Annotated in this window: 112 protein-coding genes (1 of these 112 running past the window's edge); 58 read left to right on the top strand and 54 right to left on the bottom strand. The window is 70.7% G+C overall.

Features of this window, described 5'->3' with window-relative positions:
* The 6 genes from fdh to WN71_RS08180 all read left to right on the top strand — a co-directional run.
* A protein-coding gene (fdh, locus tag WN71_RS08205) for a formate dehydrogenase (RefSeq protein WP_046584283.1) crosses the window boundary here: on the top strand, window positions 1-3,041 show its 3' portion. It extends 205 nt beyond the left edge of the window; only the last 3,041 of its 3,246 coding nucleotides appear in the window; its start codon lies off the left edge, out of view; its stop codon occupies window positions 3,039-3,041.
* Between the two features lie 19 nt (window positions 3,042-3,060).
* On the top strand, window positions 3,061-3,975 hold the full coding sequence (locus WN71_RS08200; protein WP_046584284.1) for a 4Fe-4S dicluster domain-containing protein: 915 nt from the start codon (window positions 3,061-3,063) through the stop codon (window positions 3,973-3,975).
* Complete coding sequence (nrfD, locus tag WN71_RS08195; protein ID WP_240529593.1) at window positions 3,972-4,892, top strand: NrfD/PsrC family molybdoenzyme membrane anchor subunit; 921 nt, start codon at window positions 3,972-3,974, stop codon at window positions 4,890-4,892. Before WN71_RS08200 ends, nrfD begins: the two co-directional genes overlap by 4 nt.
* Before the next feature lie 4 nt (window positions 4,893-4,896).
* Window positions 4,897-5,238: a hypothetical protein gene (locus WN71_RS08190; protein ID WP_046584286.1), complete on the top strand. Its 342-nt coding sequence runs from the start codon at window positions 4,897-4,899 to the stop codon at window positions 5,236-5,238.
* A gap of 87 nt (window positions 5,239-5,325) precedes the next feature.
* The gene (locus WN71_RS08185) at window positions 5,326-6,291 is read left to right on the top strand and encodes an LLM class F420-dependent oxidoreductase (protein WP_046584287.1); all 966 of its coding nucleotides are present in this window, start codon (window positions 5,326-5,328) and stop codon (window positions 6,289-6,291) included.
* 19 nt (window positions 6,292-6,310) lie between these two features.
* Complete coding sequence (locus WN71_RS08180) at window positions 6,311-6,988, top strand: HAD family hydrolase (protein WP_046584288.1); 678 nt, start codon at window positions 6,311-6,313, stop codon at window positions 6,986-6,988.
* 89 nt (window positions 6,989-7,077) lie between these two features.
* On the opposite strand, the gene WN71_RS08175 is transcribed toward WN71_RS08180, so the two are convergent.
* Window positions 7,078-7,413: an ANTAR domain-containing protein gene (locus WN71_RS08175; protein WP_046584289.1), complete on the bottom strand. Its 336-nt coding sequence runs from the start codon at window positions 7,411-7,413 to the stop codon at window positions 7,078-7,080.
* 267 nt (window positions 7,414-7,680) lie between these two features.
* On the opposite strand from WN71_RS08175, the gene WN71_RS08170 reads away from it, so the two are divergent.
* The 3 genes from WN71_RS08170 (at window position 7,681) to WN71_RS08160 (ending at window position 10,501) form a co-directional block, all read left to right on the top strand.
* Window positions 7,681-8,016 carry a helix-turn-helix transcriptional regulator gene (locus WN71_RS08170; protein WP_046584290.1) on the top strand — a complete coding sequence of 112 codons (336 nt, stop codon included), beginning with the start codon at window positions 7,681-7,683 and terminating at the stop codon, window positions 8,014-8,016.
* A gap of 160 nt (window positions 8,017-8,176) precedes the next feature.
* A complete protein-coding gene (locus WN71_RS08165; RefSeq protein ID WP_240529592.1) occupies window positions 8,177-9,223 on the top strand; it encodes an SDR family NAD(P)-dependent oxidoreductase in 1,047 nt (348 codons plus the stop codon).
* Window positions 9,224-9,316: 93 nt separating this feature from the next.
* Complete coding sequence (locus tag WN71_RS08160; protein WP_046584292.1) at window positions 9,317-10,501, top strand: alcohol dehydrogenase catalytic domain-containing protein; 1,185 nt, start codon at window positions 9,317-9,319, stop codon at window positions 10,499-10,501.
* A gap of 104 nt (window positions 10,502-10,605) precedes the next feature.
* Here the strand turns inward: WN71_RS08160 and WN71_RS08155 are convergent, their stop codons facing one another.
* Window positions 10,606-11,235, bottom strand: a complete 630-nt coding sequence (locus tag WN71_RS08155; protein WP_046584293.1) for a hypothetical protein — start codon at window positions 11,233-11,235, stop codon at window positions 10,606-10,608.
* Window positions 11,236-11,541: 306 nt separating this feature from the next.
* Between WN71_RS08155 and WN71_RS08150 the strand changes: the two genes are divergently transcribed.
* The 3 genes from WN71_RS08150 (at window position 11,542) to WN71_RS08140 (ending at window position 13,788) form a co-directional block, all read left to right on the top strand.
* On the top strand, window positions 11,542-12,105 hold the full coding sequence (locus WN71_RS08150; protein ID WP_046584294.1) for a cysteine hydrolase family protein: 564 nt from the start codon (window positions 11,542-11,544) through the stop codon (window positions 12,103-12,105).
* A gap of 605 nt (window positions 12,106-12,710) precedes the next feature.
* A complete protein-coding gene (locus WN71_RS08145; RefSeq protein ID WP_240529591.1) occupies window positions 12,711-13,097 on the top strand; it encodes a hypothetical protein in 387 nt (128 codons plus the stop codon).
* Window positions 13,098-13,287: 190 nt separating this feature from the next.
* The gene (locus WN71_RS08140; RefSeq protein WP_046584296.1) at window positions 13,288-13,788 is read left to right on the top strand and encodes an inorganic diphosphatase; all 501 of its coding nucleotides are present in this window, start codon (window positions 13,288-13,290) and stop codon (window positions 13,786-13,788) included.
* 168 nt (window positions 13,789-13,956) lie between these two features.
* On the opposite strand, the gene WN71_RS42590 is transcribed toward WN71_RS08140, so the two are convergent.
* Window positions 13,957-14,160 carry a hypothetical protein gene (locus WN71_RS42590; protein WP_052742978.1) on the bottom strand — a complete coding sequence of 68 codons (204 nt, stop codon included), beginning with the start codon at window positions 14,158-14,160 and terminating at the stop codon, window positions 13,957-13,959.
* A 421-nt stretch (window positions 14,161-14,581) separates the two neighbouring features.
* Here WN71_RS42590 and WN71_RS08130 point away from each other — a divergent pair, with 421 nt between their 5' ends.
* From WN71_RS08130 to WN71_RS08115, 4 genes are all read left to right on the top strand, one after another.
* The gene (locus WN71_RS08130) at window positions 14,582-14,908 is read left to right on the top strand and encodes a hypothetical protein (protein ID WP_046584297.1); all 327 of its coding nucleotides are present in this window, start codon (window positions 14,582-14,584) and stop codon (window positions 14,906-14,908) included.
* Between the two features lie 6 nt (window positions 14,909-14,914).
* On the top strand, window positions 14,915-15,094 hold the full coding sequence (locus tag WN71_RS08125; RefSeq protein ID WP_046584298.1) for a hypothetical protein: 180 nt from the start codon (window positions 14,915-14,917) through the stop codon (window positions 15,092-15,094).
* Window positions 15,091-15,591: a hypothetical protein gene (locus WN71_RS08120; protein ID WP_046584299.1), complete on the top strand. Its 501-nt coding sequence runs from the start codon at window positions 15,091-15,093 to the stop codon at window positions 15,589-15,591. Before WN71_RS08125 ends, WN71_RS08120 begins: the two co-directional genes overlap by 4 nt.
* A 250-nt stretch (window positions 15,592-15,841) precedes the next feature.
* On the top strand, window positions 15,842-17,167 hold the full coding sequence (locus WN71_RS08115; RefSeq protein WP_143074811.1) for a hypothetical protein: 1,326 nt from the start codon (window positions 15,842-15,844) through the stop codon (window positions 17,165-17,167).
* Between the two features lie 124 nt (window positions 17,168-17,291).
* Here the strand turns inward: WN71_RS08115 and WN71_RS08110 are convergent, their stop codons facing one another.
* From WN71_RS08110 to WN71_RS08070, 9 genes are read right to left on the bottom strand one after another with little or no spacing between them, the layout of a single operon-like run.
* The gene (locus WN71_RS08110; protein ID WP_046584301.1) at window positions 17,292-18,353 is read right to left on the bottom strand and encodes a YihY/virulence factor BrkB family protein; all 1,062 of its coding nucleotides are present in this window, start codon (window positions 18,351-18,353) and stop codon (window positions 17,292-17,294) included.
* A 47-nt stretch (window positions 18,354-18,400) separates the two neighbouring features.
* Entirely contained in the window at window positions 18,401-18,811 is a 411-nt protein-coding gene (locus tag WN71_RS08105; protein WP_046584302.1) for a gas vesicle protein K, read from the bottom strand.
* A complete protein-coding gene (locus WN71_RS08100) occupies window positions 18,801-19,040 on the bottom strand; it encodes a gas vesicle protein (protein ID WP_046584303.1) in 240 nt (79 codons plus the stop codon). The genes WN71_RS08105 and WN71_RS08100 overlap by 11 nt, the downstream gene beginning before the upstream one ends.
* Window positions 19,037-19,918, bottom strand: a complete 882-nt coding sequence (locus WN71_RS08095) for a GvpL/GvpF family gas vesicle protein (protein WP_046584304.1) — start codon at window positions 19,916-19,918, stop codon at window positions 19,037-19,039. The genes WN71_RS08100 and WN71_RS08095 overlap by 4 nt, the downstream gene beginning before the upstream one ends.
* Window positions 19,911-20,381 (bottom strand): gas vesicle protein, encoded by a 471-nt coding sequence (gene gvpJ / locus WN71_RS08090; RefSeq protein WP_046584305.1) that lies wholly within the window; start codon window positions 20,379-20,381, stop codon window positions 19,911-19,913. Before gvpJ ends, WN71_RS08095 begins: the two co-directional genes overlap by 8 nt.
* 38 nt (window positions 20,382-20,419) lie before the next feature.
* The gene (locus WN71_RS08085; RefSeq protein WP_046584306.1) at window positions 20,420-20,662 is read right to left on the bottom strand and encodes a gas vesicle protein GvpG; all 243 of its coding nucleotides are present in this window, start codon (window positions 20,660-20,662) and stop codon (window positions 20,420-20,422) included.
* A 10-nt stretch (window positions 20,663-20,672) separates the two neighbouring features.
* On the bottom strand, window positions 20,673-21,386 hold the full coding sequence (locus WN71_RS08080) for a GvpL/GvpF family gas vesicle protein (RefSeq protein ID WP_046584307.1): 714 nt from the start codon (window positions 21,384-21,386) through the stop codon (window positions 20,673-20,675).
* A gap of 49 nt (window positions 21,387-21,435) precedes the next feature.
* Window positions 21,436-21,936, bottom strand: a complete 501-nt coding sequence (locus WN71_RS08075; protein ID WP_046584308.1) for a gas vesicle structural protein GvpA — start codon at window positions 21,934-21,936, stop codon at window positions 21,436-21,438.
* Window positions 21,937-21,964: 28 nt separating this feature from the next.
* The gene (locus WN71_RS08070) at window positions 21,965-22,315 is read right to left on the bottom strand and encodes a gas vesicle protein GvpO (RefSeq protein ID WP_046584411.1); all 351 of its coding nucleotides are present in this window, start codon (window positions 22,313-22,315) and stop codon (window positions 21,965-21,967) included.
* 417 nt (window positions 22,316-22,732) lie between these two features.
* Here WN71_RS08070 and WN71_RS08065 point away from each other — a divergent pair, with 417 nt between their 5' ends.
* Both WN71_RS08065 and WN71_RS08060 read left to right on the top strand, forming a co-directional pair.
* Entirely contained in the window at window positions 22,733-23,299 is a 567-nt protein-coding gene (locus tag WN71_RS08065) for a type 1 glutamine amidotransferase domain-containing protein (RefSeq protein ID WP_046584309.1), read from the top strand.
* A 277-nt stretch (window positions 23,300-23,576) separates the two neighbouring features.
* Window positions 23,577-24,218, top strand: coding sequence for a hypothetical protein (locus tag WN71_RS08060; protein WP_206300042.1), 642 nt, complete (start codon window positions 23,577-23,579; stop codon window positions 24,216-24,218).
* Window positions 24,219-24,333: 115 nt separating this feature from the next.
* On the opposite strand, the gene WN71_RS08055 is transcribed toward WN71_RS08060, so the two are convergent.
* Window positions 24,334-24,660, bottom strand: a complete 327-nt coding sequence (locus tag WN71_RS08055; protein ID WP_046584311.1) for a hypothetical protein — start codon at window positions 24,658-24,660, stop codon at window positions 24,334-24,336.
* Window positions 24,661-24,760: 100 nt separating this feature from the next.
* Between WN71_RS08055 and WN71_RS40770 the strand changes: the two genes are divergently transcribed.
* The 4 genes from WN71_RS40770 (at window position 24,761) to WN71_RS08040 (ending at window position 28,328) form a co-directional block, all read left to right on the top strand.
* Complete coding sequence (locus WN71_RS40770; RefSeq protein WP_420856471.1) at window positions 24,761-24,970, top strand: hypothetical protein; 210 nt, start codon at window positions 24,761-24,763, stop codon at window positions 24,968-24,970.
* Between the two features lie 267 nt (window positions 24,971-25,237).
* The gene (ligD, locus tag WN71_RS08050; protein ID WP_046584313.1) at window positions 25,238-26,188 is read left to right on the top strand and encodes a non-homologous end-joining DNA ligase; all 951 of its coding nucleotides are present in this window, start codon (window positions 25,238-25,240) and stop codon (window positions 26,186-26,188) included.
* A gap of 7 nt (window positions 26,189-26,195) precedes the next feature.
* Complete coding sequence (locus tag WN71_RS08045) at window positions 26,196-26,849, top strand: HhH-GDP family DNA glycosylase (protein WP_046584314.1); 654 nt, start codon at window positions 26,196-26,198, stop codon at window positions 26,847-26,849.
* 357 nt (window positions 26,850-27,206) lie between these two features.
* Window positions 27,207-28,328: a PP2C family protein-serine/threonine phosphatase gene (locus tag WN71_RS08040; RefSeq protein WP_046584315.1), complete on the top strand. Its 1,122-nt coding sequence runs from the start codon at window positions 27,207-27,209 to the stop codon at window positions 28,326-28,328.
* A gap of 22 nt (window positions 28,329-28,350) precedes the next feature.
* On the opposite strand, the gene WN71_RS08035 is transcribed toward WN71_RS08040, so the two are convergent.
* Window positions 28,351-29,361, bottom strand: a complete 1,011-nt coding sequence (locus WN71_RS08035; protein ID WP_046584316.1) for an AI-2E family transporter — start codon at window positions 29,359-29,361, stop codon at window positions 28,351-28,353.
* Between the two features lie 300 nt (window positions 29,362-29,661).
* Window positions 29,662-30,033 carry a hypothetical protein gene (locus WN71_RS08030; protein WP_046584317.1) on the bottom strand — a complete coding sequence of 124 codons (372 nt, stop codon included), beginning with the start codon at window positions 30,031-30,033 and terminating at the stop codon, window positions 29,662-29,664.
* A 317-nt stretch (window positions 30,034-30,350) separates the two neighbouring features.
* Between WN71_RS08030 and tkt the strand changes: the two genes are divergently transcribed.
* The gene (gene tkt, locus WN71_RS08025) at window positions 30,351-32,579 is read left to right on the top strand and encodes a transketolase (protein ID WP_046584318.1); all 2,229 of its coding nucleotides are present in this window, start codon (window positions 30,351-30,353) and stop codon (window positions 32,577-32,579) included.
* 155 nt (window positions 32,580-32,734) lie between these two features.
* Here the strand turns inward: tkt and WN71_RS08020 are convergent, their stop codons facing one another.
* Together WN71_RS08020 and WN71_RS08015 are read right to left on the bottom strand one after the other, a co-directional pair.
* Window positions 32,735-34,489, bottom strand: coding sequence for a thiamine pyrophosphate-dependent enzyme (locus WN71_RS08020; RefSeq protein WP_046584319.1), 1,755 nt, complete (start codon window positions 34,487-34,489; stop codon window positions 32,735-32,737).
* A 38-nt stretch (window positions 34,490-34,527) separates the two neighbouring features.
* Window positions 34,528-36,111, bottom strand: coding sequence for an FMN-binding glutamate synthase family protein (locus tag WN71_RS08015; RefSeq protein ID WP_046584320.1), 1,584 nt, complete (start codon window positions 36,109-36,111; stop codon window positions 34,528-34,530).
* A 488-nt stretch (window positions 36,112-36,599) separates the two neighbouring features.
* Here WN71_RS08015 and WN71_RS41785 point away from each other — a divergent pair, with 488 nt between their 5' ends.
* The 6 genes from WN71_RS41785 to WN71_RS07985 all read left to right on the top strand — a co-directional run bounded on the left by WN71_RS41785 (window position 36,600) and on the right by WN71_RS07985 (window position 41,230).
* A complete protein-coding gene (locus WN71_RS41785; RefSeq protein ID WP_046584321.1) occupies window positions 36,600-37,466 on the top strand; it encodes a hypothetical protein in 867 nt (288 codons plus the stop codon).
* A 6-nt stretch (window positions 37,467-37,472) separates the two neighbouring features.
* Window positions 37,473-38,552, top strand: coding sequence for an SRPBCC family protein (locus tag WN71_RS08005; protein WP_046584322.1), 1,080 nt, complete (start codon window positions 37,473-37,475; stop codon window positions 38,550-38,552).
* A gap of 82 nt (window positions 38,553-38,634) precedes the next feature.
* Window positions 38,635-39,318 (top strand): HemK2/MTQ2 family protein methyltransferase, encoded by a 684-nt coding sequence (locus WN71_RS08000; protein ID WP_046584323.1) that lies wholly within the window; start codon window positions 38,635-38,637, stop codon window positions 39,316-39,318.
* Window positions 39,302-39,601: a CDGSH iron-sulfur domain-containing protein gene (locus WN71_RS07995; protein ID WP_079177724.1), complete on the top strand. Its 300-nt coding sequence runs from the start codon at window positions 39,302-39,304 to the stop codon at window positions 39,599-39,601. The genes WN71_RS08000 and WN71_RS07995 overlap by 17 nt, the downstream gene beginning before the upstream one ends.
* Window positions 39,601-40,638 carry an iron-containing redox enzyme family protein gene (locus WN71_RS07990; protein WP_046584324.1) on the top strand — a complete coding sequence of 346 codons (1,038 nt, stop codon included), beginning with the start codon at window positions 39,601-39,603 and terminating at the stop codon, window positions 40,636-40,638. The genes WN71_RS07995 and WN71_RS07990 overlap by 1 nt, the downstream gene beginning before the upstream one ends.
* Window positions 40,639-40,780: 142 nt before the next feature.
* Complete coding sequence (locus tag WN71_RS07985) at window positions 40,781-41,230, top strand: hypothetical protein (protein ID WP_046584325.1); 450 nt, start codon at window positions 40,781-40,783, stop codon at window positions 41,228-41,230.
* 42 nt (window positions 41,231-41,272) lie between these two features.
* Here WN71_RS07985 and WN71_RS41780 read toward each other — a convergent pair whose 3' ends face one another.
* Entirely contained in the window at window positions 41,273-41,428 is a 156-nt protein-coding gene (locus tag WN71_RS41780) for a DUF6131 family protein (RefSeq protein ID WP_167382901.1), read from the bottom strand.
* A gap of 344 nt (window positions 41,429-41,772) precedes the next feature.
* On the opposite strand from WN71_RS41780, the gene WN71_RS07980 reads away from it, so the two are divergent.
* The 3 genes from WN71_RS07980 (at window position 41,773) to WN71_RS07970 (ending at window position 43,424) form a co-directional block, all read left to right on the top strand.
* Window positions 41,773-42,003 carry a hypothetical protein gene (locus WN71_RS07980; protein ID WP_143074810.1) on the top strand — a complete coding sequence of 77 codons (231 nt, stop codon included), beginning with the start codon at window positions 41,773-41,775 and terminating at the stop codon, window positions 42,001-42,003.
* Window positions 42,004-42,036: 33 nt separating this feature from the next.
* Window positions 42,037-42,759: a hypothetical protein gene (locus WN71_RS07975; protein WP_046584327.1), complete on the top strand. Its 723-nt coding sequence runs from the start codon at window positions 42,037-42,039 to the stop codon at window positions 42,757-42,759.
* Window positions 42,760-43,004: 245 nt separating this feature from the next.
* Window positions 43,005-43,424 carry a hypothetical protein gene (locus tag WN71_RS07970; protein ID WP_143074809.1) on the top strand — a complete coding sequence of 140 codons (420 nt, stop codon included), beginning with the start codon at window positions 43,005-43,007 and terminating at the stop codon, window positions 43,422-43,424.
* A 112-nt stretch (window positions 43,425-43,536) separates the two neighbouring features.
* Here WN71_RS07970 and WN71_RS07965 read toward each other — a convergent pair whose 3' ends face one another.
* The 3 genes from WN71_RS07965 to WN71_RS07955 form a co-directional block, all read right to left on the bottom strand.
* Entirely contained in the window at window positions 43,537-46,581 is a 3,045-nt protein-coding gene (locus tag WN71_RS07965; RefSeq protein WP_046584329.1) for a carbohydrate binding domain-containing protein, read from the bottom strand.
* Window positions 46,582-46,956: 375 nt separating this feature from the next.
* Window positions 46,957-48,225: a cation:proton antiporter gene (locus WN71_RS07960; protein WP_046584330.1), complete on the bottom strand. Its 1,269-nt coding sequence runs from the start codon at window positions 48,223-48,225 to the stop codon at window positions 46,957-46,959.
* A 6-nt stretch (window positions 48,226-48,231) separates the two neighbouring features.
* Window positions 48,232-48,717 (bottom strand): cation:proton antiporter regulatory subunit, encoded by a 486-nt coding sequence (locus WN71_RS07955; protein WP_046584331.1) that lies wholly within the window; start codon window positions 48,715-48,717, stop codon window positions 48,232-48,234.
* Between the two features lie 188 nt (window positions 48,718-48,905).
* Between WN71_RS07955 and WN71_RS07950 the strand changes: the two genes are divergently transcribed.
* Both WN71_RS07950 and WN71_RS07945 read left to right on the top strand, forming a co-directional pair.
* Window positions 48,906-49,793, top strand: a complete 888-nt coding sequence (locus tag WN71_RS07950; RefSeq protein WP_046584332.1) for an NAD-dependent protein deacetylase — start codon at window positions 48,906-48,908, stop codon at window positions 49,791-49,793.
* A gap of 365 nt (window positions 49,794-50,158) precedes the next feature.
* Window positions 50,159-50,983 (top strand): hypothetical protein, encoded by an 825-nt coding sequence (locus WN71_RS07945; RefSeq protein ID WP_046584333.1) that lies wholly within the window; start codon window positions 50,159-50,161, stop codon window positions 50,981-50,983.
* A gap of 142 nt (window positions 50,984-51,125) precedes the next feature.
* Here the strand turns inward: WN71_RS07945 and WN71_RS07940 are convergent, their stop codons facing one another.
* A complete protein-coding gene (locus tag WN71_RS07940) occupies window positions 51,126-51,539 on the bottom strand; it encodes a hypothetical protein (RefSeq protein ID WP_046584334.1) in 414 nt (137 codons plus the stop codon).
* 105 nt (window positions 51,540-51,644) lie between these two features.
* The gene (locus WN71_RS42585; RefSeq protein WP_240529590.1) at window positions 51,645-51,842 is read right to left on the bottom strand and encodes a hypothetical protein; all 198 of its coding nucleotides are present in this window, start codon (window positions 51,840-51,842) and stop codon (window positions 51,645-51,647) included.
* A 357-nt stretch (window positions 51,843-52,199) separates the two neighbouring features.
* On the opposite strand from WN71_RS42585, the gene WN71_RS07930 reads away from it, so the two are divergent.
* A complete protein-coding gene (locus tag WN71_RS07930) occupies window positions 52,200-53,432 on the top strand; it encodes a cytochrome P450 family protein (protein ID WP_046584336.1) in 1,233 nt (410 codons plus the stop codon).
* A 59-nt stretch (window positions 53,433-53,491) separates the two neighbouring features.
* Here the strand turns inward: WN71_RS07930 and WN71_RS07925 are convergent, their stop codons facing one another.
* Window positions 53,492-54,031 carry a GNAT family N-acetyltransferase gene (locus WN71_RS07925; protein WP_206300041.1) on the bottom strand — a complete coding sequence of 180 codons (540 nt, stop codon included), beginning with the start codon at window positions 54,029-54,031 and terminating at the stop codon, window positions 53,492-53,494.
* A complete protein-coding gene (locus tag WN71_RS07920) occupies window positions 54,028-55,311 on the bottom strand; it encodes an NsdA family TPR-like regulatory protein (protein WP_046584338.1) in 1,284 nt (427 codons plus the stop codon). The genes WN71_RS07925 and WN71_RS07920 overlap by 4 nt, the downstream gene beginning before the upstream one ends.
* A 227-nt stretch (window positions 55,312-55,538) precedes the next feature.
* On the opposite strand from WN71_RS07920, the gene WN71_RS07915 reads away from it, so the two are divergent.
* The 3 genes from WN71_RS07915 (at window position 55,539) to WN71_RS07905 (ending at window position 57,111) form a co-directional block, all read left to right on the top strand.
* On the top strand, window positions 55,539-55,985 hold the full coding sequence (locus WN71_RS07915; RefSeq protein ID WP_046584413.1) for an ATP-binding protein: 447 nt from the start codon (window positions 55,539-55,541) through the stop codon (window positions 55,983-55,985).
* 131 nt (window positions 55,986-56,116) lie between these two features.
* On the top strand, window positions 56,117-56,401 hold the full coding sequence (locus WN71_RS07910) for a DUF6415 family natural product biosynthesis protein (protein ID WP_206300040.1): 285 nt from the start codon (window positions 56,117-56,119) through the stop codon (window positions 56,399-56,401).
* Window positions 56,402-56,406: 5 nt separating this feature from the next.
* A complete protein-coding gene (locus WN71_RS07905) occupies window positions 56,407-57,111 on the top strand; it encodes a hypothetical protein (RefSeq protein WP_046584340.1) in 705 nt (234 codons plus the stop codon).
* Window positions 57,112-57,292: 181 nt separating this feature from the next.
* Here WN71_RS07905 and WN71_RS07900 read toward each other — a convergent pair whose 3' ends face one another.
* Window positions 57,293-58,090: an alpha/beta fold hydrolase gene (locus tag WN71_RS07900; protein WP_046584341.1), complete on the bottom strand. Its 798-nt coding sequence runs from the start codon at window positions 58,088-58,090 to the stop codon at window positions 57,293-57,295.
* Window positions 58,091-58,126: 36 nt separating this feature from the next.
* Here WN71_RS07900 and WN71_RS07895 point away from each other — a divergent pair, with 36 nt between their 5' ends.
* The gene (locus tag WN71_RS07895) at window positions 58,127-58,792 is read left to right on the top strand and encodes a TetR/AcrR family transcriptional regulator (RefSeq protein WP_046584342.1); all 666 of its coding nucleotides are present in this window, start codon (window positions 58,127-58,129) and stop codon (window positions 58,790-58,792) included.
* A gap of 146 nt (window positions 58,793-58,938) precedes the next feature.
* Here WN71_RS07895 and WN71_RS07890 read toward each other — a convergent pair whose 3' ends face one another.
* Window positions 58,939-59,853: a LysR family transcriptional regulator gene (locus WN71_RS07890; protein ID WP_046584343.1), complete on the bottom strand. Its 915-nt coding sequence runs from the start codon at window positions 59,851-59,853 to the stop codon at window positions 58,939-58,941.
* A 124-nt stretch (window positions 59,854-59,977) separates the two neighbouring features.
* Here WN71_RS07890 and WN71_RS07885 point away from each other — a divergent pair, with 124 nt between their 5' ends.
* Window positions 59,978-60,859, top strand: coding sequence for an NmrA family NAD(P)-binding protein (locus tag WN71_RS07885; protein ID WP_046584344.1), 882 nt, complete (start codon window positions 59,978-59,980; stop codon window positions 60,857-60,859).
* Between the two features lie 105 nt (window positions 60,860-60,964).
* Here the strand turns inward: WN71_RS07885 and WN71_RS07880 are convergent, their stop codons facing one another.
* The 3 genes from WN71_RS07880 to WN71_RS07870 form a co-directional block, all read right to left on the bottom strand.
* On the bottom strand, window positions 60,965-61,816 hold the full coding sequence (locus WN71_RS07880; RefSeq protein WP_046584345.1) for an aldo/keto reductase: 852 nt from the start codon (window positions 61,814-61,816) through the stop codon (window positions 60,965-60,967).
* Window positions 61,817-61,918: 102 nt separating this feature from the next.
* Window positions 61,919-62,896: an aldo/keto reductase gene (locus WN71_RS07875; protein ID WP_046584346.1), complete on the bottom strand. Its 978-nt coding sequence runs from the start codon at window positions 62,894-62,896 to the stop codon at window positions 61,919-61,921.
* Between the two features lie 133 nt (window positions 62,897-63,029).
* The gene (locus tag WN71_RS07870) at window positions 63,030-64,064 is read right to left on the bottom strand and encodes an alcohol dehydrogenase catalytic domain-containing protein (protein WP_046584347.1); all 1,035 of its coding nucleotides are present in this window, start codon (window positions 64,062-64,064) and stop codon (window positions 63,030-63,032) included.
* Window positions 64,065-64,323: 259 nt separating this feature from the next.
* Between WN71_RS07870 and WN71_RS07865 the strand changes: the two genes are divergently transcribed.
* On the top strand, window positions 64,324-65,265 hold the full coding sequence (locus tag WN71_RS07865) for a helix-turn-helix transcriptional regulator (protein ID WP_046584348.1): 942 nt from the start codon (window positions 64,324-64,326) through the stop codon (window positions 65,263-65,265).
* On the opposite strand, the gene WN71_RS41775 is transcribed toward WN71_RS07865, so the two are convergent.
* From WN71_RS41775 to WN71_RS07850, 3 genes are all read right to left on the bottom strand, one after another.
* Window positions 65,241-65,687, bottom strand: coding sequence for a pyridoxamine 5'-phosphate oxidase family protein (locus tag WN71_RS41775; protein WP_167382900.1), 447 nt, complete (start codon window positions 65,685-65,687; stop codon window positions 65,241-65,243). The genes WN71_RS07865 and WN71_RS41775 overlap by 25 nt on opposite strands.
* 197 nt (window positions 65,688-65,884) lie before the next feature.
* Window positions 65,885-66,238, bottom strand: a complete 354-nt coding sequence (locus tag WN71_RS07855) for a nuclear transport factor 2 family protein (RefSeq protein WP_046584349.1) — start codon at window positions 66,236-66,238, stop codon at window positions 65,885-65,887.
* A gap of 77 nt (window positions 66,239-66,315) precedes the next feature.
* Complete coding sequence (locus WN71_RS07850) at window positions 66,316-67,062, bottom strand: SDR family NAD(P)-dependent oxidoreductase (protein WP_046584350.1); 747 nt, start codon at window positions 67,060-67,062, stop codon at window positions 66,316-66,318.
* Between the two features lie 127 nt (window positions 67,063-67,189).
* Here WN71_RS07850 and WN71_RS07845 point away from each other — a divergent pair, with 127 nt between their 5' ends.
* Complete coding sequence (locus WN71_RS07845) at window positions 67,190-67,804, top strand: TetR/AcrR family transcriptional regulator (protein WP_079177722.1); 615 nt, start codon at window positions 67,190-67,192, stop codon at window positions 67,802-67,804.
* A 79-nt stretch (window positions 67,805-67,883) separates the two neighbouring features.
* Here the strand turns inward: WN71_RS07845 and WN71_RS07840 are convergent, their stop codons facing one another.
* Window positions 67,884-68,465: an O-methyltransferase gene (locus WN71_RS07840; protein ID WP_046584415.1), complete on the bottom strand. Its 582-nt coding sequence runs from the start codon at window positions 68,463-68,465 to the stop codon at window positions 67,884-67,886.
* Between the two features lie 158 nt (window positions 68,466-68,623).
* Between WN71_RS07840 and WN71_RS07835 the strand changes: the two genes are divergently transcribed.
* The 3 genes from WN71_RS07835 (at window position 68,624) to WN71_RS07825 (ending at window position 71,344) form a co-directional block, all read left to right on the top strand.
* A complete protein-coding gene (locus WN71_RS07835) occupies window positions 68,624-69,898 on the top strand; it encodes a hypothetical protein (protein WP_420856470.1) in 1,275 nt (424 codons plus the stop codon).
* Window positions 69,899-70,047: 149 nt separating this feature from the next.
* Window positions 70,048-70,689, top strand: coding sequence for a hypothetical protein (locus WN71_RS07830; RefSeq protein WP_046584353.1), 642 nt, complete (start codon window positions 70,048-70,050; stop codon window positions 70,687-70,689).
* 106 nt (window positions 70,690-70,795) lie between these two features.
* The gene (locus tag WN71_RS07825) at window positions 70,796-71,344 is read left to right on the top strand and encodes a hypothetical protein (protein ID WP_143074807.1); all 549 of its coding nucleotides are present in this window, start codon (window positions 70,796-70,798) and stop codon (window positions 71,342-71,344) included.
* A 90-nt stretch (window positions 71,345-71,434) separates the two neighbouring features.
* Here WN71_RS07825 and WN71_RS07820 read toward each other — a convergent pair whose 3' ends face one another.
* Both WN71_RS07820 and WN71_RS07815 read right to left on the bottom strand, forming a co-directional pair.
* Window positions 71,435-72,988: an alpha/beta hydrolase gene (locus tag WN71_RS07820; RefSeq protein ID WP_046584354.1), complete on the bottom strand. Its 1,554-nt coding sequence runs from the start codon at window positions 72,986-72,988 to the stop codon at window positions 71,435-71,437.
* 189 nt (window positions 72,989-73,177) lie between these two features.
* Window positions 73,178-74,524 (bottom strand): hypothetical protein, encoded by a 1,347-nt coding sequence (locus WN71_RS07815; RefSeq protein WP_143074806.1) that lies wholly within the window; start codon window positions 74,522-74,524, stop codon window positions 73,178-73,180.
* Window positions 74,525-74,665: 141 nt separating this feature from the next.
* Between WN71_RS07815 and WN71_RS07810 the strand changes: the two genes are divergently transcribed.
* The 3 genes from WN71_RS07810 to WN71_RS07800 all read left to right on the top strand — a co-directional run bounded on the left by WN71_RS07810 (window position 74,666) and on the right by WN71_RS07800 (window position 76,837).
* Window positions 74,666-74,959: a hypothetical protein gene (locus WN71_RS07810; protein WP_143074805.1), complete on the top strand. Its 294-nt coding sequence runs from the start codon at window positions 74,666-74,668 to the stop codon at window positions 74,957-74,959.
* Between the two features lie 100 nt (window positions 74,960-75,059).
* Window positions 75,060-75,860, top strand: a complete 801-nt coding sequence (locus tag WN71_RS07805) for a hypothetical protein (RefSeq protein WP_046584356.1) — start codon at window positions 75,060-75,062, stop codon at window positions 75,858-75,860.
* Between the two features lie 107 nt (window positions 75,861-75,967).
* Window positions 75,968-76,837: a hypothetical protein gene (locus WN71_RS07800; RefSeq protein WP_046584418.1), complete on the top strand. Its 870-nt coding sequence runs from the start codon at window positions 75,968-75,970 to the stop codon at window positions 76,835-76,837.
* 401 nt (window positions 76,838-77,238) lie between these two features.
* Here WN71_RS07800 and WN71_RS07795 read toward each other — a convergent pair whose 3' ends face one another.
* Both WN71_RS07795 and WN71_RS07790 read right to left on the bottom strand, forming a co-directional pair.
* Window positions 77,239-78,852, bottom strand: a complete 1,614-nt coding sequence (locus tag WN71_RS07795) for a serine hydrolase domain-containing protein (protein WP_206300039.1) — start codon at window positions 78,850-78,852, stop codon at window positions 77,239-77,241.
* The gene (locus WN71_RS07790; RefSeq protein WP_167382899.1) at window positions 78,849-80,690 is read right to left on the bottom strand and encodes an alpha/beta fold hydrolase; all 1,842 of its coding nucleotides are present in this window, start codon (window positions 80,688-80,690) and stop codon (window positions 78,849-78,851) included. The genes WN71_RS07795 and WN71_RS07790 overlap by 4 nt, the downstream gene beginning before the upstream one ends.
* Window positions 80,691-81,072: 382 nt before the next feature.
* Here WN71_RS07790 and WN71_RS07785 point away from each other — a divergent pair, with 382 nt between their 5' ends.
* Window positions 81,073-81,492, top strand: coding sequence for a phage holin family protein (locus tag WN71_RS07785; protein WP_046584357.1), 420 nt, complete (start codon window positions 81,073-81,075; stop codon window positions 81,490-81,492).
* A gap of 364 nt (window positions 81,493-81,856) precedes the next feature.
* A complete protein-coding gene (locus WN71_RS07780; protein WP_046584358.1) occupies window positions 81,857-83,125 on the top strand; it encodes a PP2C family protein-serine/threonine phosphatase in 1,269 nt (422 codons plus the stop codon).
* Window positions 83,126-83,421: 296 nt separating this feature from the next.
* Here WN71_RS07780 and WN71_RS07775 read toward each other — a convergent pair whose 3' ends face one another.
* On the bottom strand, window positions 83,422-83,772 hold the full coding sequence (locus tag WN71_RS07775; RefSeq protein ID WP_046584359.1) for a DUF6479 family protein: 351 nt from the start codon (window positions 83,770-83,772) through the stop codon (window positions 83,422-83,424).
* A gap of 175 nt (window positions 83,773-83,947) precedes the next feature.
* Here WN71_RS07775 and WN71_RS07770 point away from each other — a divergent pair, with 175 nt between their 5' ends.
* Entirely contained in the window at window positions 83,948-84,718 is a 771-nt protein-coding gene (locus tag WN71_RS07770; protein WP_046584360.1) for a PIG-L deacetylase family protein, read from the top strand.
* Window positions 84,719-85,639: 921 nt separating this feature from the next.
* Here WN71_RS07770 and WN71_RS07760 read toward each other — a convergent pair.
* Window positions 85,640-86,908 (bottom strand): ROK family transcriptional regulator, encoded by a 1,269-nt coding sequence (locus WN71_RS07760; protein ID WP_206300038.1) that lies wholly within the window; start codon window positions 86,906-86,908, stop codon window positions 85,640-85,642.
* A 533-nt stretch (window positions 86,909-87,441) separates the two neighbouring features.
* Between WN71_RS07760 and WN71_RS07755 the strand changes: the two genes are divergently transcribed.
* The 5 genes from WN71_RS07755 to WN71_RS07735 all read left to right on the top strand — a co-directional run bounded on the left by WN71_RS07755 (window position 87,442) and on the right by WN71_RS07735 (window position 93,214).
* Complete coding sequence (locus WN71_RS07755; protein WP_206300037.1) at window positions 87,442-88,302, top strand: ATP-binding cassette domain-containing protein; 861 nt, start codon at window positions 87,442-87,444, stop codon at window positions 88,300-88,302.
* Window positions 88,299-89,363: an ABC transporter permease gene (locus WN71_RS07750; protein ID WP_052742985.1), complete on the top strand. Its 1,065-nt coding sequence runs from the start codon at window positions 88,299-88,301 to the stop codon at window positions 89,361-89,363. The genes WN71_RS07755 and WN71_RS07750 overlap by 4 nt, the downstream gene beginning before the upstream one ends.
* Window positions 89,364-89,717: 354 nt before the next feature.
* Complete coding sequence (locus WN71_RS07745; RefSeq protein WP_143074804.1) at window positions 89,718-90,737, top strand: sugar ABC transporter substrate-binding protein; 1,020 nt, start codon at window positions 89,718-89,720, stop codon at window positions 90,735-90,737.
* 258 nt (window positions 90,738-90,995) lie between these two features.
* Entirely contained in the window at window positions 90,996-91,985 is a 990-nt protein-coding gene (locus WN71_RS07740) for a sugar ABC transporter substrate-binding protein (protein ID WP_046584364.1), read from the top strand.
* A gap of 122 nt (window positions 91,986-92,107) precedes the next feature.
* Window positions 92,108-93,214 carry a substrate-binding domain-containing protein gene (locus tag WN71_RS07735; protein ID WP_046584365.1) on the top strand — a complete coding sequence of 369 codons (1,107 nt, stop codon included), beginning with the start codon at window positions 92,108-92,110 and terminating at the stop codon, window positions 93,212-93,214.
* 44 nt (window positions 93,215-93,258) lie between these two features.
* On the opposite strand, the gene WN71_RS07730 is transcribed toward WN71_RS07735, so the two are convergent.
* The 10 genes from WN71_RS07730 to WN71_RS07690 all read right to left on the bottom strand — a co-directional run bounded on the left by WN71_RS07730 (window position 93,259) and on the right by WN71_RS07690 (window position 103,948).
* Window positions 93,259-94,077, bottom strand: coding sequence for an IclR family transcriptional regulator (locus tag WN71_RS07730; protein ID WP_052742986.1), 819 nt, complete (start codon window positions 94,075-94,077; stop codon window positions 93,259-93,261).
* A gap of 68 nt (window positions 94,078-94,145) precedes the next feature.
* Window positions 94,146-94,745, bottom strand: coding sequence for a GntR family transcriptional regulator (locus WN71_RS07725; protein WP_046584424.1), 600 nt, complete (start codon window positions 94,743-94,745; stop codon window positions 94,146-94,148).
* A 158-nt stretch (window positions 94,746-94,903) separates the two neighbouring features.
* The gene (locus WN71_RS07720; protein ID WP_046584366.1) at window positions 94,904-96,124 is read right to left on the bottom strand and encodes a lactonase family protein; all 1,221 of its coding nucleotides are present in this window, start codon (window positions 96,122-96,124) and stop codon (window positions 94,904-94,906) included.
* Window positions 96,121-97,245, bottom strand: coding sequence for a xylose isomerase (locus WN71_RS07715; RefSeq protein WP_046584367.1), 1,125 nt, complete (start codon window positions 97,243-97,245; stop codon window positions 96,121-96,123). The genes WN71_RS07720 and WN71_RS07715 overlap by 4 nt, the downstream gene beginning before the upstream one ends.
* A complete protein-coding gene (locus tag WN71_RS07710; protein WP_046584368.1) occupies window positions 97,245-97,712 on the bottom strand; it encodes a C-glycoside deglycosidase beta subunit domain-containing protein in 468 nt (155 codons plus the stop codon). The genes WN71_RS07715 and WN71_RS07710 overlap by 1 nt, the downstream gene beginning before the upstream one ends.
* An 80-nt stretch (window positions 97,713-97,792) precedes the next feature.
* Entirely contained in the window at window positions 97,793-99,481 is a 1,689-nt protein-coding gene (locus WN71_RS07705) for a GMC oxidoreductase (RefSeq protein ID WP_046584425.1), read from the bottom strand.
* Window positions 99,482-99,664: 183 nt separating this feature from the next.
* On the bottom strand, window positions 99,665-99,823 hold the full coding sequence (locus WN71_RS41770; protein WP_167382898.1) for a hypothetical protein: 159 nt from the start codon (window positions 99,821-99,823) through the stop codon (window positions 99,665-99,667).
* 87 nt (window positions 99,824-99,910) lie between these two features.
* Entirely contained in the window at window positions 99,911-101,242 is a 1,332-nt protein-coding gene (locus WN71_RS07700; protein ID WP_107469590.1) for an MFS transporter, read from the bottom strand.
* A gap of 328 nt (window positions 101,243-101,570) precedes the next feature.
* The gene (locus tag WN71_RS07695; protein WP_063777691.1) at window positions 101,571-102,830 is read right to left on the bottom strand and encodes an ROK family transcriptional regulator; all 1,260 of its coding nucleotides are present in this window, start codon (window positions 102,828-102,830) and stop codon (window positions 101,571-101,573) included.
* Window positions 102,831-102,904: 74 nt separating this feature from the next.
* Entirely contained in the window at window positions 102,905-103,948 is a 1,044-nt protein-coding gene (locus WN71_RS07690) for a sugar phosphate isomerase/epimerase family protein (protein ID WP_046584370.1), read from the bottom strand.
* Between the two features lie 146 nt (window positions 103,949-104,094).
* On the opposite strand from WN71_RS07690, the gene WN71_RS07685 reads away from it, so the two are divergent.
* Window positions 104,095-105,228, top strand: coding sequence for a Gfo/Idh/MocA family protein (locus WN71_RS07685; RefSeq protein WP_046584371.1), 1,134 nt, complete (start codon window positions 104,095-104,097; stop codon window positions 105,226-105,228).
* Between the two features lie 177 nt (window positions 105,229-105,405).
* Here the strand turns inward: WN71_RS07685 and WN71_RS07680 are convergent, their stop codons facing one another.
* Window positions 105,406-106,710, bottom strand: a complete 1,305-nt coding sequence (locus WN71_RS07680) for an ROK family transcriptional regulator (protein ID WP_063777688.1) — start codon at window positions 106,708-106,710, stop codon at window positions 105,406-105,408.
* Window positions 106,711-106,935: 225 nt separating this feature from the next.
* On the opposite strand from WN71_RS07680, the gene WN71_RS07675 reads away from it, so the two are divergent.
* The gene (locus WN71_RS07675; protein ID WP_046584372.1) at window positions 106,936-108,984 is read left to right on the top strand and encodes an FUSC family protein; all 2,049 of its coding nucleotides are present in this window, start codon (window positions 106,936-106,938) and stop codon (window positions 108,982-108,984) included.
* Window positions 108,985-109,080: 96 nt separating this feature from the next.
* Here WN71_RS07675 and folP read toward each other — a convergent pair whose 3' ends face one another.
* From folP to WN71_RS07660, 3 genes are read right to left on the bottom strand one after another with little or no spacing between them, the layout of a single operon-like run.
* A complete protein-coding gene (gene folP, locus WN71_RS07670; RefSeq protein WP_046584428.1) occupies window positions 109,081-109,878 on the bottom strand; it encodes a dihydropteroate synthase in 798 nt (265 codons plus the stop codon).
* Window positions 109,879-109,925: 47 nt separating this feature from the next.
* Window positions 109,926-110,828 carry a formyltetrahydrofolate deformylase gene (gene purU / locus WN71_RS07665; protein ID WP_046584373.1) on the bottom strand — a complete coding sequence of 301 codons (903 nt, stop codon included), beginning with the start codon at window positions 110,826-110,828 and terminating at the stop codon, window positions 109,926-109,928.
* Complete coding sequence (locus WN71_RS07660) at window positions 110,825-111,697, bottom strand: methylenetetrahydrofolate reductase (protein WP_046584374.1); 873 nt, start codon at window positions 111,695-111,697, stop codon at window positions 110,825-110,827. Before WN71_RS07660 ends, purU begins: the two co-directional genes overlap by 4 nt.
* Between the last annotated feature and the right edge of the window lie 145 nt (window positions 111,698-111,842).

Genomic DNA, 111,842 nt, shown 5'->3' with positions numbered 1-111,842 from the left:
TCGTCCAGATCGAGGGCGACCCCGCCTCGCCGATCAGCCGGGGCCGTCTGTGCCCCAAAGGCTCGGCCACCCTCCAGCTCACCACCGGCTCCGCGCGCCGGCACGAGGTCCTGTACCGGCGCCCGTACACCACCGACTGGGAGCCGCTGGACCTGGAGACGGCGATGGACATGGTCGCCGACCGGGTGGTGGAGACCCGGCGCCGCACCTGGGAGTGGGAGAAGGACGGGCTGCGCACCGCCCGCACACTGGGCATCGCGAGCCTCGGCGGCGCCACCCTCGACAACGAGGAGAACTACCTGATCAAGAAGTTGTTCACCGGACTCGGCGTGGTCCAGGTGGAGAACCAGGCGAGGGTGTGCCACAGCTCCACGGTCGCCGGACTCGGCACCTCCTTCGGCCGTGGCGGCGCCACCACGTTCATGCAGGACCTCCAGTACGCGGACTGCATCGTCATCCAGGGGTCCAACTACGCCGAGGCGCATCCGGTCGGCTTCCAGTGGGTCATGGAGGCCAAACGGCGCGGCGCCCGCGTCATCCACGTCGACCCGCGCTTCACCCGCACGAGCGCCCTCGCCGATCTGCACGTGCCGATCCGCGCCGGCAGCGACATCGCCTTCCTCGGCGCCGTGATCAACCACGTGCTGACCGAAGAGAAGGACTTCCGGGAGTACGTCCTCGCCTACACCAACGCCGCCTCGATCGTCGACGAGGACTTCCGGGACACCGAAGACCTCGACGGCGTCTTCTCGGGCCTCGACGAGGACGGCCACCACTACGACCCGCGCAGCTGGCAGTACGAGGGCGTGCAGGTGCAGGCACCCGCGGGCGACGTCGACGAACAGTACGAGCAGAAGACCCGGGGCTCGGGGCACGCCGAGTCGCACGGCTCGGGCGGCCCCCGAACCAGCGCACGACCGCCCCGCGACGAGACGCTGACCCACCCGCGGTGCGTCTACCAGATCCTCAAGCGCCACTACGCCCGCTACACCCCCGAACTCGTCGAGGAGACCTGCGGCATCCCACGCGCCACCTTCCTGCGCGTCTGCGAGGCGCTGACCGCCAACTCCGGCAGGGAACGCACCAGCGCCTTCGTGTACGCGGTCGGCTGGACCCAGCACTCCACCGGCTCCCAGTACATCCGTGCCGCCTGCGTCCTCCAGCTCCTGCTGGGCAACATCGGCCGGCCGGGCGGCGGCATCCAGGCACTGCGCGGTCACGCCTCCATCCAGGGCTCGAGCGACATCCCGACCCTGTACAACCTGCTGCCCGGCTATCTGCCGATGCCGCACGCGCACGCCCACGAGAACCTGGACGCGTTCGTCGAGGCCAGCCGTACCGACAAGGGCTTCTGGGGCGACATGCGGGCCTACTTCGTCAGCCTGCTCAAGGCGTACTACGGCGACGCGGCCACCGCCGACAACGACTTCTGCTTCGACCACCTGCCGCGGCTCACCGGCTCCCACGCCACCTACGACACGGTCATGGCGCAGCTCGACGGCGTCTGCGAGGGCTACTTCCTGATGGGCGAGAACCCTGCCGTCGGCTCCGCCAACACACGGCTGCAGCGGCTCGGCATGGCCAACCTGACATGGCTGGTCGTCCGCGACTTCTCTCTCATCGAGTCCGCGACCTGGTGGAAGGACGGACCCGAGACCGAGACCGGGGAGCTGCGCACCGAGGACATCGGCACCGAGGTGTTCTTCTTTCCTGCCGCCGCCCACACCGAGAAGTCCGGCTCGTTCACCAACACCAACCGGTGGCTCCAGTGGCACCATGCGGCCGTGGAACCGCAGGGCGACGCCCGCAGTGACCTGTGGTTCACCTACCACCTGGGCCGGCGGATCAAGGAGCGGCTGGCGGGCTCGGCCGATCCGATGGACCGGCCCGTCCAGGACCTGACCTGGGACTATCCCGTCGACGGGCCGCTACGGGAGCCGGTCGCCGCACATGTCCTGGCAGAGATCAACGGTCACGGCCCGGACGGCGCGCCGCTCTCCGCCTACACGGAGCTGAAGGACGACGGCTCCACCCGCTGCGGCTGCTGGATCTACTGCGGGGTCTACGCGGACGGGATCAACCACGCCGCGCGCCGCACACCCCACACCGAACAGGACCATGTGGCGGCCGACTGGGCCTGGGCCTGGCCCGCCAACCGGCGCATCCTCTACAACCGCGCCTCCGCCGCACCGGACGGCACCCCGTGGAGCGAACGCAAGGCGTACGTGTGGTGGGACGAGGATGCCGGAATCTGGACCGGGCATGACGTCCCCGACTTCGTTCCCGACCGGGCACCGGACTACGTTCCCCCCGATGGCACGACCGGTCCCGACGCCCTGCGCGGCGACGACCCGTTCATCATGCAGGCCGACGGCAAGGGCTGGCTGTACGCTCCCGCCGGCCTGGAGGACGGGCCGCTGCCCACCCACTACGAGCCGCAGGACTCGCCGTTCCCCAACGCCCTGTACCCGTCGACGGCGCGTTCCCCGGTACGGCAGCTCCTGCCGCGCGAGGGCAACCGCTATCACCCCAGCGGCGACGAGCCGGGCGCTGAGGTCTACCCGTACATCGTCACCACCCACCGGCTCACCGAGCACTTCACCGCGGGCGGCATGAGCCGCTGGTCGACCCATCTCTCGGAGCTCCAGCCCGAGTTCTTCTGCGAGCTGTCACCGCAGCTCGCCGCCGAACGCGGTCTGAAACACGGCGGCTGGGCGACGATCATCACCGCGCGCAACGCCGTGGAGGCGCGTGTCCTGGTCACCGAACGGCTCACCCCTCTGACCGTGCACGGACGGACCGTGCACCAGATCGGTCTGCCCTTCCACTGGGGGCCCAACGGAATCTCCACCGGGGACGCGGCCAACGAGCTGATGGCGATCGCGCTCGACCCCAACGCCCACATCCAGGAGGACAAGGCGCTCACGGCCGACATCCGCCCCGGTCGTCGTCCTCGCGGTCCGGCCCTGCCGCGGCTCGTGGCGGAGTACCGGCGGCGCGCGGGAATCACCGCGACGACGGGGACGGAGACGCGGAAATGACCGGAACGGAGACCCGGACATGACGGACCGGAACCTGCTGAGCGGCCCCGAGCCGGAACCTGCCCGGGACGCGGGCCACCCCGAACCCTCCGAGCGGGTCGGCTTCTTCACGGACACCTCGGTCTGCATCGGCTGCAAGGCATGCGAGGTGGCGTGCAAGGAGTGGAACGCCATCCCGGAGGACGGCATGGCGCTGAGCGGGATGAGCTACGACAACACGCAGGGCCTCGGCGCCTCGACCTGGCGCCACGTCGCCTTCATCGAGCAGCGGGTGCCCGCGCCCGAGGGCCGCACCGAACTGCCCTTGGCGAACAGCGCGGCGCAGGCCGCCGACGCCGCCCCCGACCAGGGCGACCTGCGCTGGCTCATGTCGTCGGACGTCTGCAAGCACTGCACGCACGCCGCCTGCCTCGACGTGTGCCCCACCGGCTCGCTGTTCCGCACCGAGTTCGGCACGGTCGTCGTTCAGGAGGACATCTGCAACGGCTGTGGGTACTGCGTACCCGCCTGTCCCTACGGAGTCATCGAACAACGCCCCGACGACGGCAGGGCGTTCAAGTGCACCCTGTGCTACGACCGCCTCGGCGCGGGACAGGAACCGGCCTGCGCCAAGGCCTGCCCGACCGAGTCCATCCAGTTCGGCCCCCTCGACGAACTGCGCGAACGGGCCGCCCTGCGCGTGGACCAACTGCACGAACAGGGCGTCGAGGAAGCCCGCTTGTACGGACACGATCCCGCGGACGGGGTCGGCGGCGACGGCGCCTTCTTCCTGCTCCTCGACCGGCCCGAGGTCTACGGACTGCCGCCCGACCCGGTGGTCACCACCCGCGATCTGCCCGCCATGTGGAAACACGCGGGGACCGCCGCGCTGTCGCTCGCCGGAGGCATCGCCCTCGCCTTCGCCCTGGCGGGCCGGACCAAGGGAGCACGATGACCAGGACACGCAAGCGGCGCGGCGAACAACTCATGGTCCCGCGCGCCGAGTTCACGTCGTACTACGGGCGCCCCGTCATCCACGCACCGTCCTGGGCGGCCCGGGACATCGCCGGCTACTTCTTCCTCGGCGGACTCGCCGGCGCCGGTTCGGTGTTCGCCGCCGGAGCGCAGCTCGGCGGCCGCCCGCGCACCGCCACCGCGATGAAGGTCTCCTCCCTGGCCGCCGTGTCCCTGTCCGCGGCCGCGCTGGTCCACGATCTCGGCCGGCCGGGCCGGTTCGTCAACATGCTGCGGGTCTTCAAGCCGACGTCCCCCATGAGCATGGGGTCCTGGCTGCTCAGCGGGTACGGTCCCGCGGCCGGGGCGGCTGCCGTCAGCGCCGTCACCGGACGGCTGCCCCGCACGGGCGCCGCCGCGACCACGGCAGCCGCGCTGCTCGGGCCCGCGATCGCCGCGTACACCGCCGTCCTGGCGGCCGACACCGCCGTACCCGCCTGGCACGGCGCCCATCGCGAACTCCCCTATCTGTTCACGGCGTCCGCCACGGCCGCCGCCTCGGGCATGGCACTCATCGTGGCGCCGACGCGCGAGAACACGCCCGCCCGTCTCGCGGCGGTCCTCGCGACCGCCGGGGAGAGCGTGGCCACCGAGGCGGCCGAGCGACGCCTCGGCATGGTGGCCGAGACCTGGCGCGAAGGACGTGCGGGCACGCTCCTGCGCTCCGCCCGCGCGCTGACCCTGGCGGGCGCCGCGACCGCGGCGCTGGCCGGCGGACGCAGCAGGCCGGCCGCCGTGCTGGGCGGCCTCGCCCTGCTCGGTGGGTCGGTCTGCACCCGCTTCGGCGTCTTCGCGGCGGGGATCGCCTCCGCCCAGGACCCCCAGTACACCGTCGTACCCCAGCGAGAAGGAGAGTGACCCCGTGGTCACCGTTTCGCTCACCGGAACGTCCAAGGAGGACGCCGCCACCGTCTTCGACGTGCTGCACACGGCGTTCCCGACCGACCGCCCCGCGGACCTGCCCGAGGATCCACCGGGATCCCGCCCCGTGGTGTGGACCGCGCGGATCGCGACCGCCGACGACCGCATCCCGACCGGTCCGGCCCCGCTGGCAGGCCCGGTCAGCGCGACGCTGCAGGGCGGCTGCCTCGCCGTCGACCTCCTGTGCGAGGCGCTGAACGGCGCGTTCATGGTGCGGGAGCGGGGCACCGCTTCGGGAGACCAGGAGAAGGAGGTCGACCTGCGGCTCGACGCCAAGCGGTAGCGGGGCCGAAGAACACGGGACCCGGACGTACGTGGGCTCACGTCCCGCACGCCGACCGTCCCGCCCTCGACGGAGGAGGAGAGCGACATGGTGGAGATCGGGTACACGATGATGACCGAGCAGGCCGGACCCCGCGACCTCGTCGACCACGTGGTGCGCGCCGAACGGGCCGGATTCGACTTCTCGGTCACGTCCGACCACTACTTCCCCTGGCTGGACTCCCAGGGGCACGCCCCGTACGCCTGGAGCGTGCTCGGCGCCGCCGCGCAGGCCACCGAGCGCATCCCGCTGATGACATACGTGACCTGCCCGACGACCCGATATCACCCAGCGGTCGTGGCCCAGAAGGCCGCCACCCTGCACCTCCTGTCCCAGGGACGCTTCCGCCTCGGGCTCGGCTCCGGCGAGAACCTCAACGAGCATGTGGTGGGCGGCGGATGGCCCGCGGCCCACATCCGTCTCGACATGCTGGAGGAAGCCGTGACGATCATCCGGTCCCTCTTCGACGGAGACAACGTCAATCATCACGGCGCCCACTTCGACGTGGAGAACGCACGGCTCTTCGATCTGCCGGACACCCCACCGCCGATCGGCGTCGCCGTCTCGGGCGAGCACGCGTGCGAGATCGCCGGCCACCTGGCCGACCTCCTGATCGCAACGGAACCCGAACCCGAACTGATCTCCGCGTTCGACCGCCACGGCGGAGCCGGCAAGCCCAAGGTCGGCCAGCTGCCCGTCTGTTACGACACCGATCGCGACGCGGCGATCACGCGCGCCCACGACCAGTTCCGCTGGTTCGGCGGGGGCTGGCCGGTCAACTCCGAGCTGCCCGGCCCCGACGCGTTCGCGAGCGCCACCCGCTTCGTACGCCCCGAGGACGTGGCCGACTCCATCCCCTGCGGCGACGACGTCGAGAGCGTGGTCGAAGCCGTACGGGCCTTCACCGACGCGGGGTTCACCGAGGTCGCGCTGGTCCAGATCGGCGGGGACCGTCAAGAGCCCTTCCTGGACTGGGCCGAGCAGAAGCTGCTCCCCGCCCTCCGCGAGCTGTGAGAACGCGAGGACACCGGCGATGAGCACCGAACGAGCCGCGATCTTCGACGTCGACGGAACCCTCGTCGACACCAACCATCTGCACGTCGTCACCTGGTGGGAGGCGTTCCGGCAGGCCGGACACCGGGTTCCCATGCGAGAGGTGCACCGGGCCGTCGGCCTCGGCGGCGACGACCTCATCGAGCACCTGCTCGGCAAGGAACGCGACCCCGAGGGCGACGGACAGCTGAAAGCCGCCCATCACGCCCTCTACGCCACCTATTTCGATCGACTGCCCGCTTTCGAGGGCGCGGGCGAACTGCTGCGCGCGCTCGCCGGGCGCGGCTGGACGATCGTCCTGGCGACCTCGGCGGGCGGCGCGGAGCTCTCCGCGCTGCGCCGTGCCATCGACGCCGACGACGTCATCCTAGGAGCGGCCAGCGCGGACGACGTCAGCTCGGGCAAACCCGCGCCCGATCCCGTCGCGCGGGCCAGGGAGCTCGCCGGGGTGCCGAGCGGGCGGGCGGTCTTCGTCGGCGACACCGTCTGGGACATGGAGGCCGCCGCGCGGGACGGGGTGACGGCGGTGGCGGTGCTGTCCGGCGGCATCCCGCGGGCCGATCTGGAGGAGGCCGGGGCCGAGGTGGTCCACCGGGATGTGGCCGAAGTCCTCGCCCGCCTGGACACCGGTGTCTTCGCCGAGCCCGCACGGGGGTGAGGGCGCCTGTCCTGGGCTACGGGACGCGAGGGAGCGCCGCCGGCCTGAACGGCGTGGAGGGGGGCGCGGGACCCGGAACGGTGGCCGGGTCACCGGCGCGGGCTGCCGTCGGGGCCCGGGCCCCTTCGAGCAAGCCACGCCCGCACGGCCTCGGTGAGATGCCGTTGCAGGTCGGCAGGCATCGGCTCGCCGGCCGCGGTCGAGGTGACGGCCTGCGCGACCAGGCGGACTTTGATGTTGGCGTGCTGGGAGACCGCGACGAGGAGGTTCCATGCCTCGTCCGGTGTGCAGGCGAATCCGGCCATCAGCATCCCACGGGCCATGTCGATGACGGGCCGGCTCTCCATAGCGCGCTTGAGCTGTTCGATCTCCCGCAGCAGCCTCACGGCCTCGTCCTGCGAGAAGACCTCCGGCTCCGTCTCCACGCCTGTCGTGCGCTCTCCCTCGAGGAAGCCGCCGATGTGTGCGCACCCACCCTGGCCTGATGCGCGGGTGGGCCGGCCTGTGCCATCCGAAGACGCAGGTACACGCTCGGACATGAGATCTCCAGGTCCGTACGGTTCATGGCTGGTGTCGGCATCACAGTTCTCGGTCGATGCCAGCATCACCCCGAACACCCACTCGCGTCAAGCAATACACGAATCCCAGTACATCCTTTTGATTACGTGAACCGAGAGCCCTATGGTGAGGGGATGGATGGCGCACCGGAGCCGCACAGCGGCTGGACGTTCCTGACCAACCACGCGCGCGTGCTGGCCGCCATCGCCGCAGACCAGACGATCCGAGTCCGCGACATCGCCTACCGGTGCCAGCTCACCGAGCGGGCCGTGCAGAAGATCATCAGCGACCTGGAGGACGGCGGCTACCTCACCCACCACCGGGAGGGCCGCTCCAACGTCTACCGCATCGCTGCCGACACGTTCCTGCGCCACCCGGCCGACGCCCCGGCGACGGTCGCGGACCTGCTGTCGCTCCTGGCGCACCACGACCCGGCCGCCTCGGTGCCCCAGGACGCAGAGAATCACTGACGGCCGACGCCCCGTCCCCGCCCGCGCCGTCCCAGACCGGACCAGCGGCCCAGCGTCCCGACCGCTCGGCGCGCACCGCACGACCCCCGCTGCGAAAAAACACGCGTCCGATCGCCCCGATGCGGGTACTCGCCATCTCTCCCCGAGCGAGGTGATGAAGGTGGCGACGACTGCACGCCGTTCGGATCTGGTCGGACTCTCGGCACTGGTCACGGGCGGCTCCCGAGGGCTCGGACTGCTGCTGTCCGCCCGGCTCGCCCGACGCGGCTGCCAGGTCACGCTGGCGGCCCGCGACGCGGACGAGCTGCGACGGGGCGCGGCCTGGGCCGAGGAGCGGACCGGCAAGAAGTTCTCCACCGCGGTGTGCGACGTACGGGACCGCGACGCCGTCGAGTCGGTGGTCCGGGAGACGCAAGCCCGACACGGCGGCCTGGACGTCGTCGTCGCCAACGCCGGGGTCATCCAGGTGGCCCCGGTGGCATCGCTCGGCGCCGAAACCTTCGAGGACGCCATGGCCACCATCTTCGGCGGCACCGTGAACACGGCCATGGCGGCGCTCCCCCGCCTGCGCGCCAGCGCCGCGGGAGGCAGGCTGTGTCTCATCGGCTCCGTCGGCGGGCTGCTTGCCGTCCCGCATCTGCTGCCCTACTCGTGCGCCAAGGCCGCCGTCGGAGCGCTCGGCGAGGGGCTGCGGGCGGAGACCGCCGAGAACGACGTCACGGTCACGACCGTGCATCCCGGCCTGATGCGCACCGGGTCCCATCTGCAGGCCGAGTTCGGCGGGCGCTCCTCCCGGGAATTCGCCTGGTTCTCCGCGCTCTCGGGGACACCCGTCGTCTCGATGGACGCCGACCGGGCGGCGGAGCGCATCGTCCGGGCGCTGGAACGGCGCAGGACTCGCCTGGTGCTCACCCCCGCCGCACGTGCCGCGTCGGTCGCGCACGGCGTGGCCCCGGCCACGGTCACCCGGCTCAGCGGCTTCGCGGCCCGGCTCCTGCCCCCTCCCCCGGCTGTACCCGGGGAGGCGGCCGACGGCTTCGAGCAGAGCGGCGGCTTCGAACAGGGCCACGACCTCGACCAAGGCCGCGTCATCGACCGGACGGCGGCCACGTGGACGGAGAAGGTACGCAGGCTCGGCAGCCTCCTCAACGACCGGGCCGCACACCGCTACAACCAGCACATCCCGGGCCCGCCGACCAGCGCCTGACGGCCGGCCTCGGTCGACTCACCGGGCAGTCGGCCGCGGTCGGCCCCACCGGACGGCCGACCCCGGTCGGCCCCCGTGACGGAAGGATTTCTCATGCGCGCACTGACCTGGCACGGCAAGCGGGACGTCCGTGTGGAGACCGTGCCGGACCCGAGGCTGGTGGAGCCCGACGACCTGATCGTACGGATCACGTCGAGCGGCATCTGCGGATCCGACCTCCACCTCTACGAACTGCTCGGCCCCTATCTGGACCCCGGGGACATCCTGGGCCACGAGCCCATGGGGGTCGTCGAGTACACCGGCTCCGAGGTCCACGCCCTGAAGCCGGGCGACCGCGTCGTGATCCCGTTCAACGTCTCGTGCCGCGCTTGCCCCATGTGCGACCGCGGGCTGCACTCCCAGTGCGAGACCACGCAGGTCCGTGAACACGGCACCGGCGCCTCGCTCTTCGGGTACACCAAGCTCTACGGTCAGGTCCCGGGCGGCCAGGCCGAACTGCTGCGGGTCCCCTTCGGGAACAGGCTGCCCATCAAGGTCCCGGACGGGCCGCCGGACGACCGCTACGTCTATCTGTCCGACGTCCTGCCGACGGCCTGGCAGGCGGTCGAGTACGCCGACCTGCCCGAAGGCGGCACGTTGACCGTCCTCGGGCTCGGCCCGATCGGTGACATGGCGACGCGGATCGCGCAGCACCGCGGCGCCGGGCTCGTCATCGGGATCGACCCGGTCGCCGAGCGGCTCACCCGCGCGACGGCCCACGGTGTCACCTGCCTGGACGCCGGTCGCGACGGCGCGGAACTCACCGAGGCCGTACGGGAACTCACCGAAGGCCGCGGGACCGACGCGGTCATCGACGCGGTCGGGATGGAGGCGCACGGTGCGCCGTTCGCCAAGGCCGCCCAGTGGGTCACCGCCTTGCTGCCCGACAGCGTCGCGCAGCCGCTCATGGAGCGGGCCGGCGTGGACCGCCTGACCGCTCTGCACCTGGCCATGGAACTGGTGCGGCGCGGGGGGACGGTCTCCGTCTCGGGCGTGTACGGCGGCGCCGCGAGCCCCATGCCGCTGCTGACCATGTTCGACAAGCAGATCCAGCTGCGGATGGGCCAGGCGAACGTGTGGCGCTGGGTCGACGACATCCTGCCCCTGCTGACCGACGCCGATCCGCTCGGCGTGGACTCCTTCAAGACCCACGACATGCCGTTGGAAGAGGCCCCCAAGGCCTACGCGATGTTCCAGGCCAAGGAGGACGGCATGGTCAAGACGCTCCTCCACCCGTGAGACCGGCGCACCCTCGCCGGTTCAGTGCGGCCTGCGCCGGTTCAGCGCGGCCGCCGCGGCGGCGACGCCGAGCCCGAGGGCTGCGGAGAACGGCTCCGGCGCCCTCACCGCGCCGCGGCGCGCACGCAGCGCCACAGCTCCTCCGCGTAGGGCACGGCGACGCCGGCGACGACGATCCCGGCCAACGCGGTCAGGTACCCGGCGGGCAGCGGGTGCTCCTTGGGCAGCAGGCGCCAGTCCTCGGGATCACGGCCACCCCCCAGGGTCCTGCGCACCTGGCCGGCGTGCAGGCAGGCGGTGAAGGCGAAGGCGGTGAGCGGGAGGACCTCCAGGAAGCTGTGGATGTGCTGCTCGATGGGGCGGACCTCCCGCTCGCCCACGGCCAGCGACACGTCGTACACGGCCGTCGCGCCGTGGGCCAGAGCGGCGCCCCCCATCACGGAGAGGGTCAGCGGATTGACCTTGGCGAGCAGCCCCATGAGCACGGGCACCCCGGCCTCGGTCATCATCAGGGCGTGGACGGCCGATTCCTTCGTGCCGCTCGTGTGCTCGATCCGGGTCCGCTTGTGCATCCACCAGTCCGCCAGGCCGGGCACCACCCACGACGGCAGGAGCCCGTACAGGAGAAACCGCCGGCTCGCGTCTTCCACCTCCGTCGAACGGAGTGGGATCCGCAGGTCGGTGGAGTGCCGCCAGTTGCGCCAGGCTTTCCGGGGCAGTACGCGCAGGGCCATGGAGAACTCCGTGAAGTCGTCTGTCGCGGACCGGTCTCCAGTACCCGTCCCACCGAAAGACATTCATGCACCACACGGGCGGCCGCCGGGTACTCGGCACCGGCCGCCACGATCAGGCCGCCGAATCCGTCAGGAGGCGACGCGCCCGACCCGCTCGTGCAGCGACACAGTCCGAGTCCGTCGGGGCGAGCCACGGCACATCAGGCACAGCCGGACCGGCCCGGGCCGAGGGGGCACCTCGGCCTCGGCCGGCACGGCGCCACACTCCAGGCTCTGCGAGGCTGACGCCACGAGAGGAGGCCCACCATGGTCGGAACCGCAGAGGGTGGTCGCAGCGCACTCGTGGTGATCGACATGATCAACACGTACGAGCACGAGGACGCGGAACTGCTGGCGCCGGCCGCCGAACGGGCCGTACCGGTCCTGGCGGAGCTGATCACCCGGGCCCGCGCCTCGGACGTGCCGGTGATCTACGCGAACGACAACTTCGGACTGTGGCGGTCCCACCACGGCGAACTCGTCGACGCCGCGCTCTCGCGGCCGCGCGCCGACCTGGTCGAACCGATCCGCCCGGACGACGACTCCCTCTTCGTCGTCAAGACCCGCCACTCCATCTTCCACGACACACCGATGGCGTATCTGCTGTGGGAGCTGGGCGTCGGCACCGTCGTGCTGACCGGCCAGGTCACCGAGCAGTGCGTGCTGTACTCCGCGCTGGACGCGCACATCCGCCATCTGAGTGTCACCGTGCCGAGGGACGCCGTCGCCTCCATTCAGCCGCATCTGGAGGCCGCCGCACTGGAGATGATGGAACGCAACATGGATGCCCGGATCGTCCGGGCGAAGGAAGTCGACTTCCGGGCATCGTGAAGGTGCGTGGCCCGCGCCGTGACAGCGACGGTGAAGCTCACGGTCGTGAGAGGGTTCGCGGGGGCTCGCCGTCGAGGGGGATGCGGGCGGTGATGCGTTTGCCGACCGGTTCACCTCGGCATTGTCGGAGTCGACGCCGTCATCGACTGCCGCGCCACCCTGCGCCAGGCCCTCGGCGACTGACCCCGCCGCCCTCGGACGGAGGTCCGCCTCACGACCTCAGGCCTCGCGCGCCGCGGGCCGCGACGCGCGGCGCGCGAGGCCGACAGGGCGCCGTTGCCGGCACGCCCCGGATCGGTGCTGATCGTGCGCTGACGATCTCGGTCGGCGGTCCGGTTCGTCGCATGGCGAGTGCAGGCGGGGCGCCCGGGCACGGCGGGAGGCGCACACTGGAGGTGCGCACCCTTGGCGGGAGCGCCGGTGATGGGGCTCACCGCAACCGCGGAGGTGTCCGCTGACGGTCCCTGGTCCAGCCGTGCTGACCAGGAGGAACCATGCCCGTATCCCGGCCCGGTGGTGGCACCGAAATGCTGCGACGTGCCGTCCGCCTCGTCACCCGGCTGCGTCCTCGCCCCGATCGGCCCTGTGCGCCGCGGCCTGCGCAGGTGCGGTCCCTGCTCGCCCTGCTGGACGACGCCGTCGCTGCTCAGCAGCACGCCGACGCGGCGGTGGCCTCCTGCGGCGAGCCCGGCCCGGTCCCCGGGCAGGCCGCCCGGGACTGCGGCGACGCGAGCTCGGCCCTTGTCCATCTGCGGTCCCGACTGCGGGAGCTGCCGCTGGCCGACGTCGACCTCGTACGGACTCGGGCGTACGCGGCCCGACTGCTGAACTACGACCAGTGGATGGTGCACCAGTCGGTGAACCTGGCCTTCACCGTGCACCCGGACGCCCGCACGGAGGCGGCCCGGCTCCAGCTGAACGGTCTGGGGCGGCCCGCGGACGATCTACGGCGGCTGCGCGACGCCCTCAGGACGAAGCAAGGCACGCCATGAGGGCAGCCGATCCAGCCCGCCCCCCGTGCCCCGGCCCGTGGGATGCCGACCCGTTCGAGGACGGCTGCCGCCCGGGTGCGCGCCTTTCCGACCGTGCTGCCGCGCCATCAGGCGAACAGGGGCCGCACCGCTTCGAGTTGCTGGGTTCCGCCGCCCGATTGCAGGCCGACGACAAGGCTAGGAGGCCGTCGTGGAGTTCGACGTGATCGTGGAGATCCCCCAAGGGTCCCGCAACAAGTACGAGATGGATCACGAGCTGCACCGCATCCGCCTGGACCGGCTGCTGTTCACCTCGACCAAGTACCCGGCCGACTACGGCTACATCGACCACACCCTCGGCGGTGACGGGGACCCATTGGATGCCCTGGTCCTGGTCGGTGAGCCGACGTTCCCCGGCTGCACGATCGAGTGCCGTGCCGTCGGCATGTTCGTGATGAGTGACGAGCACGGCCCGGACGAGAAGATCCTGTGCGTGCCCGCTCATGATCCGCGCTGGGCGGGCGTGCAGGAGATCGGCGACATCCCCTCCTTCGACCGGATGGAGATCACCCATTTCTTCGAGGTCTACAAGGACCTGGAGCCCGGCAAGTCCGTCGAGGGCTCCCACTGGGAGGGACGCGACCAGGCCTACGCGGAGATCGAGGCGTCCCGCACCCGGGCCGCGGACACCACGCCCGGAAGGTCCGCGTGACGTGGCGGGCACGCTGATCCTTTTGTCAGCAGCGCGCCCGCAGACCGCGGTCCGGACCCGCCGAGGCACCGAACGGACGCCCGCGCGAACCCACTTGCCGCGCACCACAGCGGCGAGCCGCTCCTGGTGCAGGACCCTGCGGGACCTGCTCAGCACCGCACGGCACGGTCAAGCGGCAGCGTCGGACGTGGTGATGGCGGTATCGACGCGAGCGTGGATGACCAGTCGTGCTCCGTGGTCGTCGCGGCCACCGGTGCGGGCCTGCAGCAGCCGTCGGGCCGGAGCACTGGGGGTCGCCACCGACACCAGAACGTCCAGCTCCCGGCACCGCCGGTGTGCTTCCACCACCGTATCGATCACCGCCTCGCTCACGTCGCCGTCAAGGACGACGACCGAGGGTCGGGGGCATGCACATGGATCAGGCCGCTGATCAGGGCCGCCAGATCTTTCTCCGGGGCTGCACCGCTCTGCGCTCGAAGGACCAGCACACCGTTCTCGAGCGTGTGGGACAGCATCGCTCTCCCCATCCCTCCCATGCCGGAAATCGTCTGCACGTCCGAATACCCCCCGGGCCCCCGCCCGACGCGCGTGGAGACGTACCGGTGTCCGATGCGTCGGACGGCGCATCGGGGGAACTCGGCAGCGCGTCGCATCCGGCAGGGAAGGGGAAACCGCGGACTGGGCCGACCACGTGCGCATCCGGGAGCGTGATCGCACATCACCGTGCACCTCGCACCACCCTGCACCTCGCATCGCCCTGCACCTCGCATCACCTTGCACCGGGAGGCACACCATGCCTGCAGGCTCGAACGCCAAGCGGGAACGGCAGTACGAACACATCAAGAAGAGCGCCCAGGACCGGGGTGAGTCCGAGAGCCGGGCCGAGGAGATCGCCGCGCGGACGGTCAACAAGGAGCGGGCCAGGTCGGGCGAATCGAATACGGCTTCCAAGACCTCCACCCAGGACCCGAAATCCTCCTCCCAGCGGGGCGGCCAGCGCTCCCACAGCGGCGCGCAAGGACCCACGAAGGACCAGCTCTACGAGGAGGCCAAGAAGCGCAACATCGAAGGGCGCTCCTCGATGACCAAGAAGCAGCTGCAGAACGTCCTCGGCCGGTGACTGGTCGTGCCGCTGCCGGGCATCGTGGAGCGGGTCGCCCCGTTCCGGCGTGAGCGCACCGCACCGCAGCGGTACGCCCGCGCCGGCGCCGTCGACTCCGGCACCGGGCCCGGCGTCACGCCCGACGCGGCCCAGCGGTGGACCCGGGCCGCTTCGCTGCCGCACTCCGACCGGGGCGGACCGTGAACGCCCTCCAGACCCTCCTGCGCACCCTGCACGACGGTGAACGCCTGTTGGAGCGGGACCTGCTCAGTGCCGCACAACGCCACCGCGGCGAGCAGGAGCTCCGTCGCGTGGCCGCGGACATGGCCGGCTGGTCCCGCGAACACGCCGAGCGCATCGCGCGGACCGCCGAACCGTACGGCCTGCGCCTTCCCGACCTCGCCGGCCCCTTCTCGGTCCTCTCTGTCAGCTCCCATGCCGCCGTGGGTGAACACGTCAGCCCCGCCCTCGGCCCGCCGCCCGCTTCTTCACGCCTGCTCCTGCGCGACCTCCGCGACCTCCACCTGGCCGCTGCCACGAACTCGTCGCACTGGGAGATGCTCGCCCGAGCGGCGCACGCCTGCCGGCACGCGGACCTCATCACCCTGGCCACCGCGTGCCAGCCCGAGACCGTGCGTCAGTTGCGCTGGACCACCACCATGATCAGGACTTTCTCGCCGCAACCGCTCATCAGCTCCTGAGCCGACTCAGTCACCCTCTCCTGCCGAGGGTGACTCCGGCCGCGGACCCGGGTGTCGACGGCGACCGTAAATCCCTTAAGGCATGCAAAGACCGTGATGTGCGGTAATTCGGCGATTGGGTACGCGGACACCGTATATGCCGGAGATTCCTCCGACCGAGGCGACGGGACCGCTCGACCATCGACCTGTCCACCACGCATGGCGCCGCCGACCTGCAGGAGAGGGCGCGATCCGGCGGAGGGAGCGCGACATGCATCCACGCTCGGCTGCCGGGGCGGGTGTACCGGGCCGGTCCCAGGACGATCGCGTGGAGGCGCCGCCGCCGTCGTCGGCGAAGAGCGGCCGGAGCAGATCGCGGCTCGCGCTCTCCGTCCTGCTCATTGCGCTGGCCGTCCTGCTCGCGCCGATCAGTGTCGCCGCGTCGTGGGTCAATTCCGAGATCAGCGACGGCAGTCGATATGAGCAGACCGTTTCACCGCTCGTCCGAGACACCGCGGTGCAGGACGTGATCGCCACGCGGGCCTCCGCCGACCTGGTGGGGAGAATCGACGTCCGCACAGCACTGAACTCCCTCGCTCGCATTCTGCAGGAACACGGCTTTCCGCCCGCCGTGGTCAGTGCCGTCAGGAATGCGGACAGCGAGGTGAAGGACGGCCTGACTCAGGGCACGAGCTTCGTGATCAAGAAGTTCGTGAAGAGTGAAGTGTTCGCGAGGGCGTGGGACAGCGTGAACCGGCGCGCCCACGACGCCGCGATGAACGTCCTCACCGGTGACGGCGACGGCCCGATCCGGATCAGGGGCGACAGCCTGGTGCTCGATATCGGGACGGTCGTGGAAGAAGCCCAGAAAGAACTCATCGGCACGACACTGATCGCCGCCGACACCATTCCCGGCAAAGACCGGTCGGTGGTCCTCTTCCGCAGCCCTCACCTGGCCGAAGCCAGAGACGGTGCGAGGTGGCTCGAGGCGGTCGGCCCGTGGGCCCCGGTTGCCTGCGTCACTCTCGCCGCCTTCGGCATCGGGTTGTCGCCGTGCCGGCGCACCGCGCTGACGGGCACCGCGGCCGGAACCGGCTTCATGATGGTGTCGTTCCTCGTCGCCCTGCGCTTCGGGCGGCAGGTGTTCCTGGACGCCGCCGCTCCGACGGTCCAGTCACAGGAAGCGACCGGCGCGGTCTACGACTACTTGGTGCGCTTCCTGCGCGAGTCCGTACTGGTAGCCCTTGTCACGTCCCTGGCCGTGGCACTCGTGGCCCATCTCGCAGGCCCCTCGAAAGACGCCGTGGCAGTGCGCTCCTCAGCGGCGCAGGTCACCGGTTCGATGGCCGGCCGTCTCGGCCGCACGGGATGGGATTCCGGCGCCTTCGGCCGGTGGCTCCGTGAACACCGCACCGGCACGGTCGTCACCATCGTGGGCGCCGGAGTTCTGACGCTCCTGCTGTGGCCGTATCCCACCCTTGCCGTGAGCATCGCCGTACTGATCACCAACCTGGTCGTTCTGTCCATCGCGGTGGTCCTCGCCGAGGCGGCACCCCCCGGAGCCCCTGGCACAGCCGTCATGCGGAAGTCGTCCTGACCACCCTTCCCCGGCCGCCCGGCCACCGGCGGGGGCCGCATCAGGACCGACAGCACAGCCACCAGGGGGCTGCACCAGGGCCGACAGCGGCCGGTGGGTCAGGGCCCTGGGGCAGCGGGCAGTGTCAGTCCTCGTCCAGACGGCGCACATCCGCCTCGTCCCACGTACTGGTGTCGCGGGGCTGGGTGTACGGCTCCTTGTCTGGCGGCTGCCCGCCGGCGATCGCCCGCTGACGCACGATCTCGGCGTCGAACTCCAGACCCAGCAGGATCGCCAAGTTGCTGATCCACAGCCAGATCAGGAAGACGATGACGCCGGCGAGCGTGCCGTAGGTCTTGTTGTACGAGCCGAAGTTGGCGACGTAGAACGCGAAGGCGCCGGAGGCGACCAGCCAGATGAGCAGCGCGAGGGCGCTGCCCGGGGTGATCCACCGGAAGCCCCGCACCCGGGCGTTCGGGGTCCCCCAGTACAGCAACGCGATCATGACGACGACCAGGATCACCAGGACGGGCCACTTGGCGATCGACCACACGGTCAAGGCCGTGTCGCCGATCCCGATCGCTGTGCCCGCCTGACGGGCCAGAGTGCCGGTGAACACCACGATCAGGGCGCTGATGACGGCGAGCACCATCAGCACGACCGTCAGCCCCACCCGCAACGGCAGGAGTTTCCACGCCGGACGGCCCTCGGGAACGTCGTAGACCGCGTTGGCCGCGCGCGTGAACGCGGCCACGTACCCGGAGGCCGACCACAGCGCCAGGACGACGCCGACGATCGCCGCGAGCGATCCCAGTCCCGAGTTGTTCTGCAGCTGCTGCACGGCGTTGGTGATGATGTCCCTGGCGGAGCCGGGGGCGAACTTGTTGATGTTGTTCAGGAGCTTGTCCGTGGTGGACTTCCCGGTGAGGCCGAGGACCGACACCAGGACCAGCAGCGCCGGGAAGAGCGACAGCAGGCCGTAGTACGTCAGCGCCGCGGCACGGTCGGTCAGCTCGTCGGCCTTGAACTCCCGCAGGCTGCCTTTCAGTGCGGCCCCCCAGGCCGTCCTGGGCAACTGCGTCGGCGAGTCCGGGGCGCGCTCCTCGACCGCGGGACCGGGCCCGGCCGCCTCGGCCGACGAGGACTTGTGCGGCGGACCCTCGCCGCCGTCGTGCTGCTGGTTCGGGCCTGCGGAGTGGGCTCTCATGCCCGCCGGGTAACCCGAGACATGTCATTCAAGCAAACCGACCCCGTTCAGTCGGGAGGCGGGAGCAGGGTGCCCAGGGGGCCGAGGTCGAGGTTGAGGTCGTCCATGGTCAGTCCGTACTGGGCGCACAGGTCGCTCATGCGGTCGTGCAGGAGCAGGAGGGTCGCGCCCAGGCGTTCCTCCTGCTCCTCGGTGAGGTCTCCTCGGTCGACGCGGTGCAGGGCCTGCCGTTCCATGAGCTGCCGCAGCAGTTCCACGAGGGTGAGGACGAGCCGGAGGAGGTCCCGTTCGACCGTGTCCTGGTCGGAGTTGATCCGACGGGCCGCGGCAGGTGGGCCCTCGCCGGTCGGCCGGCGCAGGTCGCGCGGGGCAGCGGGCAGCAGCCGGAAGGCACGGGCGGCAGCTTGCGCCACCTCGTCGGCGCGGCTCGGCGGGGGGCTCCCCCTCTCAGCCGTCATGGCCGCCGCCGGGCAGCGGGCCGACGCTGGGCCACGGCGAGGGGTTCTGCTCGCTGATGGACACGATCAGGGCACGAAGAGAGATGCGTACCAGATCGATGTCGGCGATGGACAGTACGACGTCACCGGTCAGGACGACGCCGCCGGTCAGGAGCCGGTCCAGCAGGTCGATGAGGGCGACCTGCCGCTGGGGCAGTTGCTCCGCTCCCGAGGGCGGCGGCCGGGTCATGGGGGCGCTCCCTGCTCGGTCCCGTAGGATGCCTCGCTCGGCATGGCGAAGGAGTACGGAGCCCACGGGCCGGTGATTTCCACCCTGACCCCCTCCACCCCGTCGGCCGCATCTGTCACATCGGCCAGGAAGTCGTCACAACGGGTCAGAAGCACGAGGTAGGCGTCGTTGACGACGTTCTCGCCGCCGACGTCGGCGCGGTCGCTCGCTTCGGTCGCTTCGCGCGCTTCAGTCGCTTCGGTCGCTTCGCGCGCTTCGGTGAGAAGACCCTGTTGCACGCGGTGCCGTACACGGTCGACGGCGTGCCTGCGGCCCGCGGCCGCCACCCGCTCGGCGGCCTCCTGGGCCGCCCGGTACGCCGTGTCGCGCACGTTCCGCTGCTGTCGGCGCCTGCGCAGATAGGCGCGCCCGGGGCTCAGCTCCCCCGCGGGAGCCGCGGGAGCCGCGGGGGTCTCGGCGACCGCGGACGGCTCGGCATAGATCTTGACCCCCCATTCGACATGTCCGGCGAGCAGGGCCAGGCGCTCGGCGAAGGCGGTCCGCCCCGTTTCCAGCACCTCCCGGGCCCGCCGGTCGTCGAGGTAGACCGTCGCCAGCCGGAAGGGCAGGACGGTGGTGCGCTCGGCCAGGGCCGCGATGACGCCGTCGTGGGCGCGGGCCACCGCCTCCAGCCAGTCCAGGTCCTCCAGGTGTTGTTTGAGGGCCTGCTCCCGGAAGTCTTCGGCGGGCACCCGGCTCACCACCAGGGCCGGCTCGTCGCCGTCGGCGCCGACGAGGTGGACCTGGGTGCCGGCGACGCCTCGGAGCAGCTCTGTCGCCTGCCGGAGCCCTTCGGTGTCGCGGACCACCGCGTAGGCGTACGTCAGCAGGTCACTCATCGCGGGCACTTCCCCGGCGACGGCTGGCGGTGGACCGGGGTGCCCGGGGTGCCTTCTCCTTCGCGGGGAGCGCCTCGCTCCGGCGCAGCGCGTCGATCTCGGCCCGCAGCCTGCGGTTCTCCTCGGCCAGTGACTCTTCGGCCCTGGCCCCCGCCGACGACCGCTCCGCACCGGCCCCGGCCGACGGCCGTTCGTCCCTGGCCCGGGAGGAGAGCGCGGGATCGTGCTCCCACCAGTCGATCCCCATCTCCTTCGCCTTGTCGACGGAGGCGACCAGGAGGCGCAGCTTGATGGTCAGCAGCTCGATGTCGAGAAGGTTGATCTGTATGTCGCCCGCGATGACGATGCCCTTGTCGAGCACCCGTTCCAGGATGTCGGCGAGATTGGCGGAGGAACCCTGCCCGTACGGCGGCGCCGATCGGGACGGGTAGGAACCAAGCCTGTTGGCCAGGGGTTCAGTCACGGTTGCGGCCTCGAATTCCGTCGTGCCCCGTCAGGAGGTCAGCCCTGCCGATAGGCGCGGATCTCCTCGAGCCGGGCGAGCAGTTCGTCCTCGCGCCGGTCGAACGTCTCCTCGTCGATGTCGCCCGCGACAAGGAGACGTTCGAGCTCGGCGAGTTCGCGGTGGATCGGAGCGGGGTCGTAGTACTGGTTCTCGGCCTCCTCGCGGACCCGCTCGACGACCCATACGGCGCCGCGCACGGGGGCCAGCGGGAGGGTCACGAGTTGAGTGAACAGGCCCATGGGAGCTCCTTCAGACGAAGCTGTAGGGGGGCAGGGGGCCGTTGAGCCGGAAGTCGAAGTCGTCACCCAGTTGGTGGGCGACGCTCAACTCCGCGGTCAGGAACGCCTCTTCCCGATCCTCGGTCACCAGGAACGACACATTGAGGAAGTCCGCGCCCGTCGGCTGGGACGAGTCGAGCGTCCGGGCGAAGGGGCGCAGCGCTTCGACCACGCCCGCCGCCAGCGCCTCCTGCCGTGCCTGCACCTCCTGGGTGACCAACTCCCCCAATTGCAACGACGCGTCGGGGCCGGCCGTACCGCCGCGGATCTCGTCGTTGAGCTCGCGGGCCGCGTCCGACTCGCGGAGGATCTGCCGCAGCAGAGCGTCCTCGTCCTGCGACGCCTTGAGGTGGTACTCGCTGCATCCCTCCAGTGACTGCAGCCGGTCCGTGTAGTCCGCGGCGTTCTGCTCCAGGGCAGCCAGGACGGACTCGTCGTTCTCGGCGAGGAGGCCGAAGCGCATGGGGAGCACGGTGCCGTCCGCCATGAGGCGTTCCTGCACCTCCTGGTGCGCGAGGATGTCGCGGCGCTTCGGGCGCAGGTCTTCCGGGGCGTCGCTGACGACGGCGCACAGTGACTCGGCCGCGACGGTCCGCAGCTCCGCCGGGTGTTCGCCGACGCCCTTGAGGTCGTCGAGGCGGAGCGGGTGCTGCTTGGCGGTGATGGAGTAGATGTATACGGCCATGGCTCATTCCTTCTCGAGCGGCGAGCTTCAATCTCCCGAACGGTGAGCGTCATTCGCGCCCACGTCGGGAGGTACGCCGAGCCGGCCGCCGTCGCCTCTCCACAGGTTCCTTTTCCTTGGCCTCGTCCTCTTCTTCCTCGAATTCCTCGTCCTCGGGCTCTTCTTCGGGCTCTTCTTCGTCCTCGTCGCGGCCCGTGATTCCCTTGAGGGTGTCGGTGACCGCTTCGGCCGCGCCGGAGAGTGCTCCCTTGGATTTTCCCTTGGCCCCGCTCTCGACCGTGTCCCCGACGATGTCGGTCAGCTGGGTGGGCGCTTTCCTGCCGGATTCGAGGTCGAGACGGTTGCACGCCTCGGCGAATCGGAGATAGGTGTCGACGCTGGCGACGACTATACGAGCGTCGATCTTGAGAATTTCGATTCCCACCAGCGATACGCGGACGAACACGTCGATGACGAGTCCGCGATCGAGTATGAGTTCCAGGACGTCGTAGAGGCTGCCGGTCCCGCCGCCGCGATTGACACCGCCTCCGCTTTGCGGCACCACCGTCATGGTGCCTCCCTTCACCGACTGTGCAGAGTCAGCCCCGCCGGTCGATCTGGCCACGCGTGTAGCGGTGCTTCCGTTCGTAGCCCACCAGATCGCCCTCCTCGTCGAGCGTCACTCGATAGGTGGCCATCACGCTGGTGGTCTCAGGGACGCGCTCCAACTCGAGTACCTCGACGTCGGCTTCCCAACCGTTCTCGGTCGCCTTTACCGCGGAGACGGACTCGGGAGCACGGCCCAGCAACTCCTGAAGCTGCTCGACGGCGGAACGTATGGCCCAGGCGGCGTTTCCCTTGTTGGTGCGACGACGAGAAGTGCTCGCGCCGTCCCCGCGGGAGCCGCGACTCCGACTGGCGGATTTCTTCTGGGGTTCTGATGCGGCCATGATCTCCCCGATGGTCGGAGCGTGGGCCATTGTGCGGGCTGGGAACCTCGTATCCCCATCATATAGAGCCGCCTCACGCCCTCGGCGTGGAAGCCTTCCCCGCGAGGTCCCGGTGGTTGCATGGCGTGTCCGTGGCGGAGCAGGAGGTGAGCCACTGTGCCGTGCCATTTCCTTTTCCCTCCGCTTTCGGTCTGTCGCCGGTAACGCCCGAAATCGCCGCAACCTCCACGACGCCCCCGCTGCCCGTCGGAACAGTGCGCGCCACCGCAAACGACGGCAGGTGAGTGTGACTCGCCGGGTACGGAGCACCCGGGGAGGGGGACACGCAGGCAACTGCCGTACAAGGCGCTCGGTCGCTGACACACACCACGCGCATCAACGACCTCGCGACGTCATCACGGAGAAGGACACATCATCATGGCTGACAGGCCCCTCGACGGCCACCGCGTACTGGCGCTCGTCACCAACTACGGTGTCGAACAGGACGAACTGCTGGTGCCACTCAAACGGCTCCGGGAGGCAGGCGCCGACGTCACCGTCGCCGCCGCGACCTCGGACCCGGTCCTGACCCTGGTCGGAGACAAGGATTCCGGCGAGAGCGTCGCACCCGACACCACCTTCGACGGCGTGGACCCCGGCGACCACCAGCTCCTGCTGCTCCCCGGCGGCACGCTCAACGCCGACCAGCTCCGCCTCGACGGCAAGGCCCTGACCCTCGTCAAGGCGTTCGCCGAGTCGGGCCGCCCGATCGCCGCCATCTGCCACGGCCCCTGGGCCCTGGTGGAAGCCGACGCCGTCCGCGGCAAGACCCTGACATCCTATCCCTCGCTGCGCACCGACATCCGCAACGCCGGAGCAAAGTCCTGGGTCGACGAACCCGTGGTGAGCGACGCCGCGGGTGGTTACACCCTGATCACCTCGCGCACCCCCAAAGACCTCGACGCCTTCCTCGACGCGATCAGCGAGGCCCTGACCGCGTCCTGACCCAGGAAACCGCACCGCGGGGGCAGCCTCCCTCCGCGCCATTCGGACCTGACCTGGACCGCGCTGCCCCGCACCACTGCGGTGCCGGGCCGACCGCGCGCCGTGCATCCCTCGCCGTGCCGGGTGGACGGCGCTCACGAACCCACAGTGTCGGCGCGGCCCGCTACGACGTCGCAGCGGACACCGGCAGGAAGGTGGCCCCATGGCCGAGAGCCGCGGCCGAGCACGTACGCGCCATCCTCGCCACCAGCGTCGCGGCGAGGCCCGGCTGCCGGGCGTGGCCGCGACACTGGTGGCCGTCCTGCTGTATGTGGCGCTGCCCCAGCGGCTGCTGGTCGCGCCCCGCTACGTTGTGCCCGCCCTGGAACTTCTGCTGCTGGTTCCCCTGGTCGCGATCAACCCCAGACGACTCACCCGACAGAACGCGACGTTCCGGTTCTTGTCCCTGGCACTCGTCCTGGTCATCGCCGCCAGCAATCTCACGGCCCTGGGCATCCTCATCCACGAGTTGATCCACGCCGGCGTGAAGGACGGCCGCGCCCTGCTGGTGGCCGCCCTGCAGGTGTGGCTGACCAACATCATCGCCTTCGGGCTGGCCTATTGGGAGCTGGATCGCGGCGGTCCGGTGGCGCGCACGCAGCTCCCCCGCGGCGAGCTGCCGCTGGCGGACTTCCGCTTCTCCCAGGACGAGAACGACGACGCGGTGGAGGAGGTCGCAGACGGCGCCAGCATCAGTGCCGACTGGGTCCCGAACCTCGTGGACTACCTGTACGTGTCCGTGACCAACTCCACCGCCTTCAGCCCCACCGACACGATGCCCCTGTCCGCCCGCGCCAAGCTGCTGATGAGCGTCCAGAGCGTCGCCGCGTTGCTGACGTCATTGCTGGTGATCGCCCGCGCCGTCAGCATCCTGCACTGACCGGTCGGCGGCTCGGCTGACGGTGCGCGGCCCACTGCCGCGCGACCCCGCCGAGCACCCACGCCGCTCGGAAGGGTGCCGTCTCCAGGCATCCGCGGGGCACGCGGCGCCGTCGTCAGCGGCCGAGCGCATCCTTCAGCTGCTGCTTGGACATCGAGGAGCGGCCGTCGATGTCGCGCTTCCTGGCCTCCTCGTACAACTGGTCCTTGGTCGGCTCCTGGGAGCCGCTGTGCGAGCGCTGACCACCGCGCCTCGGGGCCGGCCCCGCGTCCTGGGGGGAGGATCTGCCGGCCGTCCTCGTCTCGTCCGACCTCGCCCGCTCCTTGTCCATCATGCGTGACGCGATCTCCCTCACCCGCTGATGCGACTCATCCCGGTCCTCCGCGCTTCTCCTGACGTCTTCGTACTGCCGCTCTCGATCGGCACTGGATCCAACCGCCATGACGTACTCCCTCGCTCTGCGCCCCGTGCGGGCAGGGGCGGCGTTCATGCGCCGAGTTCCCGAGAACACCGCTCCGATTCAGTCGCCCCGGGGCTCTCATGTGTGCGAGAGGCGAGCGCCGAATGGGGTAGTCGGTCAGCGAGGGGGCGGCAAGGCCGAACCGAGCTTCCTGGTCTCCCACGAACTCGACCTCGATCAGGCCCCGGACGCGTACGAGCACTTCGCCAACCGCGACGACAGCTGGACCAAGGTCGTCCTTCACCCCGACGGCCACGGCGGATCCGGCAGGCGGGCCGCCCGGGCCGGATAGCGATCCACGGCGGCCGGCCCGTCGGGATCGACGCACGTTTTCCCGGTGACCGCACGGGCACCCGGCGGGTGGCCGCCGCCATGCCGGCCCCGGCCCGCGCCGCGTCCGTTCGGACCGCTCGGGCTGCTCGGGCTGCTCGGGCTGCTCGGGCGGCGACGGCGCCGTCGGATCGGTCCGGGGCCGGCGGCCGGTGGGAAGGCGCCCGCGTGAGAAGCAGGGTGGACGGCGTTTCTCACTGCCGTGCGGCCCCGGATGCGATCCCAGGAGATGTGTGTGAAGGCAGCAGAAGCGACTGTGAGGGTCGGCAAACGCCGGGTGGCACTCACCCACCCGGACAAGGAGCTGTTCCCGGACGACGCGATCACCAAGGCCGAACTCGTCGACTACTACCGGGATGTCGCGCGCTTCCTGCTGCCCTTCCTGCGCGATCGCCCCCTGGTCATGGAGCGGTATCCGGACGGGTACGGCGGCCGGTCCTTCTACCACAAGGACATTCCCGACCACTTCCCGGACTGGATCCACCACTGCCGCGTCCCCAAGCAGGGCGGCACGGTGGACATGGTCGTCTGCGACGACACCGCGACACTCGCCTACCTGGCCAACCAGGCGTGCCTGACGCCGCACCCCTGGCTCAGCCGCACCGACCGGCTCGACCAGCCCGACCGGCTGGTGTTCGACCTGGACCCGTCGACCGCCGACGACTTCGAGACCGTCCGGTGGGCGGCGCGCGAGCTGGGCGAGCTGCTGACGGAACTGGGGCTGCGCCCCGCGGTGATGACCACCGGCTCACGCGGACTGCACCTGGTCGCCCTCCTGAGCGGCCGCACCGACTTCGACACCGCCCGCGGCTTCGCCCGCCGCGTCGCCGATCTGTTCGCGGCCCGCCACCCGGACCGGCTGACCACCGCCCCCCGCAAGGCCGACCGCGGCGGACGCCTGTACCTGGACATCCAGCGCAACGCCTATGCCCAGACCTCCATCGCCCCCTACGCCGTCCGGGCCCGGCCGCACGCTCCGGTCGCGACGCCCCTGGCCTGGACCGAACTCGACGACCCGGCCCTCGGCCCGCGCACCTGGACCCTGCGCACCCTCCCGAAGCGCCTGGCGGAGGGCGGGGACCCGTGGAAGGGACTGAGCCGGTGCCGGCGTTCCCTCACCAGGGCAGCCCGGCGACTGGACACCCTCGAGGAGGACGACCACACGGCGCGAAAGGAGTGATGCGATCATGCCGACCGCGACGGAACGGGCGAGGGCCGAGGCCCTGCTCACCGCCCACGGGCAGACGTACGCGCGCGAGGCCGGCGTCCACCTGCGCGACACGCCGCAGCCGCTCTACCAATTGCTGGTGCTCGCACACCTGCTCTCCGCACGGATCAGGGCGTCCGTGGCCACGGACGCCGCGCGGGCCCTGTTCGACGACGGTATGCGCAACCCGAGGCACATGAGCGAATCCACCTGGCAGCAGCGCGTGGACGCCCTCGGCAAGGGGCACTACCGCCGGTACGACGAACGTACCGCCACCCAGCTCGGTGACGCCGCCGACCTGCTGCTGGAGCGGTACGGCGGCGACCTGCGCAGACTCCGCGAGGCCGCCGGTGGGGACGTCGAGGAATGCGAGCGGCTGCTGCGCGAGCTGCCCGGCATCGGGCCGACCGGAGCGGACATCTTTCTGCGGGAGGCGCAGGGCGTCTGGCCCGAGGTCGCTCCCTACTTCGACGCCAAAGCCCTCCAGGGCGCCGCCCGGCTCGGCCTTCCCGAGTCCCCGGACACCATCGCCCGCCTGGTGGCGGAGGACGACTACCCGGCGTTCGCGGCCGGCCTGGTGCGCTCCGCGCTGGACAAGCAGGTCGCGGAAGATGTCATCGCACGCGCCGACTGACGGGCCCGGCCGAAGAACGACCGACGCCCGCGGACCCGCGGCGCGGCGTTTCGCGGGGAGACGCAAGGGACAACCGGCCCACCGCACGTCACCCGGCCCGGAGCAGGTCCGGGCCGGGTGACGTGCCGGGCTGCTCAGCGGCCCGGCGATCCGGACCAGGCCCAGGTGAGACAGCGGGAACTGGACTAAAGTTCCTGGATGCCTTGAATGTCATGAAACGCCAGTTACCACGGCCCTCCGCCGGAGCCGTGCCTCACGGACGAGGGCGCCCCGGGTCTCGCGGAGTGCCGGGCCGGTCATTCCGGTCCGCGGAACGGCGCGCATCCCCGGTGCGGAAGTGAGCGGAGGGCTTGAGACATGGTCCTTGGACCGCGACTGGACCTGCGGCGTTCCTGGCGACCGGGGCGCACCCCCGCGCTGGTCGTGATCCCCTTGGCGCTGATCGTCACGGTCTGTCTCGTCGACGTGCTGGTGCCGCCCCACATCCACCTCGGACCGCTCCTGGTGGCGGCGCCCGCGCTCACCGTGGCGTTCGCCGGCGCCCGCCTCACCGCGCTGATGGGGGCTCTCGCCGTGGCGGCCCAGATGCTGATCGGCGCGCTCAGAGGGGTCCTGTCCACCGCCAACATCCAGGCGCAGATCGCCGCCCTGATCATCGTCACTGTCGTCTGCGTCACCGTGTGCGTGGTGCGGGACCGCAACGAGCGGCGGTTGGACCAGGTGCGGTCGGTGGCCGAGGTGGCGCAGAGTGTGCTGTTGCAGCCCTTGCCCCAGCGCTCCGGCCCGCTGCGGATCGCAGGCCTGTACCTGCCTGCCGAGGAGGAGGCCGACCTGGGCGGAGACCTGTACGCGGCCGCACGGACCAGCCACGACAGCACCAGATTCCTCATCGGTGACGTACGCGGCAACGGTCTGGCCGCGATCAACAACGCCGCCCTGCTCCTCGGTGCCTTCCGCGCGGCCGCCCACCGGCAGGCCACCCTCCCCCGCCTCGCCGTCCACCTCGACGCCGCGTTCCGCTGGGACATCAGCCAGTGGCGATCAGGGGCGGAGCAGGACACCGACGAGGACTTCGCCACGGTCACGCTGCTCGACATCCCCGATCACGAGCCGGTCGTCCACCTCATCACCTGCGGGCACCCGCCCCCGCTCCTCCTTCGCGGGGGCCGCCTCACCCCGCTCGCGGCCGAGGCGAGTCATCTCCCGATCGGCTTCGGCGGGGCCTTCGGCATCGCCGCCTACGACGTCCAGACGTTTCCCTTCGAGGCCGGCGACCTTCTGCTGCTGTACACGGACGGCGTCATCGAGGCCCGCAACGGCGACGGTCACTTCTACCCGTTGGCCGAGCGGGCTCCGCAGTGGACGGGGAACGACCCCGCCGAAGTCTTGCGCCTGCTCCAGGACGACCTGCTGGTCCATGTCCGGGGCCATCTCGGCGACGACGCGGCGGTCGTGGCGATCCGCCGCCTCGCACGCTGATCGTCGCCCGGCCGGACGCGCGTCAGTTCGCCTCCTTCTGCGGGAAGACGAACTCGTCGAGGATCAGTCCGACGGCGACGGCCGCCGGGATGGCGACGAGCGCGCCGATGACGCCGAGGAGCGCCCCGCCGACCAGTACCGCGACGACGGTGACGAGCGGGTGGACGTCGACGGCGAACTTCATGGCCCGCGGCACGATCAGGTAGTCCTCGGCGACCCGGAAGACGATGTAGAACACCGCGGTGGCGATCGCGATGGGGAGGGACACCGACAGGGCGACGAGGCTCACGACGACGCCGGCGATGGTCGAGCCCACGATCGGGATCAGGTCCATGAGCGCCGTGAAGATGCCCAGGGCGGCGGCGTACGGGACACCGGTGGCCTCGCACCAGCCGAACGTCGCCACGCCCGCGATCCCCGAGGTGACGAGGTTGCCGAGCATGAACTTGCCGATCCGGTTCATGATCTCTTCGGCCACGCCCTCGACACGCTCACGGCGGCCGGCCGCCACGAATCGGTAGCAGAACTCCTTGATGGCCGGGAGCGCCACCATGCAGTACAGCGTCACCGTGATCACGATCGCCGAGGACGTGACGGTGCTCAGGACCTTCTGGCCGGCGCCCAGGACCCCTCCCGCCAGGCCGGACGCCCCGCCTCCCGAACCGATCTGCTCCTTGGCCTTCTCGACCACGTGGAAGCGGTCCTCCAGGCGGCCGACCGTGGACTGGTGGTCGTGCAGCTGCTCCAGCCAGCCCGGCACCGCGTCGACCAGCGAGGAGATCTCCTTGGTCACGGGCGGGATGACCAGGGCCAGGAAGCCGCCGAGTACGACGACGAACCCGGTCAGGACGATGGCGACGGCCCACCCGCGCCGCAGCCCCCGGCGCGTGAACCAGACGACGAGCGGTTCGAGGCTGATCGCGATGAACGCGGCCAGCAGGATCAGGGTCAGCATCGAACTGATCCGCAGGACGGTCTGGACAGCGAGCCATGCCAGGCTCGCGCCCAGACCCAGCGCGAATCCCACCCTCACCCAGGACCGCCTGCGCCCGCCGCGCGGATCGCGGATCGACGGACGGTGGGGCGCATCCCGCGGCACGTGAGGGGCGTCAGTCATTCCAGGGGCGGAGCCGTTCGGGCTCGGCCCGTCGGACGCGCCGCGCCCGGCGCGCACGGATTCAGCTTCGGGTACGGACTCGGACTCGGACCGCGCAGACATCGCGATGGCCCTCCTCTCCTGCCCCGCAGGGGTATGAACGGGTCCCGGAGTACGCGAGAGCCCCGGGACCCGTCGAAGGGTCCCGGGGCCGCGAAGCCCGGTGGGGGCGTCGGGTCAGGCGTGCGGGCCGCCGAACGTGGGGCCGCCCGTGCCGTAGTAGGTGCCCAGTTCGTCGCGGTATCCCGGGTCCCCGAGATGCTTCTCGCGGTCGAACTCGGGCGAGTCCTTGATCTGCTGCTTGGCGAGGCTGACGAAGACCTTCTTCTCGTTCGGGTCGATGCTCTCGACCGTGCTCGCCGGGAGCAGGACCTCCTTGCCGAAGATCCACACACCGGTGTCGACCACCAGGTAGGCGTCACCGACCTCGTCGGAGTGCTTGTCGACCTTGCCGATAGCGCCGTCGGTCGCCTCGACCTTGTATCCGGTCAGGTCGGCGCCCGCAAGACGGCCCGCGGTCGACTTGTAACTCCACACATCCTCAGTCACGCGAAAACAACTCCTCCGGTAAACGGAGGACGGCGGACGTTCCCGCCGTTCCTCCTTTTTCCGTGCGTCGTACACGGCGGTTTTCTTCGACCGCCGAAGGGCCGGGTGCCCGTCATTCCGGTTCGCACGCACCGGCTTTCGGCCAGGACCGTGATGGTGGTCGGTCCGCGGGCCCTGGGGCAGAAGGTGCGCTTCAGACGAGTCGGACGCACAGCCCGGGGTAGCCGGAGCGTGGAGGCCGCGGCCCGCTCCCGGTGCCCCGCGCGGCGGAACACCTACGCCAGAACCCACCCCCAGCAGTCACGAGGAGCAACGGCATGACCAGCGAACAGTCCCGCAAGACGACCCGACCGGTCCGGTCCGTGGCGCCGCCCCTGGCGGAGCGAACGGGGTGGGACGAGGTGGACCTACGGGCCGTGGACACCGCACGGGTGCTGGCGGCCGACGCGGTGCAGAAGGTCGGCAACGGCCATCCCGGCACCGCGATGAGCCTCGCCCCGCTGGCGCATCTGCTGTTCCAGAACGTCATGCGGCACGACCCGGGTGACGACCAGTGGCTCGGCCGCGACCGGTTCGTCCTCTCCTGCGGCCATTCCAGCCTGACCCTCTACATCCAGCTCTACCTGACCGGCTACGGCCTGGAACTCTCCGACCTGGAGGCGTACCGCACCTGGGGCTCGGCCACCCCCGGCCACCCCGAACACCACCACACGCGAGGCGTGGAGATCACCACGGGACCGCTCGGCCAGGGGATGGCCGCCGCGGTCGGCATGGCCATGGCGGCCCGGCGCGAACGCGGGCTGCTCGACCCCGACACCGAGCCGGGCAGCAGCCCCTTCGACCACCACGTCTACGTCGTCGCCTCCGACGGCGACATGATGGAAGGCGTCACCGGCGAGGCCGCGTCCCTGGCCGGTCACCAGGAACTCGGCAACCTGGTCGTCTTCTACGACTCCAACCACATCTCGATCGAGGACGACACCGACGTCGCCTTCAGCGAGGACGTCCCGGCCCGCTACGCCGCCTACGGCTGGCACGTGCAGACCGTCGACTGGACGAGCACCGGCAGCTACGTCGAGGACGTCGACGCGCTGCTGGCCGCCGTCCGCGCCGCGCAGGCGGAAAACGGCCGGCCTTCCCTCATCATGCTGCGCACCCTGATCGGCTGGCCGGCTCCGACCAAGCAGAACACCGGCAAGGCCCACGGCTCCGCGCTGGGCGAGGAGGAGGTCGCCGCGACCAAGCGGCTGCTGGGCTTCGACCCCGAACGCCATTTCGTGGTGGAGGAGGCGGTGCTGGCGCGGACCCGCGAGGCCGCAGACCGCGGGCGACGGATCCGCGCCGAGTGGGACGAGGCGTTCACGGCGTGGCGGACCGCCGACCCGGCGCGCGCCGCACTGCTGGACCGCCTCCAGGCACAGCGGCTGCCCGACGGCTGGACCGAGGCCCTCCCGGACTTCCCGGCCGACCCCAAGGGCATGTCCACGCGCGCCGCCTCCGGCGAGGTGCTCAGCGCGCTGGCCCCCGTACTGCCGGAACTGTGGGGCGGCTCGGCCGACCTGGCCGGGAGCAACAACACCACCATGGACGGCGAACCGTCCTTCGTGCCGGCCGACCGCCAGACCAAGAACTGGAAGGGCGGCCCCTACGGACGCACCCTCCACTTCGGCATCCGCGAGCACGCCATGGGCGCGATCCTCAACGGCATCGCCCTGCAGAGCCTGACCCGCCCCTACGGGGGTACGTTCCTGACCTTCTCGGACTACATGCGCCCGGCCGTCCGCCTGGCCGCGCTGATGAAGCTGCCCGCCACCTATGTGTGGACACACGACTCCATCGGCCTCGGCGAGGACGGCCCCACCCACCAGCCGGTCGAGCACCTGGCCGCACTCCGCGCCGTCCCGGGCCTCGACGTGGTCCGTCCCGCCGACGCGAACGAGACCGCCGCCTGCTGGCGCACGGTGCTGGAGCACCGGGACCGTCCCGCCGCACTGGTGCTGACCAGGCAGAACGTGCCCGTCCTCGACCGCGGTGACGGCGGCTGCGCCGCCGCCCTGGACGCGGCCCGCGGCGGATACGTCCTCGCCGACGCCGCGCACGGCAACGTGCCGGACGTCCTTCTCGTGGCGACCGGTTCCGAGGTGCACATCGCCCTGGAGGCCCGCGCGCTGCTCCAGGACGAAGGCCTCGCCGTGCGGGTCGTGTCGATGCCCTGCCAGGAGTGGTTCGCCGCCCAGGCCCTCGACTACCAGGACCAGGTCCTCCCTCCCTCGGTACGTGCCCGGGTCAGCGTCGAGGCCGCGGTGGGGCAGGGCTGGCGGGACGTGGTCGGCGACGCCGGACGCATCGTCGGCCTGGAGCACTACGGTGCCTCCGCCGCCTACGAGCGGCTGTACTCCGAGTTCGGCATCACGCCCCAGGCGGTCGCCGAGGCCGCCCGCGACAGCATCCACGACGCCTCCCGGACCCCTCGCCCCGGAGGCCACCAGCAGACCACCGCCCCCACCGGCGGACACTCCTCCTCACCCACGGGCGACCGCTCCTGAGAGAGGCGCCTCGGGGCGGCTCCTGAGAGAGCTGCCGCGGGACGCGTCAGGCGAAGAGAACGGGGCGGCAGAGACATCTGCCGCCCCGTTCTCTTCCTCGGTCCGGGACTCCCGCCGTACGCGGTGGCCGCGTCCCCTCGCGCAGGCGGCGCCCGTCAGTCCCCCTCCGGCTCCCCGTGGCTGCGTACGACCTCCTTCACCTTGGCCACCGCGAACCCCCAGCCCTGCTCGACGGTCGGCTTGGCCGGGACCGCGATCTCGTCCGGGTTGGTGAGGACGTCCAGCAGGACCGGGCCGGGGTTGTCGAAGGCGCGTCGCACGGCGTCCTCCACCTCTGCGGGGTCCGTCACCCGGATGCCGGTGATGCCCATGGACTCGGCCACGGCGGCGAAGTCGGGGTTGTCGAGGACCGTCCCGAACTCCGGCAGACCGGCCTGCTCCTGTTCGAGTTTCACCATGCCCAGTCGGCGGTTGTCGAAGACGACGAGCTTGACCGGCAGGCGGTAGGTCTTCAGGGTCATCAGGTCGCCGAGGAGCATGCTCAGTCCGCCGTCGCCGCAGAACGCCACGACCTGGCGTGCGCGGTCCAGGCACTGGGCGCCGAGCGCCTGGGGCATGGCGTTGGCCATCGAGCCCAGGTTGTAGGAGCCGATGAGGCGTCGTTCACCGCGCATCTCGACGAAGCGCGAGAGCCAGACCGTGGCCATGCCCGTGTCGGAGGTGAAGACGGCGTCGTCGGCGGCGACGCGGTCCACCACGGCGGCCAGCGCCTCGGGGCGGATGTCGTGGGCGCGGTTGTCCAGGGCGGAGCGCAGGCGGCCGACGAGGCCCTTGTCGTGCGCGGGGTCCGCGAGGCGGGCCTGGCCGGCGCGCCAGTGGTCGTAGCGTTCGCGCGCCTTGCGCAGGTGTGAGCGGTCGCGTGCGCCCGGGGCCAGGGGGGTGAGCTGGTCCAGGAGGTCGCGCACGGTGGCGCCGGTGTCCCCCACGAGCCCGATCTCGACCGGTACCCGGCGTCCGATGTGGGTGGCCTCGGTGTCGACCTGGATCACGGTCCGGCCCTCGGGATACCAGTCCCGGTAGGGGAAGTCGGTGCCGAGGAGGAGAAGGGTGTCCGCGTCGTCGAGCGCGGACGCGGCGGCGGGGTTTCCGATCAGCCCGGTCTGGCCGACCTGGAAGGGGTTGGAGTCGCCCTCGAAACCCGCCTTGGCCTTGAGGGTCAGCACCATCGGCGCGGCCAGCCGGTCGGCGAGGGCCAGGACGTCCTCGCGGGCGGCCCGGGCGCCCTCGCCGACGAGCAGGGTGACCCGCTCGGAGCGGTCGAGGAGTTCGGCGGCGGCGCGGACCGCCGGTTCCTCCGGCCGGCTCAGCGGGGTGCTCAGGGAGAACCGGGCCGGACGGTCCGCGGTCAGCTCCCGCTCGCCCAGGTCGCCCGGCACGGTGAGGACGGCGACCCCCTTGCGGCCCAGCGCGTGGCGCACGGCCGTCTCCAGCATCTGCGGCAACTGGTCGGGCGAGGTGACGGTCGCGCGGAAGACGGCCACGTCGCTGAAGAGGGCGTCGTTGTCGACCTCCTGGAAGTAGTCGCTGCCGAGCTCGGCGAGCGGCACCTGCCCCGCGATCGCGAGGACCGGGGCGTGGCTCTTGGCCGCGTCGTAGAGCCCGTTGAGGAGGTGGACGGAACCGGGCCCGACGGTGCCCATGCACACCCCGAGCCTTCCGCCGAGCTGGGACTGGGCGCTCGCGGCGAACGCGGCCGCCTCTTCGTGCCGGCAGCCCACCCATTCCAGGCCCTCGGTGGTGCGGATGGCGTCGGTCACGGGGTTGAGCGCGTCTCCCACGACGCCGAACACCTGACGCACGCCGAGCTCGCTCAGCGCGTCGACGATGACACGGGCAACGGTACGGGGCACGTGAGTTCCTCCAGGTCACACGGTGAAACGGTCGGGGTTCAGACGGTGAAACGGTCGGGGTCGGCGGACTTCCAGTCGGCCGCCCAGGAAGCCGGTGGTTCGGCGAGCAACTGCTCGGGCTCGAGCCACTCGTACAGCTCCTCGTAGGAGCGCTCGGTGGTCGGGTCGACGCGCCGGTGCAGCATGTGGGGGCGCAGTTCGGCGGGGTCCGTGACGCCCATCGAGGCCATGATCTGCAGGGCGCCGGCCACGGTCGCCTGCTGGTAGCGCCGTACGCGCTCCGTCTTGTCCGGGACGTCGAGGGCGCGGGCCCGGCGGGGGTCCTGGGTCGTCACGCCGGTGGGGCAGGTATTCGTGTGGCACCGCTGGGCCTGGATGCAGCCGAGGCCGAACATCATCGCCCGCGCGGCGTTGCCGTAGTCGGCGCCCTGCACCATGCGCTTGACCAGGTCGCTGCCCGTGGCGATCTTGCCGCTGGCGCCGATCCTGATCCGGTCGCGCAGGCCCGCGCCCACCAGGGCGTTGTGCACCGTGAGCAGTCCCTCGGTGAGCGGGGTGCCCACATGGTCGGCGAACTCCAGCGGCGCCGCGCCGGTCCCGCCCTCGGCGCCGTCCACCACGATGAAGTCGGGCGTCGTGCCCTCCTCCAGCATCGCCTTGCACACGGCCAGGAACTGCCGGCGCGAGCCGACGCAGAGCTTGAACCCGGCGGGCTTGCCACCGGACAACTCCCGCATCCGGGCGATGAACAGGACCAGTTCGCGTGGGGTGGAGAACACCCGGTGATACGGCGGGGAGACGACCGTGCGTCCTTCGGGCACGTCCCGGACCCGGGCGATCTCGGCGTTCACCTTGGCGCCGGGCAGCACACCGCCGATACCGGGCTTGGCACCCTGGGACAGCTTCAGCGACACGCACTTGACGTGATCGTGCGCGGCCTTGTCCGCGAACTCCGCCTCGTCGAAGTCGCCCTGCCCGGTGCGGCAGCCGAAGTACCCGGTGCCGATCTCCCACACGAGGTCACCGCCCGGCCGCAGATGGTACTCGGACAGGCCGCCCTCGCCGGTGTCCTGGGCGAACCCCCCTGCCGCGGCGCCCCCGTTGAGCGCGAGGACCGCGTTGGCGGACAGCGAGCCGAAGCTCATCGCCGAGATGTTCAGCAGCGCCATGTCGTAGGGACGAGCGCAGTCGGGGCCGCCGATCCGCACGCGCGGCGGGTTCTCCGGTACCGGACGCGGTGCCATGGAGGGGACCAGGAACTCGTGTCCGGGCTGGTACACGTCCCGCTCGGTGCCGTACGGCTCCTCCGCGTCGGTGCCCTTGGCGCGCTCGTAGACGATGCTGCGCACGTCCCGGTCGAAGGGGCGCCCGTCGAAGTTCCGCTCGATGAAGTACTGCTGCAGCTCGGGCCGCACGCGTTCCATGAGGAAGCGGGCGTGGCCGAGCACGGGATAGTTGCGCAGCACCGAGTGCCGGCGCTGCACCAGGTCCCACACCCCCAGCACGCCCACGAAGGCGAGGGGAAGGGCGGCGAACCACCAGTAGGGCGAGATCCCGAGCGCCGCCGCCACAGCTGCGAGGGCGGTCACCAGGGTCAGGACGACGACTCCGACGCGTATCACACCTGCCGCGTTGCCCGGATACCGATCAGTATGCGCCGGGCGGGCCGGTGCGCTGGACGCAAGCGGATATTTCCCACGAAGGCCGAGGTCACACATTTCGAAGGTCGACCCCTGGTCGCGTTTGAGGGCCCACCCAGTGGTGACCCAGGAGATGAACCACTGCTCGACAGGGACAGGGTGTGAGCGGTTATGGCTGCGGACCAGAAGGCCGAGGCCAAGGCGGAACAGGCCGCCCGGCCCCGGTCTCCGCGGGCCGACGCGCGACGTCGGTCTTGGCTTCGTGACATGTGAGCGTCGGCCACTCCCCGGTCCCGGTCGGCAGGGCCGCCCTGCCGACCGGCCCTTCTGCGCGCCCTCGCACTCAGCGCCCACGCTGCGCGGAGACGCCCTCCGGCTCCGACGTACACAGGTGTCCGCCCGACGGCTGGTCGACGGGCCGCATGCCACGCAGACCCGCCCCGCGGTGAACGATCGAAGGTGACCAGATCATGGACGACAAGGAAAAAGTAGCTCTCGCGGCTGCTGTGGTGGGCGGCTACGTGCTGGGCCGTACGAAGAAGGGCCGGATGGCCTTGTCCATCGCGACCTATCTGGCGGGGCGGCGATTCGGTCTCGAGCCTCGCCAGCTCGCCGCCGAGGGGATGCGCAGGCTGGGAGAGATCCCGCAGGTCGCCGAGTTGCAGGAGCAGATGCGCGGGGAGGTTCTGGAGGCAGGCCGCAAGGCGATGTCGGCCGCCGCCGACCGGAGCATGAGGACGCTCGCGGGCAACCTGAGCCAGCGCACGGCCCTGCTCCTGGAGAAGGCGGATGAGGGGGAGGAGGACGAAGAGGAGTACCCCCCCGAGGAGGACGAGGAGTACGAGGAGGACGAGGAAGAGGAGGAGCCGGAGGATGAGTACGAGGATGAGGAGGAAGAACCCGAGGACGAGCAAGAGGACGAGGAAGAAGAAGCGCGGGACGAACCGGAAGAAGAGCCCGAGCCAGAGCCTCGACGGCGCCGCGCGTCACCGTCGGCCCGGTCCCGCAAGGGATCCGCATCCCCCGCACGCAAGAAGGCAGCTCCCGCCGGTGGGGAGAAGTCTCGGGCCGCCAAGAAGACCGCTCCGGCCAAGAAGACCGCTCCGGCGAAGAAGGCCGCGGCAGGCAGGCCGGCGGCGAAGAAGTCGACGCCCGCCAAGAAGACCACGGCCCGCAAGACGGCTAAGAAGGCGCCGGCGAGAAAGCCCGCGGCGAAGAAGACGGCTCCGGCGAAGAAGACAGCCGCGAGGAAGACCGCCCCGGCCAAGAAGTCCGCCGCCTCGAAGACGACGTCGTCGAAGCGAGCGGCGTCCAAGCGCACCGGTCGCGGAAAGTAGGCAGCCATGGCCGAGCAGAGGACCGACCAGCTGACAGAGGGTACCTCGGGTGTGGACAAGCTCCGCGAAGAGCTGGCCAAGTTCGTGTCCGCGCAGGTGGAGAACCTCGCCGAGAAGGCCGGCGACAAACTCACTGACGTCGCCGACCAGTTGACCGATTCGGCCCAGAACGGTGGCTCGCTGCCGGCCATCGGGTCGCGGATCCTCCAGGGCGATTCACCGCTGAAGGCCTTCGTCTCGGAGAAGGCCAAGGGCGTCAAGGACAACGTCGTGGAGAAGGCCAAGAGCGCGTTCGGGGGCGGGAAGGGGAAGCGGAAGGCCAGCGGCGGCAAGGTCATGACCATCATCGAGGTGCTCGATGTCGGCGTGCCGCTGCGTGACACCTACGACTACTGGACGCAGTACGACAAGTTCAGCAGTTTCGCCAAGGGCGTTCGCGACGTGTCCAAGGACGACGAGGGCGGGAGCGACTGGAAGGTGAAGGTCGGCCCTTCGTCGCGCAGCTTCAAGGCGACGGTCCAGGAACAGATCCCTGACGACCGCATCGTGTGGACCTCCGAGGGAGCGAAGGGGTCCACGCGAGGTGCGGTCAGCTTCCACGAGCTGGGCCCCACCCTGACGCGCGTCGTCCTGGTGGTGGAGTACTACCCGTCGGGATTCTTCGAGAAGACCGGCAACATCTGGCGCGCACAGGGCCGCCGCATGCGCCTGGACTTCAAGAACTTCCAGCGCTACGTCACCCTCACCACCGAGGAGCCGGAGGGCTGGCGCGGCGAGATCCGCGACGGAGAGGTCGTGGTGTCCCACGACGATGCCGTCGAGCAGGAAGAGGCCGAGCAGGAGGAGCGGGAGGGCGAGGAGCCACAGGAAGGCGACGGCTCCGAGGGCGAGGACGACGAGACGGCGGAGGACGAGTACGAGGGCGGGGACGAATACGACGAGGAGCCCGAGGACGAGGAGGACGAGGACGAACAGGGGCCGGCAGACGAAGACGAACCAGAGGACGAAGCACCGGAGGAAGACGAAGAGGAAGAGGAGGAGGAACCGCCCCGCAAGAAGGGAAGCAGCCGACGGCGCCGCGCGTGACATCGACCGCGGCGGGGCTCGCACCCCGTTCCCGGCCCGCAGACCACATCCCGAACGTCCCTCCGCCCTTCGGAGGCAGTAAGTGACCATCCACACGCTGTTCACTCCCGCGGCGTCCCCTCCCCTGCTGGCGCCGCCCGGGGTGTACCGCCCCCAGCACGACACACGCCTCCTGGCCCGGGCGCTGCAGCGCGAGGACATGAAGCCCGGCACCCGGGTGCTGGAACTGGGGACGGGCAGCGGCGCCTTGGCGCTGGCGGCGGCGAGTCGGGGGGCGCGGGTGACGGCCGTGGACATCTCCCGACGCGCCGTGTTGACCGCACGTCTCAACGCGATGATCGCGCGGACGCATGTCACGGTGCGGCGTGGGGATCTCACGGCTGCGGTCGCGGGTGAGTCGTACGACCTGGTGATCAGCAATCCTCCCTACGTCCCCTCCCCTGATGCCCGCCCGCCCCGCAGAGGCGCTGCCCGGGCCTGGGACGCGGGGCACGACGGCCGGATGCTGGTGGACCGGATCTGCGACGCCGTGCCCGGAGTGCTGCGGCCGGCCGGTGTCCTGCTCGTGGTCCACTCCGGGCTCTGCGGGGTCGATGCCACGCTGGACCGGCTCACCGGCGCCGGCCTGGCCGCGGTGGTCGTGGACCGGGCCACCGTCCCGTTCGGGCCGGTGCTCCGCTCCCGTCTGCCGTGGCTGCGCCGGACCGGCCTGCTGCGCGACGAGGCCGAGGAGGAGCTGGTGGTCATCCGTGCCGAACACGCCTGAACGACCTCGCCGCGTCCGCGTGGAGCGCGACGGCCCGGTCCTCGTGGAGGGGCCGGTCGAGGTGATCGGCGACGACGGCAGCGTCAGCGTCTCCGACCGGTTCATGGTGGCCGTCTGCACCTGTCGGCGCAGCCGCACCTATCCGTGGTGCGACACCAGCCATCGACGCCGGGCTCAGCCGGGCGGCGGTCCTGCCTCAAGAACCGGCCGGACGTCCGAGGTCCGTCGATCCGAGCCCGGCGGGGCCTGCGGTGAGGTGTCCGGGCCGAAGGGAACCGAGTGATGCCCACGCGACGGGAAGCCCGACTCTGCAGCCCGCCGCTGCCGGCTCCGCGCGGCGCCCTGTCCACCGGCGTCGTCACCGCCCTCGCACACGGGCGTCCGGTGCCGGGACCGGACGAGGCCGACGGCGCCGATCCCTTCGGTGACGACCTGCAGCTCGCGCTGTACGTGCTGTACGAACTGCACTACCAGGGGTTCGACGGCGTGGCCGAAGACCGGGAGTGGGACCCCGCCCTGCTCGCCCTGCGCCAGGCACTCGAACAGAACTTCCTCGACGCCCTGCGCGCCGACGTCCCCGGGCCGGTACCGGTGCAGCAGGCGCTCGACGATCTGCAGCTCGAACCCGTCGGCCGGGACGCATCAAGCGTCTCGCAGTATCTGCAATACGAAGGCGAACCAGCCCAGTTGGCCGAGTACGCGGCGCTGCGTTCGCTCTACCACCTCAAGGAGGCCGACCCGCACGCCTGGGTGATTCCCCGGCTGCACGGTCGCGCCAAGGCAGCGATGGTGGCCGTCGAGTACGACGAGTTCGGTGCAGGGCGCCCGGACGAGATCCATGCCGGGCTCTTCGCGGCCCTCATGGCGGACCTCGGTCTGGAGACGGCGTACGGCCACTACCTCGACGCCGGCCCCGCCGAGGCGCTCGCCACCGTGAACCTGATGTCCCTGTTCGGGCTCCACCGGGCGCTGCGAGGCGCACTCGTCGGACACTTCGCCGCCGTGGAGGTGACGTCCTCGCCGGGTTCGCGCCGACTGGCGAAGGCATTGCGCCGCATCGGCGCCGGGCCGGCCGCCGTCCGGTTCTACGACGAGCACGTCGAGGCGGACGCCGTCCACGAACAGGTCGTACGACATGACGTGGTGGGCGGCCTGCTGGAGAGCGAGCCCGCCCTGGAGCCGGACGTCGTCTTCGGCGTGCAGGCCACGGCACTCGTCGAAGACCGGCTCGGCGCGGTGCTCCTCGACGCGTGGCGGAACGGACGCAGCGCTCTTCGCGCCCCACCCTCCCCCAGTGGAACCCGGGGGCTCCGGCCTTGACCTCGGCCGCCTGCCGCCCGGGTCAGGCGGCTTTCTCCGTCGGTGCGAGGCCTTTCGTGTCGCAGCGGCCGCGTCCTCCGTCGGGTACTCCGCATGGCCCAATCGACGGCTCTCTCAGGCATTTTCAGGGCAGGCGATCACCATGGACAGCAATCGCGAGATGGATGCGGCGCACCAGGTGCCCGAGGGTGTCGACGAGGCGACGGTGAACGCCCTCGGCGCGCTGTCGAAGGCGCTGGAGACCACGGAACGGGCCCGCGGCCACCTCTACGGTTTCCATCAGCTGACCGGCACGGCGGACTTCCAGCTCGGCGAGGCGGTACGGCTGCTGCGCGAGGCGGGCCACGAAGAGCAGGCCGCCCGGGTCGAGCGCGACCTGGTGGGGCGCAACGTCATCCCGGGCCACTGGACTTTTCAGATCGTCGAGGCCTACAACTCGACCTACTACCGGCCCTTCGCGCACATCGAGGGCGACATCGTCGACCAACTGGCCGCCGGACGCGATCACCTCCTGGAGGCTCGCCTCAAGTCGGCCCGCCGCACGCGCGGACACCCCGACCACACGGCGACGCCTCCGCCGCCCGGGCGGTGAGCCGAGCCCGGACGGCCCCGGACGGCCACGGAGCGACAGCCGTTACCAGTAGTGCTGTCGTCCGCCGACCCCACGCCCGATCGCTCCCATGATCCACAGCAGGGCGCCGATCGCCACCAGAATGATCCCGATGGTCCAAAGGATTCCGATGCCCGCGACAAGACCGATGACGAGCAGAATGACTCCGAGGATGATCATGATTCCTCCGTCGGACGGGAAGTCATCCGCCGACGTCCTCGTCCAAGGCCACGAGTCCCCGCCCGCACCTGAGGCAAACGCAACGTCGGCAGCGCGCCTGGCGCTTTGGCGGCGTTTCACGGCCGCCAACGCCCCCACTGGCGCCCACCGCGGCACAGCCATCACGTGACGGGACGCCGACGTACGGCGTGAATTTCGCTCGTGGTGTTCCTGCTCGCCCGCTCCGCCGACGCCCCGGATCTGCACACGGTCCCGAGACGCTCGCGGTGTCCGGCGCGAAGGAGGCGGGCGGTGCTCGCAGCCGCTTGTTCTTGTCGTCCCGCCAGTTGCCGGGAGCCGTCCGCATGGGCTCGAGGCGGGCGGCCCACGCGTCACAGCCGGTGTCAGGAACCGGGCTGAGGGCCCCCAGATCCCCACGGCTGGTCGCCGCGGCCTCGTCCGCGCGGCCCCATGGTCTCGACGAGCACCAGCGCGCCCAGACCCTCACCGTCTCGGCCATGCAGCGCTTCTTCGGCATCCCCGAATCCCTGGTGCCGTGTGCCGTGATCGTCGACCTGGAGCAGCGCCACGCCTAGGCCGTCGCCCTCAGGGAAGACACCGGCACCGGCGTGTACACGCTGACGAGGGAGATCATCACGCGGATCGAGCACATCGTGCCGCGCATCGACGAGGCCGAGGCGGAACGGGTTGCGGCCCTGCGCGCACGCCACTTGTCCCGCGACCGCGCGGGTCGGCTGCGCGCACCGGCCGAGGCCGCGCGGGCGCACTGGGCCGCGCGCAAGCGCCGCCTGGTCGACGACCTGCGGAGTGCGCGCGGTCGTCTGGCGTCGCAGGAGGCCGACCTGTGCTCCTCCATGGTCCGGCGCCTCGAACGCGACGAGCCGCTCCGCCAGGACGAGTGGACCGCCGCGCGGGCGCTGCTACGAGCCCTGGCCGCGGTCGAGCCGCGCGCGGGCGGCTGGCGCGAAGGCTCGGCCGGACGCCGGCCGGCCTGGACCACGGCCGGCCCGACCACGACGAGCCGTCGCCCCACGCCTTCGACCGCACCTACGAGCGGGCATGACGGCCGGCCCGGCCGACGGCCGCGCGCCCGTCCACGCACACGAGGGCCGCCGCAGGCCGGCACCGAGGACCTCCTCCGGCTGCTGGAGCCCACGGTCCGTCACGGCCCGCAGGAGTCGAACCGCGCGAAGGTCGACTCGATCGCGGCGCTGCGACGCGTGAACCGCGGCCGCGCCCGAGCCCTGTTGGCCGCCCCGCTGCTCGTGGTGGTCGCCCTGATCCTGATGACGGCGAGCGCGGCCCTCTTCATACGGTCCGCGACCGCCTGAGGGCCGTCCGCCAAAGGTCCGGCCGACGGCTGTCGGACGCTCTTCCTGTCACACTCGGCGCACGTGTCGGACTGAGGTCGGAAGGTGTCGGGGTGGCTGTGAGTGCTGAGAACTCTGCGCTGCTGGGCGTCGTCGTGGGTGCCGTGGCATCGTATGTGACCACGGCCCTGTCGGAGCGGGCGCGGTGGCGCAGAGAGCTTGATGTCCGCTGGGACGAAAGGCGATTGACCGCCTACGGGGACTATGTGAGAGCCGTCAAGGACATCATCGCCATGGCGAACGGCTTGGCCGCCCACCGTGGGCTGACCTTCGACCACGCCCCCTTGGAACCCACCCGGGACAACCTCGACAGACTGCACGAGGCCGAGGTACGGCGCCACGCGGAGATCGAGACGGTGCGGCTCCTGACCGACACGGACACGATCAGTGCGGCACGGCAGTTGAACCATTGTGTGTGGCACCTGCTCGCGATGAGCCGCGGTGACGAGCCCGGCGATCCCGCGCAGTGGAGCGAAGCCTTCACGGCATACCGACTCGCGCGGGACGAGTTCCACCGCTGTGCGCGCGCCACCCTCGGGATACCGGGCACGGCCATCGCGCGGGACCAGACGTGGCCGCCCCGCTGGACGCACCGGCGTGACAGCGCCGGCCCCTCGAACGCCTGAAGCGACAGCATGGGCGCCGCCTGAGGGTCCCCGCGCTCGGCTCGCGCCGCCGGCGTCCACCGGCCGGCCCCGCACGCACGGGGCCGGCCGGGCAGGGCGCGGGCCGGACGGGCTACTTGAGGTACGGGCCGTCCGTGCCGATCTTGCCCGGGGCGGCGTTCTTGCCGCCGAGGTCGAGGACGTAGACGCGCAGGTTGCCCTTGCCGGGGGCGGCGACGGTGAGGGTGCCGTCGGTGACCTGGCGGACGTCGCCCGTGACGGCGTCCTTGTAGGTGCCGTTGGGGATGCCGCTGTAGGTGGCGCCGTCGGTGACGGCGACGAGGGCGAAGCTGTCCACGCCGGCGGCGGTGTCGGTGTAGCGGCGCTTGAAGTCCATGCCGCCGCCCGAGACGCCGTCGGTGGAGTACTGGCCCATCTGCAGGGCCGGGATGGCGCGGCGGATCTGGTTGAGCCGCTGGAGGTGCTTGACCAGGGGCTGGGCCAGGGTGGTGGCGACCTCGCCGGTGGCGCTGTCGGCCTTGGAGAAGTCGCTTGTGGTGACGGTGCCTTCGAGGTGGTCGCCGTAGTAGGCGCGGCCGGTGGTGGCCAGCGGGCAGCTGGGGCCGCAGTCGATGGTCTTGCCGGCCTGGAACTGGATCTCGGAGCCGTAGTAGAGGGTGGGGATGCCGCGGAAGGTCCACATCAGGGCCATGTTCTCGGCCCAGGCGTCCTGGCCGCCGGTGTAGCGGACGCTGGACTTGTTGGGTCCGTAGTCGTGGCTGTCGACGTAGACGACGTTGTAGGTGGCGTCGTTGGTGGAGTCGTCGGAGTCCTTGCCGTTGTTGAAGGCGTTGTGCGCGTCGCCGAAGTTCATGTGCATGCGCATGTCGATGATGTTCATGCCGGAGAACTGCGAGTGGTCGGGGGTGTGGTAACTGTTGCCGCTGAGGAAGGCGTTGGTGGAGGTGGGCTGGTTGCCCGTGCCGAGGTTCTCCTCGTAGGTGTACTGGTCGAGGGCGGCCTGGACGTCGTCGTCGGTGTACGTCTTGCGCTCCTTCCAGGTGTAGAACTGGGCGGAGTGGTTGACCGAGCCGCGGTTCCACTTGTCGTTGACGAAGGCGCCGACCTCGCCGAAGACGAAGAAGTCCTGGGCCTTGTCCGGTCCCCAGTCCTGGGCGACGCGTTCCTGGATGGCGGGCAGGAAGCGACGGTTCCAGGTGACGCGGGGGATGTGGACGGCGGTGTCGATGCGGAAGCCGTCGACGCCCATGTCGATGTACTTGTCGTAGGCGCCGATGAGGTAGTTCTGCACCGTGGGGTTCTCGGTGTTGAAGTCGGCGAGGTCGTCGGCCAGCCAGCACGAACGGGAGTCCTCGCCCTCCCAGTTGCCGATCCAGCACTGGTGGTAGTACTTCGAGGGGAACATGCCGCTGGTGGGGCTCGGCCACTGGCAGTTGTAGAGGGTGTAGCCCTCGGGTGACTTGGACCCGGTGGGCTTGCCCCAGTTCAGGCAGGTGTTGCCGGTCGGTTCGGTGGTGGACCACAGGTCGCCGTTGTAGTACGACTTACCGGAGGTGGGCTCGACGGTCAGGCCGTCGTACTCGAAGCCGGGCTGCTTCTCGTCGTAGTACCAGGACCACTGGGAGTCGCGCACGCCGTAGACGGTGGGCACGAACAGGCCCTTGGCGCCCCAGCGCGAGCTGTGGTTGTAGACGACGTCCTGGTAGATCTTCATGCCCTTGGCGTGGGCGGCGTTGATGAGGTCCTGGTAGGAGGCGCCCGCGGACTCCAGTCGGGGGTCGACCTTGTAGAAGTCCCAGCCGTGGTAGCCGTGGTAGTCGTAGTCGGAGCGGTTGAGGACCACGGGGGTGATCCAGACGGCGGAGAAGCCGAGGGCCTTGATGTAGTCCAGCTTCTGCACCAGTCCCTTGAAGTCGCCGCGGAACATGGGGTCGTGGTTGGCGGCGTTCCCGGACGCCACGTCCTGGTTGCCGCCGCGGTTGTTGCTGCTGTCGCCGTCGTAGAAGCGGGCGGTCAGGACGAAGTAGATCGGGTCCTTGCGCGGGTCTCCGCCGAGCATTGTGCCCTGCGCGGCCGCCGGCGGCGCCTCGCCCGTCGTCGCGCTCGCGGTGTCCGAGGCGGCCGAGATGTTCCCCGCCGCGTCGAGTGCCCGGACGGTGTAGGTGTACGTGGTGTCCGCCTCCAGGCCCGATTCGCTGAGCACGGTGGAGCCGACGCTGGTGACCTGGCTGCCCTTGGTGCCGCCCGTGCGGGTCACCTGGTAGCCGGTGACGGCCGTGTCGTCGGTGGCGGGGTCCCAGGTCAGCACGATCGACGTGTCGGTGGCCGTCGCCTTGACGGCGGTGGGGGCGGTCGGCGCCGTGGTGTCCGGCTCGTAGGAGGCGCAGGGGTCGGTGGCGTTCTTGGTGACCGTCGTGTCCTTCACGGTGCTGACGCCGGTGGTCAGCGCGTAGTTGGCGCCGTTGTTGTTGTCCCACGTGCCGTTGCCGTTGTTGAAGGTCGCCGCGAGGCCGGCCGCGCCGGCCAGGTCGACGGTCTTCTTGAACCATCCCGGGCACGCCTGTTCCATGGCGATGCCGGGCACGGTCGTCCAGGCGCCGCCGGTGGGGGCGTAGTGCAGGTTGACGGTGCTCCAGCCCACGTTCTGGGTCGAGTAGAAGACGGTCGCGCTGGTCGTGCTCGAGGAGGAGGTGGGTGACGGCGAGGGGTCGGTGCTGCCGTTGTCGTCGCCGCACGGGTCGCTGTGGGCTATGACGCCGTCCTTGACGGTGATGGTGCCGGTGCCCAGGGCGTAGTTCTGGCCGCCGTTGTTGTCCCAGGTGCCGCTGCCGTTGTTGAACGTGGCCTGCCAGGTGGTGGCGGTGCCGAGGCTGACGGTCTTCTTCACCCAGTCCGTGCAGCCGGTCTCCATCGCGGTTCCGGGCACCTGCGTCCAGGCGGCTCCGTCGGGGGCGTAATGCAGGTAGTACTGCGACCAGTTGCGGGTCTTGGTGTAGTAGAACACCGTCGCGGTGTTGCCGGTCTCGTCGGCGGTCGGCGTCGCTGCCAGCGCGGTGCCGGCCCCGTGCAGGGCCGGCAGAAGGCTGATCAGGAGGGCCGCCGCGGCGGCCAGCGGTACCCAGGGGCGTCTGAGCCGCCAGGCCGTGGTGCGTCTCATCGAGGAATCTCCAAGGGGTGCGCCGCGGCGGGCGGCCGCGGTGTCCGGCATACGGGACCCGTGGGGGTGTCCCGCGTGGATCTCCGCCGTGGCCCCCTGACGCGCCGCAGGACCGTGGCGAGCAGCGGGTTCCCGATCTGAAATGCGTCTCGGAAACTTGCTGCAACTCGTTGCGCACCGGGAAGATACTCGGTCGTCACATGGCCGTAAAGAGTTCCGGCAGGCCGCGGCCCACCTATTCGAAGAGACAACAGCCTTTGTCCCAGGGGGCGTTGCCGGAGTAACGGTCAGGGCCTACCGGTCCGCGCCGGGGAGGGCGGGCGGCGACGGCCACGGCCGCATACGGCTCGGGCCGCGCCGCCCGCCCGTCTCAGGTCACGGGTGGCCGACCGGGTCCTGATCGTCCGCCGCGTCCTTCTGGTCCGCCGCGTCCTTCTGGTCCCCGACCGGCTCGCCCGCCGGAGCGTGGGCCACGGGAGCCGGCCTGCGCAGGCCGCCGGACAGGCGGAGGGCCACGGGTTCGGTGTAGCGGGCGGTGAGCGGGCCGAGGACCACCAGGATCAGGACGTAGGCCGTGGCGAGCGGGCCCAGGGAGGGCTCGATCCCGGAGGTGACGGCGAGCCCGGCGATCACGATGGAGAACTCTCCGCGCGCGACCAGTGTGCCGCCCGCCCGCCAACGCCCCTTGACGGATATGCCGGCCCGCTGCGCGGCCCAGTACCCGGTGGCGACCTTCGTCAGCGCCGTGACGCCCGCGAGGGCCAGCGCGGGCAGCAGCACCGGCGGAATGCTCGACGGATCGGTGTGGAGGCCGAAGAACACGAAGAACACCGCGGCGAACAGGTCTCGCAGCGGGGCGAGCAGGTTGTGCGCGCCCTCCGCGACCTCCCCGGACAGGGCGATGCCGACGAGGAAGGCCCCCACGGCCGCCGACACCTGCAACTCCTGCGCGAGCCCGGCGACCAGGAGGGTCAGGCCGAGAACCACCAGCAGCAGCTTCTCCGGGTCGTCGCTGGAGACGAAGCGCGAGACATGCCGGCCGAACCGCACCGCCAGCAGCAGGACCAGCCCGGCCACACCGAGGGCGATCGCGAGGGTGACGCCACCGGCGGCCAGGCCCGTACCGGCCAGCAGGGCGGTGACGATGGGCAGATAGACGGCCATGGACAGGTCTTCCAGGACCAGGATGCTCAGGATCACCGGCGTCTCGCGGTTGCCCAGACGCCCCAGATCACCGATGACCTTGGCGATGACCCCGGAGGACGAAACCCAGGTCACCCCGGCCAGGACCACCGCCGCCACCGGGCCCCAGCCCAGCAGCAGTGCCATCACGGCTCCGGGCAGGGCGTTGAGCGCGGCGTCCATCAGCCCGGCCGGGTACTGCGTCTTGAGGTTGGAGACCAGGTCGCTGGCCGTGTACTCCAGTCCCAGCATGAGCAGCAGCAGGATCACGCCGATCTCGGCGCCGATCGCGACGAACTCCTCGCTGGTGTCCAGCGGGAGCAGCCCGCCCTGCCCGAAGGCCAGCCCCGCCAGCAGATAGAGCGGGATGGGCGAGAACTGGAAGCGTCCGGCGAACCGGCCCAGCAGCCCCAGCCCGAGGATGATCGCCCCGAACTCGATCAGAAAGGTGGTCGAGTGCATCGAGGCTCACTCCCGCCCGAGGATCACGGCGGCGGCGTCCGCACCCTCGCGCGTGCCGATGACGATCAGCGTGTCCCCGCCCGCCAGGCGGAAGTCCGGCCCTGGTGAGGGGATCGCCTCCGCTCTGCGCAGCACCGCGACGATCGACACACCGGTCTCCGTGCGCATCCGCGTCTCCCCCAGCAGCCGTCCGTTCCAGTACGAGGTGGCGGACAGCTCGATCCGCTCCGCGACCAGCCCCAGCTCGGTCGTCGAGAGCAGACTCGGGCTGCGGTGCTCCGGCATCAGGGCGTCGACGAGTGCGTCCGCCTCTCCCGGGGCCAGCCTGACCGACAGCGCGCACGCGTCCGGGTCGTCCTGGCGGTACGCGTTCAGGGTCCGCGAGCCGTCCCGGTGCGCGACCACCGACACGCGACGTCGGTCCCTCGTGGTCAGGTCGTACCGGACTCCGATGCCCGGCAGCGGCGTACTGCCCATGCGTGCAGCCCCCATGGCTGCCCTCCCGTCCCAACAGGTCAGTTGACCATTTCTTTAATGATTGACGGGTGTCACTTTAACCGAGCGGCTGTAGCGGTCCGTGGCGGCCCCTCAGCTCGTCCGTCAGCCGGTACGCGCACCGCCGAGACGCCGCGCGCCCCCGTCCCTGCGAGAGCGCGGGCGCCGCCCCGTACCCTGGCGGCATGCGGATGCGACCCACGCTGAGCTGGACTCCCACAGGCGATGAGCCGGCGGCAGGCTCCGACCCCGGGCCCGTCGCCGATGCCCTGCGGGCGGGCGGGGTGCTGGTGCTCAGCGGGGCGGGTCTCTCCACCGAGTCGGGCATCCCCGACTACCGCGGCGAGCACGGCAGTCTCAGCCGGCACACCCCGATGACCTACCAGGACTTCGTCGGGGACGAGCGCGCCCGGCGCCGCTACTGGGCGCGCAGCCACCTCGGGTGGCGCACCTTCGGCCGGGCCCGCCCCAACGCGGGGCACCGGGCCGTGGCCGCGTTCGGCCGTCACGGACTGCTGGCGGGTCTGATCACCCAGAACGTCGACGGCCTGCACCAGGCCGCGGGCAGCCAGGGCGTGGTGGAGCTCCACGGCGGACTCGACCGGGTCGTCTGCCTGTCCTGCGGCACCCTCAGCGCGCGTCGCGCCCTGGCCGCGCGCCTCGAGGAGGCCAACCCCGGATTCGACCCGGTGGCCGCCACGGTGAATCCCGACGGCGACGCCGACCTGACCGACGAACAGGCCGGTGGCTTCCGGGTACTGCCCTGCACCGCCTGCGGCGGCATCCTCAAGCCCGACGTCGTGTTCTTCGGCGAGAACGTCCCACCCGACCGCGCCGAACACTGCCGCGACCTGATGTCCGCGGCCGACGCGCTCCTGGTCCTCGGATCCTCACTGACGGTGATGTCCGGGCTCCGTTTCGTCCGCCAGGCCGCCACGGCCGGGAAACCGGTCTGGATCGTCAACCTCGGTCCCACCCGCGGCGACCAGTACGCCCGCACGCGCGTCGCGCTGCCCCTGGGAACGGCCCTCACCACCATCGCCGAGCAGCTGGACATCACGGACCACATCTGACCCTCCGGCGGCCGCTGCGAAGCCAGCTGACGCAGCAACTCGCAGCCGATACCCGCCACCGCATCCGCGCCGCCCCGACCGTGCCCGACACCGGCCGCACCCACCACGGGTGTTCGCCGCTCGGGGTGGGTCGATCGGCAAGCTCGATGCCAACAGTGCTTCGTCAGGTTCGTGGTCTGGATCCGCATCAGGCGAGGGGCGACCGCAGGTGGTGCGGGATGCGGCCCTCGACGTGGCCGTTCCGGTTGACGAGACCGTAAGGAGACCGGCCCGTTGCCCCGAACCCGGTGTCGACCAGCGACCATGCGGACATGGAACATCCGACGGGGGAACGTGGTCGGACGGGGGCACTGGCGCGCGGATGTGTGACCGCCGTGCTGGCCGCGGTCGGCGTGGTGTGCGCGCTGGTGCTCTGCGTGCTGTGGCAACTTCACCGCGCCGTGGACCGCACGCCGCCCGATGTCGGCGCCTTCGCCCACTCCGCCACCACTCGGACCGCCGGCGCGGCCGCGGCACGGACGAGCTCCGCGCGCCTGACGAAACTGACGTCGGCGCTGCCCTGGGCCGTTCCGCTCGGCACATCGGTGGCGGACTCGTGCCAGACGGAGGACCGAAACCCGTTCCTCGGGTCGGCGAGCTGGGCACCGATCAACTGCGCCCGCAGCACCGTTCTTTACCTCGCCTTCGACGGGGACATTCGCACGCGCCTCCACCAACTCGACGCGGTGCTGGCACAGCAGCGATGGGTGGGCTCGGGCTCGTCCCCGAACACGCTCACCGGGATGGCGACCTGGTTGAGCCAGGCCGGTGGTGACCCGTCCCCGGCCGCGTCAGAGCGGGGAAGCACCGAACCCCCGGGTTCCCGGCCGATCTGCCTGTCCACGACGTACGGCCCGGCCGCGCAGAAGCACGCCGTTGCCCACGGAGGGCTCGGCGTCGGGCTGCACGTGGCGGTGGCGGAGCCTCCCTGCACGCCCGACGCCCGGACCGGCGACATCCAGACGGCCGGCGGACCGGAGAAGTACGCCGTGCCGGGGACCGTCTACCTCACGTGGCATCCCCTGTCGACGAAGACGGTGAGCCGGTGCGCCTACACCGCGCACCGCTATGTGGCCGCCTTCTCCCTCGTCGACGGCTACGCCGTCCAGTCCACCGCGACGACCTCCTCGGCCTCACCTCTCACCGGATAGGACCACCGCCAGGGCCTGAACGGCGGCGAACCTCCGGAGCACCTGCCGCCGGTCCGTTCCGGTTCGCCTTGACCACGCCGCCGCGGGCCGGGCAGGCGGGCGGCTGTCCTTCACCGCCGTACAGCCATGGGACCGCCCGCCGTTACGACTTCCTGGTCAGGATGCACCAGTTCATGTCGTCCGGGTCCCCCACGGTCAGCCCCACCAGCAGCCGCCCCTTGTCCGAGTAGAGGTCGAATGTGATGTACGTGTCCCCTGCGGCCACTTCGAGTTGCTGGTCACCCCTGAACTCGCCGATCTCCCAGGTGCCTGCCCCGCCGACCTTCTGCGTGACCTTGCCGTCGAGTTCCATCTCGGTAGGGATGCCGGTGGCGGACGCCGATCCGTCCCGCTTCAAGGTCACTTCGGTGCCGCAATCCGGGTCGCGCCAGGTGCCGACGAGCTGAGACTCGTGGACGTTCTTCGCAGCCGGATAGCCGCCCCAGCCCCCGCACGCGGAGACCGACATCATCACCGGGGCCGCAATAAGTGCCCACTTCCATGCCCGGCTGTCCATCGGCCGCCCCACCCTTCGTACTGGTGGCCTGATCCTAGGCCTCCGACCAGCCGGAACATCATGCGGTCCCGCGCGCGACGAGGCGGCCGGCGGAGTCTCAACGGCTCAAGCCCGGCGCAGGCACCCGGACGGCACCTGGCCTCCGGGCACCACCCGCCACAGGCTCCCGCCGCCGCACTCGCGGTACTGCGACGCGTCACGGCCGACGGCGACGACGCACGACCGCACCCGCTCGCCTCGGCGCAGGTACCGCACGATCGGCGAACGCGTCGTCGCGACCGGTCCCTCGTTCCACGCCGGCATACGCACCGCCACCTTCTGAACGGCCCGCCAAGCCGACGTGCATGGTGCGGACGCGGCAGCAGTCTGCGGAGCAGTGGACAGAGCGGTCGCGAGGACGGCGGTGACGGTGGCCGCCGTCGTGAGCAGACGTCGAGTCAGATGCATATGCGATCAACCCCGTCCCCCACCCACCAGGTCACGGCCCCCCTCCCGAGATCACCCACCAGGGGCAGTCGCGTAGCGGCCGGACCACCGCCCGAGGCAACACCAGGAGCGCAGCCGTTCGGAGGCCCCTCGGCCTGACGGCAGCCGATTCCGGACATCCCACCATCCGGGCGGAATCACCGGGTCCCGGTCTCCCGTCAGTAAGGTCGGGACATGACCAGTGCAACTCCTGCCCAGCAGAAGCTCGTCGACCACGCGGTGCTCGCCGCCGATCCGTACGCCGTGTACGTACAGTTCCGCGAGGCCGGACCCGTCCACAAGATCACCGGCACGGACGGGTTACCCGCCTGGCTGGTGACCGGCTACGACGACGTACGCCAGGCCTTGGCCGATCCCCGGCTGTCCCTGGACAAGCGCAACGCGGCACCCGGCGGCTACCGGGGCATGGCCCTGCCGCCGGCGCTGGACGCGCACCTGCTCAACATGGACCCCCCGGACCACACCCGCATCAGGCGCCTGGTGTCCCGCGCCTTTACGCCCCGCCAGATCGAGCAGTTGCGCGAGCCGACCCAGCGCATCGCCGACCGGCTGCTGGACGCCGTCGCCCAGCAGGAACACGCCGACCTCATCGCCGCGTACGCGGCGCCCCTGCCGATCACGGTGATCTGCGACCTGCTCGGAGTGGCCCCGGCCGACCGGCCCGACTTTCGGGCATGGACCGACGCGCTCGTCGCCCCCGACCCCACGCAGCCCACCCTGGCCAAGGAAGCGGCCGGGAGCCTGCTGGCGTACTTCACCCGGCTCATCACAGCCAAACGAATCGCCCCCGCTGACGACCTGCTCTCCGCGCTGATCGCCACACGGGACCAGGAGGACCGGCTGAACGAGGACGAGTTGACGTCCCTGGCCTTCCTCATCCTGTTCGCCGGATACGAGAACACCGTGCACCTGATCGGCAACTCGATCCTGACCCTGCTGCGCCACCCCGACCAACTGGCCGAACTCCGCGCCCGTCCCGACCGGCTGAGCACGTCAGTGGAGGAACTGGCCCGCTACGACGGCCCGTTCCCCCTGGCCGTCAGGAGGTTTCCGACCGAGGACGTCACCATCGGCGGCGTGACCGTCCCCGCCGGCGAGACCGTCCTGCTGTCCCTCGCGGCCGCTCACCGGGACCCCCGCCGGTTCCCCGACCCGGACCGCTTCGACATCGACCGCGACGCCACCGGCCACCTCGCCCTCGGCCACGGAATCCATTACTGCCTGGGGGCTCCGCTGGCTCGCATGGAGACCGAGATCGCTCTGGCCACGCTCTTCGACCGCTTTCCCGACCTGGCCCTCGCCGTGCCGCCGAGCGAGTTGCGATGGCGGCCCTCGATGCGGTCCCGCGGACTGCTCGCCCTTCCGGTCCGGACCGCCGATACCGGCCGCCGTACCGTCAGTACTTGATCAGACAGGGTGTACTGATGAGGTCGCAGGTGCTCGGGCAGCACCAGCAGAGGGATCGGCTAGGCAACAGCGCGGATCATCACCGTCAGGAGCGGTGAGGCGGGTGACGGCTGACTCTGGCCGATGTCGCCGTAACCCCACGACCTGTACAGATCGTGGACCTTCCCGTCACCGGCGGCCGAGTTGACCATGAGGGTGACATTGGGCTCGTCGCGTAGAGCGAGCAGAGCGTCGTGGATACGGCGCGCGGTACCGGTCTTCCGCCAGGCCGGGCTGACGCCGATCTCCTTGAGAGCCAGGGCCGGCCGCTCGGTGTACCTCCGCGCCGGCGTCGGGCTGATGCGCTGCCAGTACCGGTCGCCGTGCTCGATGGTGTTGCCGTAGGCGTAGCCGACCGGCCGGCCTTCCGCGTAGGCGAGGACGGCAATGAAGCCCCGTTCGCAGCCGTGGCGGTCCAGCCTCTCTCCGAATGCGGTGACCGCGTAGTTCGGCAGGTGGAGCAAGGGCGCCCGTACCTCGGCGTACACGTCGAGGAGGTCACCGCGAACGGCGTCGAGGGCTGAGAACGTACGCAGTTCGATGGCGGGGGCCGTGGTCATGTGGTGATCCTCCAGCCGACGGTGTGCTCTGTCCAGGTCTGGCTCGCTGTGCTGCCGGGTGCCGTGGCCCGCAGTGCGGCGCCGAATTCCTGGAGCATGCGCGAGACGCGGGCGTGGCGGGTGGCGGCTTCGGCGGTGACTCGTCTCGCTGTGGCGGTGGCGGCGTGGATGTCGCCTTGGGCAAGCTGGGCGTGGGTCAGCCGGGTCGTGGTGATGGCCCGGGAGCGGGCCATGTTAGGCCTCAGGGCGGACAGACAGCGGTGGGCGTGGTACTCGGCGGTCGGATGGTCACCGAGGGCGAGGTAGGCGGAGAGCGCCAAGTGGTCCAGCTCGGCCTGGTCGTAGAAGGCGAGCAGCCAGACGGGACGGTAGTCGTCCCGATCGGCGCGCAGCATGGCGTCCTGTGCCTGGTCGAATGCGCGGCGGGTGGCGGTGCGGTCCTGCGCCGCGCCGTGGATGGCGCCTTGTCGGGCAAGCCCGAGGGACGCGAAGAGGGGGTCTCTGCGGGTGAGATTGAGGCTGCGGGCGACATCGTTGGCGGCGAATGCGTCGGCCGGGCGGCCCATGTGGCGGTAGAGGGTGCCCGCGTGGCTCCAGATCCGGAATTTGATCGTCTGGTCGCCGGACATCTCGGCGAGGGTCTGTGCCTCTCTCATGTGCATTTTGGCGATGTCGTAGCGGCGGCCGTCGATTGCGGCCCACATCGCCGAGGAGCGGAAAGCGGCCGCCGAGGCGTAGAGGTTGCTGCGCACGCGCTGGCTGGCACTACCGGCGTTCTGCAGGTTGAGTGCCTCCTCGGCAAGGGCGGCGGCCCGCTGCTCGATACCCGGTTGTCCGCCGTGCCGGTGATCGCTGGCGATGATCTCGGCGAAGCGATGGTTGAGCCGGTTGACGTCGCTCATCCCGATGCGGCGTGATGAAGCGGTGCCGGGTGCTGCCGCTGCTGCGGCAGCCGCAGCGATGCCGCCGACCAGGGCGCGACGCTTCATGTCGGACTCCTCCTGCTGGAGTGTTGCGGACGGTGCGGAGGGCCGACTGTGCGGTACGAACCCCAGAGCGACAGCAGGCAGGCCACTGACGTTCTCAAGTGCTGTGCGGGTAGCCGACTTGGGCCACGTGACCCGGCCGGCCTTCCAGTCGCGCACGGAAGAGCCGTCGAGGCCGCCCGGCCGTCCTGTCAGCTCCTCCAACGCCCTGTTCACCGCTTCGGCAAGGCTGTTGGAGCTGTAGCCGTGCTCGGCCATCCACGCTTCAAGGACCGTGTTGCGCGTGGTGTCCATGCACGCACCGTAGCTCCGGTAGCGGCCGGCTTGCCAGGTAAAAGGCAGGCCAAATCACCCTAGGTCGCCGCATTCGCTGGATGCCCGATCGCCCTAACCACACCACGGAGTCCGGGAGTTGTCTGGGTACCGGCCGCCTTTGACGGCGGCTGTTGACGGCCTTGGCCGCCCGGGTCCTCTCCTTGCCTGAGCGGCCGGGCACCGAGACGACCCGAGGGCCCCATTCCATGACGAGCCTGCGATTACCGGCCAAGGCGTGCGCCGCCAGCCATCCCGCATACAGCCAGATCCTCCCCTGCGAGCCGTCCGCGGCCCAGCGCGGCCGCGAGCTTGTCCGAGAGGTCCTCAGCGTCTGGGGCCTCAGCAGGCTCGCAGACCCTGCAACCCTCATCACCACGGAGCTGATCGCGAACGCCTCCGGCCACACGCGGTGCTCCGAAGTGCGCCTTGTCCTCGACAGACCCAGTCCGAGTCTGCTGCGTATCGCAGTCGTGGACGGGGAGCCCTCTTCTCTGCCGATGCTCAGCCAGGCGAGCGTCAGCGACGAGTCAGGGCGGGGACTCCTCCTCATCAACGCCGTGACCGACCGCTGGGGCTACGACCTGACCGGCCCCAGCACGGACCCCTGGGGCAAAGAAGTCTGGGCCGAACTTCGAACCGAGGACGCCAGATGACGACCCCAACATGGACTCACCCGCGCACAGCAGCGCCTTGGGCCCCGCCACTGATTCCGGACGAACTCAGGTCGGTGCTCGCCAAGCTCTGCCGCTGTCAGCCCTTCGACGGCAGTGCCGTCCGCGGCGACGTGAAAACTGCCCTGGGCACCCGCCCGCCCTCCCAGAAGCAGGCGGACGAACTCCAGGTGCGACTGCCCGGCCACCTCCGGCGTCTGGTGTGCATCACCGTCGCCAACGCCGCCGACCCAGCCGAAACCACGGCACAGCTCCTCCTCCGGGCCCGCGCCGTGTCCACGCAGGACATGTCGGACAACCACGGTCCGGCCGTTGATCACCTGCGGCGGACTGCCCGGGTCGTCGACGAGCTCCTCACACGGCTGGTGGAGCTGCGCTGCCTGCGAGAGGCGGTCTGACGCCGATGCGATCCACGACGATAGAGACGAACAAGAACGTGAACCAGCAGCAGCAACCAACGCTGGTGCCCTTCATCGTCCAGCGCCGCGGTGAGGAAGCAGCGCCGGCCGATCTCGTCATCCACCGTGCCGCGCCCGGCCGTTACCGGCTGCACTACCTCGACGAGGACCCCCGCGACCGCGACCTGCACGGCGTGCTGTGGGGGCGCTGCTCCTTCAACCCTGTGGACGAGCACGGGCGGCCGACCGGGGTGCCGGAGTGGAAGATGATGCATCCGTTCCGGCAGCGGATCACCATGCAGTCCCTGCGCTGCCAGGTCTGCACAGCACCCGCCCGCACTCCCCTCGGGTTCGTCTTCCTCTCCGGGCCGCGGGATCTCGACGCACAGGCGGAGACGGTGCTGACCAACCAGCCGCCCGTCTGCACCCGCCACATCCAGACGGCGGCCCGGCTGTGTCCTCATCTGGCAGTCCGGCCGCGGGTGTTCCTCGCGCGCAGTGCGCCGCTGTACGGAGTCATCGGCGTCATTTACGGCTACGACCCCGAGCGTGGCGTGCATGTCGTCGCCGAGCCGGAGATGCCGCTGCCCTACGGGCACCCCAACCTGCCCACCTGTCTGGGCTCCCAACTCGTGCGTCGCCTCTCCTCGTTCACCGTCCTGACCGTGGACGAGCTCATACGCGAACTCGACACGGCCGGCACCCCATAGAGCCCCGTCCGGTGGCCCGGGCGCACACACACGGACCCGAGGCCACCAGACGGTCCCGCAAACCCCCGGCGCGGGGAGACGCACACCGCCTACTCCCCTGGCGCGGCCGTGCAACACCCCCGCTCCCCGCGCCGGGCCTCGTTCCACCGGCCCACCGAAAGCTGCGTTGGCGTGGCGCCCATCAGATGGCCGCGAGGCTGCTGAGCAGGTGGCCAAGTTCCGCCGGCGCCTGAAGGTGGGCCAGGTGGCCCTGGCCGGGGAGTTCGTGGACTCCGGCGCGAGCAACGTGCTGCCGCACGTTGTCGAACGAGTCTCCGTACGGGGCTGTCCCGCGGTTGCACTGGCCGATGATCAGGTCGACTCGATCTGCCTGTCGCGCCAACACATCCGGAGGCATCATCGCGTTGAGCGCGCCGAGTTCGGCGTACAGCGGACCGCTCAAGCGACACAGGACCGCCCAACTCTGCCGATCGGCGCGAAGGGCCTCGACATGCGCGGCGGAGAAGCCGGAGATCTGCCGATTGACGATCTCGACGCAGCGATCCCAGTCCGCCGTCTCCGCTGCGACCTTCAGGTCCGGCAGTGCATGACGTCCAAATGGCCGCGTCACCGGCTCGTAGGCGATCACCTGGGGAATCGGGCGATCGTTGGCGGTCAGCAAGGCGATCAAGCCGCCGTAACTCCAGCCGAAAAGTGCGCTCGCGTGGTCGAACTCGTCAAGGACCACACCGAGATCCTCAACCTCTGTCCGCAGTGAGTACGAGTTGGTCAACGGCCCTGAGGCAGTACGTCCCCGGCGGTTGACGACCACTACCGAGGGCCATGCGTCCACGGCTTCCGCGACGCGGCCCCACGTATGCGCATCGCTCATCACCCCCGGGACGACGACGAGGCTCGGGGCATCCACCTCGCCGTACACATCGACCGTGACCCAGCTGCCCCCGCCGACCGGCACCTTCTTCTGAATCGTTCGCTCCATAAATCAATTATGAAGCGAACGATCTACAATTCAAGGGTGACCGAACGCCACCGTGGACGCCCCCGAGCCTTCGACCGCGACCGTGCGGTCCTCGACGCCGCCCGCCTCTTCTGGCGACGCGGCTACTCCGGCACCTCGACCCGCACCCTGACCGCGGCCCTCGGGCTCTCCACCTCCAGCCTCTACGCCGCCTTCGGCAGCAAGGCCGGACTGTTCGAGGAAGCGGTGCGGACCTACGCCGAGCGGTACCGCGAGATCTACCAGCTGGCTGTCGCCGAGAAGGACATCCAGACGGTCATCGAACGCATCCTCACCGACTCGGTCCACGAGTTCACCCAGCCAAGCGACACGCATCCCGGATGTCTGATCAGCAGCGCCGTGATGACCGACAGCACGAGCACGCTCGACACGAGCGCCTACATCGCCGAACTGCACGGCTCGAACGAGCAGGCCCTCCTCGTACGCGTCGAACGAGCGATCCAGGACGGGGAACTGGCCGCGGGCACCGACGCGGCGGTCCTGACCGGGCTCGTCCAATCCGTCTGGCACGGATTGTCGGTGCGGTCCAACCTCGACACGGCTCGCGAGGATCTGCTCGCGACGGCACACCTCGTTCACCAGCTGATGTGCCGACAACTCACGTCAACGGGGCCGAAGGCGCCGACGGTCCGGTCCGGGTCGCGCGAGGGCACAAGGAAATGAACCCCCGCGACGGAGAAGGCATGCTCGGCATGTCGTAGGAGGTCAGCGACATGCCGACGCCCTGAGAGGGCGGCATCCTCCTGGGCTCAACAGCCGGCTGGCGCGCCGGTACGGCCGGTGGCGCCAAGGCGGCCGCGGCCCACAGCTCAGGGGGTCGGGCTCTGCAGAAGCGCTTCCGTGCGTGCGTGCCCGGCGGCTGCGACGGCGCAAGCGGCGCGTACGAAGGCGGCGACCGCCGGGGAGCGTGCCTCCTGGGGCCAGGCGACGGCCAGGGTGGCGTCCGGCAGGTCACTGACCGGGCGATAGGCGATGCCGGGTCGCGGGTAGCGCCGGGCCACCGAGGCGGGCGCGAAGAACACGACGCTGCCCGTCTCGACGAGGCTGAAGATCTCCGACAGGTTCGAGGCCGGCCACTCCGCTTCGGTACGAGAGGGGCGTTCGACGGGTCGGCCGTGGCTTGCCGGGGAGCCGCCGGGGAGTTTGCGGCCTGCCAGGTCGGCGAGGCTGAGCCGGGTCCGGGCGGTCAGTGGGTCGGCGGTGGCCAGGGCGACCAGGACCGGCTCGGTGAGCAAGGGCTCGCTGTCGAGGCCGCGTCCGTCGAAGGGGCAGAGCACGAGTCCCACGTCGGCGATGCCGTCACGCAGCGCCTGCGGCTGCTCGCCGAACCCTCCGAGGACCAGTTCCGACGGCAGCGACGCGCCGTCGGCGCCGTAGGTGTGAAGGATCTGCGGGAGCAGGCCGCCGTCGACGTCTGCCTTGAGCGCGATCCGCAGCCGTGGCGACGCGCTGCCGGCCTGCCTGGCTCGGTGGGCGGCGGCGGTGACCGCTTCAAGGGCGGTGCGGGCGTCGCGCAGCAGGACTTCGCCGGCCGCGGTGAGCCTCACCTGCCGGGTGGTCCGCTCGAAGAGGGTCACGCCGAGCTGCCGCTCAAGTTCCCGAATCGATCGGGACAGCGGCGGCTGCGCCATGCCCAGCCGAGCGGCGGCACGTCCGAAGTGCAGTTCCTCCGCGACCGCGACGAAGTACCGGAGCTGCCGTACCTCAAGGTCGCCCGAACTCATACCACCAGGGTATCAATGGCGACCGAACCGGTCCTGCACCTGCGAAGACGCGCCGGGTTGGCTAGGAGGCAACCGGCAACGCCCGTCACGGGCCCGCCGTCGACCGACTCCCCCGGAGGCACTCATGATCGTCGTCACCACCCCCACCGGCACCATAGGCCGACAGGTCGTGGACCGCGTGCTGGACGCAGGGGAGGCCGTACGCGTGGTCGTCCGCGACTCCTCCCGGCTGCCTCCGCACGTGCAGGCCCGCGCCGAGGTGGTGCAGGGCTCGCACGGTGACGCCGACACGATCACGAAGGCGCTCCGGAGCGCCGACCGCCTGTTCTGGCTCGTGCCCCCGGCTGACTTCCGCGACGCCGACCGAGCCGAGCACCACTATCGGGAGTTCACCCGGCCCGCCTGCCAAGAGGCCGCCCGCCAAGGCCTACGGGTGGTCGGCGTCACCTCCCTGGGACACGGATACCGGGGCGAGGCCGGACTCCTGTCCGCCGCGCTGGCCATGGACGAACTGTTCGAGGACGCGGGCGCGCACTACCGGGCGCTGGCCCTGCCCTTCTTCATGGAAAACCTGCTCCACCACATCCCGGCGATGACCGAGCAGGGCACCTTCTCCATGGCCAACGCCGCGGACCGGCCGCTGGCGACCGTCGCCACCCGTGACGTCGCCGACGCCGCGGCAGCGCTGCTCCTCGACACCTCCTGGAGCGGGCAGGCCCGCGTCCCCCTGGCCGGTCCCGACCGCCTCACCCCCCACGCCATGGCCGAGGTCGTCTCCGACGTCCTCGGCCGCACGATCCGCTACCGCCAGATCCCGCTCGCGGAACTCAAGACCACGATGATCCAGCGCGGCGCGAGCCCGGCACTGGCGCAGGACATGGCGGAGATGGTCGAGGCACAGAACGACGGGATCTACGACGCCGAGCCTCGCGGTCCGGAGTCCGTCGCCGCCACCGGCTTCCGCCAGTGGTGCCGGGACCACCTCGTACCGGCCGCACAGTCCTGACAGCACGCCTGTCTGTGCGCCTGTCTGTGCGCCCGTTCAGCGGGCCGGCAGGTCGGCTGCCGTCGATGGCCGATCGATGGCGATCGGTGGCGATCGGTGGATCGTTCAGTCGTCCAGTCGGCGCTTGCTGAGCCAGGTGACCATCTCGGGGTCGTGGTGGTCGAAGAACAGGGTCGTCCCGGTGTCGAGGGCCGTGATCCGGTCCATCTGGTCGTCGGTCAGCTGGAAGTCGAAGACGTCGATGTTCTGGGCCATCCGGTCGGGGTTGACCGACTTGGGGATGGTGACGATGTCGCGCTGGATGAGCCAGCGCAACACGACCTGCGCCACCGACTTGCCGTGCGCGGTGCCGATCTCGCCGAGGACGGGGTGGGTGAACAGGTCGTTCTTGCCTTCGGCGAAGCCGCCCCAGGACTGGTGCTGGACGCCGTGCTCGCGCATGAGGTCGTGGTCGGTGCCGCGCTGGAAGAACGGGTGGGTCTCGATCTGGTTGACCTGCGGGGTGATCTCGTTGTTGAAGATCAGGTCCAGGAGTCGGTCGGGGTAGAAGTTGGCGACGCCGATCGCCCTGGCCAGGCCTTCGCGGTGGGCGGCCTCCATGGCGCGCCACTGGCCGTAGACGTCGCCGAAGGGCTGGTGCATCAGGTAGAGGTCGACGTGGTCCAGGCCCAGCTTGGTCAGCGAAGTCTCCAGCGCCCGTCGGGTGTTGTGCTGCGCCGGGGCGTCCTGGACCCACAGCTTCGTGGTGACGAACAGGTCCTGGCGGGGGATGCCGCTGGACTTGATGGCGCGGCCGACGGCTTCCTCGTTGCCGTAGGCGGCGGCGGTGTCCAGCAGGCGGTAGCCGGCGGCGAGAGCGTCGGAGACGGCCTGCTCGGTGTTCTGCGGCGGGATCTGGTAGACGCCGAAGCCGAGGATCGGCATCTGGACGCCGTTGTTCAAGGTGACGTGCTGCACGGGTGCTCCGGTTCTCCGGTTCTGCGGGTGTTCCGCGGGTGTTCTGTGGGTGTTCTGCGCGTGCGATGGGGGCGGGCGGAGGCTCTTGCGCGATGAAGCCGGTCAGCGCTCCATCAGGCGCATCTGGGCCTCGTTGTGGGTGTCGCCGGCCGCGGGCGCCAGGTCGGTGAGCTCGGCGAGCTGGTCGTCGGTGAGGTGCACCGTGTCCGCGGCGACGTTCTCCTCGATCCGTGTCACGCGCTTGGTGCCGGGGATGGGGGCGATGTCGTCGCCCTGGGCCAGCAGCCAGGCCAGCGCAACCTGCGCCGGAGTGGCACCGACCTGCCCCGCAACGGCCGCGACCTGGTCGGCCAAGCGGAGGTTGTGCGCGAAGTTCTCCTCGGAGAAGCGCGGGTTACCGGCGCGGAAGTCGGTGGGGTCGAACTGGGCGGTGGAACGGATCGCGCCGGTCAGGAAGCCGCGTCCCAGCGGGGAGAAGGGCACGAACCCGATGTTCAGCTCGCGCAGCACCGGCAGCACGCGGGCCTCGGGGTCACGGGTGAACAGCGAGTACTCGGACTGCACCGCGGTGACGGGATGGACGGCGTGAGCACGGCGGATGGTGTCGGGGCCGGCCTCGGACAGGCCGATGTGCCGGATCTTGCCCTCGGCGACCAGTTCGGCCAGGGCGCCGACGGTCTCCTCGATCGGCGTCTCGGGGTCCACCCGGTGCTGGTAGTACAGGTCGATGTGGTCGGTGCCCAGGCGGGTGAGGGAGCCCTCGACGGCGGTGCGGATATTGGCCGGGCTGCTGTCCACGCTCCTGAGCGCGTCGCCCGTGTGGGAGACGAGGCCGAACTTGGTGGCCAGCACGACCTGGTCGCGGCGGCCCTTCAGCGCGCGGCCGACGAGTTCCTCGTTGGTGTAGGGGCCGTAGACCTCGGCGGTGTCGACGAACGTGACGCCGAGCTCCAGGGCCCGGTGGATGGTGCGGACGGACTCCGCGTCGTCGGTTCCGGCGCCGGTGTAGCCCTGGGACATGCCCATCGCCCCGAGCCCGATCCGGGACACTTCGAGGTCACGCAGTGTGATGTGCTTCATCGGGATTCCATCCGTTGTGTAGGGGGATGTGATGGTGTCATTTGTGTAGGGGGATGTGCTGGTGTCATTGGGGTGGCACCGCCACGTACGGCTGTACGGGGGTCGGCTGCCCCGGGGTGGGGCTGTGCAGTGGTCAGGGGCGGACGATGACCTTGAGTGCCTCGCGGTCGTTCATCAGCCGGTAGCCCTCGGCGACGCGCTCCAGGGGGACGGTGCGGTCGAAGACCCGGCCGGGGTGGATCTCACCGTCGAGGATGTGCGGCATGAGTTCCTCGATGTAGGCGCGGGCGGGTGCCACCCCGCCGGTGAGGGTCAGATTCCGCAGGAACTCCGGGAACCCGAAGGGCACCGCGGGGTACTGCGGGGCGCCGACGCGGCTGATCACGCCGCCGTCACATGCCACACCGGCGGCCTGGACGAGCGCGTCCTCCAGGCCCACGCACTCCAGGACCCGCTCGGCGCCGCGGCCCGAGGTCAGCTCACGGACCGCGGCCACGCCCTCCTCACCGCGCGCGGCGACGACGTCGGTCGCGCCGAAATCGCGTCCCAGGTCGGTGCGCGCGGCGTGCCGGCCCATGAGGATGATCCGCTCGGCGCCCAGGAGCTTCGCGGAGATCACCGCGGACAGGCCGACGGCGCCGTCACCGATGACGGCGACGGTCTCGCCGCGCCGGACACCGGCGGTGCGGGCGGCGTGGTAGCCGGTGCACAGCACGTCGGACAGGGTGAGAAGGTCGGGCAGCAGCACGGAGTCCTCACCGACGGGCAGCGCGACGAGGGTGCCGTCGGCGTAGGGAACGCGGGCGGCCTGGCCCTGGCCTCCGTCCACGCCGTTCACGCCCCACGGGCCGCCGTGCGGGCAGGACGTGGGCAGCCCGCTGCGGCAGTACTCGCAGGTGCCGTCCGCGTACGTGAAGGGGGCGACCACCAGGTCGCCGGGCTTGACGCGGGTGACCTGGGCGCCGGCCTCCTCGACGACGCCGATGAACTCGTGGCCCATCTGGCGCGGGTGGTCGGTGAGCGGCTGCGACTTGTAGGGCCACAGGTCGCTGCCGCAGATGCAGCCCATCACGATCCGTACGACGGCGTCGGTCGGCTGCTGGATCTTCGGGTCGGCGACGTTCTCGACACGGACGTCGCCGGCCTGGTGGAGACGGGTTGCGCGCACGCTTGGTGCCCTTTCTGCTGAGCAGGTCCTGTTCTGCCGGCCAGGTCCTGTTCTGCCGGCCAGTTCCTGGGTGGGCACGGGTGCCTGCTCCGGTTCCGGGAGGTGATCATCCACAGGAGTGCGGATACCCACTCCCTCCACCGTTCCCGATCCGCCGCCCGTCCGACAGGGCGGGTCTTTCCCGGGAGTCCCAGAGGGGGTGTGACAGGGCTCCCCTCGGCGGCAGCACACCGATGACCTGCGGGTCACACTGGAAGGCATGGCGGAACAGCGGCACGACGACACCGGCGGAACCGAGCTGGGGCGGTTCCTGCGCGCCCGGCGCACCCAGGTGACCCCGGCCGAGGTCGGTCTCACCCCCGGCACCGGAGTGCGGCGCACCCCGGGTCTGCGCCGTGAGGAGGTCGCCGCGCTGGCCGGAGTGAGCATCGACTACTACACCCGCCTGGAACGCGGCAGGGAGACCCGCCCCAGCCTGTCCGTGGTCGACGCCCTGGGCCGCGCCCTGAAACTCGACACGGACGAGCTGGCACACCTGCAGGACCTGGTGATCCGCGCCGCCCGGCACACCCCCGAACCGCCACCCGCACCCAGCCGCACCGTGAGCCCCCAGACGAAGGTGCTGCTGGAGAGCCTTCGCCCCAACCCGGCCTACGTCACCAGCCGCACTCTGGACCTTCTCGCGCACAACCCCGGCGCGCTCGCCCTGTACGCCGGCATCGAGGACTGGCCCGCCAAGCAGCGCAACCTCGCCCGCTTCATGTTCCTCCACCCCGCGGCCCGCACCCTGTACGCGGACTGGGACGCCCAGCTCGCCGGCTGCGTCGCGCGCCTGCGTGCCCTCGCCGGCACCGACCCCGACGCTCCAGACCTGGCCGGCCTCATCGGTGAACTCCTGCTGAAGAGCCCCGACTTCGCGAAGCTGTGGGACCGCTATCAGGTCACCCGGAGCCTGCACTCCCGTAAGGCCAAGACCTTCCACCACCCCCAGGTCGGAGACATCACTCTCCCCTTCCAGGGACTGCAGCTCGAAGGCACCCCCGGCCACCGGCTGGGCGTCTACGTCACCGCCCCGGGCACCCCCGAACGTGACGCCGTCACCCTGCTCGACATGAGCGGACCCCAGCCCACGGAACCTGGACGTCACGCGCCGTTGGACCGGTCACGTCACCAGAGTCACCAGAGGCCGGAAGTCTCCTGAACCAGCGCGGTGGACGGACGGAAGTCGCCGAGACGGGCCCAGAGGATCTTCACGCGGACCACGACGATCGCGGGGTCTTCAAGGGAGGGCGCGAACTCAGGAAACGCCTCCCGGTACGCGTCGGCGCAGCGTTGCCGCTCGTCCCCCGAAGGGATGTCGGCCAGACCCTCGGCCTGGAGGGTCACGCCGTCGCGGCCGCCGACGACCACTGACACGCGACCGTCGCGGCGCAGGTTGGCCACCTTGCGTGACGTCTCGCGAGCGTCGAGCACGATCTCCCCGCGGTCAGTGGCCGCCAGGGTGAGATACGCCGACTGGGGGGAGCCGTCCGGGCCGAGCGTCGAGAACACTCCGTCCCCGTGCCTGCGGATGAACGCCGTCACCGAGTCGCGGTCGAGCGCCGCCTTGCGATGCCCCGTCACGACGGTCACTCTAACCGGGCCGGACGCCGGACCTGTTGAAGCATCCGCCGATCTCGCCGGACACCTCCTGCGAGGTCGCCGCCTCCCGCCGCCCGACCGGCACGGCCTCCCGGCGTCCCCGACCGCTGACCTGGCCAGTGTCCCCGCCCCTGGACCAGGTCGGCGTCCCCGAGCCCAGACCCGACCGGTGTCGCGGCTCAGGCGGTGAACATGGTCAGCACGGCGGCGATCCGGCCCTCGCGGACCGTGATGACGTCGATGCCCCGCACGGCGGGCTCGCCCTCGGGGCCGAAGGCCCAGGCGAGTGCGCCGTTGTCCGGGCCCGCGTAGCGCGTGCCGTCCTCCGTGAAGGCGAACTCCGGCGGGACCTTGTCGAGCAGGGCGCGGGCCTTGTCCTCCAGCGCGTCCCGGCCCGTGGTGACGCCCTCGGGGTCGGTGAACACGACGTCCTCGGTGTAGATCCGCTCGATCGCCGCGCGGCGGGAGGCGGGGTCGCGGTTGCCGAACACGTCGTGCAGGTTGGCGGCGAGCAGGTCGGTCACGGTGCTCATGGTGCTCCTTCGAGTAGTGCTCCGCGGCCCATTGGATCACCGAGCCGATGGGCGGGGCGGAGGTGTGAGGGTGATGGTCAGATCTGGCTGGCGCCTCCGTCGACGTAGATCTCGGCACCGGTCATGTAGCTGCTCGCGTCGGAGGCGAGGAACAGCACGGTCTCGGCGATCTCCTCGGGGCGCCCGAGCCGGTTCATCGGCACCCCGGCGGCGAGGCCCTTCAGCAGTTGCTCGGCGGCAGCCGGGTCGCCGGCCAGGCCGCTGAGTCCGGGGGTCTCGATCGGTCCGGGGGCGATGCTGTTGACGCGGATGCCCCGGTCGACCAGTTCGGCGGCCCAGGTGCGGGTGAGCGAGCGCAGCGCGGCCTTGGTGGCGGCGTAGACGCCGAACGACGCGGCGCCCTTGGTGTCGATGTTGGAGCTGGTGACGATGACGGATCCGCCGCGCCGCAACAGCGGGAGCGCCTTCTGCACGGTGAACAGGGTGCCGCCGACGTTGGTGTTGAAGGTCTCGGCGTAGTGCTGCCAGGTCACGTCGGGCAGTGCCGCGAAGGCTCCGCCGCCAGCGTTGGCGAACACGATGTCGAGGCCGCCGCGCTCCTCGACCGCCGCGAACAGCCGGTCGAGGTCGTCGAGGTCGGCGACGTCTGCGCGTACCCCGGTGGCGCGGTCGCCGATGGAGGCCACCGCCGCGTCCAGCGCGTCCTGCCTGCGACCGGTGAGGAAGACGTGCGCTCCCTCGGCGGCGAGCCGGCGGGCGGCGGCGAGGCCGATGCCGGAGGTGGCACCGGTGACGAGGGCGGTCCTGCCGTCGAGCTGTCCCATGATCGATCTCTCCTGGTCCGAAGATGCGGTACGGACGATTTCTGTACCGTTCGATACTGAACAACCGGGGCGCCTCCCTGCCTATTCCGTACCGACCGGTTAAAATTTCGGGGGCATCAGGAACGGGGTGAGCACAGTGGTACGAGGCAGGCCGCGCGGCTTCGACGCGGACACGGCGCTCGACCGCGCGGTCGAGGTGTTCTGGCGCCAGGGGTACGAAGGCGCCTCGCTCAGCGATCTCACCGAGGCCATGGGCATCAACAGGCCCAGCATGTACGCGGCGTTCGGCAACAAGGAGGAGCTGTTCCGCCGCGCCGTGGCCCGCTACGCCGAGGCCGACATGGCGTACGCCCGCGCGGCGCTCGCGCAGCCCACCGCATACGCCGTCGTCGAGACCTTCCTGCGGGCGAACGCCGACGCCCTCACCCGCCCGGACCGCCCCTCGGGATGCCTGTCCGTGCAGGGCGGCCTGGCCGAAGGCGGCGACAGCGGCCGCATCGCCTCGTTCCTCGCCGAGAGCCGTCTGGCCGGCGAAAGGGAACTCGCGAACCGCCTGTCCCGCGCGGTCGCGGAAGGCGATCTGCCCACGGACACCGACGCGGCGGCCCTGGCCCGGTACGTCATGGTCGTCAGCGAGGGCAACGCCGTTCACGCGGCCGCGGGCGCCCCACGCTCCGCCCTCCACGCGACGGTCGACATCGCGCTGCGGGCCCTGCCGGTGGGCGGAGAGGGAACGGAGTGAGGTACACGCCAGGGAAGTCCGTGTCCGTCTGCACGGACTGCACCGGGTCGAGCCCGCGAGCGCGGTCGGCCCCCGGCCGTCAGGCGGCGGTGCGCACCGCCATCAGCAGTCCGCTCGCCCATGCCATACGGACGCACCGGAAGTCCTCGCGCGCCTCCAGCTCGGCCAGGAGGCGTTCGACGGAGGCTTCGTGGTCCTCCGGCCAGCCGGGCTGGGGGAAGAGGTCGTCGATCAGGTAGGTCCCGCCGGGAGCCACGAGACCCAGAGCCCGGTCGAGGTGGGTGAACTTGCCCGGCCAGGTGTCCGCGAAGACGAGGTCGAACGGGGCGCCGCCGAAGTCCTCCAGCCATGCGCCGCCGTCCCCGGAAACGAACGTCACCCGCGGATCGTCCCCCAACTGCTCTCGGGCGACGGCCTGGACGGAGTCGTCGAGTTCGACCGTGGTCAGAGAGGAGTCGGCGTCCATGCCGCTGAGGAGCCAGGCCGCTCCCTCTCCGACTCCGGTGCCGAGTTCGAGGATCCGGCCCGCGGGCCGGGCGGCGGAAAGCGCGGCCAGCAGACTTCCGGTGCGGTCTTCACTGGACATGATGAAGCCCGCGTCACGCGCCCTGGAACGCAGCGAGGGCAGGGCGGCCGGAATGCGGGTCGGCGTGTCGTCCATGCGCAGATGATGCGAGGACCACGTCATGGCAGGCAAGTCAATTCTCGTGGGACGCGGCCCGTTGCCTGCAGCAGCCACGCACCGATTTGATCACGGCTTCCGAACGACTCTGTGCACCAGTTGTGGGCGGCGGTGACACTGCTCGTGAAGATCTTGGCATGCCGAACGACGAGAGTGAGCCAGTGACCACGGCACCGCCCCCCGAGCAGCCCGACAAGCAACCTGACGGGCAGCCTGAGTTCAAGTCCTCCATAACTGACGAACAGTGGGAGGCGTTTCAACGCGAGGTCGCGGCGGGCGGTGAGGGAGCCGCTGCACCGGCCGAACCGTCGGCGCGGGCACGCATGGTGGCTCGGCAGCTGGGCGCGCAGGACGAGGCCGCACGCTCCGGCGGCCGCCGCCGTTGGCGGCGGCGCAAGGCGGCGCAGTCGCAACCGGCGTCACCACCGGGCTGGCGCACCGGTCCGGCGTGGCAGGAGTTCAACCGGACCCGCTCCCGAGGCCGTCAGGCGTGGTCGGCCGTAGGCGTGTTGCTGGCCGTGGCGCTCGCCCTGGTCGCCGTCCGTCCTTCGCTCCTCCTGGACCGGCTCCCCGGCCATGCGGCCGACGCGGCTGCCGCCGAGGCGACCGCCTCGCAACTGCCCGCCGAGACGGTCCAGCCGTCCAGCGCTCCCAGCGAGGTCGACCAGCCGGGGCTGCCCACCCTCGACCACCCCTTCCTGGGTTCTCCGGCAGCGAGTTGGGCCGATGGAGCGGACGCCATCGAGCTGCCGACAGCGAAGGCGGTGGGCGGGCTCAGCAAGGAGGACGTGGCGCTCGCGCTGCGCCGTACCAAGGAGTTCCTGGTCGCCACCAGTCTCAACCCGGCCGTCCTGCGGGGCGGACAGCCCGACAAGGCATTCGCTCTTCTGAACCTCAAGGACTTTTCCCTGCTGTCCCAGCTGCACCGCGCACTGGACAAGCCGACACGGACCAACGACCCGCTCACCCTCTTCAGCCGCTTCGACCCGGACGAGGTGAAACCGGCCGGCGACGTGGTCAAGGTCCGTGGCCACATGACCTTCGCCGCGGCAGAGTCGGGTCAAGTGCGGGTGCAGGCCGACTACACCTTCGTCTATCCGCTGGTGAAAGCGGACGGCGACAGCGACGTCGTGGCCCGTACGATCATCCGCCGCGAGGTGAAGATGATCCTGGCCGATCCGAAACGATGGACCGTCACCCCGGGCCGGATGGTGCTCGAACAGTGGAACGCCGCCTTCTACAACGACGAATGCGGCATCTACGACGGCTACTTCCACCCCACCTTCCCCCTCGACACCGCCTCGGGTTCCCCGGCCACCGGCAAAGCCGAGGATCCCTACGACCGCAGTCACCCCCTGAGCGACGGGTCCGAGTCCGACGCCAAGGAATGCGGTACGACCACCCGTACCTGACCCAGCCGACGCACCTGGGCGATCCGTCGGACCTGGCGGGCTGTCGCGCTCACGCGTCGTCAACCAGCGGCGCCCAGGCGCCCGTCACTCACACGCTCCGTCACGCAGGCCGTGGCGGAGAGCGGTATCGGTCGAGGAGGACATGGGCCATGAACAGTCTCAGAGGCGCGGCGCTCACGGCGGTGGCGGGCGGCATCCTGGTGCTGACGGGATGCCACGGTGCCGAGGACGCCGCCGACGCGCACGCTGCGTCCGCGACAGCCGTCGCCGCGCGCACGACGGCGGTGGGCGGGACCGCCTCCGACGCTCCGTCGACCACGACGCCGCCCAGTCCGCCCACGGCCACGCCGAGTTCGCCGGACAGCGCCGACGCCCCGGCCCCGAGCGCGACGAACCGAACCACCACCCGAAGCACCGCCCCCACGGCCCGCCCCGGCTGCCGCAACCTCCCCGTCACCACGTCGGTGAAGACCGCCGTGACGGCCGCCTACCGGCGTTCCTACCCCCGCTTCGTCCATGTCCGGCCGGTGGCACACCACTTCTTCTACGGCGAGTGCGGCGCTACCCGTTACGCCGCCACCTCCTTCGAGGCCACGGCCGGAGCCACCACCGAGGAACTCGTGGCCATGCAGGACGAGGGCAGCGCCACCAAGTACTTCCGCGCCGTGTCCGGAGCCGGCTGGGGCTACCTCGCCAGCGACGGTTTCCCCCAAGGGCCGTACGGCTGCGGCGACATCCCGCAGATCCCGGCCGACCTGGCCAAGGCGTGGGGCGACTGCTCCGTCGGTTAGCCGCTCAACGCGGGCCCGGCGTAAGGCCAGGAGCCAGGTTCGCGCATTCCCCGTCGCATCCCGACCGTGATCGGCACGTGACCGACGGCTCCTACGATGGCGGCCCATGGGAGAGCGCGTGCAAAGCCGTTGGGCCAGGACACTGGCGACGGCGGTGACCACCGCACTGGCCGCATCCACGCTGGCCTCCTGCTCACCGCCGGAGCGGGACCTCATCGCCATCCGCCTGACGGCGGACGGTGACCCGATGGCCTCGCTGCGGCCGTGCGGGGAAGACCGGGTGACTTCCGTCGAGGTACTGGGTTCGGCCGTCCGCGACGACCCCGATGGCCCCGTGGAGGATCTCACGTCCTGGGAGGTGCAATCGCCCCGGTCCGTCCAAGGCCCGCAGGAGATCAGGCTGTTCCACACGCCCGACGGCTGGACGGGCGACCCGGCGCCGCTGGGCGACCAGCGGATCAAAGCGACCCACAGCTACTCGGTCGCCTTCATCGTGTCCTCTGGCGGCGGCGTGAGCTACCGGGGCGTCGTCGACTTCACCGTAGCCGACCTGGCGCGACTGCAACGGGGCCACGTCTGGTCCGACGACCGGGCCATGACCGCCGAGGAGTTCCGCGAACACACCGCCAAGGAGTGCGACGACGGCTGGTTCTGAGGCAGTTGGACCTGACCGAGTACCGAGCCCTCACAGACCGGCCGGGCAGGGTGGCTCAAGCCGGCGGTGCCCGGCGGACCCGTACGGGCCTCAGGACATGCTGCCCCGGCACACCGTCCCCGCGGCCGGGGTACGGCCGGTGCGGAGGTAGCGGTCGACCTTCTCCGTGACGCAGCGGTTCTCCGGGTATGTGCCGTGGCCCTCCTCCTGGGCCGTCAGGAGCACGCCGACACCGTCGCCCAGGGCGTCGGCCATGTGGCGGGCGCCGGAGTAGGGGGTGTTCGGGTCGCCGGTGCCGCCGACCACCAGGACGGGGGCCGCGCCGTCGGCGTTCACCTGGAGCGTGGCACGTTCGCCGTCGAACGGCCAGTCGTAACAGAGGTAGACGCTGGAGGACCACGCCTCGCCGAAGACCGGTGACGCGGCCTCGATGCGAGCCTCGTCCCGGTCGAGACGGTCGAAGCCCGGACGCAGGCTGGAGTCCGCGCAGGTGATCGCGTTCAGGGCGGCACGGCTGTGGTCGGGCGGGGTCGCCGCGTGGTCGGCGGAACCGAGGTCGTCCGCGCCCTCGCTCAGCGGACGGCCGTCGTTGTGGTCGATCAGCGCGGTCAGCCCCTTGGCGAGCTGCGCCCAGCCGTCCGTGCCGAGGTCGAGTTGGTCGCTGACGGCGTACGCGAGGTCGTGTGCGTCGAGGGTGTTTCCGCTGCCGGCCGGGGCGGGTTTCTTCTCCAGGCGGTCGGCCAGGCGCGCCATGCGCCGCGCGGCCTCCTCGGGCCCGTCGCCGGTCGGGCAGTGGCGGATATGGGCCGCGCAGTACGTGGCGAACCGGTCGAACGCCGCCTGGACCGCCTTGACCTGTGACACCTGCTCCTCGTCGAAATTCTCGGTCGGATCGACCGACGCTTCGAGGACCAGCCGTCCGACGTGCGAGGGATACAGGTGGGCGTAGACCGCGCCGAGCGCCGTGCCGTACGAGACGCCGAAGTAGTGCAGCCGCTGGTCGCCGAGGAGGTAGCGCATCAGGTCGAGGTCGCGCGCGGTGTGTGAGGTGCCGACGTACGGGAGGAGCGCCCCGGAGTACTTGGCGCAGGCGGCGGACCCGTCGTAGCCGAGGTCGTCCGCGGTCTTCCCGCAGCGCACGGGGATGGTCCTGCCGACGCCGCGCGGGTCGAAGGAGACCAGGTCGTAGCGGTCGAGGAGCGGCTCGTACTGGTTGAGGAACTTGGGCAGTCCGTTCACGCCGGACACGCCGGGGCCGCCGAAGTTGAGGACGAGCGAGCCGATGCGCCGGTCGTTGGGGCCGGTGGCCTTGCGCCGGATCAGGGCGACGTCGATCGTCCTGCCGTCCGGCTTGTCGTAGTCGAGGGGGGCCTTCATGGTGGCGCAGTCGTAGCCCGAGCGCGCGGTGGGCGGCGAGGTGCAGCGGGACCAGTGGAGGTGCTGGCCGGTGGTGAGCGCGGCGGGCAGACCGGCGGGCGGGTTGTTCGCAGTGAACTCCGTACGCGGCTGGGCACTTTGGCTGCGCGCGTCGTGCTGGAGCCAGGCGCTGACGGCCCCCATCGCGGTGAGGAGCAGCACGGCGAGGATCCGCACACCGATCCACGACCCCGGTCTGCGGCTTCGTATCGCATGTGCGTCATTCATCGAAATCCCCGCGCTCCCGCCCCTGGACGCCCGACCCGTGCCCGCACGCCCGTACCCCGTGATCGTCCGATCCCCGAACGAGTGCAGGGTACAAGCTGCCTCCGACAGCACGACCGGGGCGGACAGGTCGACAAGGACGTGGTCGAAGGCTTCACCATCCCCCGCAGTCCTGGAAGTTGGAGCGGTCGGTCAGCGGTCCGTTGCGAGGTCGATCAGCTGATGCATCCATGCGGACGGCAGTGCCGGATTGGCCGCGGCAGCGAACGCGCTGCCCGGCAGGGTGAGCCGCCGCAGTAGTTCGTCGGGGGGAAGCCTCGGGTCCCGCACCGCCCACACCCCCACCTCCGGGTCGTCGGCCAGCCGCGACGGCAGCTCCGGACCGGCCTGCGGGTCGTCCAACGCGGCAAGGCGCAGGCGGTGATTGGGGTGGTCCCAGAAGCGGGCCAGGCCGGGGCGGGCGAAGTTGGGGTGGTACCGCAAGGCGGACCAGCCCCGGTCCTCGGCCGTGGCATAGATCTCCACCAGCAGCTCGTGCGGTGCGTCCTGGCAGTGGTCGCACAGGTCGCGCCGAACCCACGGATCCTTGTCCGCGGCCAGCCGGGCCACCACCTCCGGCGGAAGGTGCGGCTGCATGGCGAGGGCACGCCGCAGCCCGACGTGGCGGGACTCGGCGATCCGCAGTGCCGTCCGCGGATCGGTCGCGCGCTCCTGGATCCACCGCGGTCGGGGCACCCAGTCCGAGTCCGGCACTTCCACCGCGATCGCGGCCCGCTGCTCCTCGGTCAGGTCCTCCCGCATCGACAGGGCGAGGCGAACCGTGTTCTCGGGATCGTTCGCGAGTCGCCGGGCCAGGACGAACGGCACCTGCGGGTCACCGGCGGCCTCGCGCCGGATGGTCGCGTCGGCGTGCGCGACCCGCGCCTGGGCCGTGAGGGCCATCGGTTCCGCCTCCGCCCGCGACAGCTCGGCGATCCTCTCGCGCACCCGCGGGGCGGGATCGTCGAGCAACCGCCGCCGGACCGGCTCCGCGAGCCGCCTCCACAGGTCCCGGCTCAGCACCGCGGCCCGTACAGCCGGGTCCTCGTCGCTGACGAGCAGGTCCTGCACCTCTGGTGACAGCCCCTCACAGCCGCCGATCATGCGCCGGACCCTGGGGTCCTTGTCCCCGGCCAGCACCTCCGCCACCCCGGCGGGGATCCGGCGTCCGAACTCGCGGAGCAGCACCGCGTACACGAACCGGACCCTGGGCTCCGCGTCGTGCGCGAGCCGCGCCAGCGCATCGGCATCGGCACTCGGATTCTCCGCGACATCCAGCCGGTGCTGCGTCCGCGACGACGCCACCGCGACGGCAGTCGCCTCCGCGTCGAGCTTGCGCCAGATGAGCCACGACCGGTCCGCGGGCAGTTCCTCGAACTCCAGCAACCGCCGCAGCACCGTCACCGAGAGAGCCGGATTGCAGGTCAGCCCACGCAACCACTCCCGTACCACCGTCTCATCCGCACCCGCCCGCTCCAAACGCTCCCCCACCCCGTGCATCCGCCCATTGTCACCGCCGGACGCATGAGCGCATGCCTCCGGCAGAACAGTCCCCTACCGCCAGGACCCCGGGAATTCCTCTTCGAGCCCGTACGACGGTCGTGGCGCGGCATGATGACCTCCCGCACCGAGGAGGCGCCTGTGAACTACCGGAAGCACGCCCTGCAGTACGCCGCCGACCGTGGTTGGGACCACGTCACGGCCAGCATGACGCTGGGAGCGACAAAGGTGACGGTCGACGAGTTCCGCAAAGGCGCCAGGACCGTGGTCGCGACGTTCATGGACTTCGACGCGCTCACGCCGGAGTGGACCGACTACTGGACCCTGGGCTACTACGACTTCGGCGACGGCCGCTGCGGCCGGATCGAAGCCGTCCAGTCGGGCCCGGGCCAGACCAAACCGAGCCTGGAGAAGGCCCTCGACGAACTCCCGTGAAGAATTGCCGGCGCGCGGCCAGGCCCACCTGTGAGCGGCTCACCGCAGAGAGCCGCGGACCGCGAAGGGAGGGCGGATTCGCACCTGCGACCATGAGCACATGTCCGAGGAGTCGAACCTGATCTCGAGCCTGTGGCCGCTGGTGCCGTCCGGAGCCACCGACTGGTTGTTGGAACTGTGCGGCGACGGCCTCACAGGCTTCATGCCTCCCGCCATGCCCGACTCGGTGTGGGTGCTGAACGCCATGTACGAGCACGAGCAGGGGCCGGAGGATATGTCGTATCACGAGTACCACCAGGCACGTCTTGCCGACGGAAGCGCCCTGCCCCACACCATCGCGGGCCTCGACCTCGACGCCGTGGCCGTCGCCACGGGAGGAGGACTGGGCCGGGCTCGGCACCCGGGCCCCGGCTGGCGACGGCTGCGCTGGGCCGAGCTCGCCCGGCGGACCGGTGACCCGGTCGTTTCCGACGGGCTGATGCCCGCCTACCGTTGCTTTCCCTCGGCCCAGAAGCAGGGCAGCTGGCCGCTCGGCATCGTCCCGCCGACCGAGGGGAGCCTGGACCGTGAGACCTGGAACCGGCTGATCGCCATCCTCACCCAGTACAGCCCCCCAGGCCCGGACACGCGCTGCCTGGCCTACTACAACCCGCTGACGCTCGGAGCCGTCGACTTCGACAACCTGCACGTGCGTGAGGGTCGGCTCGGCGACGCCGAGATTCTCTACGACCACTCCGAGGCGGATTTCAGCCCGGCCAACCTCTGGCCCGACGACCGCTCCTGGGTCCTGTGCACCGACTACGACCTGTGGGCCACCAAGGTCGCCGGGCCCCCGACCCTCATCGACGCGCTGCTGAACGACCCTGAAATCGAGGCGGTTCGTCTGCCCTGGGCGCACTGACGACGAACCGGCCCCATCCGCAGGTCCGAAGCACCGAGCGCGGATCCACGGATGGTCCCGTCGCACGCCGATTGTCAGAGGCTGCTGGCAGCATCTCCGCCGTGAACCTGATCCGTACCACCCCACCACGACCGTTCGACGTGGCCGCGGCCTTCCCTCAACTGGCCCCGCTGGCACGCACGGCGACCCGGCTGCATCCCCGCCCCGGTTCTCCGTCGCCGTACCAGAGTTCGATCGGCGGACCACTGCTGTGGCCTTCCAGGCAGCCGTGGCTGTACTGCGACAAGTGGCACGAGGGTCCGGTCTGCCCCCTCCTGCCGGTGGCCCAGCTGTACGTACGCGACGTGCCCCAACTACGGTCGCCCGGACGGACAGACCTGCTCCAGGTGCTGTGGTGTCCCTCGGAGCACCCGCCGCATTTCAAGCCTCGGACCGAACTGTTCTGGCGAACCGCCGCCGACGTCACCCACGTTCTGACCTCGCCGCCATCGCCGTACGAGGCGCAGCGCGGCTACACGCCGGAGCCCTGCGTGCTCGCACCGGAGCAGGTCACCGAGTACCCCCACTTTCTGGAACTGGACAGGGAGTTGCGGCAGCAGCTGAGCGAGTGGAGTACGTGGCAGGCAGTCGGCGTCGTGACGGATGATTCCGATGAGTCCGACCCGGAGGCGTTCTACATAGACGCGCTGTCCGTCGCCCCCGGATGGAAGGTCGGTGGATGGGCGCCATGGGGCCTCACCGATCCCATCGCCCGGTTCTGCATCCACTGCGGCTCCGCGATGAACCCGCTGCTCACCATCGCCTCGGACGAAAGTCGCGACTACAGGAGGAGCTGGGTCCCGCTCGAGGACCAGGCCATCCCGGAGATCGACAACGACAAGGTGTCGAACCCGCCCGGCATCCAGGTCTCCGACGCGAACAACCTGCAGCTCTACGTCTGTCCGACCTGCTTCACACATACCGATCTGATCCAATAGGCCGTCACCGCGCTCGCAGCCGGCGCGTTCTCCGACGTGCGGGGCGGGTGTGCTGCTGCCCGAAACGGCGCCCAGCAAAGGTAGGCGGGCCATGGGCCGGGTCTGTCTCTGCCTGGGCTGGTTCATGGTCCTGGGAGTGGTCGTCAACCTGATCAACGGCATCAGGGCAGCCCGAGGCTGGACCGTTGTGCGGCTCGGCCCGGCCTTCGTGGACGACTCAGGCGACGGCGCCCTCGACGACCCGGCGGTAGGGGCCCAGGTCGTCGAAGCCCTGAAGGTGGCCGCGTGCGGCGATCACCGTTCTGATGCCGCGCTTCCAGAGCAGGCGGCGGTACGTGTCGTGGTCGTAGCCGCGGTCGGCGATGAGTGCGTCGGGCCGCTGCGGCCGTCCACGGGGCGCGTCACAGTGTCTGGTGGCGGTACAGCCGACCGTGGTTGCGCCACCAGGCCACCTTCCCGTCGGGGCCGCGCACGAAGTCGGAGCGCGTGCCGACCGGTGTACCGTCGGGGGTGAGGTCCAGTGCGACGTCGGGGCGGTAGAAGGCGGCTCCGACCTCGCCGGTCTGGACCGCTGCCGTGTCCTCCTCCTCTTCCTCGGGGGTCGTGCGGCCCGCGCCAGTCGAGCTCTTGAACGTCTGCGTGCCGCGCAACCTCCCCTCGTGGCCAATCAGTTCGACGACCACGTCCTCCATGGCACCGTCGTCACCGATCCGTTGGGCCAGGTAGCGGCCCTCGTAAGGTGCCAGCTCCTTTTCGCTCAAAGTCCGTGCCGTGGCGGGCAGGTTGGTCACTCCGGCGAACCGGCTGAGCGCCCAGTCGTCGGTGAACAGGTCGTCCCTGAGCCGCGTTCCGCCTTCCGAGTTGGTCAAGAGGGTCAGGGCGAAGCCGCGGCTGGGAACCATCAGGAAGCCCGAGATCTGCCCCGGCCAGGTCCCGCCGTGCTGCACGACGCGGACCCCCTGGGCTGTGGGGCGCAGCATCCAGGTGACTCCCATGCCGTCGAGTTCCACGACGAGCGTGCCGCCCGGGCCGGGGGTGGAGCGCATCTGTTCCAGCGACGTCCTGCTCAGCAGCCGTGTGCCGTCGGGCGTCGTACCGCCTCCGAGGTGGAAGCGGGCCCAGCTCAGCTGGTCGCGCACGCTGGACATCAGGCCGCCGGTCGGTGCGAGGCTGCGTGGCTGGAGCCAGAACGACGGCTCCGGCACCGCCTTGCCGTCGACGACGTCGTGTGGCGCGGCGACGTTGAAGCCCACGATCTCGTCACTGGAGAAGCGGCTGTGGTCGAGCCCCAGGGGATCGATGACCAGTTTGCGCACCGCCGCCTCGTAGGTCGTGCCGGTCACCGCTTCGATGATCCGGCCGGCCACGCACAGCGCCGCGTTGTTGTAGGCGAACACTTCGCTGGGGGCGTTGAGTTGGGGAAGCCGGGCCATGGACGCCACGAAGCGGGCCAGCGCGTCGTCGCCGGGGCCGAAGTCCTGGTAGTCGTCGCCCAGCCACCCGGCGCTGTGGTCGAGCAACTGCCGCACGGTGACCTGGGCCGACGCGTACGGGTCGGCCACCGTGAAGTCGGGGAGGTAGCGGCGCACCGGGGCGTCCAGGGCGATGTCGCCCCGTTCGACCAGTCGCATCACGGTGGTTCCGGTGAAGGTCTTGGTCGTCGAGCCGACCCTGAAGACGGTGTCGGCGTCGACCGGGACGGGGTGGTCGACATGGGTGACGCCGTACCCCCTGACGTACTCCTGGCCGTTCCATAGCACGCCCACGGCCGCCCCGGGAATGGCGTACGCCCTCATGGCCTCCTCGATCTTGGCGTCGAGGGCGCCGAACAGTGGATTTGCGGGGCCGCCGGTGGCGCCGCCGTGGACGGCGGATCGCGGTGACGCGGCCGACGCCGCGGTGGGCCCCAGCGACACGGTCGCGCAGCTCACCGCCGACGCGGCGCCGAGGAAGCCGCGGCGGGACCAGCGCGCGGGGCCGGGGTCGGAGACCCCCGACAGCAGGTTATCTTTCACGAGGTGCCGGCTCCCCCGTTGCCGATGGTGAACGGCACCGGCTTGACGGAACTCACGCACCGGGTGTCGGGGTTCTCGGGGTCGTCGAAGAAGGACGTGATCACCGATGCCCCGCACGGCTGCGGGAACGCCCCGTGGGCGACTCCGGCCAGCGTCACCACGGTGGAGCGGGAGAGCGTCCGTGCCACGTAGCTCCCCCACTGGGCCCCGGTCTGGGCGTCGAAGCTGCCGGAGATGGCAAGGGTGGGAATGGTGCCCCGGGTGACCGCGCGAACGGAGGCGGGTGCCTGGGGAACGTTCCATGCCTGGCACGCCTGTCGCAGGAACGGCAGCTGGGGCGCCTGGGCGAGGACCGAGCGGGGCAGCTCGGGAAAGGCTCGAAGCCCCTCGGCGAGCTGCTCGCCGGAGGTCTCGAACGGCACCCATTCGCTGCACCACACACTGAGCGACAGCCCGTGCGCGAACTTCCCCTGCGAGCCGGGCAGCCAGGCGGCCGCCCACTGCTCCGCGATGCGCTCGGGGTGGCCTTGGGCCAACTCCTCCACGGCCAGCGGGAAGTCGTCGGGGGCGTGGCTGGTGCGAACGATCCAGTTCAGCAGCGCCCCGCCGTCGAGGACCACCTTCACCCTGCCGACCTGCTCCACCGTCACGTGCGTGGTGACCGGACGGGCCTCCAGCCGGCGGACCATGCGCAGGAAGGTGCCACCGATGTCCGGGTAGCGCTGCCGACAGGAGGGCTGGGCCGCACAGGCACCCACGATGTTGTCGAACGACTCCCTCAGGCTGCTCCACGTCCAGCCGGGCGACGCCACGGACGGCGGTACGACGCCGTCGACCGTCACGGAGCGGATTCCTTGGGGGAACATGCGCATGTAGACCAGGGCCAGTTGCGTCCCGTAGGAGTGCGACAGGACGTTCCACTCGTCGATTCCCAGCGCGCTGCGCAGATCGGCCACGTCGGCGGCGTTCTCGCTGGTGTTGTAGGCAGCGGGATCGATTCCCTGGGCTGTCAGGCGCTCGCGGCACCGGGCCGCCGCCTGTGCGTACAGGTCTCCGGTCGAGGCTGCGTCGTACCGAAGGTGGACACGCTCCGCGTAGAACTGGTCGATCTCGGGGCACGTCAGCGGCTGCTGCGACGAGAGCGTCCCGCGTTGGGACAGGACGACGAGATCACGGTCACGGTTGATCCCGGCCTCGGTGAGTTCGGATATGTCCGCCAGGGCGTCGGCGCCGGGTCCGCCGGTGAGGAACACGATCGGGTCGGGGCGCGGACTGGGCGATGCCGAGCGGACGCGGGCAACGGCCAGGCGAAGGGTGCGTGCAAAGGGGTGGGCCCGGTTCTCCGGTACGACGAGGAAGCCGCAGGTCGTGCCCTTCAGCGTGCCGTAGGTGGTCGGGCACGGGGCGGGCTCGAACCGCGATGCCTGCTGCGTCCGCCCGGGCTCGTCCCGGGGAAGGGCGAGCACGGTTCCCGGAAAGATCCAGTGGCCACCGTCACTGGAGCCGTACCCGTGCCGGCGGGCCGCATCCTCGATGGCCTGCTGGTTGAGGGTGTAGACGCTGTCCCACCGCACTGCGCTGCCGAGGCTCTGCTGGGCGATGCCGCTCAGCGTGTCCCCGGACGAGACGGTGTACGCGTCGGCCGCGGCGCGGGCGGCCGGAAAGTCGCTGATCGTCCGTGCCGGCGCCAGTCCTGGTGCTGGGCGGCCCGCGGGAAGGGGGCCGTCCTCCGCCCTCGCGGGCCCGAGGCGGCCGGTGGCCGCGCCGGGCAGGCCGTAGGCCGGGGCCGAGCTCAGCGCCGTCAATCCGGCCAGGAACATGGCGGCTGCGGCAGCCATACCACGGTTACGTATGGGCATGTCGTCCTTCCGAACCAGTGCGGGTGGCAACGCCCCAGCACCGATCGCATCGATCGCACATGGGGTGGGGTCGTCAGACGTCATGCTGCGAAGACGGCGCGGGCCGCGCACTCCGGCGGACGCCAATGGGGGCATGCACCTGCCCGCCGGCGGTGACCGCGCCCGGCGAGACCTCGCCTCCGCCACGCCGCGCGCTGCCGTGACAGCCGCTCGCCGCCGAAACCGAAGGCCGCGCGGATGGGATGGGCGCTCACGGGTACCCGACGCACCGCCGTGCCTCGGACGGGGGCACGAGCCGAACACGTGGTGGAGAGGAAGGGCCGGCTGCCACGGCAGCTGCCCAGAAAGGCGGCAGGTCGCCATGAACAGTCCCGATACGCGCCGTGGCCAGAGCAGTTCGCAGGAGCCTGTGGGCGAGCTGGTCCAGCGGGCGTCCCAGCAATTGGCGGAGCTGGTCCGGGGCGAGATCCGGCTGGCGCAGGCGGAAATGAAACAGAAGGGCAGGCTCTACGGCAAGGGTGGGGGCCTGTTCGGCGGAGCCGGTCTGGTCGGCTTCCTGACGCTGCAGGCCCTCGTCGCCGCCGCCATCGCGGCGCTGGCCGTTCCCCTGCCGGTGTGGGCCGCAGCCCTCATCGTGACCGCCGTCCTGGGCGCGATCACGGCCGTACTCGCCCTGGCGGGCAAGAAGGAGGTCGGCCGGGCCGCGCCGCCGGCGCCCGAGCGGACCATCGACAGCGTCAAGGCCGACGTGGCCACGATCAAGGAGAGCGCGCAGCGATGACCCAGCAGCCCCACCCAGCGGACGGCCCATCGGACTGACCGGTGAGGCCATGGCGAAGGCCGCTGGAGCCGCGCACTTGGTGCAGGACAAAGGGGCCGCCCTGATCAAGGACGAGGTCACCGCGGCTGGCTGACGTTCCGTCACTGCGCCGACGCCACGCACGTGTCTCAGGGCGTCGCCGGCGACGGATGCACGACGGGCGGCGGGCCGTCCTCTTCGGACTCGAGTCCGCACCCGACAAATCATCGAAAAGCAGGTCGCAGGCGAGCAGACGCCGACGCTCGAAGGGGGTACCCGGACCGAACGAACAACTGATCACGCCTTCCTCCGGACGAAAGACGGCGTGACAGAAAGGAGGCCCGTGATGACACGGCGCGACGACGGGATGCTGCAGATGCTGAGGAGCCTCCTGTCCGGCAGTCACACGATGGCCTTCGAACAGTTGCCCTCCAGCGTGGCCGAGCAGGCTGCGTCGGCCGGCTTCGACGACGTACGCATCTACCTCGCCGACCTGCAGCGGGACGTTCTGCGCCTGCTCACCGGCAAGGGGCTGGACGCGGCTCAGGAGGCCGCGGGCGCCCAGGCGGACATGCCGGTCGAGGGCACTGTCGCCGGGCGCGCCTACCAGTACGGTCACATCGTGGCCGGCGCCGGCACCGAGGACGGGCGCCAGTCCTGGTGGGTGCCGCTCCTGGACGGCACCGAGCGCCTTGGCGTCCTGCGCGTGACCACCGCCCACCACGGCGACGGTCTCCACCAGGACATGCTGACGCTGGCGTCGATGGTGGCCATGCTGGTCGTCTCCAGCCGGGACACCAGCGACTCCCACGCCCGCATGACGCGTACCCAGGCGATGAACGTCGCGGCCGAGATGCAATGGACCCTGATGCCGCCGCGCACCTACGCCGACAACCGGGTCGTCATCGGCGCGGCCCTGGAGCCGGCCTACGAGGTCGGCGGGGACGCGTACGACTACGCCGTCTCCGGCGACACCATCCACTTCTCGGTCTTCGACGCCATGGGACACGACACTTCCGCCGGTCTCACCGCCAATCTCGCCGTCGCCGCCTGCCGCAACCACCGCCGTCAGGGCACTCCGCTCGACCAGCTCGGTGAGCGCGTCGAGCAGGTGCTGGTCGAGCAGTTCGGCCACAGCCGCTACGTGACGGGAATCCTCGCCGATCTGGACACCAGGAGCGGGATCCTGACCTGGGTCAACCGCGGCCATCCGCCACCCCTGGTGATCCGTGGCGGACGCTGGTCCACCCTCCTGAAGTGCCCGCCTTCGCACCCCATGGGCACCGACCTCCATCTGCCCACCACCGTCTGCCACGAGCAGCTCGAACCGGGCGACCGCCTCGTCCTCTACACCGACGGAATCACCGAAGCCCGCGTCGGACGCCAAGAGTTCGGTCTCGCGCACTTCATCGACTTCCTCGTCCGCCACCACAGCGACGGCCTGCCCGTCCCCGAGACCCTGCGCCGGCTGATCCATTCCCTGCTGCAGCACCACAACCAGCAACTGCAGGACGATGCCACCATCCTGGTGTGCGAATGGTTCGGGCCACAGCCCCGGACCATCACCGTCGTCGCACCGCAGGCGGGCTTGCCGCTTGCGGCTGACCACCCCTGATCGCGGAGGGCGCCACCCGGAGATCGCAGGAGCCCGGCGGGCTGTGCACCCGGGCCGAGGATGGGAACCCGGCCCGGGCCGTCGGTACTTCACGGGCCGCACTGGACGAGGGGGTGTGCCCCGAGCTGGGAGCGGCCCTACGCCACGAGATCAAGATCGGACCGCTCACCCTGCACCACAGACCGTGGTCCGCCGCAGCGAAGCGCCCACCGTCCTCGAACTGCCTGCCGTCCTGCGGCCACCGTGCCTGCCGTCCTCCGCCCGGGCCGCCGGCCGGCTCACATCGTGTCGGCTCCTCAGCCGCCGATGGGTCCGCTGGAGCCACCGTGCCAACGGGGGCGGGTCTGATTCTCGTCCGGCCTGCTGGGGGCGTTGCCGAGTTGGTGCGGGGTGAGGCGGTCGCTGCCACCGGTGGCCCGGGGCACCTCGTTCGGTTCGCGCATGCTCTGTTCCTCGCGCACCGGGCCCGAGGGCGGAGGTGTGGGGTGGTCGCCGCGACGCGGGGGTGCGGGCTCCTTGCGCCGCACTCCGATACCGAGACGGACGGCGGCCACCAATGCGGCCGTGACGAGCAGTCCGCAGCCGACCATGATCATCAACCCCGCCGCCGAGCCGGCAGCGGCCAGTTCCTCATGGGTCGTGTGCATGGGCGCCGTGTACCCGCTGCCTGACGGCGAATGCCGTGCGGGGATGCCTGGCCGACGTGCCTGCCCTCGAAGGCGCTTCAGGCCCCTGTCTGCAAGCAGTGCGAGCGAGGCCTGATACGGTCCCCGACGTGACGGGTGCACGGTGGTGGCCGAACGTGGGACACGGCAGCTAGGGATGTCCGAGCCGTCGAGCCTGCTGGCCGTGTTCGCGCATCCCGACGACGAGTCCCTGTGGGCGGGCGGCGTCATCGCCCGCCACGCTGCGGCGGGAGCCCGGACCGCTGTCGTCACGGCCACCTGGGCCGCCGGCACGCACCGCGCCGCCGAACTGGCCGACGCCACTCGCGCCCTCGGGGCCGGTGAACCGCTGCTCCTCGGGTACGCCGACGCCCGCGTCCCCGAGTCGGCGCCGGGCCGTCCGCGCCTGCTCGACGCGCCGCTCGACGAGGCCGTGGGCGCCCTGGTGGCGCACCTGCGGCGGTTCCGCCCGCGGATCGTCGTCACGCACGACGCCTACGGCGGCCTGACCGGGCATCCCGACCACGTGCACACCCACCGGGTGACCGCGCTCGCGGTGCACGCGGCCGCGCACGAGCGGCTGTACCCCGAGGCCGGAGCGCCGTGGCGGGCCGGTGCACTGTACCTGGCCACGCACCCGCACTCGGCGGTGGACACGCTGACCGGGTTCGCCGCGGCGGGCAGGGCACTGCGCACCGTCCCGGACGAGTGGGTCGCCGCGGCGGCCGACGTCCGCCCCTGGCTGGAGCAGAAGTGGGCCGGCGTTCAGGCGCACCGCTCGGAAGTGGCCCGGGGCGCCGCACCGGGGCTGCTCGCCTCCCTTCCGGCGGCCGACCGGGAGCGGCTGCTCGGCACCGAGTGGTACATGCGCTACGACGGCGTCGCCACCGACACGGCGGGCGGGATCGCGAACGAGCTCACCGGCTAGCTGGACGGGGTCCCTCTGCGCCGGCTCTTCGCCCTCCACCGCGGCCGGTCTCCTGCGCCTCATGGACCCCGCGAGGCATGATCGTCCCCGGCCCGCCCGCGGGCCCCCGCTCCAGCCTGCGACTTCGTATCACTGCAGGATCACCGCGGCAATGCGACAGTGAAACCATGAGCCGTCACCGACGCCCGTCGCGGCGGGCCTGGTGGATAGCGGGCGGCGCCGCCGTCCTCGTTCTCGGCGGCACCGGAACCTGGCTGCTGCTGCAATCGGACACGGGCACACCCCACTCGGCGGCGACAGCTCCCAGCACATCCGCATCGACAACGGGACCGTCGCAGACAACCGAGCCGCAGACCCCCACCTCAGCGCCCTCGACACCCCGGCCGACCTCGACCCCGACCGCGAGCGCGACATCCCGCTCCCCTCAGCCGACGTCCTCCACAGCCCGCCCCACGCACCACACGGAGGCCTCCTCGGAGGCGGCCCGCCCGCATACCGCTCAGCCGACACGGCCGTCGCCGACTCCCTCGCACACGCAAACACACACGCCGACGCACACGCACACGTCCACGCACACGTCTCCCGCGCCCACACGCTCCCAGCCGGCGCCACGGCCCTCCCGGACCACGACACGGCCCGCCACGAGCGCCCCCGCCCCACGCACCAGCCCGTCGACGGCAACGCCTCGCCCCGAGCCCAGCGGGCCGGTCACCACCACCTGGTACACGTCCCCCACCGCTGTCGCCGCCGCGCAGCGCATGGCCTTGGCCCAGACCGTCGGTGACCCCGCATGTTCCCTGGCCTCGGCAGGTCCTCCCGACCCGAGCCTCATCCCCCACGTGAGCCGGATCGGCATCGGCAACGCGGGAAACTACTGGTGCCTCATCTGGTGAGGCCGGGCATCCAGGAGGGGACCCGGGCCTACGCCGCGACGTCGAGCCCGGCGAAGGATGCGAGTTCCGGCCGGCCCGACGGTGTGGAGTGAGGCACCCAGGACGCCAGGCAGCGCGGTTCGAACAGTTCGTCGGCCACGAGATTGACCGCGCCGGACAGCCCCGCCTCGGTCCCGAGGGACGAGCGCTCGATGCGCAGGCGGCGCGTGGCAAGGGGAAGGGACCGGCGCCGTACGGTCTCCCTGATCTGGGTGAGGATCGTGTCGCCCGTGCTGATGGCGTTGCCGCCGAGCGCCACCCACCCGGGGTTGTAGAAGCTCACGAGGGTGGCCAGCGTGCTGCCGATCAACTTCCCGGCATTCACGAGGAGTTCCTTCGCCGCGACGTCCCCGAGCTCCGCGGCTGACGCGATGTCGGCGGCGGTCAGACGACCTCGCTGCTCCAGCACTCTGGCCAGTTCGTCGCTCCGGTCCGTTTCCGCGAGGCGTCGGCCCTGGGCGGCCAGGGCGGCCCCGCCCGCCAGCGCCTCCAGACAGCCGGTGTTGCCGCACCTGCACGTCACGTCCTCGCTCTCGGACACGGTGACATGACCGATGTCGCCCGCGCAGCCCTCGCTGCCCCGGTGCAGGCGTCCTCCCGAGACCAGGCCCGCCCCGATTCCGGTGCCGACCTTGACGTACAGCAGGTTGCGGACCCCGGCGGCGGCAGGGTTGGCCCGCAACTCGCCCAGGGCCATCAGGTTCACGTCGTTGTCCACCCAGGTGGGCGCGTTCCATGTGCGCGCGAAGCGTTCGCGGATGGGATACCCGTCCCATCCCGGCATGATGGGCGGCACCACGGGCAGTCCGGTGCTGAACTCCACGGGGCCGGGCACGCCGACCCCCACGCCCCACACGCTCCCGCCCGAGGACCTGGCCAACAGCGTGCCGACGAGTTCCTCGACCCTGCCGAGGACGCCGTCAGGGCCGAGTGCGACGTCCGCGGGTTCCATCACCCGGTCGAGGATGCGGCCGGAGAGGTCGGCCAGGCCCACCTTGAGGAAGGTCGCGCCGATGTCGACGCCGACGATCAGGCCGGCTTCGGCCCGTAGGCGCAGCCGGCGTGGCTGCCGTCCGCCGGTGGACGGTCCGACGCCGGCCTGGGTGATGAGTCCGGCGCCCTCCAGCTCCGCGATCCTGGCGGTGACGACGCCGCGCCCCAGCCCGAGGTGCCGGATCAGTGCAGGCTGGGTCACGGCAGCGTTGGAGCGCACGGCTCGCAGGACCGCGGCCAGGCTTTCGGCCTGTTCACTCGGCACTCTGTCTCCTTCGGTCGACAGCCGCGGGCAGGGCTTCGCCATGGGCCGGGGCTGGAGCGAACCTTTACGCGTCGAGAGGACAGGCGTCAACGTCGTCGGCCCGGTCCGGGCGGCGCGACACGTGGGAGGAATCCGCAGCGGCTCTGTCGGGCAGTCTCCGTCCGCGTCGCTCGACAGCACGCTAGTCGATCTCCCTCGACACCACGCACCCCGGCTCGCGCAACCGTCATGACCCTGCTGGGTCGCCGTCTGCGGCTGTGGCGGTCACCCGGACGCCGATCCGACTCGACCTGAACAAACGTCACGCGTCAGGCGGTGAGCGCGCAGCCGGCGGCCGCGCACCACCGCGACCTGACGATCCGTCAGTCACGGATTGTCAGCAGGATTGTCGGCAAAGGCATTGACTTTTGCATGCGACTCGCCAAAGTATGTGGTCGCCGTCACGAAGGCGTGTCCGGATCCTGCAGGGAAAAGGCGGACATCCATGACGTCATCCCTACTTGCGTGCATTTCGTCCCCTCAAGGAGCATCCGGTGAGTACAGCGCGTAGACGAGCCCCCGACGCCGACGAGGCCCCGCCCGAGGGCGCGGCGCAGCCCCCGCAGGCCACCGAGGCGTCGCCCGGCGCGGCTACGAAGGTGGCCATCGCGGCGGAACATGTCGGCAAGAGGTTCGGCCACGTGGAAGCCCTGCGCGACGCGTCCCTTCGCGCGGAGCGCGGTCAGATCGTGGCGCTCTTCGGCGACAACGGGGCGGGCAAGTCGACGTTCCTCCGGATCCTCCAGGGCATCCATCAGCCCGATGCCGGCCGGCTCGTCGTCGACGACCAGCCGGTCTCCATGACCTCGGTGCGGGACGCGCAGGCACTGGGCGTCGACACGGTCCACCAGGATCTCTCCCTCGCGCCCGACCTCAGCGTGGTGGACAACATGTTCGTCGGCCACGAGGTGCTGCGGCGGGGGCCGCTCGGCCGGATGGGAGTCCTGGACCGACGGGAGATGACGGAGCGGACCGAGGCCGCGCTTCGTGAGCTCTCGATCAACCTTCCGTCCCTGACCGTGCCCATCAGCGACCTGTCGGGCGGACAACGGCAGGCGGTCGCCGTGGCCCGTGCCGTCATGTGGTCGAGCACCGCGGTTCTGATGGACGAACCCACCGCGGCGCTCGGCGCACGGCAGTCGGAGCTCGTCTGCGATCTCATGCGGACCGTGGCGGGCCGGGGACTCGGTGTCGTGGTCGTCTCCCACGACCTTCCCCGCATCCTCGCCATCGCGGACCGGGTGGTCATCCTCTTCCGCGGACGTACCGCGCTGGACGTACCGGCCGCGGACCTCACCGTCCCCGACGTGGTGGCGACGATGGTCGGCTACGGCCAGGAAGAGAGTGCGGCGTGAGCACCCAGACCCAGGCCCCGCCAGACGGGGCGTCCTCGTCCGTCGACACCCGGGCCGTGGCCGTCAGACCTCTCTGGCTGCGCGTGCTCACCACCAGGGCCGCCGCGATCCTCGCCCTGGACGTCGTCCTGTTCGTCGTGTTCGCCGTCCAGTCCGGTGGCCCGTTCGCCTCCGAGGCCAACATCCAGTCGCTGCTCCTGTCGGCCACGGAAGCACTGCTCCTCGCGGTCGGGCTCGCGATGCTGCTCGGTGCGGGGATATTCGACCTCTCCCTCGGAGCCAACCTCGTCCTCTCCTCGGTGGTGGGCGCGAAGCTGATGCTCGCGGTGGCCGACCGGACACCGGACGGCGGCTACCGCAACCTGAGCACGGTCGTCGCCATCGGGGTCGTCGGCTGTCTCGTCACCGGCATGCTGTTCGGCCTCGTCAACGGCCTGCTCGTCGCCTACCTGAAGATCAACGCCCTGATCGCGACCCTGGGCACGCTCGGCATCGGGACCGGGCTCGCCTACGTGATCAGCGGCGGCGCGGACGTCGGCGGACTTCCCACCGAGATCCAGTCGGACTTCGGGCTGCTGACGTTCGGAGCGGTCCCCGTCCCCGCCGTCGTCGCCGTGGTGATCACCGCCGGGGTGTTCGTGTGCGTCCGGTACACGCGGTTCGGCTCGCGCACCCTGGCGATCGGATCCTCGCCCAGCGCCGCCGAACGCGTCGGTATCCGCGTGCCCCGCCATCTGCTGCGACTGGCCGTCCTGGCCGGTCTGCTCGCCGGCATCGCGAGTTTCATCGACCTGTCCCACTTCATCAGCACCAGCCTGAACGGCCACTCGAACGACGCCCTCAACGCCGTGACGGCGGCGGTCATCGGCGGAACCCTGCTGGAGGGCGGCAAGGTGTCCGTGCTCGGCGCCGTCTGGGGCACGGGTCTCGCCGTCATCCTCCAGGGCGGCCTGGTCATCGCGGGCGTGTCCTCCTACTACCAGCTCATGGCAGTCGGCGTGGTCCTGATCCTGGCCGTCGGCGTCGACCGCTTCAGCCACCTCCGGCGCGCACGTACCTGACCGGGCCGCCCCCGCGACCGGCGCCGACAAGGCACCGGCACCCGCCCGTCACGCCTCGGCGACGACATACCGTGCCCCGGCCCTCCTCACTGCCTCGGCGTCCCCCACGCCCCTTGGCCACCGAGCTCCGCGCGCCGGGACGAGGTCGCCACCGACGCTTCCCGCAGCGCCCCGTGCCGGCGAATCCGCCCCGAGCCTGCCAGCGATCCGCAACCCCAGCACCGACGCCGCATCCCGGCAGCCTCCTGCGCTCCGTGTCCGGGAGAGACCCGCCCGGCACCGCCGGCCAGCGACGCACGGTGATTTATTCCCGGCCACAAAGACATGCACATTCCGCATCACAGGAGTCAGAACATGAGAAGGATCATGAACCGGTCCATCACCAGCGCCTCCGTCCTCTCGCTGGCCCTCCTGGCCGGCGCCTGCGGTCACGCCGCCGGCGACACGTCCACCTCCAAGTCCGCCGACTCGGCCGGCTCGGGAGGGAAGCTGACGGTGGCGTCGGTGTACGGGCTGACGACCGACCCGTTCTGGACGACGCTCGGCTGCGGCGCCAAGACCGAGGCAGCCAAGCTCGGCGTGACCTACAAGGAGTACACCTCCGCCAACGGCGACGCTTCGTCGTACTCGCAGAACTTTTCCTCCGCGCAGGTGTCCAAGCCGGACGCCATGCTGGTCAACGCGAGCAACCCCAACCAGTTCACCAGCCAGTACAAGACCCTCATGAAGCAGGGCGTCCCGGTCGCGACCATCAACTCCGCGAAGCCCGCCACCCAGTACAAGGTCGTCGGCACCGACACCGAGAACCTGGACTTCCTCACCGAGCTGTCCGACCTCGTCCCCGACGGATCCGGCACCATGGCCATCGTCAACGGCATCCCCGGACTCGAACCCGTCGACTCCCGCCTGAACCCCGTCGTCTCCGCCATCAAGAAGGCCAACCCCGACCTCAAGGCCCTGTCTCCCCAGTACACCAACTGGGACGTCACCAAGGCCACCTCGGCGGTCTCCTCTCTGTTGATAGCCCACCCCGACCTCAAGGTGATCGTCGCCGCCGACGGACCCGACGGCCAGGCCACCGCGGCCGCGGTCAAGCAGGCCGGCAAGGCGGGCAAGGTCACCGTGATCGCGCTCGACGCGACTCCGACCGAGGTGGACGCGCTCAAGGCGGGAACGATCACCGCGCTCGTGGCGCAGTCGCCCCGGCAGATCGGCGAGCAGCAGGTCAAGACGGTCGTCGACTACCTGCGCCAAGGCAAGGACGGAGCCGTGCCCGCCTCCTCCGACAAGGTCGGTGTCCCGCAGAAGCTGCTGACCAAGAAGAACGTCTCGGACGCGGCGAACGCCGACTGGATCTACAAGACCGGCTGCTGACGCGCCGGAACGGGGTGCTGCCGGCCGACAGCGGCAGCACCCGTGGCGTGCGGCGCCTTCACCGCGGCGCGAGCCGTCCACCGCGACCGGGGGCGCGGGAGCCATGTCCGGCCCGGCCCGCCCCGCACGGGTCACGACGACCCGCCGGACTTCCCCCACCGGTCACGACGACCGCCGGACCTCCACCGGCGGTCGCCCTCCTCCACCACGATTCCCAGCAGTCACTCTCCGCTGGCAGCAGAGAAAACGAGAAGCCTCATGCACAGACCGCTTGTCAACACTTCACTCGTCTTACTCGCCCTCGTGACCAGCGCCTGCGGCAGCGAGGCGGCGGATTCCCCGTCCGCACGGTCCGCCGACGACGGAACGTTCACGGTGACGGCCGTGTACGGGCTGACCAGCGACCCCTTCTGGACGACGCTCGGCTGCGGCGCCAAGGCCGAGGCCGACAGGCTCGGCGTGAGCTACAAGGAATACACCTCCGCCAACGGTGAGGCCTCCTCGTACGCGCAGAAGTTCTCGCTCGCCAAGCAGTCGAAGCCGGACGGCCTGATCGTCAATCCGGGCGACCCCAACCAGTTCACGAGCCAGTACAAGACCCTGATGAAGCAGGGCGTCCCGGTGGTGACCATCAACTCCGCGCAGCCCGCGACCCAGTACAAGGTCGTCGGCACCGACACCGAGAACCTGGACTTCCTCACCGAGCTGTCCGACCTCGTGCCCGACGGCGCCGGCTCGATGGCCGTCATCAACGGCATCCCCGGACTCGAACCCGTCGACTCCCGCCTCGACCCCGTCGTCTCCGCCGTCAAGAAGGGCAACCCCGACCTCAAGGCCCTGACTCCCCAGTACACCAACTACGACATCACGAAGGCGACTTCGGCAGTCGCCTCCCTCCTCGCCGCTCACCCGGACCTCAAGGTCATCGTCGCGGCCGACGGACCCGACGGGACGGGCGCCGCAGCCGCCGTCAAGCAGGCAGGCAAGGCGGGCCAGGTCGCCGTCATCGCGCTCGACGCGACCCCGACCGAGGTGCTGGCGCTCAACGCGGGGACCATCACGGCGCTCGTTGCGCAGTCACCCCTGAAGATCGGCGAGCAGCAGGTCAAGACCGTCGTCGACTACCTGCGCCAGAAGAGGGACGGGACCGTCCCCGCGTCCTCCGACAAGACCGGCATCCCCCAGAAGGTGCTGACCAGGAGCAACGTCGGCGACTCGGCCGACTGGGTCTACCGAAGCGCGTGCTGACACCGCGAGCCGGCGCCTCGGCCCATCACCTCCGTGCTCCCCTCGCCCCCGAACCAAGCCTCGTGCCCACCGCATCGCGCCCCGTGCCCACCACCACATCGCAACCTGAAGTGAGTTCGCCCATGCGTCGCTTCGCCGTATCCCTGGCCGCATCCACGATGGCCTTGTCACTCGCCGGTTGTGGCGTTCTGAACACGTCGGACGACGGTGCGGACACCGACCCGTCACAGAGCTCCGACATCACGGTCGGTCTCCTGCTGCCCGAGAAGGCGAACACGCGCTACGCCCAGTTCGACCACCCCACCATCAAGAAGTGGGTCGCCTCCCTCACCAGGAACCGCGGTACGACGGACTACAAGAACGCGGACCAGGACTCGGACGTCCAGGCGTCCCAGATGCAGAAGATGATCGACGAGAAGGTCGACGTCATCCTGCTCGACGCGGTCGACTCGCACAAGATCGCGCCCATGGTGGAGAAGGCCAAGGCGGCCGGCATCCCGGTCATCGCGTACGACCGCCTGGCCGAGGGCCCGATCGACATGTACATCTCGTTCGACAACGAGCTCGCGGGCAAGCTGCAGGGCCGCGCCCTGGTCGACGCCCTCGGCTCGGACGCGGACAGCTCCGACAAGATCGTCATGGTCAACGGCTCACCGACGGACCCCAGCGCCGAGCAGTACAAGACCGGCGCCCTGTCGGAGATCTCCAGCGCGGTGACGATCGCGAAGTCCTATGACACCGACGGGTGGAACCCCGACATCGCCCAGTCCGAGATGGCCGAGGCCATCAACACGCTGGGCAAGGACAACATCGCCGGCGTCTACTCGGCCGACGACGCGATGGTGTCCGGCATCATCAAGAGCTTCGAAGCAGCGGGCGTCAGCAGACTGCCGCCCATCACGGGCCAGGACGCGGAGCTGTCGGCGGTGCAGCGGGTCGTCACCGGCCAGCAGCTCATGACCGTCTACAAGTCCTACACGGAGGAGGCCACCGTCGCCGCCCGGGCGGCCGTGCTCAAAGTCGAGGGCAAGGACATCGAGTTCGAGGCCCTGGGCCGCGACGACGTCGACAGCCCGACCGCCAAGGACATCCCCGCACACCTGGTCTCGGTGGTCGCGCTGACCCGCAAGAACATCAAATCCACCGTCGTCGCCGACCACATCTACACGGTGGACCAGATCTGCTCGGCCTCCTACGCGGCCGCGTGCTCCGCGATCGGTCTCAAGTAACCGCACCGACAGCTACGTCGAGTCCGCGACCGGGGGCGTCCGCCTCAGGAGCGGAACGTCGAGATCTCCGTGAGGAGCCTGCTCACGGCCGCCTTCAGCTGACCCGCCACTCGCTCCTCCCACCCGCTGTCGAAGGACGACTCGGGGCACACGAGCCCGATGCCGGCGTACCGCCCCGGTTCGGTCGACTGGAACGCCATCCCCATGGAGAGGACGCCGCTCTCGCTCTCGTTGCGGTTCACCCCGTATCCGACCTCTCGCACCCTCTTCAACTCCGAGAGGAGGGACGGCACGTCGGAGATCGAGTGCGGCGTCACGGCGACCGGTGGCGCCTCCGCGTAGAGGCGGCGCACCTGGTCGTCGTCCAGGCAGGCCAGGAGCGCCTTGCCCACGCCCGTGACATGCGCGGGCAAGGTGTCACCTGTCCTCAGCGCGGCTCTGATGGTGCGCCGGCTCTCCACTCCGTCGACGTACAGCACCTCGCGGCCGCGGGGCAGGGCGAGATGCGCGGTCATGCCCGTGGCCTCCGCCAGTTCCACGAGCACCGGCCTGGCCAGGACACGGATGTCCAGGGACCGCACGGCCGCCAGTCCGACATCCACGAGGGCGGGACCCGGCCGGAACGAACGGGAGGCCGGGTCCTGACGCACGAAGTCGTAGTAGGTGAGCATCGCCATGAGTCGATGTGCGCTGGAACGCGCGATGCCCAGCTCCGCGGCCACGTCGGAGAGCGCCAGGCTGCCGCCGGTCCTGAGCAGCAGCAGGATGCGCAGCGTGTTGTCGACGGACGCGATCGGGTAGGCCGGTGTCGCACGGTCTTCGAGCGGCGACATCTCGCCGAGGCGGTCGGGGGACGAATCCATGAGGTCAGCTTCCCACGACCGGATCACGGCAGAAGGCAGGGCTCCCGGGCCGCCCGCACCCGACCATGTCAGGCAGGCCCGGAGAGGTCGCGCATGACGCTGCGGAGATGTTCGCAGATCGCGTTCTCCGCAGCGGCGGGGTCGCCGGCCGCAATGGCGTCGACGATGGCCAGCTGCTCGCCGAGGGACTTCTTCGGTCCGCCGGGCCGCAGTGCGAGCTGGTACTCGTGCCTCACCAACTGGGCATTCAGTCGCGCCAGCATGTCCCTGGCGATCTCGTGTCCCGAGAGGTCGATCACCCGCTGGTGAAGCTGTTGGTTCAGTTCTGCGTAGCGGCCGACATCACCGGCGCCGACGGCCCGGGTCATCTCGGTCCCCAGACTCACCAACTCCTCACGTTCCCGTGTTCCGGCGGCGAGGGCCGCCTTCCGCGCGCAGAGCGCTTCGAGAGCGATGCGGCATTCGATGATCTCCACGGCTTCGGCCACGGGCACCACGCGCACGCGGGAGCCGCGATGCAGGGTGCGTTCCACCAGGCCTTCGCCGGCCAGGTCGATCAGCGCGGCCCGCACACTCGCCCTCGTCACGTGATGCAGTTCGGCCAGGAACGGTTCGTGCAGACGCTGCTGGGGGGCGAACTCCCCCCGCAGGATCTGCTGCCTGACCATGCCGAGCACATGGCACCTTCCGGCTTCCCCCGACAACGGCACCACTGACTCTCCACTCTTTCCTCGATGCCCGGCCGACCACTGGGGGCACGCATGTCCCGCCCCCAGTGATCAGCCGAAGCGCACGTCCGCCGCAAGGGTGCTTCCGTGGACCAGTCCTACTCGTGCGGAAGCTCCGCGAATTCCACGTACGCGGGCTGCGCCACGTCCACGGTGCCCAGCGCAGAGAGCGAGCCGTCCTCGGCATCGACCGCGTAGGCGCGGACGAGGTTCGCCGGGCGGTCGGCGACCAGGAGGAACCCACCGCCGGGCGCGAAGGCGAAGCTGCGGGCGGCGACCCCGGGATGCAGGGACGGCGCCAGCGGCACGTGGCCGAGCCGGGTCAGGCGACCGTCCGCGTCGGTGCGGAACCAGGCGAGCGAGTCCTCGCCCCGGTTGTTGACGTAGACGAACCCACCATCGGGGTGCACCCGCACCTCGGCGGGCTCGTTGAGGCCCGTGTGCCCCTTGTCCACGGTCGGGGCCTCGTCGAGCGGGGTGAGCCTGCCCGTGTGGGCGTCGAACGCGAACGCGGCAAGTGTGGAAGCGAACTCGCAGGTCACATAGGCATGGCCGGTCGTCGGGGCGAAGGCGATGTGCCGGGGCCCGGTCTGCGGGGGGAACACATGGCTCTCGACCGGTGTGAGGGTGTCCTCCCCCAGGGCGAGGACGTCGATCCGGTCGGTGCCCTTGTCGGCGACCAGGACGAACCGTCCGGAGGGGTCGACGACGGCGCTGTGGGCATGGGCGCCGGACTGGGCGTGTCCGCCGGCCTGAGGTGAGGTGTTGGGGTCGGGTCCGTGGCCGGTGCGGACGTGCACGTCGCGGAGTCCGGCGAGGGCGCCGTCCGGGCGCAGGCCGTACAGGAGCACGGTGGAGTCGTCGTACAGGTACTCGACGTCCCACCCCCCGTCGGCCGTGCGGACGACGTGTTCGACGTGGTCGAAGTCGCCGTGGTTGGCGGTGAGCAGCACGCCCCGGCCCTCGTCCAGGCACAGGTGGGTCGGCCGCGGTCCCGGTGCGGGCAGCGCGTTGACCCGGGTGAGACCGCCGTCGGGTCCGACCGCCAGCGCGTGGACGGCGGCCGGGGGCTGGACGGGGCCGCGCCCGTCGTTCTTGCGCTCGTCGACCGCGTACAGCGTGCGGGTGCCGGGAGCGTAGACCAGGTGTCCGGCCTCACGGGGTTCCGCGGAGCGGCCGAGTGGGGTGAGGGTGCGGCCGTCGCGTGCGACGTCGAGGACGGTGATGCCGCCCGCCTGCTCGTCGCCGTCGACACCGTAGGCTCCCACGAAGGCGACGAGACGCGAGGCGGGTTCGGCCGGCTGTGTGTCGGTGGTCATGCCGCGATCAGCCTCCTCAGCAGCTCCTGGTGACGGCGGACCTGGTCCACCTCGTCCATCAGGTCCTCGCGGCCCCGGTCCTGGAAGTACCGCTGGCCCTCGTACTCGGAGTTGATGTACCCGTCGAAGCCACCGGCCTTCAGCGCGCCGATCGCGGCGTCGTAGTCGATGGAGATCTCCTGGTAGCGGCCGGGCGCGCCGGGCACCTCGGACATGTTGTTGAACTTGCCGTGCACGTGGATGACGTGCGGGGCGATCTGGCGGAGCGTCTCCGCGGACGTGCGGGAGAGCATGAGCGCCTCCGCGACGGTGCGGTAGTCGATGGCCTCGGGGTCCGTGACGCGTTCGTCCGTGTACCGCTTGACGCCCTCGAACACGTCGAGCAGTTCGGGCGCGCTCTCGCCGGTGGTCAGGAAGCGGCCGAGGTCGGAGCGGAGGTTGCCGGCGGTGTGGCGGTGGACCGCGGTGAGGTCGAAGGGGGACTCTCCCCGGTGAATGGCCAGGGCCAGGTCCACGGACGCCAGCGAGGCCGTGGGCTGGGCGCCGCGGCGCTCCAGCCACGACAGCAGGACCTCGGAGGGGCGGAACTGGAAGATGCCGAGGTCGGGCACGATCCCGAGGTGCCGGGTTCCGGTGCGTTCGATGACGTCGAGGATGTCGCCGACCTCCCGGCCCTCCAGCCGCATCGGCTGGTGGATCTCCTTGCCGAGACGGATGTCGAGCTGCTCCGCGAGGGGCAGTGCGGAGACGAGGATGTCGACGGGGACGACGGACAGGACACGCACGTTGGCGAAGCCGAGGGACTTCGCCAGCCGGATGTCCTGGCGCAGCCGGTCGGCGCACTCCTCGTGGGTCATGACGTGGTCGCGGAACTGCAGGACGTCCATGCCCACGTCCATGGCGACGGGCTTGGTGCCGTAGGCCTCCATCCACGCGAACCACTGCCGGCGGAAGTCGTCGCCGGGGTCGGGGTAGCGCAGGGACATCTCGTCGATGAGCTCGATGCCGTCGGCGCCGCCGAGGTTCCGGCCGACCTCGCGGATCTGGTCCTCCAGCATGAGTTCCTTGAGGAACTGGGACTGCTGGTAGCTGTAGAGCGAAACACCGCGCTGGATGGTCATCAGTTCTTCTCCGGCTCGGTCAGGGTGAGGCGGTAGGCGACGATCTCGGGGGTCTTGTCCGACCCCGCGCCCGATCCCGGCGTGGGCGGGTTCTTGACCCACTCCTCGTCGGTCGGGAGGTAGCCGTAGGCCGCCAGGACGGACTGCTGGAAGCGCAGGGTGTGCTCGCCGGGGGCGAGGCCGCCGGGCGCCTCGACGTGCAGGACCGCCTCGTCGTCGTAGTTCCAGTGTTCGTGCACGGCGGTACGGATCTCGTCGAAGGAGCGCGGCGCCTGTCCGTTGATCTCGAAGGTCTGCCGGTCGGTGGCGTACTGGGTGCCGTCGACCTCGACGTAGTAGCCGTTGTGGAGGGAGAGGTAGCAGCCGCGGTAGTTGGCGTGGCGGACGGCCAGGGTGAAGCCGACCGTCTTCCCGTCGCGGACTTCGTTCCTCAGGCTGTCGGAGCGGATCAAGAAGTTCTCAAACATTCCTTGCACCAGGTGTGATCGTCGGGGGGGCCGGGCCGGCCGGTGCGGCACTGCTGCGGCGCACCGGCCGGCCGCGTGCCCTAGCGGTCCGCGGAGCGCTGGTGGAGCGAGCCGTCCGCGTGCTGACGGGCGATGTGCTCGCAGGCGCGAGCGGTGAGCGCCATGATCGTCAGGGTCGGGCCCACCCCGCCGTTCGACACGTAGGCACTGGCGTCGGTGACGTAGAGGTTGGGGATGTCCCACGTCGCGTTGTACTCGTTGAGGACCGACTTGGCCGGGTCGTTGCCCATCCGGGCCCCGCCGCACTCGTGGATCGCCGCGCCCATGGCGAGGCTCCGCTTGATGCCGATGCGGAAGATCGCGCGGCTGAACGGGTCGGCGTCCGGCCAGATCTTCTTGGAGTCCAGGCCGAGCGTGGAGGCCGCGAAGTTCACCTGGTAGCCGCTCGCCTCGGCCATCTCCCGCAGTCCGCGGACCTGGGCACGCATCAGAGCGCGCTCGTTGTCGGTGAGGGACAGGTGGATGCGCGGGATGGGGATGCCCCACGCGTCGGTACGGCGGGGGTGCACGGAGATGCGGTTGTCGTAGTACGGCAGCATCTCGCCGAACCCCATCAGTCCGACGACACCGCCCGCGCCCTCCGGGACGGGCATCCGGCCGACCGTTCCCTGCACCGACCAGCCGCGGGCGAAGTCGCTCGTGGTGGTTTTGTCGACGTTGTCGAAGTGCGGGATGTAGACGCCGCCGACGGGCGGGTAGTACGGGTCCGGCGGCGCGGGGTCCTCGGGGGACTCGGCGCCGGGGTGGTTCGGGTCGGAGCCGAACAGCAGGCTCGGCGTCTGGTCCATGAAGTAGTGCCCGAGCAGGCCGGAGGAGTTCGCCAACCCGTCGGGGTGGGCGGTGCTGCCGGAGTTCAGCAGCAGCCTGACCGACTCGATGGCCGACGCGCACGAGACGACGACGTCGGCGTACACCCGGTGCTGGGCCTTCGTGTTCTGGTCGATGAAGATCACGCCGTCGGCGAGACCCGTCTTCGGGTTGACGGTGATCTTCTGCACGATCGCGTCGGTACGGGTGGTCAGCCGGCCCGTGGCGCGCGCCGCGACGATTCCGAGCGGGACCCGGTGCAGGTTGGGAGCGGCGTAGCGCCACGGGACGACGTGGCGCTCGGACCACCGCCGCTCGACCGTGGCCTTGAACTCCTCCTCGGCCTTGGTGAACACCGACGGCCCGCGGTACTTGCCGTCCGGGAGGTTGTCCAGGCCCTCGCTGGTCCCGTAGAGGCCCAGGAACTCCTCGATCCTGTCGTAGTACGGGGCGAGGTCGGCGTAGGAGATGGGCCAGTCCTCGCCGTGTCCGTCGCGCGACGCGGCCTTGAACTCGTGGTCGGAGGAGCGCAGGAGCACGCGTCCGTAGGCGTGCAGACGTCCGCCGAGCTGGCGTCCGCGGATCCAGAGGAACTCGCTGTCGGAGGCGTAGGGGTGCTTGAAGTCGTTGACCAGGAACGGGCTGGTCTGGTCCTTGAACATGGCCCGCCGGGCCTGGACGTACTGTCCCCTGAGGCCCGAGCGGAGTCGGCCGCCGAGGCCGATGCTCATCGCCTTGGGCGGCGTGGGCTTCGGCGGGACGAAGTCCGCCTCGCTGATGTCCCGGCCGGCTTCCAGGAGCAGGACCTCCATGCCCCGTTCCGTCAGCTCCTTGACCGCGATGCTGCCGGCGGCGCCGGAGCCGATGACCAGGGCGTCGAAGCGCTTGTCGAGGGAACCCATGATCAGCACCCGCCGAGGGCTCGTGCTGCCCGGCCCGTGCGGCCGGCTTCGGTGGGTGCCCCGTGGGCGCGGCGGACGGCCGCTTCTTCGTGGGTGGCACGGTTCGCGTTCACTGTCGTTCGACTCTTCTCTGCTGTGAGGCTCGGTCCGCCTGCCGCCCGTGCGGAGGGGACCCGGATGGGGTCAGCGGTCCTGGACCGTGGGACCCCGTACCTCACGCAGGCCGAGCCGCTGGCTGCGTGCCCAGGCGCCGCAGAACAGGCCGAGCGGCGCGTGGGAGCTGTCGAGGAGGGGCCGAGCCTCCTGCCCGCTGCCCAGTGATGCCGGGGACAGGTACTTCATGACTCCACCTCCTCGTTGGGTGATGACGTAGGTGTGACGGGTACGGCGGGCTCTCCCGCTCGCGCGGGTGAGGGCTGTCCTGCTTCCTCAGGCTTCGGCGGGCGCGTTCTGCGGGGTCCGGTGGTGGCGGGAGAAGACGCCCCAGACCACTGCGGCGATCACGGCGGAGAAGACGGGGAAGACCCAGACCGCGGTCCAGTCGGACAGGGGTCCGTTCTGGTGGGCGCCGACGGTCGCGTCGTAGATCTGCCCGGAGATCGTCGCGCCGATGAACTGGCCGAATCCGGAGACCATGAGGATGAGCATGCTCTGGGCCTGGACGGCGAGCTCGACCGGCGCCACCTCGCCGACGTACATGGCGCCGAGGACGAGGAAGAAGTCCTGGCAGACGCCCTGCACCGCAATGGCTCCGACGGCGAGCCAACTGCCGTGCCCTGCCGCCTCGATGAGCAGTACGCAGCGGACGGCCCACATGCACATGCCGGCGAACAGCGCCCACTTCATGCCGACCCGCCGCAGGACGAAGGGGATGGTCACGATGAAGGCCACCTCCGACGCCTGTCCCACGGACATCAGCCCTGCCACGTTGGTGAAGCCCAGCGCGCCGAGGTAGGTGGAGGCGTAGGTGTTGTAGACGCCGAGGGACACGGCGACGAGCAGGGCACACACCATGAGTACGGCGTAGTTCCGCCGGCGCAGCAGCCGGAACGCCTTGGCTCCCACCAGGTCGCCCCACGAGAAGCGGACTCCCTTGGCGGGCGGCGGCGTGGCGGGGAGGGTGAAGGAGAAGAGGCCGAGCAGGAAGCTGAAGGCCGCGGTGACGTAGAAGAGGTTCGTGGACGCCGACAGGCCCATCCAGCCGACGAGTTGTCCCGCGATGACCCAGCCGACCGTGCCGAAGACGCGGACGTAGGGAAAGCGTCGCTGGTTGGCGCCGAGGTGCCGGAAGGCGATGGCGTTCGTCAGACCGAGCGTGGGCTGGAAGAAGAGCATGTAGACGAAGACGAGGGCCAGTACCAGACCGCCCGCGCCGGACCGGACCGCGAACGGCAGGAACAGCATGGTCACGCCGCCCAGCAGATGGGCCAGGCCGAGGGCCTTCTGGGAAGCCATGAACCGATCGCCGATGGCGCCGAACACCATGGGCGAGACGATCGCCGCGAGGGCCGCGAGGCTGAACGCGGTACCGATGATGGTCGGCAGCCCGTGGGTCGCCAGGACGAGACTCACCGTCGCGAACCAGGAGCCGAACACCGCGAACTCCAGCAGCATCATCACGACGAGCTGCACGAAAAGGCGGGTGTCTCCCGTGCCGGACTCGATGGACGCGGTGCCGGAATCGGGCAGCGGGGCGGCGGAGGCGGCCTTCGTGGCGGTGACCTGCTCCGCGGGGCTCATGTGCGTCGGTTGACTGCTCATCTTTGAGGTCCTTTAAACCGTTCGAATCCTGAACGTTCCGCGTCGGCGTGCAATTCACCGCACCCTTGAGCAAGGTGTGCTTTCAGCGCTCGACGCTTGTTCTGATGCTGTGGGGACTGGAAGGCCACCGGAACCCAAAGGGGTCGGGCCTGGGGTGCGGCGGTAACGTCAGACCTGCATTGATCTGCGACGTTCCCCGGCCGAGGGGACAAGGGGCAGTGCGGCTCGGGTCATGCAATTGAACTCGGTGCTGCAGGGCGGCCCATTCTCGGAGTCCCCTCCGGGTCGCCCTCAACTGCGGCCATCGTCATCCCCCTTTACGGGAATGTCAACGATTATGTGCGCGATCGTTCGAGACGCGAACAGTATGGGTTCGGCGGGCCCATTCCGGGAGGGCACTCGCTCCCCCGCCGGACTCTGTGAGGGCCAGCGCCACACCACCCAGGAGGGTCGCGTCGTCGCCCAGCACCGCGGGCAGGAACCGGATTCCGGGCGAGACCATCTTCAGGCTCTGCACCTCCACGGAGGAGAGCAGGCCGTCGAAGACCAGCGGTCCCGCCTCGCCGAGGATGCCTCCCACGGCGACCACGCTGGGCGCCATGACCTTCGCCGTGCTGGCGAAGGCCCGCCCCAGGTGCCGGCCCGCCTCGAAGAGCACGCGACGGCACGCCGGATCGCCCCGGCGGGCGCCGTCGACGACCGCGTGCAGCGAACCGAGGGAATTGCCGGAGGCCGCGAGCGCGTGCAGGATCGAACGTTCGGACACGAAGGTGGTGAGGCAGCCACGGCTGCCGCAGAAACACACCGGCCCCGACGGCTCCAGCACGAGATGGCCGATCTCACCGGCCAGGCCGTCGCCGCCCCGGTGAATCCGGCCGTCGATGATCAGTCCGCCACCGACTCCCGCCGAACACATCACGTACAGGAAGTCGGTGGAGCCGCGGCCGGCCCCCCAGGTCCACTCCGCCAGCGCGGCGAGGTTGGCGTCGTTCTCCGCGAAGACGGGCGCGCCGAGGGCGTCCTGGAGCGTCTCGGCCACCACGACGTCCTTCCAGGCGGGCAGCTGGAGCCGCGCCCACGACGTGACGGTGCCCGTCGCCCGGGCCAGCGGGGCCTGCATGCCCACCGTGACCCCGGCGAGATCACTCGGCTGCATTCCGGCGCGCGCCGCGAGGGACCGCACCATGTCCAGAACCAGCCCGGCGTGCCCGCCTCCCTCGCCGTCGCTGACACGCAACGCGGCGGCGGCGTCGAGGCGGGTGCCGGCACCGAAGTCGAGCAGGGCTGCCCGCAGCGAGTCCACGTTGACCTGGACCGCGACGACCGCCCCCTGGTTGGACACGAGGGCGACCAACGACTCACGGCCGTTGACCGGCATCAGTTTCGCGACGCCCTGCTCGCGCAGGGTCTTCACGATGCTGTTCACCGTCGCCCTGGACAGATCGGTGCGGCGCGCCAGGGCGGCCTGCGACGACGGCCCGCTCAGGCGCAGCGCCTCCAGCACTCTCTGCACGTTCTGGTGCCTCGTGCCCGAGTGCGCCCGGGAGGCGCGTCCCGCCCCAGTGGTGCCTCCGTCGTTCTGTTCCACCGCACGACCATACGTCGCCGTTGTCGCGTGCGCCCCGACGTCGCGGGGAAGATCCACGCCGTCGGAGTCGGTGGTCACTGGTTGCTGAAGGCGGAGTCGAACGCGGCCTCCGGCAGGGGCCACAGGGCCGCCTTGATCCGGTGCACGGCCTCCGCGGCACCGTGCAGTCGGTCCATGCCCGCGTCCTCCCACTCCACCGAGACGGGGCCGCGGTATCCGATGTGCGCCAAGGCGCGGAAGGCGTCCTCCCAGGGAACGTCGCCGTGGCCGACGGAGACGAAGTCCCAGCGCCGGCGCGGATCGCCCCAGGGAAGGTGCGAGCCGAGGATGCCGGCGCGTCCGGTCCGGGGACGGATCCGGGTGTCCTTGCAGTCGACGTGGTAGATGCGGTCCGCGAAGTCGGTGAGGAAGCCGACCGTGTCGATGCCCTGCCAGAGCATGTGGGAGGGATCCCAGTTGAAGCCGAAGGCGGCCCGGTGGTCGACGGCCTCCACGGCCCGGACGCTCGTCCAGTGGTCGTAGGCGATCTCCGAGGGGTGCACCTCGTGGGCGAAGCGGACGCCCTCCGCGTCGAAGACGTCGAGGATGGGGTTCCAGCGGCGGGCGAAGTCCTCGTAACCGTCGTCGATGACCGACTGGGGCACGGGCGGGAACATGGCCACGTACTTCCAGATCTTCGATCCGGTGAAGCCGACGACGGTGTCCGCACCAAGGCTGCGCGCCACCCTGGCGGCGCGCTTCATGTCCTCGGCGGCCCGTCGGCGCACGCCCTCCTCGTCGCCGTCGCCCCATACGGAGGGGCGCAGGATGGCCTGATGGCGGAAGTCGATCGGGTCGTCGCAGACGGCCTGGCCGCCGAGATGGTGGGAGATCGCCCAGACCTTGAGGCCGTAGCGGTCGAGCACGGCCCGCTTGGCGGGGAGGTACGCGGGGTCGTCCTCGGCCCGTGCGAGGTCGAGATGGTCACCGGAGGCCGCGATCTCCAGCCCGTCGTATCCCCATTCGGCGGCCAGGCGCGCCACCTCCTCGAAGGGGAGGTCCGCCCACTGCCCCGTGAACAGGGTCACCGGCTGCCGTGCGGCGCCGGGCTCGGCCAGGGTTCCTGCGGTGTCCGTCATGTCACAGCCTCCTTGGATTCGCTGCCACTTTAGCTTAATCTGAGTAAAAGTCGACGCTCTGCACGTCTCAAGCTGCCTTGTTTCGATCATCCAGAGCATTAATGCCGCTCGGGGGCGTGCGCTCCCGGCGGGAGAGGAGCACCTCCATGAGCGGGTTGCGGGTCGCGATCGTCGGTACCGGGTTCATGGGAGCCGTGCATGCCCGCTCGGCGGCCGTCAACGGCGCCCGCCTCGTCGGCGTGATCGGCTCGACTCCCCTCAAGGGTCGAGCCGCGGCACAGCGGTTCGGGGCGGAACGCGGCTTCGACTCCCTGGAGGAGGCTCTGCGCCACGGTGTCGACGTGGTCCACGTGTGCACCCCGAACGCCACTCACGCCCGCTTCGCCCGTACGGCGCTCGCCGCCGGAGTACCGGTGGTGTGCGAGAAACCGCTCGCCACCGACATGGGCACCGCCGCGGAACTCGCCTCACTGGCGGCGGACCGGGACCTGGCGACGGCCGTGCCCTTCGTCTACCGGTACTACGCGTCCGTCAGGGAGGCCCGCGCCCGGCTCGCCCGGCCCGGCCACCGTGCGCCATGGCTCCTGCACGGCAGCTATCTCCAGGACTGGCTGGCTTCCCCGGAGGCCACCGACTGGCGCGTGGACGCGGCCGACGGCGGAGCGACCCGGGCCTTCGGCGACATCGGCGTCCACTGGTGCGACCTCGCGGAATTCGTCACCGGCCAGCGGATCACCAGGATCGACGCGCGGTTCGCGCGGGCCTTCGCCACGCGCCCCGGCCCCGACGGCGCAGCTCGCCCCGTCGCGACCGAGGACGGAGCGGTCGTCCTCCTGGAGACCGACGCCGGCGCCGTCGGCTCACTCGTGGTGAGCCAGGCTTCCGCCGGCTACAAGAACGCGCTGACGTTCTCCTTCGACGGGCCCGACTCGAGTTACGCCTTCCGGCAGGAGCAGCCCGAGTCGCTGTGGATCGGCGGGCGCGACGCGCACGAGGTCCTGGTCCGCGACCCCGGCCGCGGCGGCGCCCCCGTGGGCCGGTCGGCCGCCCTTCCCGCCGGACACCCGCAGGGCTACTACGAGTGCTTCGCCGATTTCGTGGCAGACGCCCACGCCGCCGTCCGCGGCGAAGCGGTGGACGGGATGCCGGACTTCGACGCGGGGCTGCGCGCGGCCTGCATCGCGGAGGCCGTGGTCGCCTCCGCCCGGGACGGCGGCTGGGTGGAGGTCCCGACCGCGGCCGACGGACACCGCGTGCCGGCACCGGTCGCTGTGCAGTGACCGGCGCCCGGGGCGTGTCCGGCGGGGCATGCCGCGGGCACGGAGTCGGGCACGCCCGACCGGGCCTGCGCGGTGCCGCCGGTCTCCTCCGGCCTGATCCGGCCTGATCCGGTCCGGTCCGGGCCGACCTGACCCGGCCTGACCCGGCCTGACCCGGCCTGACCCGGCTGGCGGGCCCTAACCGGTGCGGGCGTCGCGCGACGCGTCCTCGCGCGCCGCCTCGGCCGTGAAGTCGTCGCCTCCGCTCCCGTCACCGACCCGAGTGCCCCGGGGAGTGCCGGCGGGCAGCCAACGCGTGAGCAGGTCGGGGTGGAGCAGTTCGTCGATGACGAGTTCGGCTGCGCCCATGACGTCGCGGCGACTGCCGTGTCCCACCTCGACGACCTCCAGCTCGTCGGTGGCAAGGGGCAGGGAGCGACGGGTCACGGCCTCGGCGATGGGCGCTCGAAACACCTCGCCCGCCCTGGCCAGGGTGCCCGCGAGGAAGACCGTGGACGGGTTGAACACACTGACGAGCGTGGCCAGTTGCAGTCCGATCAGGTCTCCGGCGCGCACCACCAGCTCGGTACAGGCCGCATCGCCGGCCAGGCAGCCTTCGAGGATGTCGGTGGCCACGAGCGGCGCGTCCGTACCCTCCAGGCGTGCGGCCAGGAAGGGGCTGCGTCCCGCCAGGGCGGCCGTTCGCCCGTCCCGGGAGAGCGCCCAGCCTCCCGCGAACGCCTCCAGGCAGCCGAACTTGCCGCATCGACAGCGATGCCTGGACTCCTCCGCCACGATGGTGTGCCCCAGGTCGCCCGCCGCCCCGCGCGCGCCGCGGTGCAGTCGGCCGCGGGACACCAGTCCGAGCCCGATCCCGGTACTGGCCTTGACCAGGAGGACGTTGTCTCCCGCGGTCTCCCTGGCGGCGCTCCACGCGCCGAGAGCCATCAAGTTGGCGTCGTTGTCCACCCAGGCCGGCACATCGAAGTGCTCCTCCAGCCGCTCCCGCAGGCGGAAGCCGTGCCAGCCGGTCATGATCGGTGGCCGCACGGGCGTGCCGCGGGCGAAGTCGACCGGCCCGGGGACGCCGACGCAGACCCCCCACAGCATCTGTTCGTAGCGGCGGAGCAGCCGGGCCGCGGCGCCGAAGAGCGTGTCCAACGATGCCTCGGGACCGCGCTCGACGTCCCAGGCCAGCCATTCGTCGGCCAGCACGGTGCCGTCGAGGTCGGTCACGGCGGTGTGCAGACCGGTCGCGCCGAACACCGCTCCCAGCACGACTCCCTTGCCGGCCGCCATCCGCAGCACCCGGGAAGGCCGGCCCCCGGTGGAGGGCGCCTGTTCACCTTCCACCAGGAGCCCGGCCCGGACGGCCTGATCGACGCGCTGGGTGACCACCGTGCGGCCGAGGCCCGACCTGCGGACGAGTTCGGGCCTGGTCACGGCGGACCCGCTTCTGATCATGCGCAGAACCAGCGACAGAGTCCGGGTGTGGTCACTCATGCAGTGCAGTCTCCATCAGCCGGGCCGTACGCCGGGGTCGGCAGTCATGCGGAGCGCTCCGCGGCCGAGCCCGGCGAGGGCCGCCTCGGAGCTGCCTCGGCGGTACGAGCTTATGTTCCCGGGATGGTGCATCGCACCGACCTCCCCGGGACGCACGTCGCCCGATTGTCTGCATAGTAGAATCCATGTCTACATTACAGAATGACATGACGGAACGGGTGTGGAATGAAGGCCCCGCAGGGCACCCCGAACAAGCCGAGCCGAAGGACGCCGCCCTGGGCGTCCGTCCTGCGGACGGCCGCGGTCACGGCGCTCCCCCTCGCCATCGGCACCGCGTCCGGTGCGCCGGCGTACGGCGCGCTCGTCTCCATGGGCGCTCTCAACGCGGTCACCAGCGACAGGGGGCCCGGGCGCCCCGGACGGCTGGTGGGCATCGCGCTGCCGCAACTCGCGGGCGCGGCCGGTCTCGTCGTGGGGCCGCTGGTGCACGGCAGGGGTCCGGTCACCGTGGTCGCGGTCGCTCTGGTCGGGCTGGTGTCGGGCGCCCTCTCGGCCCGGGGACCGGTCGCCTCGGCGTGCGGACTGCTGCTGCTTCTCGACACGGTCGTCGGCGCCGGTCTGCCGATGCCGGGATCGTGGTGGCTCGCTCCGTCGCTGGCCCTGCTCGGCGCTCTGCTCGTCCTGGCGCTGGTGGCCCTCCCCCGGTCCCGCCACGCCCGCCCCACGGCCCAGGCCGCGGTCGCGGACGCCTATCGCGCGGCCGCCGTCCTTCTGGAGACGTGCGTGAGACGGCCGGTAGGGGATCGGCACCGCACGCCGTCCGTCCCAGGCCCGGCGGACGAGCCGGTACGGCATCGCCACCAGCCACCGTCCGGCCTGCACCCGGCAAACCAGTACGGGTACGAGGCCGCGCGCCGAGCCCTGACCGCCGCGCTCGATGTGGCCCATGACCGGCTCCGATCCCACCGCCCGCGCCGCGATCCCGAGGCGCGTCTGCTGCGCACGCGGATCGACGCCCTGGCACCCCTGGCGGACGTCGCGCCGCTGGTCCACCAGCACTGCGGGCAACTGTCGCCCGCGGTGCCGGTCTCGGTCCGTGAACTCGCCGGCGTCATCGCAAGGGGCGACGCCGTACGACAGCCCCGCGCTCTCGTCGACGTCTCCCTCGGGCCGGCGGACCGAGCGGCAACGCGTGCGCTACGCGTCACCACCGACGTGCTGCGCTCGACAGGGACCGCTCCGCTCCCGTCGAGCCCCTCCGGGCCCGCCCCGCGGTCGGCTTCCGCCCCGCGGTCGGCTTCCGCCCCGGGAGAGAGACGGGCCAGGCCATGGCGTGGACGCCGTACGGCGTCACCCGGATACGGGCTGCGCCTCGCTCTGTGCGTCGGTGTGGCCGAGGCGCTCGTCCACTGGGTGCCCCTGCCCCGGTCCTACTGGGTGCCGCTCACCGTCACCTTCGTCCTCAAGCCGGACGCCGGACCGGTCTTCTTCCGGGCACTGCTGCGGGTGCTCGGCACCGCGGCAGGCCTGGTCGTCGCGGCGGCGGCCCTGGCCGGCTCTTCGCGAGGCTGGTGGGACATTCCGGTGGTCGCGCTGCTGGCCGGGCTGCTGCCCGTGCTGGCACCCCGCGGCTATGCGCATCAAACAGCCGCGATGACGCCGTTGATCCTGATGCTGTCGGACCTGCTGGCCCACCAGGGCACGGCAGCGCTCCTCCCCCGTCTCCTGGACACCGCCATCGGCTGCCTGATCGTGCTCGTGGTGGGCCATCTGCTGTGGCCGGGGCGCCGCAAGAGCCGCGTGCCCGCCAGACTCGCAGACGCTCTGGACGACGCGGCCCGGTATCTCACGGCCGGCTGCACTCCCGGGCTCGACGAACGCCGCAGCAGCCAGTTGCGCCGGCATCTGTACCGCGACCTGGCGGCGATCCGCGCGCAGTTGGAGAAGACTCCCGTGGAACTCCCGCCACTGCGTGCCGGGGTCGAGCGCGGGGCGACAGGCGTCGCCCTGGTGGAGAGCGTCGCGGATGAGATCAGCGCCGCACGGGTCCGTATCGCCCACGGCGCCGAGGCGCCGGGCACACAGGACGTCGCTCTCCTGGCCGACAGAATTCGCCGGATCGCCGACGTGCTGCGCACACCCGCGCTCGACGGGGATCTCGACGACGCAGGCGTCCTCTACGAGGGCATGGCGTCCGACGAGTTGCTGCAACCGTTGCGGAGGAAGATCGCCACGCTGGAGGCCGAGGTGCGCGCAGGCGCGCACACCTGGTGAGAGCGCGGCGTAACGTCCAGGCCGAGCGAGGGCGACGAACACGTGCCACCGGACCGACGCCGGTGGCGCGCGGACCGGCACCTGGTGGCGGGCGGATCAACCCCGCGCCGTCCAGGCGCGGGCCATACGCACCGCATCCCGGTTCGCGGGCACGTCGTGCACCCTGACTCCCCAGGCACCGGAGGCCGCGGCCAGCGCGGACACGGCTGCCGTGGCCGCGTCCCGCCCGGCCGGGGGCACCGCTTCGCCACCCGTGCCGGCCAGGGCCGAGCCGATGAAGGACTTCCTGGACGCACCGATCAGTACGGGCCGTCCGAGGGCCGTCAGTTCCGGAAGCCGGCTGAGCAGCTCCCAGTCGTGCTCGGGGCGCTTGGCGAATCCCAGGCCCGGATCGAGGACGATGCGTTCGAGGGCGACACCGGCATCGGTGAAGGCGTCCACTCTGCGCAGCAACTCCTCGCGGACTTCACCGACGACATCGCCGTAGTGCGCGTACCGGTACATGTCCGTGCTGGGCGAGCGCCAGTGCATGACGACACAGGGAACCTCGGCTGCCGCGATCACGGAGGCCATACGACGGTCGGCCAGACCTCCGCTGACGTCATTGACCATGACGGCCCCTGCCTCCAGGGCGGCGTCGGCGACCTCCGCGTGCATCGTGTCTACGCTGACCCGCACACCGCGCGCGGCGAGCGCGCGGATCACCGGCAGGACCCTGCGCCGTTCCTCGTCCGCCGGAACCGGACGGGCACCGGGGCGGGTCGACTCCCCGCCCACATCGATGATGTCGGCACCCGCTCGCGCCAGCGCCAGCCCGTGCTCCGCCGCTCGTCCGGGGTCCAGGTGGGCACCGCTGTCGGAGAAGGAGTCGGGGGTCACGTTGAGGATCCCCATGACCACACAGCGGGTCCCGTCGAGAGGAGCGACCGGGCCGGTGCGGGTCACGGGAACACGATGGTGTGATGGGAGTGCCTGATCACGCGGTCCTCCGCGTGCCACAGGACGGCCCTGGACAGCACGGCGCGTTCGACGTCGGCTCCCCGGCGCTTGAGTTCGGCGACGGAGTCCGCGTGGGTGACGCGCGCGACGTCCTGCTCGATGATGGGGCCCTCGTCGAGGTCCTCGGTCACGTAGTGCGCCGTGGCGCCGATCAGCTTCACCCCGCGCCCCTTGGCCTTGGTGTAGGGGCCCGCTCCGACGAACGCGGGGAGGAACGAGTGGTGGATGTTGATGATCGGAACGCCGACGCGCTCGATGAAGTCGCCGCTCAGGATCTGCATGTAGCGGGCCAGGACGACGAAGTCGACGTTTCCGCCGAGGAGCCGGAGGTGCTCGGCCTCGGCGGCCGTCTTGTCGGGGCCCGTGGAGGGGACGTGGAAGAAGGGAACGCCGAAGGTCCGCACCTCGTCCGCCGTGTCGGGGTGGTTCGAGATCACCATGGCGATGGTGACGGGCAGTTCGCCGCGCCGATGACGCCACAGGAGGTCGAGCAGACAGTGATCGGACTTGGACGCGAAGATGGCGACCCGCTTGGGAGTTGCCATGTCCCGGAGCGTGAAGTCCAGTTCGAAATCGTCCTTCAGCCTGCTCCGGAGCTCCTCTCGTAGCGCGGGAAGCTCCGCCCGGAGGCCGGGCTTGGAGAACACCGTGCGCTGGAAGTAGGCGTCGTCCTGCGGATCCGAGTACTGGTCGAGGGAGACGATGTTGGCGCCGCGCCGGCTCAGCAGTGTGCCGACGGCGGCGACGATGCCCACGCGATCGGTCCCCTTGATGGTCAGCGACGCGCGGTCCGTCTGCGGCCGGACGAAGGTCGGCCGTACGTCGGCTTGGGGAGCGAGCGTCACTTCAGGCCCTCCTTGTCACGAAAGGTGTCGATCCAGGTGGAGGTGGCTCCGAGGCCGCCGAAGGTGTAGAAGTGCAGCTTCACGTCCCCGTGCCGGGCCACGTCGTAGCCGGCGGCGAGCGCGCGCAGGAAACGGTCGGGGCCGGCGGTACCCATCAGGTTGGTGAGGGAGAGCCCGTACTTGCGGGCGATGGAGGTGCTCGTGCCCACACCGAAGCGAGTGGCGAAGGCCAGCAGGCGCTTGACTCCGGCGGGGCCGGGAACGCCCACACGGACCGGCAGGTGGATGCCCCGCGCGCGCACTTCCTCGATCCACGCCAGGACGGGATCGGCGTCGAAGCCGAACTGGGTGATGATGTCGCCGTCGAGATCGCCCTCGGTCATCGCGGCCGCCTTGTCCGTCAGCGCGGCCCAGAGCGTGACGTCCGGGATCTGCGGGTGGCCCTCCGGGTAGCCGCTGATCCCGACACGGCGTACGCCGTGTTCCTGGAGCAGCCGGGAACGGATGATCTGCAGGGAGTCGTCGTACGGACCGTGCGCCTGCGCGGGGTCGCCGCCCACGGCGAAGACCTGTTCCTGGACGCCGTGCGCGCGGAGGGCCGTGAGGAACTCCCGCAGGGCGGCCTCGGAGGCCAGCCGACGGGCGGAGATGTGCGGTACGGGGACGAATCCAAGGTCACGCGCGGTGGTCGCTGCGTCGAGTCGCAGCGCCAGATCCTCGTTGCCGAGGTAGGTCACGTTGATCCGGGTACCGGGCGGGATGGACTGCCGGGCCTCGCCCAGCTTCGAAGTGTCCTTCCCCGTCATCTCCAGGGAGAAGTCGCGCAGCAACGCGACTCCCGTGGAGGGTGGGATGGAGGTCGTCTTCATCGTGCTCCTTGCACACGTGGGGTGCCGACCGGGGCTGTTCGTCCCCCAGTCGGCACGGACGAGCCGCACGGTGCGGAGAGGAGCCGTACGGTGCGGGCGGGATTCGGGAGACCTGAGGGCGACCGGAGGGCGACCGGAGGGCGAC

The sequence above is a fragment of the Streptomyces mangrovisoli genome, from assembly GCF_000974985.2.
Taxonomy (GTDB): Bacteria; Actinomycetota; Actinomycetes; order Streptomycetales; family Streptomycetaceae; genus Streptomyces; species Streptomyces mangrovisoli.
Note: the sequence above shows the minus strand (reverse complement) of the source record. Positions and strands in the feature narration are given on the sequence as shown.

Excerpts from the sequence above, each read along its gene's own strand:
- WN71_RS08200 (WP_046584284.1), top strand. The coding sequence starts at position 3,061 with ATGACGGACCGGAACCTGCTGAGCGGCCCCGAGCCGGAACCTGCCCGG.
- nrfD (WP_240529593.1), top strand. The coding sequence starts at position 3,972 with ATGACCAGGACACGCAAGCGGCGCGGCGAACAACTCATGGTCCCGCGC.
- WN71_RS08185 (WP_046584287.1), top strand. The coding sequence starts at position 5,326 with ATGGTGGAGATCGGGTACACGATGATGACCGAGCAGGCCGGACCCCGC.
- WN71_RS08180 (WP_046584288.1), top strand. The coding sequence starts at position 6,311 with ATGAGCACCGAACGAGCCGCGATCTTCGACGTCGACGGAACCCTCGTC.
- WN71_RS08170 (WP_046584290.1), top strand. The coding sequence starts at position 7,681 with ATGGATGGCGCACCGGAGCCGCACAGCGGCTGGACGTTCCTGACCAAC.
- WN71_RS08160 (WP_046584292.1), top strand. The coding sequence starts at position 9,317 with ATGCGCGCACTGACCTGGCACGGCAAGCGGGACGTCCGTGTGGAGACC.
- WN71_RS08155 (WP_046584293.1), bottom strand. The coding sequence starts at position 11,235 with ATGGCCCTGCGCGTACTGCCCCGGAAAGCCTGGCGCAACTGGCGGCAC.
- WN71_RS08150 (WP_046584294.1), top strand. The coding sequence starts at position 11,542 with ATGGTCGGAACCGCAGAGGGTGGTCGCAGCGCACTCGTGGTGATCGAC.
- WN71_RS08130 (WP_046584297.1), top strand. The coding sequence starts at position 14,582 with ATGCCTGCAGGCTCGAACGCCAAGCGGGAACGGCAGTACGAACACATC.
- WN71_RS08115 (WP_143074811.1), top strand. The coding sequence starts at position 15,842 with ATGCATCCACGCTCGGCTGCCGGGGCGGGTGTACCGGGCCGGTCCCAG.
- WN71_RS08110 (WP_046584301.1), bottom strand. The coding sequence starts at position 18,353 with ATGAGAGCCCACTCCGCAGGCCCGAACCAGCAGCACGACGGCGGCGAG.
- WN71_RS08105 (WP_046584302.1), bottom strand. The coding sequence starts at position 18,811 with ATGACGGCTGAGAGGGGGAGCCCCCCGCCGAGCCGCGCCGACGAGGTG.
- WN71_RS08100 (WP_046584303.1), bottom strand. The coding sequence starts at position 19,040 with ATGACCCGGCCGCCGCCCTCGGGAGCGGAGCAACTGCCCCAGCGGCAG.
- WN71_RS08095 (WP_046584304.1), bottom strand. The coding sequence starts at position 19,918 with ATGAGTGACCTGCTGACGTACGCCTACGCGGTGGTCCGCGACACCGAA.
- WN71_RS08085 (WP_046584306.1), bottom strand. The coding sequence starts at position 20,662 with ATGGGCCTGTTCACTCAACTCGTGACCCTCCCGCTGGCCCCCGTGCGC.
- WN71_RS08080 (WP_046584307.1), bottom strand. The coding sequence starts at position 21,386 with ATGGCCGTATACATCTACTCCATCACCGCCAAGCAGCACCCGCTCCGC.
- WN71_RS08075 (WP_046584308.1), bottom strand. The coding sequence starts at position 21,936 with ATGACGGTGGTGCCGCAAAGCGGAGGCGGTGTCAATCGCGGCGGCGGG.
- WN71_RS08070 (WP_046584411.1), bottom strand. The coding sequence starts at position 22,315 with ATGGCCGCATCAGAACCCCAGAAGAAATCCGCCAGTCGGAGTCGCGGC.
- WN71_RS08065 (WP_046584309.1), top strand. The coding sequence starts at position 22,733 with ATGGCTGACAGGCCCCTCGACGGCCACCGCGTACTGGCGCTCGTCACC.
- WN71_RS08055 (WP_046584311.1), bottom strand. The coding sequence starts at position 24,660 with ATGGCGGTTGGATCCAGTGCCGATCGAGAGCGGCAGTACGAAGACGTC.
- ligD (WP_046584313.1), top strand. The coding sequence starts at position 25,238 with ATGTGTGTGAAGGCAGCAGAAGCGACTGTGAGGGTCGGCAAACGCCGG.
- WN71_RS08045 (WP_046584314.1), top strand. The coding sequence starts at position 26,196 with ATGCCGACCGCGACGGAACGGGCGAGGGCCGAGGCCCTGCTCACCGCC.
- WN71_RS08040 (WP_046584315.1), top strand. The coding sequence starts at position 27,207 with ATGGTCCTTGGACCGCGACTGGACCTGCGGCGTTCCTGGCGACCGGGG.
- tkt (WP_046584318.1), top strand. The coding sequence starts at position 30,351 with ATGACCAGCGAACAGTCCCGCAAGACGACCCGACCGGTCCGGTCCGTG.
- WN71_RS41785 (WP_046584321.1), top strand. The coding sequence starts at position 36,600 with ATGGACGACAAGGAAAAAGTAGCTCTCGCGGCTGCTGTGGTGGGCGGC.
- WN71_RS08005 (WP_046584322.1), top strand. The coding sequence starts at position 37,473 with ATGGCCGAGCAGAGGACCGACCAGCTGACAGAGGGTACCTCGGGTGTG.
- WN71_RS07990 (WP_046584324.1), top strand. The coding sequence starts at position 39,601 with ATGCCCACGCGACGGGAAGCCCGACTCTGCAGCCCGCCGCTGCCGGCT.
- WN71_RS07985 (WP_046584325.1), top strand. The coding sequence starts at position 40,781 with ATGGACAGCAATCGCGAGATGGATGCGGCGCACCAGGTGCCCGAGGGT.
- WN71_RS41780 (WP_167382901.1), bottom strand. The coding sequence starts at position 41,428 with ATGATCATCCTCGGAGTCATTCTGCTCGTCATCGGTCTTGTCGCGGGC.
- WN71_RS07980 (WP_143074810.1), top strand. The coding sequence starts at position 41,773 with ATGGGCTCGAGGCGGGCGGCCCACGCGTCACAGCCGGTGTCAGGAACC.
- WN71_RS07965 (WP_046584329.1), bottom strand. The coding sequence starts at position 46,581 with ATGAGACGCACCACGGCCTGGCGGCTCAGACGCCCCTGGGTACCGCTG.
- WN71_RS07960 (WP_046584330.1), bottom strand. The coding sequence starts at position 48,225 with ATGCACTCGACCACCTTTCTGATCGAGTTCGGGGCGATCATCCTCGGG.
- WN71_RS07955 (WP_046584331.1), bottom strand. The coding sequence starts at position 48,717 with ATGGGGGCTGCACGCATGGGCAGTACGCCGCTGCCGGGCATCGGAGTC.
- WN71_RS07950 (WP_046584332.1), top strand. The coding sequence starts at position 48,906 with ATGCGGATGCGACCCACGCTGAGCTGGACTCCCACAGGCGATGAGCCG.
- WN71_RS07940 (WP_046584334.1), bottom strand. The coding sequence starts at position 51,539 with ATGGACAGCCGGGCATGGAAGTGGGCACTTATTGCGGCCCCGGTGATG.
- WN71_RS42585 (WP_240529590.1), bottom strand. The coding sequence starts at position 51,842 with ATGCCGGCGTGGAACGAGGGACCGGTCGCGACGACGCGTTCGCCGATC.
- WN71_RS07930 (WP_046584336.1), top strand. The coding sequence starts at position 52,200 with ATGACCAGTGCAACTCCTGCCCAGCAGAAGCTCGTCGACCACGCGGTG.
- WN71_RS07925 (WP_206300041.1), bottom strand. The coding sequence starts at position 54,031 with ATGACCACGGCCCCCGCCATCGAACTGCGTACGTTCTCAGCCCTCGAC.
- WN71_RS07920 (WP_046584338.1), bottom strand. The coding sequence starts at position 55,311 with ATGGACACCACGCGCAACACGGTCCTTGAAGCGTGGATGGCCGAGCAC.
- WN71_RS07915 (WP_046584413.1), top strand. The coding sequence starts at position 55,539 with ATGACGAGCCTGCGATTACCGGCCAAGGCGTGCGCCGCCAGCCATCCC.
- WN71_RS07905 (WP_046584340.1), top strand. The coding sequence starts at position 56,407 with ATGCGATCCACGACGATAGAGACGAACAAGAACGTGAACCAGCAGCAG.
- WN71_RS07900 (WP_046584341.1), bottom strand. The coding sequence starts at position 58,090 with ATGGAGCGAACGATTCAGAAGAAGGTGCCGGTCGGCGGGGGCAGCTGG.
- WN71_RS07890 (WP_046584343.1), bottom strand. The coding sequence starts at position 59,853 with ATGAGTTCGGGCGACCTTGAGGTACGGCAGCTCCGGTACTTCGTCGCG.
- WN71_RS07885 (WP_046584344.1), top strand. The coding sequence starts at position 59,978 with ATGATCGTCGTCACCACCCCCACCGGCACCATAGGCCGACAGGTCGTG.
- WN71_RS07875 (WP_046584346.1), bottom strand. The coding sequence starts at position 62,896 with ATGAAGCACATCACACTGCGTGACCTCGAAGTGTCCCGGATCGGGCTC.
- WN71_RS07865 (WP_046584348.1), top strand. The coding sequence starts at position 64,324 with ATGGCGGAACAGCGGCACGACGACACCGGCGGAACCGAGCTGGGGCGG.
- WN71_RS07855 (WP_046584349.1), bottom strand. The coding sequence starts at position 66,238 with ATGAGCACCGTGACCGACCTGCTCGCCGCCAACCTGCACGACGTGTTC.
- WN71_RS07850 (WP_046584350.1), bottom strand. The coding sequence starts at position 67,062 with ATGGGACAGCTCGACGGCAGGACCGCCCTCGTCACCGGTGCCACCTCC.
- WN71_RS07840 (WP_046584415.1), bottom strand. The coding sequence starts at position 68,465 with ATGGACGACACGCCGACCCGCATTCCGGCCGCCCTGCCCTCGCTGCGT.
- WN71_RS07835 (WP_420856470.1), top strand. The coding sequence starts at position 68,624 with ATGCCGAACGACGAGAGTGAGCCAGTGACCACGGCACCGCCCCCCGAG.
- WN71_RS07830 (WP_046584353.1), top strand. The coding sequence starts at position 70,048 with ATGAACAGTCTCAGAGGCGCGGCGCTCACGGCGGTGGCGGGCGGCATC.
- WN71_RS07825 (WP_143074807.1), top strand. The coding sequence starts at position 70,796 with ATGGGAGAGCGCGTGCAAAGCCGTTGGGCCAGGACACTGGCGACGGCG.
- WN71_RS07820 (WP_046584354.1), bottom strand. The coding sequence starts at position 72,988 with ATGAATGACGCACATGCGATACGAAGCCGCAGACCGGGGTCGTGGATC.
- WN71_RS07815 (WP_143074806.1), bottom strand. The coding sequence starts at position 74,524 with ATGCACGGGGTGGGGGAGCGTTTGGAGCGGGCGGGTGCGGATGAGACG.
- WN71_RS07805 (WP_046584356.1), top strand. The coding sequence starts at position 75,060 with ATGTCCGAGGAGTCGAACCTGATCTCGAGCCTGTGGCCGCTGGTGCCG.
- WN71_RS07790 (WP_167382899.1), bottom strand. The coding sequence starts at position 80,690 with ATGGCTGCCGCAGCCGCCATGTTCCTGGCCGGATTGACGGCGCTGAGC.
- WN71_RS07785 (WP_046584357.1), top strand. The coding sequence starts at position 81,073 with ATGAACAGTCCCGATACGCGCCGTGGCCAGAGCAGTTCGCAGGAGCCT.
- WN71_RS07780 (WP_046584358.1), top strand. The coding sequence starts at position 81,857 with ATGACACGGCGCGACGACGGGATGCTGCAGATGCTGAGGAGCCTCCTG.
- WN71_RS07775 (WP_046584359.1), bottom strand. The coding sequence starts at position 83,772 with ATGCACACGACCCATGAGGAACTGGCCGCTGCCGGCTCGGCGGCGGGG.
- WN71_RS07770 (WP_046584360.1), top strand. The coding sequence starts at position 83,948 with ATGTCCGAGCCGTCGAGCCTGCTGGCCGTGTTCGCGCATCCCGACGAC.
- WN71_RS07745 (WP_143074804.1), top strand. The coding sequence starts at position 89,718 with ATGAGAAGGATCATGAACCGGTCCATCACCAGCGCCTCCGTCCTCTCG.
- WN71_RS07740 (WP_046584364.1), top strand. The coding sequence starts at position 90,996 with ATGCACAGACCGCTTGTCAACACTTCACTCGTCTTACTCGCCCTCGTG.
- WN71_RS07735 (WP_046584365.1), top strand. The coding sequence starts at position 92,108 with ATGCGTCGCTTCGCCGTATCCCTGGCCGCATCCACGATGGCCTTGTCA.
- WN71_RS07730 (WP_052742986.1), bottom strand. The coding sequence starts at position 94,077 with ATGGATTCGTCCCCCGACCGCCTCGGCGAGATGTCGCCGCTCGAAGAC.
- WN71_RS07725 (WP_046584424.1), bottom strand. The coding sequence starts at position 94,745 with ATGGTCAGGCAGCAGATCCTGCGGGGGGAGTTCGCCCCCCAGCAGCGT.
- WN71_RS07720 (WP_046584366.1), bottom strand. The coding sequence starts at position 96,124 with ATGACCACCGACACACAGCCGGCCGAACCCGCCTCGCGTCTCGTCGCC.
- WN71_RS07715 (WP_046584367.1), bottom strand. The coding sequence starts at position 97,245 with ATGACCATCCAGCGCGGTGTTTCGCTCTACAGCTACCAGCAGTCCCAG.
- WN71_RS07710 (WP_046584368.1), bottom strand. The coding sequence starts at position 97,712 with ATGTTTGAGAACTTCTTGATCCGCTCCGACAGCCTGAGGAACGAAGTC.
- WN71_RS07705 (WP_046584425.1), bottom strand. The coding sequence starts at position 99,481 with ATGGGTTCCCTCGACAAGCGCTTCGACGCCCTGGTCATCGGCTCCGGC.
- WN71_RS41770 (WP_167382898.1), bottom strand. The coding sequence starts at position 99,823 with ATGAAGTACCTGTCCCCGGCATCACTGGGCAGCGGGCAGGAGGCTCGG.
- WN71_RS07700 (WP_107469590.1), bottom strand. The coding sequence starts at position 101,242 with ATGAGCAGTCAACCGACGCACATGAGCCCCGCGGAGCAGGTCACCGCC.
- WN71_RS07690 (WP_046584370.1), bottom strand. The coding sequence starts at position 103,948 with ATGACGGACACCGCAGGAACCCTGGCCGAGCCCGGCGCCGCACGGCAG.
- WN71_RS07685 (WP_046584371.1), top strand. The coding sequence starts at position 104,095 with ATGAGCGGGTTGCGGGTCGCGATCGTCGGTACCGGGTTCATGGGAGCC.
- WN71_RS07680 (WP_063777688.1), bottom strand. The coding sequence starts at position 106,710 with ATGAGTGACCACACCCGGACTCTGTCGCTGGTTCTGCGCATGATCAGA.
- WN71_RS07675 (WP_046584372.1), top strand. The coding sequence starts at position 106,936 with ATGAAGGCCCCGCAGGGCACCCCGAACAAGCCGAGCCGAAGGACGCCG.
- folP (WP_046584428.1), bottom strand. The coding sequence starts at position 109,878 with ATGGGGATCCTCAACGTGACCCCCGACTCCTTCTCCGACAGCGGTGCC.
- WN71_RS07660 (WP_046584374.1), bottom strand. The coding sequence starts at position 111,697 with ATGAAGACGACCTCCATCCCACCCTCCACGGGAGTCGCGTTGCTGCGC.